65 protein-coding genes (1 of these 65 running past the window's edge) are annotated in these 115,343 nt (G+C 66.0%); 24 read left to right on the plus strand and 41 right to left on the minus strand.

Annotated features, from left to right (window positions below):
* Window positions 1-234 precede the first annotated feature (234 nt).
* Complete coding sequence (locus KA383_09305) at window positions 235-1,917, minus strand: DEAD/DEAH box helicase (GenBank protein MBP7746320.1); 1,683 nt, start codon at window positions 1,915-1,917, stop codon at window positions 235-237.
* Window positions 1,918-2,254: 337 nt separating this feature from the next.
* Entirely contained in the window at window positions 2,255-2,626 is a 372-nt protein-coding gene (locus KA383_09310; GenBank protein ID MBP7746321.1) for an STAS domain-containing protein, read from the minus strand.
* A 687-nt stretch (window positions 2,627-3,313) separates the two neighbouring features.
* On the opposite strand from KA383_09310, the gene KA383_09315 reads away from it, so the two are divergent.
* The 5 genes from KA383_09315 to KA383_09335 are packed head-to-tail and all read left to right on the plus strand — an operon-like array spanning window position 3,314 to window position 7,809.
* Complete coding sequence (locus tag KA383_09315) at window positions 3,314-3,769, plus strand: hypothetical protein (protein MBP7746322.1); 456 nt, start codon at window positions 3,314-3,316, stop codon at window positions 3,767-3,769.
* Complete coding sequence (locus tag KA383_09320; protein ID MBP7746323.1) at window positions 3,762-4,772, plus strand: hypothetical protein; 1,011 nt, start codon at window positions 3,762-3,764, stop codon at window positions 4,770-4,772. Before KA383_09315 ends, KA383_09320 begins: the two co-directional genes overlap by 8 nt.
* A 25-nt stretch (window positions 4,773-4,797) precedes the next feature.
* Entirely contained in the window at window positions 4,798-5,772 is a 975-nt protein-coding gene (locus KA383_09325) for an SUMF1/EgtB/PvdO family nonheme iron enzyme (protein ID MBP7746324.1), read from the plus strand.
* A 46-nt stretch (window positions 5,773-5,818) separates the two neighbouring features.
* Window positions 5,819-6,700: a hypothetical protein gene (locus KA383_09330; protein ID MBP7746325.1), complete on the plus strand. Its 882-nt coding sequence runs from the start codon at window positions 5,819-5,821 to the stop codon at window positions 6,698-6,700.
* Window positions 6,679-7,809 carry a hypothetical protein gene (locus tag KA383_09335; protein ID MBP7746326.1) on the plus strand — a complete coding sequence of 377 codons (1,131 nt, stop codon included), beginning with the start codon at window positions 6,679-6,681 and terminating at the stop codon, window positions 7,807-7,809. The genes KA383_09330 and KA383_09335 overlap by 22 nt, the downstream gene beginning before the upstream one ends.
* A 110-nt stretch (window positions 7,810-7,919) precedes the next feature.
* On the opposite strand, the gene KA383_09340 is transcribed toward KA383_09335, so the two are convergent.
* The 18 genes from KA383_09340 to KA383_09425 form a co-directional block, all read right to left on the minus strand.
* Window positions 7,920-9,332, minus strand: a complete 1,413-nt coding sequence (locus KA383_09340; GenBank protein ID MBP7746327.1) for a hypothetical protein — start codon at window positions 9,330-9,332, stop codon at window positions 7,920-7,922.
* A 55-nt stretch (window positions 9,333-9,387) separates the two neighbouring features.
* A complete protein-coding gene (locus KA383_09345) occupies window positions 9,388-10,254 on the minus strand; it encodes an endo alpha-1,4 polygalactosaminidase (GenBank protein MBP7746328.1) in 867 nt (288 codons plus the stop codon).
* Window positions 10,255-10,977, minus strand: coding sequence for a hypothetical protein (locus KA383_09350; GenBank protein ID MBP7746329.1), 723 nt, complete (start codon window positions 10,975-10,977; stop codon window positions 10,255-10,257).
* Window positions 10,978-11,093: 116 nt separating this feature from the next.
* Window positions 11,094-11,486, minus strand: coding sequence for a hypothetical protein (locus tag KA383_09355; protein MBP7746330.1), 393 nt, complete (start codon window positions 11,484-11,486; stop codon window positions 11,094-11,096).
* Window positions 11,487-11,604: 118 nt separating this feature from the next.
* The gene (locus tag KA383_09360) at window positions 11,605-12,504 is read right to left on the minus strand and encodes an MBL fold metallo-hydrolase (GenBank protein MBP7746331.1); all 900 of its coding nucleotides are present in this window, start codon (window positions 12,502-12,504) and stop codon (window positions 11,605-11,607) included.
* A gap of 215 nt (window positions 12,505-12,719) precedes the next feature.
* The gene (locus tag KA383_09365; protein ID MBP7746332.1) at window positions 12,720-13,082 is read right to left on the minus strand and encodes a PAS domain-containing protein; all 363 of its coding nucleotides are present in this window, start codon (window positions 13,080-13,082) and stop codon (window positions 12,720-12,722) included.
* Between the two features lie 1,599 nt (window positions 13,083-14,681).
* A complete protein-coding gene (locus tag KA383_09370) occupies window positions 14,682-15,062 on the minus strand; it encodes a DUF5615 family PIN-like protein (protein ID MBP7746333.1) in 381 nt (126 codons plus the stop codon).
* 3 nt (window positions 15,063-15,065) lie between these two features.
* Window positions 15,066-15,302, minus strand: coding sequence for a DUF433 domain-containing protein (locus KA383_09375; GenBank protein MBP7746334.1), 237 nt, complete (start codon window positions 15,300-15,302; stop codon window positions 15,066-15,068).
* Window positions 15,303-15,443: 141 nt separating this feature from the next.
* Window positions 15,444-17,144, minus strand: coding sequence for a citrate lyase subunit alpha (locus KA383_09380; GenBank protein MBP7746335.1), 1,701 nt, complete (start codon window positions 17,142-17,144; stop codon window positions 15,444-15,446).
* Between the two features lie 296 nt (window positions 17,145-17,440).
* Window positions 17,441-18,742: a DUF1080 domain-containing protein gene (locus KA383_09385; GenBank protein MBP7746336.1), complete on the minus strand. Its 1,302-nt coding sequence runs from the start codon at window positions 18,740-18,742 to the stop codon at window positions 17,441-17,443.
* 120 nt (window positions 18,743-18,862) lie between these two features.
* Entirely contained in the window at window positions 18,863-19,636 is a 774-nt protein-coding gene (locus KA383_09390) for a class I SAM-dependent methyltransferase (protein ID MBP7746337.1), read from the minus strand.
* A 284-nt stretch (window positions 19,637-19,920) separates the two neighbouring features.
* Window positions 19,921-20,589, minus strand: coding sequence for a RibD family protein (locus tag KA383_09395; GenBank protein ID MBP7746338.1), 669 nt, complete (start codon window positions 20,587-20,589; stop codon window positions 19,921-19,923).
* 70 nt (window positions 20,590-20,659) lie between these two features.
* Window positions 20,660-21,331, minus strand: a complete 672-nt coding sequence (locus KA383_09400) for a class I SAM-dependent methyltransferase (protein MBP7746339.1) — start codon at window positions 21,329-21,331, stop codon at window positions 20,660-20,662.
* 52 nt (window positions 21,332-21,383) lie between these two features.
* Window positions 21,384-21,947 (minus strand): hypothetical protein, encoded by a 564-nt coding sequence (locus tag KA383_09405; GenBank protein ID MBP7746340.1) that lies wholly within the window; start codon window positions 21,945-21,947, stop codon window positions 21,384-21,386.
* A gap of 66 nt (window positions 21,948-22,013) precedes the next feature.
* Complete coding sequence (locus KA383_09410; GenBank protein ID MBP7746341.1) at window positions 22,014-22,373, minus strand: DUF86 domain-containing protein; 360 nt, start codon at window positions 22,371-22,373, stop codon at window positions 22,014-22,016.
* Window positions 22,363-22,671, minus strand: a complete 309-nt coding sequence (locus tag KA383_09415; GenBank protein MBP7746342.1) for a nucleotidyltransferase domain-containing protein — start codon at window positions 22,669-22,671, stop codon at window positions 22,363-22,365. The genes KA383_09410 and KA383_09415 overlap by 11 nt, the downstream gene beginning before the upstream one ends.
* A 107-nt stretch (window positions 22,672-22,778) precedes the next feature.
* The gene (locus tag KA383_09420) at window positions 22,779-24,008 is read right to left on the minus strand and encodes an HpcH/HpaI aldolase/citrate lyase family protein (protein ID MBP7746343.1); all 1,230 of its coding nucleotides are present in this window, start codon (window positions 24,006-24,008) and stop codon (window positions 22,779-22,781) included.
* Window positions 24,009-24,154: 146 nt separating this feature from the next.
* A complete protein-coding gene (locus KA383_09425; GenBank protein ID MBP7746344.1) occupies window positions 24,155-24,670 on the minus strand; it encodes a GNAT family N-acetyltransferase in 516 nt (171 codons plus the stop codon).
* 89 nt (window positions 24,671-24,759) lie between these two features.
* Between KA383_09425 and KA383_09430 the strand changes: the two genes are divergently transcribed.
* The 3 genes from KA383_09430 to KA383_09440 all read left to right on the plus strand — a co-directional run bounded on the left by KA383_09430 (window position 24,760) and on the right by KA383_09440 (window position 27,353).
* Complete coding sequence (locus KA383_09430; GenBank protein ID MBP7746345.1) at window positions 24,760-25,179, plus strand: DUF3788 family protein; 420 nt, start codon at window positions 24,760-24,762, stop codon at window positions 25,177-25,179.
* Window positions 25,180-25,361: 182 nt separating this feature from the next.
* Window positions 25,362-26,384, plus strand: coding sequence for a hypothetical protein (locus KA383_09435; protein MBP7746346.1), 1,023 nt, complete (start codon window positions 25,362-25,364; stop codon window positions 26,382-26,384).
* A 69-nt stretch (window positions 26,385-26,453) separates the two neighbouring features.
* Window positions 26,454-27,353 (plus strand): formamidopyrimidine-DNA glycosylase, encoded by a 900-nt coding sequence (locus KA383_09440; protein ID MBP7746347.1) that lies wholly within the window; start codon window positions 26,454-26,456, stop codon window positions 27,351-27,353.
* Window positions 27,354-27,394: 41 nt separating this feature from the next.
* On the opposite strand, the gene KA383_09445 is transcribed toward KA383_09440, so the two are convergent.
* The 5 genes from KA383_09445 to KA383_09465 all read right to left on the minus strand — a co-directional run bounded on the left by KA383_09445 (window position 27,395) and on the right by KA383_09465 (window position 35,181).
* A complete protein-coding gene (locus KA383_09445) occupies window positions 27,395-28,369 on the minus strand; it encodes an isoaspartyl peptidase/L-asparaginase (protein ID MBP7746348.1) in 975 nt (324 codons plus the stop codon).
* A 67-nt stretch (window positions 28,370-28,436) separates the two neighbouring features.
* On the minus strand, window positions 28,437-30,725 hold the full coding sequence (locus tag KA383_09450) for a site-2 protease family protein (protein MBP7746349.1): 2,289 nt from the start codon (window positions 30,723-30,725) through the stop codon (window positions 28,437-28,439).
* Window positions 30,710-31,861 (minus strand): 1-deoxy-D-xylulose-5-phosphate reductoisomerase, encoded by a 1,152-nt coding sequence (locus KA383_09455; GenBank protein ID MBP7746350.1) that lies wholly within the window; start codon window positions 31,859-31,861, stop codon window positions 30,710-30,712. The genes KA383_09450 and KA383_09455 overlap by 16 nt, the downstream gene beginning before the upstream one ends.
* A 40-nt stretch (window positions 31,862-31,901) precedes the next feature.
* Window positions 31,902-33,956: a polysaccharide biosynthesis protein gene (locus KA383_09460; GenBank protein MBP7746351.1), complete on the minus strand. Its 2,055-nt coding sequence runs from the start codon at window positions 33,954-33,956 to the stop codon at window positions 31,902-31,904.
* Between the two features lie 91 nt (window positions 33,957-34,047).
* Entirely contained in the window at window positions 34,048-35,181 is a 1,134-nt protein-coding gene (locus KA383_09465; protein ID MBP7746352.1) for a hypothetical protein, read from the minus strand.
* A 504-nt stretch (window positions 35,182-35,685) separates the two neighbouring features.
* On the opposite strand from KA383_09465, the gene aroF reads away from it, so the two are divergent.
* The gene (gene aroF / locus KA383_09470; GenBank protein ID MBP7746353.1) at window positions 35,686-36,699 is read left to right on the plus strand and encodes a 3-deoxy-7-phosphoheptulonate synthase; all 1,014 of its coding nucleotides are present in this window, start codon (window positions 35,686-35,688) and stop codon (window positions 36,697-36,699) included.
* A 68-nt stretch (window positions 36,700-36,767) separates the two neighbouring features.
* Here the strand turns inward: aroF and KA383_09475 are convergent, their stop codons facing one another.
* The 4 genes from KA383_09475 to KA383_09490 all read right to left on the minus strand — a co-directional run bounded on the left by KA383_09475 (window position 36,768) and on the right by KA383_09490 (window position 41,616).
* Window positions 36,768-38,846 (minus strand): 4Fe-4S dicluster domain-containing protein, encoded by a 2,079-nt coding sequence (locus KA383_09475; protein MBP7746354.1) that lies wholly within the window; start codon window positions 38,844-38,846, stop codon window positions 36,768-36,770.
* Between the two features lie 208 nt (window positions 38,847-39,054).
* Entirely contained in the window at window positions 39,055-39,798 is a 744-nt protein-coding gene (locus tag KA383_09480) for a 16S rRNA (uracil(1498)-N(3))-methyltransferase (protein ID MBP7746355.1), read from the minus strand.
* A 7-nt stretch (window positions 39,799-39,805) separates the two neighbouring features.
* Window positions 39,806-40,948 (minus strand): aminotransferase class V-fold PLP-dependent enzyme, encoded by a 1,143-nt coding sequence (locus KA383_09485; protein MBP7746356.1) that lies wholly within the window; start codon window positions 40,946-40,948, stop codon window positions 39,806-39,808.
* Complete coding sequence (locus tag KA383_09490) at window positions 40,945-41,616, minus strand: prepilin-type N-terminal cleavage/methylation domain-containing protein (protein ID MBP7746357.1); 672 nt, start codon at window positions 41,614-41,616, stop codon at window positions 40,945-40,947. Before KA383_09490 ends, KA383_09485 begins: the two co-directional genes overlap by 4 nt.
* Before the next feature lie 194 nt (window positions 41,617-41,810).
* On the opposite strand from KA383_09490, the gene KA383_09495 reads away from it, so the two are divergent.
* A complete protein-coding gene (locus KA383_09495; protein MBP7746358.1) occupies window positions 41,811-42,365 on the plus strand; it encodes a peptide chain release factor-like protein in 555 nt (184 codons plus the stop codon).
* A 547-nt stretch (window positions 42,366-42,912) separates the two neighbouring features.
* On the opposite strand, the gene KA383_09500 is transcribed toward KA383_09495, so the two are convergent.
* Entirely contained in the window at window positions 42,913-43,818 is a 906-nt protein-coding gene (locus KA383_09500; GenBank protein ID MBP7746359.1) for an alpha/beta hydrolase, read from the minus strand.
* A 268-nt stretch (window positions 43,819-44,086) separates the two neighbouring features.
* On the opposite strand from KA383_09500, the gene KA383_09505 reads away from it, so the two are divergent.
* Window positions 44,087-45,886 carry a Na+/H+ antiporter NhaC family protein gene (locus tag KA383_09505; GenBank protein MBP7746360.1) on the plus strand — a complete coding sequence of 600 codons (1,800 nt, stop codon included), beginning with the start codon at window positions 44,087-44,089 and terminating at the stop codon, window positions 45,884-45,886.
* A gap of 165 nt (window positions 45,887-46,051) precedes the next feature.
* On the opposite strand, the gene pckA is transcribed toward KA383_09505, so the two are convergent.
* The 3 genes from pckA to KA383_09520 form a co-directional block, all read right to left on the minus strand.
* Window positions 46,052-47,707, minus strand: coding sequence for a phosphoenolpyruvate carboxykinase (ATP) (gene pckA, locus KA383_09510; protein MBP7746361.1), 1,656 nt, complete (start codon window positions 47,705-47,707; stop codon window positions 46,052-46,054).
* 25 nt (window positions 47,708-47,732) lie between these two features.
* A complete protein-coding gene (locus tag KA383_09515; protein ID MBP7746362.1) occupies window positions 47,733-48,350 on the minus strand; it encodes an ORF6N domain-containing protein in 618 nt (205 codons plus the stop codon).
* Window positions 48,351-48,447: 97 nt separating this feature from the next.
* Window positions 48,448-49,662, minus strand: coding sequence for a pyridoxal phosphate-dependent aminotransferase (locus KA383_09520; GenBank protein ID MBP7746363.1), 1,215 nt, complete (start codon window positions 49,660-49,662; stop codon window positions 48,448-48,450).
* 258 nt (window positions 49,663-49,920) lie between these two features.
* On the opposite strand from KA383_09520, the gene KA383_09525 reads away from it, so the two are divergent.
* The 7 genes from KA383_09525 (at window position 49,921) to dacB (ending at window position 58,200) form a co-directional block, all read left to right on the plus strand.
* Window positions 49,921-50,517, plus strand: a complete 597-nt coding sequence (locus KA383_09525) for a sigma-70 family RNA polymerase sigma factor (protein MBP7746364.1) — start codon at window positions 49,921-49,923, stop codon at window positions 50,515-50,517.
* 17 nt (window positions 50,518-50,534) lie between these two features.
* On the plus strand, window positions 50,535-51,560 hold the full coding sequence (locus KA383_09530; GenBank protein MBP7746365.1) for a hypothetical protein: 1,026 nt from the start codon (window positions 50,535-50,537) through the stop codon (window positions 51,558-51,560).
* Window positions 51,561-51,745: 185 nt separating this feature from the next.
* Window positions 51,746-53,632, plus strand: a complete 1,887-nt coding sequence (gene pepF / locus KA383_09535; GenBank protein ID MBP7746366.1) for an oligoendopeptidase F — start codon at window positions 51,746-51,748, stop codon at window positions 53,630-53,632.
* A gap of 18 nt (window positions 53,633-53,650) precedes the next feature.
* Window positions 53,651-54,994 (plus strand): magnesium transporter, encoded by a 1,344-nt coding sequence (gene mgtE, locus KA383_09540; protein MBP7746367.1) that lies wholly within the window; start codon window positions 53,651-53,653, stop codon window positions 54,992-54,994.
* A 186-nt stretch (window positions 54,995-55,180) separates the two neighbouring features.
* Window positions 55,181-56,158, plus strand: a complete 978-nt coding sequence (locus KA383_09545) for a hypothetical protein (GenBank protein MBP7746368.1) — start codon at window positions 55,181-55,183, stop codon at window positions 56,156-56,158.
* On the plus strand, window positions 56,158-56,706 hold the full coding sequence (locus tag KA383_09550; protein ID MBP7746369.1) for a spore maturation protein: 549 nt from the start codon (window positions 56,158-56,160) through the stop codon (window positions 56,704-56,706). Before KA383_09545 ends, KA383_09550 begins: the two co-directional genes overlap by 1 nt.
* Window positions 56,707-56,730: 24 nt before the next feature.
* A complete protein-coding gene (gene dacB / locus KA383_09555; protein ID MBP7746370.1) occupies window positions 56,731-58,200 on the plus strand; it encodes a D-alanyl-D-alanine carboxypeptidase/D-alanyl-D-alanine-endopeptidase in 1,470 nt (489 codons plus the stop codon).
* Between the two features lie 7 nt (window positions 58,201-58,207).
* Here the strand turns inward: dacB and KA383_09560 are convergent, their stop codons facing one another.
* Window positions 58,208-59,839, minus strand: coding sequence for a D-aminoacylase (locus tag KA383_09560; GenBank protein MBP7746371.1), 1,632 nt, complete (start codon window positions 59,837-59,839; stop codon window positions 58,208-58,210).
* A gap of 762 nt (window positions 59,840-60,601) precedes the next feature.
* Here KA383_09560 and KA383_09565 point away from each other — a divergent pair.
* The 3 genes from KA383_09565 to KA383_09575 all read left to right on the plus strand — a co-directional run bounded on the left by KA383_09565 (window position 60,602) and on the right by KA383_09575 (window position 71,041).
* Window positions 60,602-61,894 carry a PEP-CTERM sorting domain-containing protein gene (locus tag KA383_09565; protein MBP7746372.1) on the plus strand — a complete coding sequence of 431 codons (1,293 nt, stop codon included), beginning with the start codon at window positions 60,602-60,604 and terminating at the stop codon, window positions 61,892-61,894.
* Window positions 61,895-65,540: 3,646 nt separating this feature from the next.
* Window positions 65,541-66,191 carry a thrombospondin type 3 repeat-containing protein gene (locus KA383_09570; GenBank protein MBP7746373.1) on the plus strand — a complete coding sequence of 217 codons (651 nt, stop codon included), beginning with the start codon at window positions 65,541-65,543 and terminating at the stop codon, window positions 66,189-66,191.
* A gap of 545 nt (window positions 66,192-66,736) precedes the next feature.
* The gene (locus KA383_09575) at window positions 66,737-71,041 is read left to right on the plus strand and encodes a lamin tail domain-containing protein (GenBank protein MBP7746374.1); all 4,305 of its coding nucleotides are present in this window, start codon (window positions 66,737-66,739) and stop codon (window positions 71,039-71,041) included.
* A gap of 580 nt (window positions 71,042-71,621) precedes the next feature.
* On the opposite strand, the gene katG is transcribed toward KA383_09575, so the two are convergent.
* Window positions 71,622-73,802, minus strand: coding sequence for a catalase/peroxidase HPI (katG, locus tag KA383_09580; GenBank protein ID MBP7746375.1), 2,181 nt, complete (start codon window positions 73,800-73,802; stop codon window positions 71,622-71,624).
* A 192-nt stretch (window positions 73,803-73,994) separates the two neighbouring features.
* Window positions 73,995-74,393 carry a transcriptional repressor gene (locus tag KA383_09585; GenBank protein ID MBP7746376.1) on the minus strand — a complete coding sequence of 133 codons (399 nt, stop codon included), beginning with the start codon at window positions 74,391-74,393 and terminating at the stop codon, window positions 73,995-73,997.
* A gap of 206 nt (window positions 74,394-74,599) precedes the next feature.
* Here KA383_09585 and KA383_09590 point away from each other — a divergent pair, with 206 nt between their 5' ends.
* Window positions 74,600-76,429 (plus strand): S8 family serine peptidase, encoded by a 1,830-nt coding sequence (locus KA383_09590; protein ID MBP7746377.1) that lies wholly within the window; start codon window positions 74,600-74,602, stop codon window positions 76,427-76,429.
* Between the two features lie 228 nt (window positions 76,430-76,657).
* Here the strand turns inward: KA383_09590 and KA383_09595 are convergent, their stop codons facing one another.
* The 5 genes from KA383_09595 to KA383_09615 form a co-directional block, all read right to left on the minus strand.
* Window positions 76,658-77,845: a hypothetical protein gene (locus KA383_09595; protein MBP7746378.1), complete on the minus strand. Its 1,188-nt coding sequence runs from the start codon at window positions 77,843-77,845 to the stop codon at window positions 76,658-76,660.
* Window positions 77,846-78,183: 338 nt separating this feature from the next.
* Complete coding sequence (locus KA383_09600; GenBank protein MBP7746379.1) at window positions 78,184-82,362, minus strand: hypothetical protein; 4,179 nt, start codon at window positions 82,360-82,362, stop codon at window positions 78,184-78,186.
* 116 nt (window positions 82,363-82,478) lie between these two features.
* Window positions 82,479-91,016, minus strand: coding sequence for a DNRLRE domain-containing protein (locus tag KA383_09605; GenBank protein ID MBP7746380.1), 8,538 nt, complete (start codon window positions 91,014-91,016; stop codon window positions 82,479-82,481).
* Between the two features lie 203 nt (window positions 91,017-91,219).
* The gene (locus KA383_09610) at window positions 91,220-100,918 is read right to left on the minus strand and encodes a lamin tail domain-containing protein (protein MBP7746381.1); all 9,699 of its coding nucleotides are present in this window, start codon (window positions 100,916-100,918) and stop codon (window positions 91,220-91,222) included.
* An 858-nt stretch (window positions 100,919-101,776) separates the two neighbouring features.
* Window positions 101,777-105,406, minus strand: coding sequence for a hypothetical protein (locus KA383_09615; GenBank protein MBP7746382.1), 3,630 nt, complete (start codon window positions 105,404-105,406; stop codon window positions 101,777-101,779).
* 548 nt (window positions 105,407-105,954) lie between these two features.
* Between KA383_09615 and KA383_09620 the strand changes: the two genes are divergently transcribed.
* Together KA383_09620 and KA383_09625 are read left to right on the plus strand one after the other, a co-directional pair.
* A complete protein-coding gene (locus KA383_09620) occupies window positions 105,955-106,785 on the plus strand; it encodes a redoxin domain-containing protein (protein ID MBP7746383.1) in 831 nt (276 codons plus the stop codon).
* Between the two features lie 949 nt (window positions 106,786-107,734).
* The coding region annotated (locus tag KA383_09625) for a DNRLRE domain-containing protein (protein MBP7746384.1) crosses the window boundary (this coding region is incomplete at its 3' end): on the plus strand, window positions 107,735-115,343 show 7,609 of its 10,441 nt. 2,832 nt of the annotated region lie beyond the right edge of the window.

Raw genomic sequence — 115,343 nt, forward strand, 5'->3', positions numbered from 1 at the left:
ACCTGCGGTTTACAAAACCGCTGCTCTGCCGACTGAGCTACGGTGGCAACTCAATTGCAGATAAACACTTATGATCGCTCTCGCTGACGTTCGTCACCGATCACGACGCTTCTCGCGAAGGTCGGCGCGGTGTCCTAATATACCATGGAAACGCCGCTGCCGCACGGGGAACGCCGATACAGGAAAGGTTTTCAAGGCCGCTGCTCGTGCATGGCCGCAACCAAGAATCACCGCCTAACCACGACGGCCGGGCGCGAACGCGAGCAGACGCGCCAGCGAGCCGGCGAGCTGATCCAGGGCGGCGGAGTCGGGCAGAGTGACCGACAGCTTCAAGCGACCATCGGTGTCATGTTCCACGCACTCCGCTAATTGCCGCCGAACGGCTTCGACCAAGTGCTCCTGGCCGCCCGCCGGCGCTCCGGCGGGGGCCGACTCGGAAGGCGCGGACGGGGGCGTCGGCAACAGTTCTTCGACAAACGCGAACGCGGCACCGAGCAGCTTGCCGGCCGCCAGCCCGACTCGCTCGCGCCGCGCGTAGCGCTCGGCTTCCGCGGTCTGACGGGCTTTCTCGCTCTCATCGACGGGTGCATCGGGCGGCGCGCCCAGGAGGACCTCAAGCCGGTTTTTGAGCTCGCTCGCACCGCTGGCAAGATCCACGGTGTCGACGTCTGACGCAACGTCGAGGGCGGCCAGCGCGAGCTCCTGCTTCGCGGAGAGCGTCCCCAGCAGGTTCTCCTCGATCGTGCCCTCAGTGATCAGGACGTACACCTGCACGGGGTTCTTCTGGCCCATCCGATGCGCGCGCGCGACACGCTGCTCGAGCACGGCCGGGTTCCACGGCAAATCCACGTTCACGACGGTGTCGGCAACCTGGAGGTTCAGCCCGGTCGCACCGGCGTTGGTGGTCACGAACAACCGGCAGGCGGGGTCATTCTGGAAGCGCTGTACCAGGGATTGCCGCTGCTTCTGGGGAATCGAGCCGTCGAGCCGCACGTAGGCGGCGCGCCGCCTACGGATCAGCGGCTCGATCAGCCCCAGCATGGTTGTCCACTCTGAGAACAAGACGATCTTGTGGCTCGCCTCCGCCAGGAGCGCGCCGAGCAGGTCGTCGAGCGCGGCCAACTTGCTCGAATAGCCCGGCTTCTGCTTGTCAACCAGGTACGTGCTGTCGGCCGACATGCCGCACATGAGCAACGCCTTCCGCAGGCGAAGCAGATCCATCTCGCTGATGTAGGGCTTGCGAACAATGGCGCTGACGATCCGCAGGTGCGTCCGGTGCAATTCCAACTGCTCCGCGGTGGGCGCAATGCGGACGAACTCTGTGGACCGCGGCGGCAAATCGCGCATCACCGAAGCGCGCGTGCGTCGCAACAGGATCGGCGCGAGCCGCTCGCGCAGCTCGGCGAGGTTCTTGTACCCCAGCACCTTGCCCTTGTCGTCCACGACCCGGTGACAATTGAAGAAGCGAAACACGGGACCGAGCCGCCGGTCATCGATGAACTCCACGACGGAAAACAGCTCATCGAGCCTGTTTTCCAGCGGTGTGCCGGATAGCACCAGCGCGTAGCGGGAACGCAGGCCCTTGATCACGCGGCTGGTCTGCGCCTCCCAGTTCTTAATGCGCTGGCCCTCGTCGAGAATGATCAGGTCCCACGGGGCCTGCTCGATCGCCAGGATATCCCGCAGCACTTGTTCATAGTTGCAGATGGTGAAGAAACACGCGTTGCCGTATTGGCGGGCCCGCTCGGCGGCGCTGCCCAGCACGAGTTGGCAGTCCAGCGCGGAAAACCGCCGAATCTCGGCGCGCCATTGCGACTTGAGCGTCGCGGGGCAGACCACCAGTACCCGGCGGATGTTGGCCTCGCGCCGCAGCAGCTCGGCCACGCCGATGCCCTGGATCGTCTTGCCCAACCCCATGTCGTCGGCGAGGATCGCCCGGCCAGCGCCGTGTCCAATGACGCCGGAGGGTGGCGAGTATCACGCCATCGTCGTGTCCGCACCAGGTTACCGCGGCCACGTTTGGCGCAATCGGGTAAAACCACCGCTTTGCCGACTGAGTCAAGGTGGCAAACGATCGGCTGCAAGCAACTTATGGCACGCCCGTGGCGCCCGGGAACTGCTTGCCGTCGTCGCCGTGGCCCCCAAGTATATCACCAAATTCGCCGTCAAAGCATCTGGCCAGCCGGGCCGCGTGGCGCCAGCTGCGCCCCTACGATCAACAATCACCCCCGCCCCCCAAAGCCGTCGCCAACGCTCAGCGCGCAGCCGTGTAGCCGAGCTGGACCAGGGCCTCGTCCTCGTTCGCGGCGAACTTGAGCACCTTCGTCAGCTTCATGATCTCGAAGACCTTCATCAGCTCCTTGCGCAAGCTGCAGATGATGACGGTGCCCTTGATCGCCGTCGATTTCTTGTGCAGGTTCATCAGCACGCCGATCGCGGCCGACGCGAGGAACTGCACCTTCCCGAAATCGAGGATCAGCTTCTTGACGTCCATTTCGTCCACCAGCCGGTAGAGTTCTTTGGCGATCGCCTCAATCTGCTGCGCCTCGAGCAGCCGGGCCTCCTGGAAGTCCACGACCGTGACGTCCCACATTTTCTGAACCAGGATCTTGGGGGTGGTGCTCATGCGGCTTCTCCGGCGTAGAACTCGACATCCGCTTAAGTCAGCACCCGCATTGTACCGTTCCGGCGCCGACTGGCACGCGGAATCCGTCGCCGGCGACCCGGCACGGCGCGTTTTCCGCGATTCACTGGCGGCAACCGTCCGTGACCCCGGCCCATCCGTAAGCGCAACTCCGACGCGCCACCCAGGCCAGGTCAGGCCGCTGTGGCACGCACGCGCTGCCGTGCGCCGCGGCAGCATCACGCCAGCCCGCGGAGCGCGCACGTCGGTCCACGCGGGCAGGTTGGCGACACGAAGGTTCCATGCGGTCATCCGGCAGCCGACGTGCCGGACATGAAACGGAGCGCCGGCGGCGCGAGGCGGCGCCGCACCGAGCAAGGTCCGCTGCGGCGCGTTCGCGGCGCTGGCTCCAGCGGCGCGCCCGCGCGTCAACAACGGACGGATAAACGAGCGCGATGCGCGCCCGGCCGCGGTCGTCGCCGAGGTCACGCGTGATAATGCTGCCGCGCCGCACGTCGGGCGGGCACGCCCGGGTGCTTTTTTGCCTTTTTCGCGACGCACGCCGTTCGACGAATCGTATATTCCCCAATGTGACACCGGCTTCCCTCACCAGTTTCCAGGCGTGCGGCGGCGGTGGGCAACCGATGCTGCACGTGAGGGCGGTCTCATAAAGACCGAAGAACGATGGACATGACAACCCTCCAAAACCAACTGACATCCATACGGGCAAGTGACAGTGAGCTTGCCGAGCGTCTGTCTGAGCTGGATGCCAAGCTCGGAGTCTGGTTGTCGATTGTCGAGGCGGGGCACGCCGCGCTCCTTGAGGTGGCCCGGAAACTCGTGCCCAACGCTGTGCCCCGCGAGGCCACTGTACCCCTGGTGACGCCCGAGCCCCCGGGTGCGACGCCCGCGACGCCGAGTGCGGATCCCGCCACGTCGGCGCCCCTGCCCGCCGACGAAGCGTTCCTCCAGACGCTCGACCACGAGACCGCCCAGGCGATCCGGGTCCGGCGGCGGCTGTGTGGGGGCAACCGCAGCGTCCAGCAGCTCCTGGAGGAATACCGGGCCGCGCAAGCCCAGCAGCCAGCCGAGCAAGAGAACAAGCCGGCGGCGGGACGTGGTTGGTGGAGACGAAAGAATGACTAGCACCACAGGTAAACTGCTGGACGTGCCCGATCTGAAGGTGGCAGAGATGGAGTCCCTCGGCCGGGCGGTGATCGCGGAAATGCGGGCGATGCGCGAGCTGCTGGCGGCGCGGACCACGGCCCTGGAGGACTGCCGCAACGCCCTGCTCGAGTTTGAGAAGGAGCTCACGCAGCGCCACGAGGAAGTCGAGCGGCGCGAAAGCGAGTTCTGCGATCGCTACGAGCAGCGCGAAGCCGATCTGACCGCGCGCGAGCAGAAATGCGCGCAGTCGGAAGCCCAGGTCAGCGCCGAGACGAAGCGCATCGCAGCCGCGCAGGCCGAACTGAAGCAGCAGCAGACCGAGCTCGAGCCGCGGCTGAAGTCCGTGGCCGCCGCGGAAGCTGATCTGGCCAAGCGCGCGGCCGCGCTGGTTGAACAGGAACAGCAGGCCGCCGCGGCCGCCAGTGCCTTGGAATCAAAGCGGACGGCGTTGGAGGAAGACCTGGCCCGCACGCGCGTTGTCGAAAGCGACCTCGCCAAGCGCTCCGACGAAGTCGCCGCGGCCAGCGCCGAGGTGGAGAAGCTGCGCAAGACGTTGACTGCCCGCGAGCAGGAACTGTCCTCCGAAAGCGAGGAGTTGCAGCGGCAGGCGGCCGAGATGCAGGCCCAGCAGGCCGCGCTCGAGCAGGCGGCTGCGGAACTGGAGCAGCGTCGTGCCGCGTTCGACGAGGAGCAGGCCGCGCTGCAGCGCGCCCAGGCGGAAGCCGCCACGGCCCGCAACGAACTGGAGAGCGCTGCCACGAACCTCGCGAGCCTGCAGAAGCAGCTCCAGGCGGAGCTGGATGCGCTGGCCGCGCAGAAAGGCGAGCTGCTCGCGAGCCCCGGTCAGCCCGAAAAGGGCAGTGGCGGCGGGAAGCGCGGTGCGGCGGCGCTGAAGCCCGCGGACCAGAAAGCCAGCGAGTCGCTGGAACGGTTCCAGAAGCTGTGCCGCGACGCCAAGCGGAAGGCAATTGGATCAGTGTAGAGCCTTGTGAGGTGAGGATCGGGCCGTGAACCTGACACTGTTTGCCGGTAGCAAGAAGGCCGCGAACGCGCGGAGTTCGCCACTCCACGGCGACTTCGTTCCCGCGGCACCCACGAAACCGGTCGCGGACCTGCTGGAGCAGGCGTTGCGAGCGGGTCGCCTCGGGCACTTCGTGGCGCAGCCCTCGCCGTGGGCGAACCAGCCGCGCTTCGAAACCGTGCTGGCCGAAGCCGCCCGCGCGATCGATGAACGCTTCGCGCTGGTGCCGGCGGGAATCGTGTCGATTCCCCTGACCACCTGTGATGATCCCGGTCAGCCGGAGACGGACTGCGAAACGCAGGAGTTCATGCTGGCCCGGCACGCTGTGACCAATGCCGACTTCCAGCACTTCGTCGACGCCGAGGGATACCGCGACATGAGTCTGTGGCCAGAGGAAATCTGGCCGCACCTCATCAGCTTCAAGGACATGACCGACACGCCGGGGCCGCGCTACTGGCAGAACGGGCGCCACGATCGACGGCTGGCCGATCACCCGGTGGTGGGGATCTCGTTCTATGAGGCGGCGGCCTATGCGCAGTGGGCGGGCTACCGGCTGCCGACCGAGGCGGAGTGGCAGATGGCCGCCAGTTGGCAGATCCGCAGCGAGGCCAATGTCCACCAGCGCTATCCGTGGGGCGACAGTCTCGACCTGCAGCGCTGCAACATCTGGGCCTCGGGGCACAACGGCACGCTGCCGGTGGGGGCCTGTCCCGGCGGCGCGGCGCCCAACGGTGTGCTGCAGCTCATCGGGAACGTGTGGGAGTGGACGAATTCGGATTTTCTGTGTGCGGACACGAACGGTCAGCGGGTCGTGGGGGACTCGCGCATGAACAGCATTCGCGGCGGGGCGTTCGATACGTATTTCGCGTGGCAGGCCACGGCGACGTTCCGGACCGGTCTGGCCTGCGTGGCGCGCTCCAACAACGTCGGGTTCCGGTGCGCGCTGCACGCGGTGGTGTGACCGGTGGCGTTCCCCCGACGGACGGGACCGCGCTGAGGAGATGACTGTGGCAACGGCGACTACCACGACAAACGGCATGCGATGCCTGATTTGCGGGACACTCAATCAGTCCCAGGCCGTCTTGTGCACGGGCTGCTCCGCGCCGATGGCGCTGGGGCACGAGGCCGAGGGCCAAGAGCGTGAGCCGCGGATCGTGAGCATGGTCGGCGACAGCAATGTCGGCAAGACCGTCTACCTGGGGTTCCTCCTGGACATGCTCTCGCAGCGTTCCGACGAGTTCGAGGCGGTCCCGCGCGGACCGTACTCGGTGGACCTGCCGCAACTGGTGATCAGCCACATGGCACACCGCATGTTTCCACCGAAGACGCCCATGGAAGCCAACCAGTGGAACTGGGCCTACTACCAGGTGCGCCGCCGGCAGCGCCGCGCCAAATGGGTAGACCTGGTCATGCCGGACATGGCCGGCGAGGCAATCGCCGCAGAAGTCGCCGCGCCCTCGACGTTTCGCGTCATCGACAGTCTCCTGAGCAAGTCGGCCGCCATTCTGGTGCTCGCGGACGCGGCGCTGGCGGGCAGCGGCTCCGCCCAGCCGGACTTCTTCGCCCTGAAGATGCTGAGTTACATCGATGGGATGTTCCCGCGCAAGCAGAACAAACGGGTGCCGATGCCAATCGCGATCGTGCTGACCAAGGCCGACTACGTGCCGGAGTGCTTCGACAACCCGCGGCAGTTCGCGCAGGCCAACCTCAACCGCATGTGGCACATGGTCGAGAGCCGCTTCGAGCGCGTGGAGTTCTTCGCCAGCAGCGTCGTGGGCTCCCTGGGCTACGCCACGAGCGAGGAGCAAAAGTACGTGACGCCGATCCCCCTGCACACCGCTCTGCGCGGCGTCCTGGAGCCGTTTGGATGGATCCTCGACCAGATGTAACCGGCGTGCGGCCGCACGCGGACGCCGTCGTCGCCGAGCAGGCCGTCTTCACGTCGATCCGCTCGCCGTGGGGCCGCGGCTATCGGCTCATCGCCAGCAGCCCCGGGATCAGCCCCGAGGAGAAGCGCGAGATCGTGCAGCGGGCCCCCTCGCACCAGAGCATCTGCGACGCCTCGGCGCACGGCTGCGGCCTGGCCAGCTTCGCGATGCAGAGCGGGCGGCGCTGCATCTTCTGCGCGCAGAACGCCGGCGTCGAACACAGCGCCCGCGGCGACCACCGCGTCCACACCCACGTGTTGATCCTCACGCCAGCCGACTACTGCCGCCTGCGCTGCGATCCCCTGGCCATCTGGACCGCCGCGCGCGCCGCCCTCGCCGGCAAGTGGCTGAGCGAAGAGCCACCCGTCGCCCTGGCACAACTGGAACTCGACGCGCGCGCCGCGATCGAGTACCCCGCTGCCCCCGCTACGTGGTCACCGAGCACGGACGACTTGGACCGCCTGCTCAGTGTCCTGTTGCACCTCCTGGGCGGCCGCCGGGTGCTCGTCCAGGGCCCGCTCGACGCCTTGGGGGTGCTGGCCTGGATCTGGTCCGGCGTGCCGGCGGCGCTGCGCGCGGCGCTCTCGCTCTCGTGCGGGCTGCGTTACTCGCCGGGGCGGAGCTTTCCGCTGATTCTGCTCGAGGGACCGTGTAGCGAGGCGGAGCGGAGCGGCAACGGCGCGGAGTTCACGGTCGTCGACTGGGCCGCCGCGACCCGGCCGGAGGCGTCGGAGTTTGATCCGTGGCTGAGCCTCGTGCGCCGGTACTGGGCGGCCGGCCGCTTAGCCGAATTGAATCCGATCTCGGCGGAGCTGACGGAGGCATGCACTGCGCCGGTGCTGGCCCGCGTGGCCGGGCTGTGCGCCGATCACGCGCGGCTGGCTGACGCCGATCTGGAGAGCATCGATGAATTGACGGCACGCCACGCGCGCAGCGCGTGGACGAATGGCACGGGCGCGCGGCTGTACGCAGAATTCTGCCACGCCGCGGCCGGGCGGCGTGAGCAACTGCAGCAGCAAGCGGAAGATGCCGGCGCGGCGGCTCAGGATTCCTGCGCCGGGATTCGCTGAGCGGCGCGGCCGGCACCGGTGAGCGGCTGCCGACCCAGGCGCACCGCAGGGAACGCAGCGGTTTACGCCCGCATCATCCGCGTCGTCAGGCGTGGGACGTGGCGCGAGCGTCAGTCCTCGCACCGACCCGGCCAGCCCTGCGGCAGGTCAAGCTTCATGAGCCACACGCGCTCCTGGCCGACGTCCTGCCCCCAGTTGGACGCCCACACGACCCGTGATCCGTCGCGGGCGAGGCTGGCGTGCGTTTCCTCCCAGTACGCTCCCGCGGTGCCGTACACCTTCGCGAGATAGAAAACGCGCGGGTTTTGACGATCAAGACGCACGAGCGTAAGCGTGCGATCCAGCCAGTTCTGTTCGGGCCGGTCCGGCTCCGTGAACGTCGAGACCAGGCAGTAACCGGGCAGATTGCATGAAATGTGAATGCTGCTGTTCAAACCCACCGGCGAGTCCGAGTCATAAAAGAGCCGGATAAGCGGCACGCGTCCGGTGCCGGCGTAATCACCTCCGGACTCCAGGATCGGCAACGTGGTCGAGTCGAGCGGGATCAAATCGATGAAATCGGTCTGGGTATTCTGCATGACGATGATCTCGCGGCCCTCGCTGTCCAGCCCGACGTCGGCGTGCGCAATGCCATAGTCCAGGCGGTGGAATTCCGTCAGGTCGTGATTGGCCAGCGTGAGACCGGTCAGCGGCGCGCTGTTGTCCCAGTCGGCGCCGATCAGCACCCACGTGCCGTTGGGCGACATGCCAACCCAGTCGATGCGCGCCTCCTCCGCGGCCAGGGCGCGCACACCCAGCACGTGATCGGTCTGGCGATCCCAGGTGAACAGGTAGCGCGCGCGGTAATCCTCCGCGGAGCCCTGCAGCAGCAGTGCCCAATAGCGGAAATCCTGCGACGCTTCGCCTTCGTCCCGCATGGTGATGCGGTACAGGTCAGGGTTCGCGTTCAGGATCGGCGCAAGCGTCGGCTCGGTGGCGAAGTCCTTCACGGTCGTGACGGCGCCGCTGGCAACGTCAACGGCCACGATGCGGAACTCCTGCAGCCCCCACAGCAGCGCGGGATCGATCGGGTCCCAACGGGGTTCCTCCACGGTCACCGCGCGGACCAGGCTGGGATCTTGATCGTACGGCACCGTGTCCGTGCGGTAGATGCGCCACTCACCGTCGGGCAAGTACATCAGCAGGATCAGCGTGCTGTCCGCATTGAACGGATCATGCCGCGCGTATTCGTGCCGCAAGCCGACTGTCTGCGTCACGCGAACCTGCGCGGTTCCGAAGCGCGTGTCGGTCACGGCCTCACCGGCGGCAGGAACGTCGGCCGCCACCAGGGGGTACGTCGGGTTGTCGCCGGACAGTGGCGCAGGTACTTCGACGAACGCGACGTCCGCCGGCTGATTCGCGTCGCCGTTCGCGTCCGGCTCGTTCGGGTCCGAGTTCTGTGCCGGGCAGCCGAGCAGGGCGAGCCCGACCAGTCCCAGGCCCATCCTCTGCACGGACTGCCCAAAAAACGCTGGCCCGTTCATGAGTCTCCTCCAGCGGACGTGTGCCTGTCGCTGCCGCGATCGCCGATGCCAGCAATCACGGCGCGCAACTGAGCCGGAACGCGTCGTCCAGATTCAGCGGCAACACCAGCGTGTGAAACCCACGATCCTGCGCATCGTCGCATAGCGCCGTCCGCTCGGCCGCATTGTTCACATACGCGCCGGCGTACTCGGCGTTGAACACCGGCTTGCCCGCGTCGATGAACGGCTGCAGCGCGTCGCACTCGTCGTACTCGTGACACTGCTCGTTCACGCTGAAATCGAAGTACGCCACGAGCTGCGAAATCTGGTCGAGGTCGTTCTTGAGTCCTACGCACAGGCCGCGCGCGTGGGCCTCGTCGGCGATGAAGCGGTTGAAGTCGAGCTGGTCCTGTGCGGTCAGCGGGAAACCGCTGTCGTTCACGTAGCCGTCGACGTTGTCCGGCTCGACGCAGTCGCAGCCCTTTTCCACCGCGAGGTCCAGGCGCGCCAGCATGATCTGCCGCACGTTCGCCGCGCGAATGTCGAGCCAGCGTTCACCGGCCCATTCTTCGAGCGCGTTGCCCAGCGCGGCGGCCGCGAATTCGTTCGCGTCCGCGCGGAAGTCCTCGTACGTGCCCGCCGAGAAATAACAGATCACCCGCCGCCCCTGCCCGTGCAGCTCGTCGATCAGCGCCGTGCTTGTGTCAAACAGATCGATGTCATACGCGTCCACGTCATAGGTGATGTTGATCTCATTCGCGGCGCTGGGCTGAAGCTGCCACTGCCATGTCGTGCCCACGTCGGGCTTGTACCAATCGCCGCCCGCGTCCGCCGGCGTATTCGTGTCCGCCGGCGAGTTGCCATCGGCATTGCCGTCGCGCGGGCAACCAAACCACGCGATCGCGAGCCCGAGCAAGACCACGAGACACGTTCGCTGAATCATCTACGCATCCGCCGCACGGTCGTGACCGGTCGGCGCCGCCCGCCGGCTCACGCCCAGCAGGAACCCGAGCACGATCGCCAGCAGCGCCGCGATGAAGACCCGCCATTCCGCCGGCATCGAGTAATTAAACGTCTGCGCCGCGATCCAGAACAGCAGCGTCTTCGGAATGAACGCCAGCAGGAACTGGGCATCGGCCTGGGCAGCATACGCCCGCAGGCTCCAGGTTCGCCACCGGCCCTGAATCAGAAAATCCAGGTAAGTGTGCGTCACCATCATCCCCCAGCCGTACATGCCCAGGCCGTTCAGCCAGAAGCTCTTGGAGAACGCCAGCCAGAGCGACTCCGGCACGCCCGGCACCCGCCCCGGCCACAGACTCGCCCCCACCAGCCCCTCCACCGCCGCCGAAAACGCCGGGAACGCCACCGCAAACCACATGCCGAACAGGCCCCACACGGCGGCCCGCTCCAGCGGCCGATCCAGCGCCCACGCGCCAGTCTTCAGCCGCCGCTTGAGCAGTTCCCCAAATGTGCCCAGGAAGAAGAGCTTCACGAACCCGGCGGCGAAGGGGTGCGCCTTGCTCAGCCCGGCAAATGCGGCGGGCCAGCCCAGCGCGAAGACGATGATGGCCGTCGAGCCGAGCGTGTAAACGGCAACCGTCAGGTGCCGCGGCTGAAAACGGCCGGACGCAGCCAGAGTTCTGGGGGTGTACGATGCGCCGGTCACACAGCGCTCCCGCAGCGGTACCGGCGCCCGAACATCATGCGGCCGTTCGCACGATCTCGCTTGCGGCGTTGAATAGTAAGGCAAATCGGTGGGGAGGGGAATGTCCGCACGGCGTGCTAGGCACTCCCTTGGCATGCGGCGCGCACCGCGGGCAACAGCAGCAGGCCGATTTGCAGCACGCTGAGCAACGTCCCCACTGGCACGTACCAAAGTGACAGAACCGCGCAGCCAAGCATGGCCCACCAACCCCACGGCGATCGGCCGCCAAACCCCGCTGCCGCAGCCAGCCACGCAAGCCCGAGCAAGATGAGGCCCACTTTCACGACCGTGGAACGCGGTTCCAGACCAACCCCACGAACCAAGTGTGCCCAGGGCCCGAGCCGGCCGGCGTGTCGCCCGGCGTTCGGTGTCACGTAGTCCCCCACCACCAGCGCCCGACCGCCATCAAACAGCATCCACCCCCCTTCCAGCACGCCAAGCCCGACGATGACCCAACCCAGCCAAGGCACGCGGCATGCTCCGAAATTCGACCCGTAGTTACGCACTGACGAGCAATTGATACTAGCAAGCACCCGGCGTCGTCGCACGGTGCGCGAACGGCTCGATCGCGGACGCCAAGCACGCCGCCTAGCGCTTCAGACTGTCGACCACGATGCCTACAAACGCATCAGGATCGAATCCACCCTCGTTCTTCGCATCAAAGTCCTTCGTCGGCTTCGCGGCGATGATCTCATCACGCGTCTTGCCGGCGTCGAGGAGCTTCTGCACCCGGTCGCGAAGCGTGGCCAGCATGTCGCGGAACGTCCGCAGGTCCGCCAGCGTCGCCAGCGGCCCGTGGCCGGGAATGATCCGCGTCTGGTCGTCCGCGAGTTTGGCGATCTGGTCGAGCGCCCGGATCATACCATCGATGGACCCGCCGGCGTTGAGATCGATGAACGGGTAGCACTGGTTGAAGAATACGTCCCCGGCGTGCAGCACATTGGCCTGCTTGAACTGCACGATGCTATCGCCGTCGGTGTGCGCGGGGGCCAGGTGCAGCACGCGAATTTCTTCGCCACCGTGATACACGGTCAGGGCGTCCGTGAAAGTCAGCGTCGGCAGCGCGGCGGCGGGCGACGGCGGCACGCGGCGGTCGAGGTTGCGCAGCACCTGCTCGCTGCTCATGCGCTGCCGGACGTTGGCGTGGGCGACGATGCGGGCACCGTGCTGGGCGAGGTACTCGTTGTTGCCGACGTGGTCGAAGTGCCAGTGCGTGTTCACGACCATGCGGATCGGCTGCGCGCTCAACTCCTTCACGGCGGCCAGCAGCTTGTCGCGCAATTGACTGTACTCGCTGTCCACCAGCAGCACGCCGTCGTCCGCGAGCGCGACCGCCAGGTTGCCGCCGGCGCCGGACAGCATGTACACATGGTCCGCGAGGCGCGTGGACTTAAACTCGATCCGCGGCTGCTCCTGGGCCAGCAGCGGTACGGCGATGACGACGGAAAGCAGCAAACACGCAGCGATGCGGCGGTGTGTGGCGTGCATTGGCGAATCTCCCATCGAGCCACGGGCGCGACCACCCTGCCCTGCCAGCGACGATCGCTGCCCTGCGTAAGTCAGCATAGTCGCGGCCCGGTCTGCGTACGCCGCCGGCGACAAGAATCGACAAGGCCTTGTCAGCCGGACATGCCCGTGTGGACGCAGTCCAGCCGGCGCGCCGACAGCAATCGGTGGTGTACGCGTGGGGCTTGCGCGCGGCGTCAGGCCGGCTTGCTCGGCTGGTCGCGGTCGAAGTGCGGGAGATCGTCGGGGATGTCCATGGCGAATTCGACGAGCCCGGCACAGCGCCCCGCCTCGAACCAGGGCATCTGGTGAATCATGCGTTTGCGGCCGTTCTTCGTGATCGTGTAGTGGTTGGGCCGGCCCTCGGCGATGAGCCGGGCGATCTGCGCGCTGGATTCCGCCTTGTGGCAGTCGCGCAGATTCTTACCGACTAGAGCCAGTCCGCCGTCTTTGGCGTACTTCTCGGCGGCGGTGGAGTTCAGGAAGAGTATCTTCCCCTCGTGATCGCAGACGATCATCGAGACCTTCAGACCGTTGATCCAGGCTGGTTCCACGCTCATCCTCGGCAATCTCTTGGAACTCGAAATCCAAGGCCATTTGACCTGCCCGGCGATCTGATTTCAATGCCCCCGCCAGGCGCGAATGTCGTGTCTCCGGTTGGCGGACATGGGGACCCGGCTGTCGTGCTGCGTGACGACTACCATGGTCTTGCTCTTCCAGTCTGGAAGAGCAAGTCGTCGAAGCTGAATGGCGTGGGTTGACGGACATCGTCGCCAGTGAAGCGGGGCGGACCGCCGCGGGCCGACATGCAGTCCGGCCGCGTACACATGCGGCCGCCGAGTAATACGGCTGGGATGCACGGAAGCCCCATACGGCGCTCTGCGTGATTCGGAACGGCGCGTGATACACACGGCTGCCACTCGACGTTGCAAGGTTGGCAATCGGACGTGCCACTCGCCTTTTTGAAGTCACAGACTGTGACTTCAAGAAACCGTGGCGGCAAGCGCGCGGGGCGATGGCAATCTGCATGCAGGGCTCTGCAAGCTCCGCTTGATCGGCCCGCCAAGCATTCAAATCGCGCGTGAGCCAAGGACACGGCCGCTTTGACGGTCCACCGCCTCATGGAAATACGATGGGTGTTCGTACGTCTTCACCCCGGCGGAACCGAGCTGGTGAGCGGCCGTGCCACACTCCCGCGAGGCGGCCATGCCGCCATGAGCCCCACACCAGGCCGGCCACGCCGGAACCCAGCGCGTATGCCGCTACGTCGAGCGCGTCTGCGGTGGTACGGAACACAGCGGGAAAGAGCGGCGCTATGACCTCGAAGCAGACCGACCATACCACAAGATGAAACAGCAACTCAAACGCCGTCGGGTATCTACTCCGCTGGCGGACGCCAAGAAGACAATTTACGAGCAATACCGGTGGCAGAAAGAGGGGAATACAAAGGAAGTCGTTGAGGTAGTCCGGGAAGAAACTAATGTACGCTCCCCAATGAGGTTTCATAAACCAGCGGTTCGCCAGGTAGATTGTCAGGGCAGTAAGACATACGGGGTCGAAGCAATACTTGAATGAACCGGGAGCCCCATCGCGCTGTTTGTCCATGTCTAGTGCCCGCTACTTGCAGGGCCGAAGAAGAAGCTGGGCACCAGGTGCACCATGATCAGGAAGGCAGCAACAAGTGCTATGGCCAGCATCCAGGCGATCCGCCGCAGCGACTGAGCACGCAGATCCGGGACTTCCATTAGGTAGGTTGTGACGTCAGCCGGGTTGAATTGCGTCCCGCATTCGGGACACCTGGGCTCAGATAGGCCACGCAAGTCGTAGTAACATACCTTACAGAACATCCTACTGTTGCTCCCTGCTGACGAGGCACCGGCAGTCTGGGCGGCGTACCGTTGTACGCGGCTCGGCGGGAGCTTCGCCCGCCCTACACCGGCGGGACGCCGGTGCCACAGCCCACGCGCCACAGTCCGCGCTCCAGCCTCCGCACGCTCACCCTGTCCTCTCCCTGCGAGGGCGACCGTTTATTCACCTCCGCCGCTTGCGGCCGGGCCTTTGATTTCCACCTCCCGCACACAGTCGATCACCGTGCCATCGACCCACTTGATCGCCGCGACGATCTCTTCGCCGAACTTCGGCGGGTCCGGCGAGGCGATTTACCCGCCGCCGGCTTCCTCCGAGGACAGATATTCACGGATGCGATCCACCTCGACAATCCACAGCTTGTGGAGCGGCGCAGCACTCTGCAACCCGCGCAGCAGCGTGTGGACACAGGCTTCCAGCAGAGCGAGACTCGGTCTGGCGGGTGGACGGAATACAACGATGCCGGCATACTTGTCCGGGGAAAAGCGCAGTGGGTTGGCAAAATCCAGATCGAGCGTGACCAGGCAGCGGGCTTCTGCCGCGCAGTGCGCGATGAGCGTTGCATCCGGCGCGCCGGCAAGCTGCTCGTCGCGCGTGGAAGCGACATCGTGCCCCGCCTCGGCGAGCAGGCGACGCCCGCGCTCGCCCAGATTCTCGTCCAACTTGATGCGCATTCGTCACCCCGCGAGGTTGAGGTATCGCTCGCGCGACATTTCGGCGCCGTACGCGATGCACGCGTAGATGTCGGACTCGGTCAGGCCGGGGTAGTTGTCCAGCAGTTCGCGCATGCTTGTGCCACTGGCTAACAAATCAAGAACCAACGAGACCCAGATGCGCGTCCCCCGGATGCACGGCTTGCCAAAACACACCTGGGGATCGATCGAGATCCGGGCCAGCAGTTCTTCACGGGTCATGGCAGGCACCTCACAAGCAATTATACCTTGCCGGGTGGCTCGGCGGGAGCTTCAACCACCCCGCACCGGCGGGATGGCAGTGCCACACGGAGCGGCTCAGCGTGAGCTTCGCCCTCCTACGGCCGACTCGGGGGTCGGCCGCTACTCCCCACCGCCGCTTGTCGCCGGACCCTTGATTTCCACCTCGCGCACGCTGTCGATCACCGTGCCATCGACCCACTTCACCGCCGCGACGATCTTTTCGCCGAACTGCGGCGGGGCCGGCGGGCCGCCGCACATGTCGTCCACTTCCTTTTTGATCTCCTGGATCGTGCGGATGGGCAGCTTCGAGCCGGACTCCTTGATCGCCGTAATGAGGTCCTGGCGGCGCGGGTTGATCGCGATGCCGCGCTCCGTGACGATCACGTCGATCAACTCGCCGGGACCGACCAGCGTCGTCACGTTGTCCACGATGACCGGGATGCGGTCGCGGACGCTCGGGATCGGCAGGATCACGCACGGGCTGGCGAGGCAGTTCTGCCAGCCGCCGATGCCGTGCAACAGCCGGCCGTCGGAGTGCGTCACGACGTTGGCATTGAAGTTCACATCGACCTCGGTCGCGCCCAGCACCGCCGCATCGACGAACGTCGCGAAGTGCCCCTTGCCGTGCCAGTTGTACGACGTGAACGGCGAGGTCATGACGTGCCGCGGATTGTCGCGCATCGAGCGGACGCCGTGCAGGTCGAACGTCTGCCCGTCGAGGATGTAGTCGGTGAGGCCCTCTTCGAGCATCTCGACGAGGTATTTCGTGCTGCCGCCGCGGATGAAGCGGGCCTTGATCTTGCGCTCGCGCATGTAGTCGCGGAGGTAGATGGCGAAGCCCAACGCCGTGCCGCCGGCGCCGGCCTGGAAGCTGAACCCGTCGCGCATGATGCCGACGTCGCGGACGAACTGGGCGGCCATCTCGGCGATCATCAGGCGGTCGGGGCTCTTGGTCAGCTCGGTCGTGCCGGAGACGATTTTCGCCGGGTCGCCGATGACGTCGAGGACGACGACCTGGTCCACGTTGTTGCCCTGGATCTGCCACGGCACGCACGGGAACGGCACGAGGTTGTCGGTGACCATGATCGTGTGGTCGGCGTAGAGCGAATCCACCAGCCCGAAGCCGAGGCCGCCACACGCCGACGGGCCGTTGACGCCGTTGCTGTTGCCGAACGGGTCGCAGGTCGGGGCGGCGAGGACGGCGATATCGATGTGGATCTCGCCATCCTGGACGCACTGCCAGCGTCCGCCGTGCGAGCGCAGGACGCCCAGGCCGCGCATCTTGCCGGTGGAGCAGTAGTCGCCGAGGGGGCCGTTCATGCTGCCCTCGATGTGGTGGATGACGCCGGACTCGATGAGCGGGATGAGCGGGGCGTGGCACGGGAAGCACGCGGAGGGGAACCAGATGAGATCTTTGACGCCGAGCTCGGCCGCGGCCTGGAAGAGCGGGACGCCGATCTTGTCGCCGTTGCGGAAATGGTGGTGCGAGCTGATGCGCATGCCGTCGCGGAGGCCGGCGTTCTTCAGGGCGACCTTGAGGGCCTCGACGGCGGTGGAACACGAAGCCGCCCGCGCGGGAACGAGGGCACGTGGCACCTCGATCCCTTGATCCCTCGATCCCTGGCTCCCTACCATCGCCGCCACCACCTTGTTCCCATCGCGCGGGAAGTCGTTGGATGAGCGCACCGGCGGCGCGGCCTTGCGGGCGGTCGGCGTATACTGCCCGACGCCTTTGAACGGCACCTGTTGCTGGCCATTGACGATGGTCGGGACCATGCGTCCCGCGGCGTTCTTGACGAGCTGGACAGACGATTTCGACATGCGGTGCATCCTCTCCAACGGCGGACACGAAGCGCGCACGCGTCGGCGGGTGGTCGCCCCGCCAGCGTGTAGATCCGCCATTTTCGACAAAACGCTCTGGAATGCAAAGGGGGCAGTAGGGCAGGCCTCTGTGCCCGCCAAGGCGGACGCGACGCGGCGGCGGTCCACAGAACCCAAAGCGGCAGCGCCGGGCCCGCGCAGCGTGCAGGAGAAGCACTGCTCAAGAGCAGTGGCACAAGGCCAGTCCGCGTGGCCCGTCGGAACCCGCAGCACCAGCGCCGGGTCCGCGCTGCATTCTATGGCAATGGCGCCAGCCGCACGTTGCGGAAGTGAATCTCCGCGCCCTCCGATTGCAGGCCGATCTTTCCTGGCGTTTCCTGCACGTCCGTCGCTTCGTTCAACACCTCGCCGTTCACGCGCAGCGTGATCGTACCGTGATCGACGGTGATCTCGTACTCGTTCCAATCGCCGATCGGGCGCTCGGCGCCGTGCGTCTTCTTCGTGTTGCGGCCCTCGGTGCGCGCGGGATCGACCTTCATCGGGAACTCATCGATGTTCCAGAAATCGCCGGCGTTGCCGCTCTGAAGCTGGGCCTCGACGCTTTTCGGCCAGACCTTGTCCGGGCCGATCAAACGCAGCAGCACGCCACTGTTGCCAGCCTGCTTCGTGACCGGGTTGAAACGCCATTCGAGCTTCAGCACATAATTCGTGTAGTCCGCCGTCGTGCGGATGTAGCCCACCGGCTGGCCCTTGCAGACCAGCACGCCGTCGGCGACCGTCCACACTTCATCCATCTTCCCGCCCTCGGGCAGACACGCCTGCCAGCCCGTCAGGTCCTTGCCGTTGAACAAGCGCACCTCGCCCGGCAGCGGCGCCGCCAAGTCACGGACGCGGATGTTGCGGAACCAGACCTCGTCGCCATGATGCTGCAATGCGATGTGCCCGCGCGGCTGGAGGCCAAAGCCGTCGTACTCGCGGAACTTGCTGCCGGCGATGAGCTTCTTCCATTCATCGCCGACGAGGCGGCACTCGACCACCTTCTTGCCGTTGAGCCAGTGCTGCACGACGCCATCCTGGACGCGAATCCGCACCTGATTGAACTCGCCCGCAGGCTTGAGCACCTTGCCGGCGACGGCCGGGCAGAGATCGAACATGGATCCGGCGGAGTGATTAGACTCCGGCGCTTCGCCGGCGCCGGCGTCGTCGAGAATCTGGTATTCCGGCCCGGTCTGCCATGTCTCGTCGTTCGCTTCGGTGACGCGGTAGATGATGCCGCTGTTGCCCTTGGGCGCGACCTTCCATTCGAGCGTCAACTCGAAATCGCCATACTGGTCGGCGGTGATAAGATCGCCGCCGGTGGCGCCTGCGACAGTCTTCAGACACCCGTCGGCAACGACCCAGCCTTCGGTGGGAAAGCTCTTCTGCTTGTAGCCGCGCCAAGCCGTCGTGTCCTTCCCGTCGAACAGAACCTTCCAGCCGGCGGCTTGCTCGGCGGGAGTGAGCTGCGATCCGGCGGGCGGCTTCGCCGGCTGCTGAGCCAGCGCCATGGCGGCCACGCATGCGATCAATCCTGTGCTCAGAAAACGGTGTGCGATCATGATTGCATCCTCCAACGGCGCGCGACGCTGAACGTCAGCGGCGCACCTAATAGCCGCGGTATCCGTTCAAGCCGGGCATTCTCGGTGATTTCTACTACCATGCAAAGTGGCCCGATGGCACTACGCCCGCGGCCGGAGCGCGGTCAGCCACAGGTTGTCGCCCAGGCGCGGCGCGAAGACCTCGCCGACCTCGAAGCCGGCCGCGCGGACGAGCCGGCCCAGCGTGTCCGGCGTGAAATACTGCACATGCTCCGGCCAGCGGTAGCCGGACCAATGTGCGCCGCGCCACCGCCGGAGCAGGCTATCGTAGTTCGGCACCTTGATGAACAGCGCGCCGCCGGGGCGCAGCAGATTGAACGCCTGCCCGAGCAGCTTGGCCGGCTGCGGGTCATGCTCAAGGAAGCTGATTGCCGTGATCACGTCGAAGGACGCCGGTGCGAGGGCGAGGTCTTCAAGGCGGCCGATCAGCACGCGTTCATCGCCCAACCGCCAGCGGGCCTTCGCGGCCATCTTCGGCGACAGCTCCGTGCCCATCGGGTCGAACCCCGCCCGCAGGGCGACCGCCGCGAAACGCCCGTCGCCGCACGCGATGTCCAGCAGGCGACCGCCGCGCACGGTGCGCCGAATGCGTCGCACGGCCCGGCGTTCGCGACTGGGCTTGAGCAGCATGAGCGTGTAGGTGTAGATGCGCGTGAACGGGTTCCGCTGCCAGCGCTCCCAGCGTTCACGGGCGAAAGATGCATTCCATTCGAACTCGGTCTCGACGCGCTCGCCGGTCGGGATGTCGGGCAGGTACGCCAGGTGGCACGCGGCGCATTCGACGAGCCGCCAGGGGCCGCGCGTCAGCAGCAGGCGGGAGTCGTCGCCGCCACACACGGGGCACGCGCGGTGCATGACAGCGGGCGTCGCGGCGGGCGTTTCGTTGGCTGGTGATGACAGAGTCAGATCCTTTCAGGTTGCCGGCTGACGGTACTGCCGCGTCGGCGGATGGAGCGCTCGGCCCAAGCCCCAGGGTTCAGCCTGCTATTGTGCCGGCCCGGGGCAATTTCTGCCAGTACGGAGGGTGGTATGGGCATCCCGCCCGTCGGGGTGGTATGGGCGTCTCGCCCGTTCTTCCCCCTGCCCTGGGAACGGGCAAGATGCCCGTACCACCCAAGCCAAGCGCGCGCACCGCTGCGCTAACGCGCGACCTTGTACCGGAGCCACACGACGCCGCCCTTGAGCTTCTCGACCTGGGCGAGCTTCGCCCCGACCACGCCGGCGGCGGATGTCAGATCGGGCGCCAGGAACAGCCCGCGTGGGGTGGTGCCGCCGACAAGGCTCGGCTGAATCAGGATGCTGACTTCGCTGATGAGCCCCGCGCGGAGCAGCGCGCCGTTGAGCGTGCCGCCGCTGTCCACACGCACGACCTTCACGCCGTAGCGGGCGTTGAGCTCTTCCAGCGCCCGGCGCAGATCGACCTGCGCGCGACCGGTGATAATGCAGTCAATGTGTCGGCGTTTGAGGTAATCGCGATACTCCCGCGGGGTCGCGCGCGAACAGAGCGCGACCATGCCGCGCCAGTACGGCGCCTGCCGCAGCGCGTGCCAACTGCGCACGCGCCCACGACTGTCGGGCACGACGAGCAGCGGGCGCTTGTCGCGCGGCTTGACCGGCGGAGGCTCGAACGCGGATGCATCCTCCGGCGGTACCGGGTCCGGGGCGGCCAAGATCGTGCCGGCCCCGACGAGCGTGGCATTCTCGCGCCAGCGCGGCACCAGGCCGTAGTACTGCGCGAGATCGATATTCAGCCAATCCATCCGGCCGTCGACGCTGACGGCGTTATGCAGAATCACACGCGGCAACACGGGCGCTCTACCTCCTCAATACGCGGGACAGCCACCGCAACGGCGATGAGCAACAACTCCGGCACCCCCGTCAGACGAGAATCTCGCAGAAAAGACTCGACTCGTCCACCTCGATGAGCGTCCGCTGCCGGAACGCGAGGCCGTTGCTCAGGGCGAGAAACTCGTCGGCGCTGATCGTGCGGGCGGTGAAGCCGTCCTTGCAGACGATGTGCCCGTCGCGCGTAGCCGCTTCGTCGATTTCACCCAGCAGCCCTTCCGCGGCCTGCCGACGAAACCAGTCCAGCCGGTGCGGCCAGAAGCGCTCGGCGTAGGTGGACAGCAGGACGCGTCCGCCGGGGCGCGTGACGCGCAGGCTCTCGCGAATGACGGCGCGCGGCTCGACGTGAAACGCGGACAGGCCGTTCTGGATGCAGACGACCGCGTCGAACGTCGCGTCGCGCAGGCCGAGGGCGCAGGCGTCCATCTGCAGCAGCCGGCAGTTCGGCCGGTCGCGGAGCAGCTCGCGGCCCAGCGCGAGACTGGCGGCGGACGTGTCGATCCCCACGACCGAGCGGGCTACGCCGGCGAGCCGTGCAACCACGCGGCCATAGCCGCAGCCGAGTTCGAGTACTGCGTCGGTCGGTCGGACGCGGGCCAGGACGTGCTGGATTTCAGCTTCAAAGTACTGCTGCACGCGCAGCGGAGCGATTTCATAGCACCGGCGAAGGCGTTCGGCGGAGAGATGGTCGGAGTAGTAGCTCATCGCCTACGGTTGACAGAATATTGATTGCGGATCGCGCGAGTGCGTAGCGGTCTCACTCAGCGATTGAATTCGGTATCACGGTCTCAGACTGCTCGCTCGGTTCCGGCGGCCGCGGGAAGACCTGCCGCACGCGCGCCCACCGCTCATCTCGCTCCACCAGCCGCGCCTTGCGCTCCTGGCGCTCCGCCTCGCGCTCGCCCTCGATCTCACCCTCGAGCGTCATATACAACGCAACGGCGGCATCCAGTTCGCCCGCCGCGAATGCCTCCTGCCGAAGCACACGCTGCTGGGTGTCGTAGAAGGAAACCACGAACACATCCCCCTCCGGGTCCGCACGATCAAAGTCCGTCTCCATGACAACGAGCACGTCCCCGACCTGCTTCTCGCTGCGCAACTGGAGGCGATCTACGCCCTGATGCCATAGTTTTCCGACGAGGATCGTGTCAAGCAGCGCTGTGCGATCGACCTCGCTCTGCATGGTCGTCAAATGCTGCCAGCCGTAGTCGTATGCCTGCTGCTCTTCCGCTGCCAGCCGCTCGGGCATCGGCTTCACCGCGAGCCCCGTGCAGCCGCCGAGTGCCAGCACCGCAGACACGATCGCAAACCGCCCGTTCATCGCACTCCCTCCGTCAGGTAGACCCCTGCGCTCACGCCCCGCGCTCGTCGGACTTACAACCGAGTGTCACGAATCACCTTGCGAATCAAGCTCCGCGAGCAACTTTCCCACCTCGCTCTGTAACACGGGCAGTTTCGTCTCAATCACGTTCCACACGGTCGCGGGTTGCAGGCTGTCGTAGCCATGCACGAGCACGTGGCGGAACCCGATGATGTTGCGGTGCTCCGGAATGCGCCGAGCCACGTCGGGTGCCACCCGGTCCAGTTGCAGCACGGCCTCCCCGATGATCTGCAATTCGCGCTCCACCGCCGAACGAAACCCGCGCTCCTGCGCATAGTCGTCCACCGCACGCCCCGCCGTGAACTCGCGCCGGAACTCGCACGAACTGAGAATGTCGTACAGGTATTTCTGCGCGTCATGCGGCATACACTGGCCTCCGGCTCTCGTTCAACCGGCGGAGAAAGTACGGGTTGCGTGGAGCATCCGCCTCGACCAGATCGACGGGCCGACCGAAGAGCTCGGACAGGGCGCGTTGCAATTCGAAGAAGGTGTCGAACCGCTGCTCGGCCGGCAGGTCGCGAAACTCGACCAGAAAATCCAGGTCGCTGCGCGCGGGATCGAATTCGCCGGTAGCCGCGGAGCCGAAGACATCAAGCCGCGCGACGTGATAGCGACGGCAAAGTGCCGTCAGTTCCGCGCGGTGTTGGTCGATGAGCGGGAGCATCGCACGCTCCTCACGAAGCAATCGCTCGATTTACGAACACCCCCATTGTAGTCGTCGGCGAGGCCAGACAGAAGCGGGCAACGACGTTTGCCCGTGTCGCCGCCGTGCTACTTCACCAGCCCCAGCGCCTCCGCCAGCCTTACTGTCCGCAACGCCCGCTTGACCACCGGCGGGTCGATCATCTTGCTGCCGAGCGAGACGACGCCGAGGCCCTTCTCTTCCGCTTCCTTGAACGCCGCCACGATCTTCTGGGCCTTTTCCAGCTCCGCGGGCGCAGGGGCGAAGGCCTCGTGGATGACGCGGATCTGCCGCGGGTGGATGCAGCCCTTGCCGTCGAAGCCGAGCGACTTCGCCTCCAGCACGCTGGCGCGCAGGCCGTCCATGTCGCTCACGTCGGAGAAGACCGTGTCGATCGGCTGCACGCCGGCGGCGCGGGCCGCGTTCACCACCTGGCAGCGGGCCCAGAAGCTCTCGCGCCCTTCGTTGGTCCGCTGCGTGCCGATGTCGGCGGTGTAGTCCTCCAGGCCGATGGTCAGCGCGCAGGTGTTCTTCGACGCCGTCGCGATCTCGTACGCCTTGATCGCCCCAAGCGCGCTTTCGACGATCGGCATGAGATACACCGGCCGCGTGCCACCGCACTTCTTCTGGACCTGCTGGACGCGCGCGTCGACCTGCCGCACCTGCTCGGGGTCCTCGACCTTTGGAATCAGGATCACGTGCACGTTGTGCGGCACGATGAAGTCGAGATCGACCAGCCCGCGCTCGCCCTGGTTGATCCGCACCATGCGCTCCGCGCCCTTGAAGTCAATGCTGCGCAGCGCGTTGCGCACCATGAGCCGCGCCTCGTCCTTCATCGGCGGCGCAACGCTGTCCTCCAGGTCCAGGATCACGCCGTCCGGCTCGTGCAGGCCGGCGTTGAGCATGAACTTCGCCTCGTTGCCGGGCAGATACAGCCGCGAACGGCGGAAGCGGTCGCGTTCGGTTGGATACTGCGCGCCGGCGACGAACTCCGGGAGCAGTTCGGGCACGGCCGACACCGACGTCGTGCCGTCGGGATGCAATCGCCGGACTGCCGCTTCGAACCGGGCCATCTGCACCCACGGCAGCGCGCCGGCGTCTTCCATCTCGACGGTGGCGTTGGGCACGCCGAGGTGCGTCAGTCCGTCGCGGACGAGCTGGCGCGTGGCCTCGCCGTACATCACCTCGACCTTGGTCTTGAGCTGCAACTGGATACCGCCGGACGCGGTCGGCGTGATCTTCACCCAGCAATCGGAACGGACATCCGTGCCGCGCCGGCCGGCTTCGGCGGTGCGGCCGATCAGGTCGTTGTTCGTCATAGGTATCTCACCAACGTGTAAGCTCAGCCGCGATTTCCCAGCCGCCGGCTGAACTGCTCAGTATAGCGGCGACGGGCCGCGGCATGAAGCCGGCGGCACTGCAGACCCCCGCGCGAACCAGCGCACAGTCCGGCCAGCTTGGCGCCTCAGTGTCTTGGTGGTGAATGCGGAGTTTGGAGGTCCAGTTCCAGATACGTCGCGGCGGCGTGCGGGTTATAACGGTACGGCGCCACATCGACGAAGCCGAGGCCGCGGTACAGCTCGATCGCCGCGGTCATGTAGGAGAATGTGTCGAGTCGCATGTGCGTGTAGCCCATCTGCCGCGCGGCGTCGATCACCGCGATCGCAAGCATCCGGCCGAGGCCGCGACGACGAAACGCCGGCCGGACGTAGAGGCGCTTCATCTCGCAGATGCCGGCGGGGTCGGACGCCGGCGCGTCACCTTCCGCGAATGGCCGCAACGCTACGCACCCAGCCCAGGCCTCTACTTCGCGCGCGAGGAGCAAACGCCCACGCGGCGGTGCGTACGCCCCCGGCAAGCCGGCGAGTTCCTGCTCGAAACCCTGAAAGCAAAGATCGACCTTCAGCCAGTCCGCGTATTCGCGAAAGAGCTCGCGGACGGTGGGGATGAGCTCCGGCACGTGTGCGGCCATCAGTTCCATCGTGAAAGCGCAGTATAGCGACCGGCACGCCGGCGCGCACGCCGCCGGAATCGGGTAGCATGTCCCGCTGATTCGGGAGGCACGACACGATGGACGAGCCGATCTTCGGGGACAAGTCTCACCGGCCGAACGACGCCGATCTCGCGCAAGCGCTGGGACGCACCAAGCGCTACTGGGACGCGTTGATCGTCGCTGCGCAAGAAGCCGCGCCGAGCGCGACCGCAACCTGGAAGCACTACGGCGGTAAGAGCGGCTGGACGTTCGTCGTGCGCGGCAAGCGCAGCAATGTAATCTACATGCGCCCGCTCGCGCGACACTTCATCGCGGCGTTTGCCTTTGGCGCGGCCGCGGTTGAGGCCGCGCTGCAATCGGACCTGCCCGCGCCAATCATCGAGCTGATTCGCACCGCTCCGCAGTATACCGAAGGACGCGCCGTGCGCATCGCCGTGCAGACCGCCGCCGACGCCGCAATTGTAAAGCGGCTCTTGACAATCAAAGTGAAGAACTGACCTGCCGCCGCATTTCCGCGCACGCCGGTCGTTTTCTCGGTCACACACGCGCACCTGGCACAGCCGCGCCCGCCAGGCAAATAAATCTCGCCCGCCGACGTTTTCTATTGCAGGTGTCGACGCTGTAGCGAGGTCGGAGCGTGCTCCGGCCGCGACCGGCACCGGAAAGAGGAGACCGGATCATGCATACGACGCAAGCACTTGGGATGCTGGCAGGGGCCGCGCTGGTCGCACTGGCACTGTTTGGGCTGCCAGGCGGCTGCACCGACGAGACGGACGTGAGCAGCCTGGTCGAGACATTGACCGCGGGCCTGGCGGCTGTCGCCGACACGGACGACGAGGAAACCACGTCCACCGCATCCGAAACAGCGAACACGGACGAGGCTGAATCAACCGCGAGCGAGGATGAGCTGTTCTTCCCCGACCCGCCACCGTCGCCGCACATGCGGCACCACGCCGTGCCGCTCACCGAAGAGCAGCAGGCCGCGCTCGCCGCCGTGCAGGAAGCCTTCGACGCCGGCGAGATCACGCAGGATGAATACTGCGCACAGATGCAGGAAATACTCGGCGATCCGCCATGTGATCTGCCATTGCCGCCGATCGCGCTGACCGAGGAGCAGCAAGCGCAGGCGGAAGACATCTACCAGGCGGCGCATGACCAGATTGTCACACTGCACGCGACGGCCCGCGAGAACGTGCTGGCCCTCCTGACCGAAAAGCAGCGACAGGCGCTCGAAGAGCTCTCGCAGCCGCCCGCCTTGCCGGAAGGTGCGGCGACACCGCCGGAGCCGTTGTGTCCGCCAACCGAGAATTCAGCCTGCGCTCGGCCGGCGGACGTGCCCCTGGCGCCGTGCCCAGAGCCACCGGCAGCGTTAGTTGAGCTGGAGGCAATCGACGTCGCCGGCGAGGACCTGCCGCCTCCGCCTCCGCCGGGTGGACGCGGCCCCGCATACGGCCCGCGGGGTCCGGAAGGCCCCGGCGGCCGGCACGGCCCGGCTCCGCTCTGCCTGAGCCCGGACACGATCGAGACGCTGGGATTGACGGATGAGCAGGTTACGGCGATCGAGTCGCTGCACGAGACACTCCGTACGGCGACGCAACAGGTCCGCGATGATGCCACGACGGCGTTCGAGGCGCTCCTGACCGAGGATCAGTTGGCGGAGTTGGACGAACTACCGCCCCCACCGCCCCACCATTGGTGGTGATGGTCCGAGCTACGCAGCCCGCAGCGCCGGGCAGGTCAACGGCCTGCCCGGCGCTGCTATCATGCCGGCATGCCGGAGCTGCCGGACATCCTGGCGTACCTGGACGCGCTGCGGCCGCGCGTCGTCGGGCAGACGCTGACGCAAGTACGCATCCTCAGCCCGTTCTTCGTTCGGACGTTCGAGCCGCCCGTTGAGTCGTTGGCGGGCCAAGTCGTCCACGATCTTCGCCGGCTTGGCAAACGCGTTGTGCTGTGCTGCGGCGAGGGCGCGCATGATCCGGTCTTCGCCGTCCTGCATCTGATGATCGCCGGCCGCCTGCGCTGGCTGGCCGCGGGCGCAAAGCCGCCGGGGAAGATCGTGCTCGCACTGTTCGACTTTCCAACCGGAACGCTGGCGATCACCGAAGCCAGCGGCAAGAAGCGGGCGTCGCTGCACGTCGTGCGCGGGGAAACCGCGCTTGCCGCGCTGGACCCCGGCGGCATCGACGTGCTCAACGCCGACACGGAGGCTTTCGCCGCCGCATTACGCCGCGAGAATCACACGCTCAAGCGTGCCCTGTCCGATCCGCGCACGTTCTCGGGCATCGGCAATGCGTACTCCGATGAGATTCTCCACGCCGCGCGACTGTCGCCGCTGACCCTGACCAGCAAGCTCAGTGACGCGGAGATCGCCCGGTTGCACGCGGCGACGCGCGCTACGCTGCAACACTGGATCGAAGTCCTGCGCGCGCAGTTCGCCGATCGCTTTCCGGGGCCGGGCGAGATCACCGCGTTTCGGCCGGAGTTCGCGGTGCACGGCAAGTTCGGGCAGCCGTGCGCGGTGTGCGGCGTCGCCGTGCAGCGCATCCGATATGCGGAGAACGAGACGAATTACTGCCCCGGCTGCCAGACTGGCGGACGCGTGCTGGCGGACCGGTCGCTCTCGCGGCTGCTGCGCGATGATTGGCCGCGGACGGTGGAGGAGTTGTAGAGCGTCGCCGCCACATCATGGCAGGTCGAGCACGACCTGCCCTACGCTTGCGGGAACAGCACGAACGGCGGCGACTCGGTACGCGTGCCGGCGTCGTCTGAAATAACGTGCACGAAACCCGGCCGTAACGCCGCGCTCGCCCACGCGCCGCCCCGCGCCGCAGGCGCCAGCGCGATGAACGCCGCCTGCCAGTCCGGCGGCACGTCGAAGCGCTCCGCGATCCGGCGTAGCACGGCGATGCAGGCATCCAACGGGCTGGCCCCCTGCCGCATCAACTCGACGCAGAGGAACGAGCCGCAGACACCCATGATCAGCTCGCCATTACCGGTCGCCGCGGCCGCGCCCGCCTGTTGATCCACGTACAGCCCGTGCCCAATGATCGGCGAATCGCCGACGCGCCCAGGCAGCTTGAACGCCATGCCGCTCGTCGAGCAGGCGCCCGCCAGATGCCCGGCGCGATCGCACGCGAGCAGGCTGACGGTGTCGTGGCTGGATGTCGAAAAGTCACCTGGCGGCGTGCAACCGCGGCAGACGGCACCACTGTCGGGTGCGGTCTTCTGCTGCCACTCGCGCCAGCGCTGCAGCGCGGCGTCCGTGAGCAACGCGCGCGGTGTGAAACCCTGGCGCGCAGCGAACAGCTCGGCGCCCCGCCCGACCAGCATGACATGCGGCGTGCGCTCCATCACGCACCGCGCCAGCGCGGTCGGATTCGCGTAGCGGCGGATATCCGCGACGGCCCCGCAGCGATTCGGGGCGGTCATCACGCACGCATCCAGCGTGACTTCGCCGCTCGCGTCCGGCGTGCCGCCGACGCCGACGCAATCGACGCTCTCATCGTCCTCGACCGCGGTGGCACCGGCCACCACGGCGTCGAGGGCGATCCCGCCCGCGTGCAACAGCGGCCACCCCGCCGCATTCGCGATCGTACCGAACTTCCAGGTCGAAAGCAGTAACGCGCTCATGAGCGTGAGTTTAGCCCACGGATCGTGGCTACGCACGACATGGCGTACGCCCATCGAGCATCTCGAATCTCAGACCGTGGGTTGATGCAGCCGCAGGTGTGCGCGGGCCGCGCCGGCGCGGCTACAGCGTCCCGCTCATCCATTTCACCACGTCCTGGAACGTCACCAGCACGAACGCCAGCACGATCAGCCCCAGCCCAACCAGCGTCGTGACCACCTGGACCTTCAGGTTCATCGGCTTGCGGCGAATCTTCTCCAGCAGCAGAAACATCATCACGCCGCCGTCAACGACCGGCAGCGGGATGAAGTTGATCACCGCCAGGTTGACCGAGATGTACGCCATGAAGGACAAGAGATCGCCCATGCTGGCTTCGGCATGCTGCATGGCGACGCGCACAATGCCGAGCGGCCCGGAGACGTCCTGCACACCCACGCGGCCGCGCGGCGACAGCATGCTGCGCAGAACGGCGTAGACGCTCCACAGGACGCGTCCCGTCTGCTGCACGCCCATCTGCAGCGCCGCCAGCGGATTGCCGTGGGCCGTCACTACTACCATGCTGGGTTCGAAACACCGCAGGATTTCCGGGTCAAACCGATATTGCCCACGCATCTGCCACGGATCCGTGTTGTCGGCGCGCACCGTAAACGTGCTCGTCTCCTGCCTAGCGTCCAAAAAGCTCGACAGCCAGGTCACCGTCACCGTGTTCCCGACATTCCGCCGGAGCAGCTCCTGGACCGCCCGCGTCGCCGGCAACGCCACCTCGCGGCCCGATTCGAGCCGCACCTTGGTTTCGCCGTTGATGGCCTTGATCTGCGCGGAAGGCGGCAGTTGCAGCTCATTCACAATGCTGCTGGGCACCTGCATGCGACCGACAAGCTCCTCGGTGCCAGCGCGCGAGCGAACTGTCACCATCCGCCCGGCCGCCGCCCGCAGCACCTCAAACGCTGCAGCCCAGGTGTGCACCGGCTGCTCGTCCACTGCGCACAACTCCGCCCCGCGCGGCAACCCCAATTCCGCCGCCGGCGTGTCCGCAACCACGTCGGCCACAACCGGCCGATCTTCCTCACCACCGAACCCCACCCCCACCCGCGCCGCGCGCGTGCCGAACAGGCTGAACGGCCGGCGCGGCGTCACCGTCAGCGACACCGGCTGCCCGTCACGCTCCACCACCACGGGTATGGGCGTGTCCACACTCTTCTCGTTGCTGGCCGTGATGTCCCCGAGCAGCGGATTGGCGATGTTACCCCATTGAGCGACCACATCACCCACTTTGAACCCGGCCGCCGCCGCCGGTCCACCCGGCTCGACGCTCTCAACGCGCGAGCGCCGCAGCAACCCCAACAGGTGCCGGGTGTCCGCGGCCGGCTGCGCCGCCAGCTCGTCGCTCGCGGGCCCCAGCACCAGCGACGCGTGCTGCACGAGCGTCAACGTCTGCGACTGGCCAGGCTGCCGCGGATCGGGCCGCTCGATCGTGAACTCCAGCGGCCGCCCGCCGCAACGCTCGACCGCCACGATCAGTTCGTACAGGGTCGCGACCGGCCATTCGTTCACGCGCGTGATGCGATCACCGGTCTGCAGACCCCGCGGGTCGGACAGCGCGCGAAGCTCTCGATTCACAGTCGTCGTGTACACCGGCGAGATGCCCAGCAGCTCCGTCAAGCTGCCGGCGCGTGCGCCGGCCGCGACCGTAATCTCCTTGTCCAGCAGGACCCCGTTCCGCTCCACCCGGACGCGCAGCGGAGCCTTGGCCACGGCGGCCGCCATGCCCAGATCATCGAGCGACTCGATCGGCGCGCCGTCAATCTCCGTGAAGCGATCGCCGGCCTGCACGTTGGCGCTCGCCGCGGCCCCGCCCATGTCCACGACCCCCACGACCGGCGCAAACTTCCGCGCTCCCAGAAACAGGAAGATCGCCGCATACACGAGGACCGCGAACAGCATGTTGCAGATGACGCCGGCCGACACGACGACCATCCGCCGACCGACCGACTTGTTCGTGAACGCCCGCGGGTCCGCACTCGGCTTGACCTCGCCGGTCTCCTCGTTCACGACGATGTCGTCCTCGCCGAGCATCTTCACGTAGCCGCCGAAGGGCAGCGCGTTGATGCAGTAATCCGTTTCGCCGAAGCCACGCGCCGTCAACTCCTCCGGCTTGTACGTCGGCCGCCGCCCGAACGTGAAACCCTCGCCGCGCCGATAGCCGCACACGCGGTAGAAGAACCCGAGCGCGAAGCGGTCGACGCGCACCCCCATCCACTTGGCCGCCGCGAAGTGCCCCAGCTCGTGCACGAAGATGATGATCGAGAAGCCGATCAGCACCTTGATGAACAGGTAGCTGTTGAGCAGCCACTGCAGCATACTCTCATTCACGCTCAGGTTTTCCATCAGGCCGCTCAGCTCCGCAGACAACGTTTCACTTCTTCACGCGCCCAGGCGTCACACGCCAACAGGTCCGTCAGCGCCGGCCGCGCCACCGGTCGATGCCGCCGGCAGACTTCGCCCGTCACCGCGGCAATCTCCCCGAACGGGATTTCACCCGCCCGGAACCGCTCCACCGCCACCTCGTTTGCAGCGTTCAGCACCGCTCCGGCCGCACCACCATCCCGCGCCGCCGCGTAACCCAGCTCGAGCGCCGGAAACCGCGCCCAGTCCGGCGGCTCAAAGTGCAGACAGCGCGCCTGGCTCCAGTCGAGCGGCTCGGCGATCCCGGTCATACGCCGGGGGTACGTCAGCGCGTACTGGATCGGCGTTTTCATGTCCGGCGTGCCCAGTTGGGCAATGATCGACCCGTCCTGAAACTCCACCATCGAATGCACGATCGATTCGGGGTGGATCAGCACGTTAATCTGGTCCGCCGACAACCCAAATAGCCAGTGCGCCTCGATGATCTCCAGCGCCTTGTTCATCATTGTAGCGCTGTCGATCGTGATCTTCGGACCCATCGACCACGTCGGGTGGTTGAGCGCGTCCGCCAACGTCGCCTGCGCGATCCTTTCCGGCGACCACTGCCGGAACGGCCCGCCGGATGCCGTGAGATGGATGCGTCGGACGTCCTCGCGGTGGCCGGCGTGCAGCGCCTGGAAGATCGCGGAATGCTCGCTATCAACCGGGATCAACGCGCCGCCGCGCTCCGCGGCCAACGGCATCAGCAACGATCCCGCCACCACGAGCGATTCTTTGTTGGCCAACCCGACGTCCAGGCCGCGCTCCACCGCCGCCAGCGTCGCCGGCAGGCCCGCGGCGCCCACGATGGCGGCCAGCACGAAGTCGGCGTCCAGCGCTTCAACCAGTTCGACCAGTCCCGCGGTCCCGGCGCGCACCCGCGCTCCGGCCGGTGCGGCCCGCCGCAGGTCGTCGTAGCAAGCCTCGTCGGCGATCGCCAGGTCGGCCACGCCGAACCGCCCGGCCTGGGCCGCGAGCGGCTGCCAGTTGTGGCGTGCCGCCAGGCCCACCACGCGCAGCTCATCCCCCAGCGCCGCAGCCACCTCGAGCGCCGAGCGGCCAATCGACCCCGTCGAACCCAGAATGATTACCCGCTTGGGCATGGGGCGTAGTATAGCGTTGAATCCCCCGCGCCGCCGCCGGCTAGGCCGAGGCCGCCTTCACATCCGCGTTCGCAAACAACCCGTTGGCACGCTCGTTCTCGATCCGGGGCGGCGGCGGTTCCAGGTGGAAGGCCGGCACGATCTCCTTCAGCCGCTGTCGCGCTTCCTCGCGCGAGAGCGTGTCCGCATCCGCCACTAGCCGGTCGATGTCCCGGACGAGTGTGTCCCAGTCCGTGGGGATGTTCTGCCAGATGCCGATCTTGGGGTGCGCCGTGCGCGACACGCCCTCGCCGTCGATCGCCAGTTCCTCGTAGAGCTTCTCACCCGGGCGCATGCCGCAGAACGCGATCTTGATGTCCACGTCCGGACGGAAGCCGGACAGCGTGATCATCTGCCGCGCGAGATCGACGATCTTGACCTGCTCGCCCATGTCGAGCACGAAGATCTCGCCGCCCTGGCCCATCGATGCCGCCTGCAACACGAGCTGCGCGGCCTCCGGGATGGTCATGAAGTAGCGCACCATTTCCGGGTGCGTCACGGTCACCGGGCCGCCGCGCGCGATCTGCTCCTTGAAGATCGGAATCACGCTGCCGCTGCTGCCCAGCACGTTGCCGAACCGCACGGTGACGAACTGCGTCTCGGAGCGCGCGTCCAGCCCCTGGATGTACATCTCGGCCACGCGTTTCGAGCAGCCCATGATGCTCGTCGGGTTGACTGCCTTGTCCGTGGAGATCATCACGAACTTCTCGCAGCCATACTCCGTCGCGGCATCGGCCACGGTGCGCGTGCCGCGCACGTTGTTCTTGATCGCCTCGCCCGGGTTGTGTTCCATCATCGGAACGTGCTTGTGCGCGGCCGCGTGGAACACCGCGCTCGGGCGCTCGGTGGCAAAGACGTGCCGTATGCGGGCCCGGTCGCCGACGTCCGCGATGTACGGCACTATGTCCGTGCGCTGAAACTGGCGCCGCAGCTCCTGGTCGATCGGGAACAACCCCGGCTCCGACCGCTCGATCAGCACCAGCCGCCGCGGCTCGAACCGCGCTATCTGCCGGCACATCTCGGACCCGATCGACCCGCCCGCGCCGGTCACCACCACCACGCGGCCGCGGATGAACTTGGCGATCTCATCGTCGTCCAGCTTGACCGGCACCCGCCCCAGCAAGTCGTTGATGTCAACGTCGCGGATTTCCTTCACCGAGGCCCGGCCCGCGATCAGGTCGGTCAGCGCCGGCAACGTCTTGAACCGCAGGTTCGTACCCTGGCACAACTCGACCACGCTGCGCAGCCGCGCGCGCGTCGCGGACGGAATCGCGATGAGGATTTCGTCCACCGCGTACTCGTCGCAGATCGCCTTGATGTTCCGGATCGGCCCGAGCACCTCGTACCCGTGGATCGACGTTCCCGCCTTGGTCTCGTCGTCGTCCACGAAGCCCACGACGCGGTAACGCGCGACCGGCATCCGCAGGATTTCGCGCACCACGTTCTCACCCGCGTCGCCCGCGCCCACGATCAGCAGCTTGGGCATCACGCCCTCCGTGGCCGGCCGCACCTCCTCGTGATACAGCCGCACCGCCAGCCGCCCGCCGCAGACCAGCGCGATCGTCCCCGCGAAATCCAGCACGAACACCGAATCCGGGAATTTCTCGCCGAAGGGCTGAATCGGCAACCCGAGCGAGCTCGCGTTCTGCAGCCCATAGTACAGGATGAAAATGCCGAAGAAGCTCCACCAGGCCCCGCGCGCAATCGCGAACACGTCGCGCAGGCTGACATACCGCCATGCGGCCCGGTGCAGCCCGAACAGCACGAACACCGTCAGCTTGATCGCCAGCACCGGCACCAGCAGCGGCAGGCAGAAATCCGTCAGCCAGTCGAACACCCCCGGCTCGAAGGGCGGAACCTCGATGAACAGCGACTTGATCCACAGCAGTGGCCGTGACAGCGTGGGCGACTGCTTGAAGTTGTACGCCAGGCCGAACGCCAGGAACCAGGCGCACGCAAACAGAACCAGGTGCGCGGTGACACTCACCGGCACGCGGTGTCGCCCCAGCCACTCGAGCCAGGCCCCCTGCGCCAGCTTCTCCTCATCCCTGTGCATATCCCGTTCGCCGCGCGCGACCCGCGCGCCACATCTTATGACCGGTCGGCCGCGCGACGGCAGCGCGCCCTGCCGTGCCTCTGGTCGTCGCTCACGGCATCACGGCCCGCAGCGCCGCTGCGAAATTCAGCAGTTCGTCCGTCCGGCCCGGGTCGCGCATAGCCAACTGTTCCACCTGCCCCAGCGCTAGCTGCGCCGCACCTGAGTCCCCCAGCCGCCACGCGCAGTACGCCTGCAGCGCCTGGGCCGAGGGTGAACCTGGATTCAACTCGGCAATCCGCGCGTAGCGCCGCATTTGCATTTCGAGGAAGGCCGACCGCCCCGTGGCGGACGCGTCGCCGAAGTACGCATCGAACTCGCCCGGTGCGCCGGTGAACACGCTCTGCGCCCGGCGCAGCGCCGCCAGCAGGTCGTCCACCGCCTGCAGCGGTCGCTCCTGCTCCAAGGCCAGGTGCGCCATCAACAGCAACGGCACCGCGGTTTGGCGATCCAGCTCGCTGGCCATCCGTAAACGCTGCATGGCGCGCACGAGGTTCTCGTTGCAGTCCGTGCACCGCTCGAAACGCAGCGTCTCCGGATGGCGCATGTCTACCGTGGCCTGCTTGAAGAGCGCGATTCCCTCACGCTCCGCCTGCGCCGCGCGCTCCGCGGTGCGTTGCTCCAGTCGTTCCGCCACGGTGGTCGTCAGCGGCACCGCCGGCTCCGTCGGGACCGGGGTTAACCCCAGCAGGTTCTCGAACCGCGTCGCGGGCGCGCGCGGCGTATAGCGCGACGCGCTGAGCGCGGGCACGTACCCGATCGGCACGCCCGGCAGCGGAAGCTGCAGGCTCCGCGCGGCATCCAGGCCCGTGATCATCCCGAACTGCTGATCTCGGTTCGCAAACAGGTCGGCGTAAAACGTCCGCTGCGGCATTCCCATCGTCGCGCGCAGTCCCAGTCGGGCGGTCTGCAGAAGCCCCTGGTTCGCTGTGCTGTTCAGGTCACCCCGGGACGGCAGCCGGGGCTGCCCCAGGAGAGCCACGCTGGATTCACGCCGCGTGGCGCTGAGCGGCGCCAGAGGCGAACGCGTAAAATACCCGCCGAGCGACGTCGATGGCCCCTCGTCGGCCGGTCGCCGGATCAGGTTATCCAGTGTGCGCGCGCGCTGCGCCTGGGCGGATGCACCTGGAACGGTCGCCAGCACACCCAGTGCGCCCCCCACCCACAGCCAATACCACCAACGCATTCGAGTGACCTCAAACCGGTCAAACGTTCCAACCGGTCAATAGTACCATCGGCGTCCTGTCCGTAAAACGTCTACTTACGTCATTTGCGCGCTAAGATTCAGCCCGCCTGCAACTTCCGTAAACGTCCCAGCGTTTGGTACGTCCGCCGGCGCACGCCGTTCGCCCGGCAATGCAACCCGTGCCATCCACCATGTCGACCGCTCCAACCACACACTTGCGGTCCGCAACCTTTCGCGCACACCTAGTTATCGGCATCCAGTGGTCCGATCGCCCACCGGCCCCGAGTCGTCCCAAGGGCATGCGTAGTGTAAACGCCCAATGCTTCAGGAAGCGCGTTCGGGAGCGATCCCGACCTGCGCGGCCTCCGGCAGTCTAATGCCGAGCGGCCACCGCGCCTACCCTTGGAATTACCACGCGTTCGAGATACCCTGCGGCAGCGGGCCGACGCCCTGCGACCGGCCTCTTCTCCTCCGCGCCGGACGTAACGCTCCAAGGAGCCTGACATGCTGGTCGTGATGAACGCCAATGCCACGCCCGCCGAAGTGGCAGCGGTCGCCGACAAGATCCGCGCGCTGGGCTACGCCCCGCACGTCATCCCCGGACCCACGCGGACCGCCATCGGCATTACCGGCAATCGCGGGCCGGAGGGCCGCGAGGCCCTGCTGCTGATGCCCGGCGTCCAGGATGTGGTACGCGTTACCGCGGGCTACAAGCTCGTGTCGCGCGAGACGCACCCGGACAGCAGCGTTTTCCCCATCGCCAGCACGCGTGTGGGCGACGGCTTCACCATCATCGCGGGCCCCTGCTCCGTCGAGAACGAGAAGATGATCATCGAGACGGCGCAGTTCATGGTCGGCCTCGGCGTAAAGCTGATGCGGGCCGGCGCATACAAGCCGCGCACGAGCCCATACGCCTTCCAGGGCCTGGGCAAGGAGGGGCTGCGGATTCTGGCCAAGGCGCGCGCCGAGACCGGCATCGGCGTCGTGACCGAGGTGCTCGACACGGAGAACGTCACGGCCATCGAAGAGGTCGCCGACGTGCTCCAGGTCGGTACGCGCAACATGCAAAACTACGCCCTGCTCCGCCGTCTTTCGACCACGTCGAAGCCCGTGCTGCTGAAGCGCGGCATGGCGGCCACCGTCGAGGAGTGGCTGCTGGCGGCAGAGTACATCATGAGCGGTGGCAACCGGCAGGTGTTGCTCTGTGAGCGCGGTGTGCGGACCTTCGCCGACCACACGCGCAACACGCTCGACCTCTCGATCATCCCGGTCGTGAAGCACCTGTCGCACCTGCCCGTCATCATCGACCCCAGCCACGGCACCGGCCGTGCCGAGTTTGTGCCGGCGATGTCGCGGGCCGCGCTGGCCGCCGGCGCGGACGGCCTGATCGTCGAGGTGCACCCCAACCCGCGGAGCGCGTTGTCCGACGGGCAGCAATCACTGGATTTCCCGACCTTCACCAACCTGCTCGCGTCGCTGCACCCGCTGGCGGACGTGTTGAAGGTCGCGGTGTTGTGAGACTGGGGGACCGGCCGCCGGTCGGTCGAACGGGCTCGCAGTGGCCGCCCGACGGATCGATGGAGGTTCTACGTCTTGGCCACGGTCGGCGCGGCCGCGGCCGGCTCGGCGGTCTGCACCGACTGCCACAGGATCTCCGCAATGTCGAGCTGTGCCACGCCCTCGAGCCCCTGGTCCGCCAGGCCGTCCGTCAGCATCGTCTTGCAGAACGGGCACGCCGAAGCGATCGTGCATTCCTTGCCGCCGCTGGGCAGGACCGTGAGCAACTGCCGCACCCGCGTGTGATTCACCCGCGCGGCCCCCTGCTCCTCTTCCTTCCACATCTGCGCCCCGCCCGCCCCGCAGCACATCCCGCGATCGCGGCTCTGCTCGGCCTCCGCCAGCCGTATGCCGGGGACTGCGGCCAACACGTCGCGCGGCGGCTCATAGATCTCATTGTGCCGGCCGAGATAGCAGGCGTCGTGATACGTGACATGCGCGTCGACGCGCTGCCGCGGCTGCAGCCGCCCCGCGCGGACCAGTTCGGCCAACAGCTCGCTGTGATGGATCAGCGCGTAACGCCCGCCGAAATCGGGATACTCGTTCTTCAGCGTGTTGTAGCAGTGCGGACAGGTGGTCACGATCTTGCGGACGTTGTAGCGGTTGAGTGTTTCGACGTTCGCCTGCGCGAGCATCTGGAACAGGAACTCGTTCCCCGCCCGGCGGGCCGGGTCGCCGTTGCATTGTTCCTCCGGCCCGAGGATCGCGAAGCTGACGCCGGCTGTCTTGAGCAGTTGCGCGAACGCCCGCGCGATCTTCCGCGAGCGATCGTCGAACGACGCCGCGCAGCCGACCCAGTACAGGTACTCCACGTCGGACTTCTCGGCCATCAACGGCACGTCCAGCCCTGCGGCCCACTCGGCGCGCTGCTCATTCGGATAGCTGTACGGGTTGCCGACCGTCTCAAGCCCTTTGAAGGCGGTCTGAAGCTGCTCCGGGAACTCGCCGCGCTCCATGACCAGGTGCCGGCGCAGGTCGACGATCTTGTCGATGTAGGTGATGAAGACCGGGCATTCCTCCTCACACGCTGCGCAGCTCGTGCACGCCCAGAGCACCTCCGGATTCACGGTCGCGGGCACCAGCAGCGTTTGCTCCTCGGTTGGCGCAGCCTCACCAGCGCCCTCGACTTTGGGCACCGCACCGGCCGCGAGCAGCTCCTCCTGGTGTTCATACATGTAGTCGCGCAGGCCGGTCGTCAGGTGCTTGGGCGACAGCAGCTTGCCGGTCTTCGTCGCCGGGCACTGGTCCGAGCAGCGCCCGCATTCGGTGCACGTGTAGAAGTCCAGCACGTCCTTCCAACTGAAGTCCTGCACGCGCTTGACGCCCAGCGTCTCCTCCCGCTCCAGCCGACCCTCGATGTCCGCGAGCGGGGCGAGCCGGCCGCGCGGCGTGAGCTGGCGGCAAAACACGTTCGGGATGACCGTCAGGACGTGGAAGTGCTTCCCATACGGCAGCAGGTTCAGGAACAGCAACACGAGCGCGGAGTGCGTCCAGAACCCAACGTGAAACAGCACGTGCTGGGCCTCGCTGGGCAGCGGCGCGAGCACCTTCGCGGTCAGTGAGGCAAACGGCATCACGGCGGCGAACTTCCCGCCGTGTTGCTGATTGATCTCCACGCCCTCGTACACCAGGTCGGCGATCATCATCGTGAAGATGATGCCGAGGATCAGCAGGCCCTCGAAGTTGAGCGTCAGCCGCTTCAGCCGCGCGATCAGCCGGTTGTAGAAGAACACCAGCACGCCGAGGATGACCAGCACCGTGAAGATGTCGCGCAGGAAGGCATAAATCATACCGAGCGGCTGATCGAGGCCAAACACCCAGAAGTCGAAGTCGCGCACATACCCGCGGCCCCACAGGATCAGCGAGTTCAGCAGCAAGACCATGAACCCGAAGAAGACGATGATGTGCGCCCAGCCGGCGGCAAAATAGCGCGGCATGCGCTTCTGCACGAAGACGTATTCGAGCACGGCCCCGATGCGCCGCCCGATCTGATCGGCCCGGTTCTCGGGTCGCTTGGCCACCAGCATCAATCGCCAGCGTTTGCTGGCGGAATACGCGAACGCGGCCAGCGTGACCGCCAGCAGGATCGTCATTCCGACAGGACTCATGCCGCACCTCGCTCAGCCGGATGGGTGAAGGACGGGCATTGTAGCGGGCGGGCAAGTCGTTGCGAATGGGGCGGCAATTCACCCGTCGGGTGGCCGGACCTCTGGCTGGGCGGTACGAGCACCATGCTGGGTGGTACGGGCATCTTGCCGGGTGGTACGGGCATCTTACCCGTTCTTCCAGCGGGCGAGACGCCCGTACCACCTGGTCTCAGCTCGCCAGGGTCACCCCTGCCCATTGCGCGGCCGCAGCCAGCGCCGCCGTCTCGACCCGCAGAACGTGTTCCGTCAGACGCACGATCTCGCCGCCCGCGGCCCGCACCGCAGCGACCTCGACGGCCGCCAGTCCGCCTTCCGGCCCGATCACAACGGCCAGGTCCGCGGCCGCGCGGCCGCGCGTCACCAGCCACTGCACGAATGTCAGTGCGGATCCATCAAGATGTGCCGCCACGAGCGCGCCGCGCTGGGCCGCCAACACATCGGCCAACGTGACCCCCGCCGTGATCTCGGGCAACCACGCCCGCCGGCATTGCTTGCAGGCCGCGAGCGCCGTGCGACCGAGGCGGGTCGCGTGCGCCGCCCCGGTGTGCACGACCGAATGCTCGAACTCCGCCAGCACCAGCCGCGTCACGCCCAACTCGGTGGCCTTCTCCGCCAGCCATTCCAGCCGCGCGCCCTTGCAGCCCGCGACGATCAGCGTGAGCGTCCGCGCCGGCAGTGGCACCGCGTCGATCGCGTCGATGTTGACGATCGCCTGTCGCGCTGCCTTCCGGCCGCGTCCGGTCGCCGCATCGCCACGCAGCGTCCCGTGCCCCACGTGCCCGCGGCCGTCGAAGAGTGTGGTCGCATCGCCTGCGGACAAACGCAGGCTCTTCAGCGCATGCTCGGCTTCGGCACCGTCCAGCATGACTTCGCCGGCGTGAACATCCGGACAATAGAACCAGGGTGCGACCATGCGGCCATTATAGAGCGGCGACCTTGCGTAGCGCGCCCGGCAGAATCTGGAATAGCCGGTCGAGGTCGGCGTCCGTGTTGAACCGCCCGAGCGAGAAGCGCACCTCGCCGAGCGCGATCGGGGCCGGGATGCCCATCGCCTTCAGCACGTGCGACGGTTTCTGCGAGCCGCTCGCGCACGCCGCCCCGCCCGACGCACAGATGCCGACGTCGCTCAACAACATCAACAGCGCCTCGGACGCAACGCCCTCAAAGCACACCAGCGTTGTATTCGGCAGTCGCTCCGCACCGCCGCCGATGATGTGTGCGTTGGCGAACTGCCGCCGCAACTCTGCTTCGAGTCGCGTACGCAGGGCCGCGATGCGCGTTCGCTCAACCGCGCCCTCGTTTTGCAGAATCTGGCACGCCACGCCCAGGCCGACGATCCCCGGCGCGTTCAGCGTCCCGCCCCGCCGCTGTCGTTCCTGTGAACCGCCGGTCTGCCAGGCCCGAAATGGCGTGCCGCGCCGCACGTAAAGCGCACCGACGCCCTTTGGGCCGTAGATCTTGTGGCTACTGAGCGACAGTAGCGCCACGCCCAGTTCGTCCACGCTCACCGGCATCTTGCCCAGCGCGTTCACCGCGTCCGTATGCACCGGCACGCCGCGCGACTGTGCAATCTGACAGACTTCCCGCAACGGCAAGATCACGCCGGTCTCGTTGTTTGCCAGCATGACCGAGATCAGCGCCGTGTCGGAACGAATCGCGGCCTCCAGCGCCGCCAGATCGAGCCGCCCCTCACGATCCACACCGATGCGCGTGACCGTGACGCCCTCGTACTCCAGCCGCTCGGCGGTCTCCAGCACGGCATGATGCTCGACCGCGGAGACGATCAGGTGGCGCTTGGCGGGATCCGCCGCCAGCACGCCGCGCAGCGCCGTGTTGTCCGCTTCCGTCCCGCCGCTGGTAAAGACGATCTCGCTGTCGCGCGCGCCGATCAACCCAGCGACACGCGTCCGTGCTTCTTCGATCTCGCCGGCAACCTGCGCCCCGAAGTGGTGCCCGCTCGACGGGTTACCCCAGCGCTCGGTCAGCAGCGGCAGCATGGCCTGCACGACGCGCTCGTCCGGCCGGGTCGTCGCGTTGTTGTCCAGGTAGGTGATTGTGCTCATTGGTTCGGTGTGTTCGGATCCAGGTCCCAGTCTTCCGCGAGTTGCTCCTTGAGACCTGTCTGGCGCTCGGCATGCCCATCATTGTAGGCGTAGTTCGCCCCGCCGTAGTGCCGCTCATCGATGTACGCCTCGCCTTCGAGCCCGGCAATGTGCTCCTTGGGGATGTAGCTGATGAGCAGGTCGTTCGGGTCGGTCACCTGCGGATTGCCGTCCATGATCAGCGGCATCTTCGCCTTGATGTGATCGAGCGAGCCCTTCAGCCAGCTCAACTCGTACACGCGGTAGTGCCCGGTGCTGTTGGCCATCGGCACCGCTTCCTTGCAGACCCACAGCTCGTAGCGCCCGTCGCGGTTCCGCTGGACGGGGAAGTCCTCGTTGTCCGCAAAGTCCTTGTCCTGGTACAGGTAGACGTACAGCGCTTCGGCCCAGCCGTGCCGCGGCGAGTTCTCCGTGTCCGGCTTCACGTCGTAGACCATCGGCGGCAACTGAAAATGGTTGTCGCTGCTGTACGCCGTGAGCGCCTTCATAAACTCGGCCAGGCGTGTCAGGCAGACCGTGGCCTTAGCCTGCTGACGTGCCCGGCTCAGCGAAGGCGTCAGGATCGAGATCAGGAGGGAGATGATCCCCACGACGACCAGCAGCTCGATGAGCGTGAAGCTACCCCGCACCGCGGAATGTCGCCGCCGGACGGAGGACTGCCTTCGCGGTGCAACGTGGCGCATGCGTTCGACCTTGGGCGGCCACCCGGTCAACGGGCAATACCCGGGCCCGCCGACATAGTATTATAGGTGCGCGGGCAACCATGGTGCCACGGCGTAACGTGGATCGCCGAGGGAATCTGTGCCCGCCCCGCAGGACCGCAATGACTCCGCCCGCACCGTCGCCGGACGTCCCCGATAATGACGCCGCGCACGAACTGCGCGCTCGGCTGGACTTTGATGATGCCCGATTGCTGGCCGAATGTGACATTCATCTGCATCGCGCCGGCGGCCCTGGCGGCCAGCATCGCAACAAGGTCTCGTCCGCGGTCCGGCTTGTGCATCGGCCGACCGGGTTTACCGTGACGGCGAGCGAACGGCGGTCGCAGCACGAAAACCGCGCGAACGCGCTGCATCGGCTGCGTGAGGCCATCGCCATCGGCGTGCGCAGCACGGTGCCGGTGCAGGTTGTCTGGCCCGACAGCGTCAACATTCGTAATGGGCAGCTCAAGGTGGGCGCGCAGAATCCCGCGCTGTGCCACGTTCTGGCGCTCGCGCTCGATGCCCTGGCGGCGTATGGCGGCCAGGTTGGCAAAGCCGCCGCCCATCTCGGCGTGACCACGTCGAGCCTGACGCGTTTCCTCGCGGACCATCCGAAGGCGTGGGTGGAGGCGAACCGCATCCGGCAGCACGCGGGCCTGGCACCGCTCCGCGCGTAGCGGCCGGCCTGTTGCGGGTGGCACCGGCGTCTCGCCGGTGTGGGGAGAGCAAAGCTCCAGCTTTGCTCCTGACAGCCGCCGGTAGGGCGAAGTTCCGCTTCGCACGCCCACGGGCCCTCGCTCGCGCTTCGGGCTCGGATGCGGTTGGTACCCTTGCCCGGCCAGCTCCCGATAAGGCCGCGGTTCTGAGTCCGCCGGTCGAAGGGTACCAAGGGTACCAACTTCTTGTGGGGGCGGGTTGGTACTCTTCCTGAGCCGTCAGCCATCGGCCGTCGGCCGTCAGCCAGACCGGAAGCGACGAAGTCACGCAGGCACGAGGGGCGGGGATTGAGGGAACGAGGGATCGAGGGAACAGGGAACAGGGAACAGGGAACAGAGAAACGCGCACACTGGGCAAGGATGGGCGCGCGGCTCGTGAGGGGCAAGATCCGCGTGGCGGTTTGGCGAGAACGTGTGGATTCTGGCGGGGATTGGCGGTGTGTGGTGCGATTTTGCGGTGCGCTCCGCCGTGAGCGTGTTCTGACGGCTCGTAAGACCGGTCTGGCCTTCAATCCCCGTGTGGCCGAGTTGGGGGCGTTGCGCGTATGAGCCAGTTGTCGAGCATCTGCGTGTATTCCCAGTTGTGCTCGAAGCCGGCCGTGTTGTGACCGCCGGGAGTCTCGATGAACTGCTTCGGCTCGCAGGCCGCGTCGAAAAGACGTCGGGCATTCTCCAGCGGGATGAGTTCATCGTCCCGGCCGTGCAGGAATAGCTTGGGACATGGAATCCGGCCGACGCGGCGAACCGATTCGTAACGGTGCGTGCAGATCAGGCCCACGGGCAGGAGCGGGTACTCGCGCCGGCCGATGTCAACCATGCTCGTGAACGTGCATTCGACGACCAACGCCGCGGGCGTGTGCCGGGATGCCAGTTTGATCGCGACCGCGCCGCCGAGCGAACGGCCGATGATTACGATGCGCTCGGGCGGCTCGCGACGCGTCTCCACCAGGTAGCGCCAGGCCGCCTCGGCATCTGAGTAGAGCCCTGCCTCCGTTGGCTGGCCGGCGCTCCGGCCGTAGCCGCGGTAGTCCAGCGCCAGGACCGCGAAGCCGAGGCGATGCAGCGTCTGGAGTGTCGGCGTGATGTCGCCGAGATTGTCGGCATTGCCGTGGCAGAAGAGCACCGTGCCGCGCGGTGCGGCGTGCGGCAGGTACCAGGCGGCGAGCGCGACGCCGTCCGCAGCGTGGAGCGTCAAGTCCTCGAAATCGAGCTTGAGATCGGCGGGAGTCAGGTGATAGGTCGGCGCCGGCATGTAGATCAAGTACGGCTGGGCGAAGAAGATGCCGGCGCAAATCAGCACATACGTGCCGACGATGGCGGCCGCAACGATGCACAGCAGACGGCGTAGAGGACGCCGCCGGCGCGCGGGCGGCGGCGACATGCGAGAGTCGGGTGGGTTGGGGTCAGTGCTCATCAGGGCATTCTACCGCGACGCGAGTGCTATCGAGTTCGCGGACTTCATACACGCGTGCGGCATCTTGACGTTCGCTCACTGCCGTTCGTGGCTCCGAACCGCGCGGCGCGCGTATCCCACTGCTCAAGAGCAGTGTTACACGAGCTTCGTCGCTTCGTCGCTCCGTTGCTCCGTCACTTCCGTTCCGGCTGAAAGCTGATCGCTGACTGCTGACGGCCCGCAATCGCCCGTTGACGCCTTCGGCCATCCTGACTACGGTTCCGCCTGCATGTCCACCAAACCTGGAATCGAAGACGCTGCGACCGCAGCCGCTCGTTGCCGGCGGCGCGCGGGCTGGTCCGTCACGCTGCTCCTCGCGGCGCTCGCCCTTGTCGCCTTCAGCCAGATCATCACACGCTCCGCGGCCCCTGGCGTCGCCGCTTCGCAGCCCATCGCGCCGGGCGCGTTCTACGGCGCGTGGGTGCTGACGCCCGCGATCGTCACGATCGTGCTCGCCATCGTCCTGCGGCAGGTCGTGCCGGCCCTCGCGATCGGCATACTGCTCGGGGCGTTCATGCTGGTGCCGTTCCCGCCCGCCGGCACGAGCTTCGGCACCGGCTTCGTGGCGGGCGTGCAACTCAGCCTCGAGCACTACCTCGTCGGCGCCCTCGCCGACCACGGGCACGTCAAGGTCATCGTGTTCACGCTGCTGATCGCCGGCATGGTGGGCGTGATCGCAGCGAACGGCGGCACGGGCGCGGTCGTCAACGCCGTCGCGCGCTGGGGTTCCACCCGCCGCCGGGGCCAGGTCGTCACGTGGTTTGCCGGCCTGATCGTGTTCTTCGACGATTACGCGAACGCGATGATCATCGGGCCGGCGATGCGGCCGGTCTGCGACCGGCTGCGCATCAGCCGGGCGAAGCTCGCGTACATCGTGGACTCGACCGCGGCCCCGGTGTCGTCGCTCGCCGTGATCAGCACGTGGATCGGCTACGAGATTGGCTGCATCCAGGCGGGGCTCGACCAGCTTGCGGCGCGGCCGGACTTCCTGGCCGACGTCGGCGGTTACCAGGCCTTCATTACGAGCCTGCCGTTTCGGTTTTACCCGATTCTGGCGCTGGTGCTGGTGCTGCTGATCGGGCTGTTGGACCGTGACTTCGGACCGATGCTGCGCGCGGAGCGCGAGGCGCTGCGCACATCGCCCATGGAACCAAGTGCCGCGGATGGCGTTGTCATCGGCCGCGCCTGGTGGGCGATTTTCCCGGTGGTGGTGCTCGTGGTGCTGACGCTGGTACTGCTCGTGCTGCCGGGGTGGCGAGCCGTCGACTGGGGCATGTTCCAGCCGCCACCGGGCATGGGCTACGCGCTCGGCGCGGTGCACGCGGTCATCGGCCAGGCCGACGCATTCAACCCGATCCTCTACGCGGGAGCGGCGGCCCTGCTGAGCGCAGTGGTGATCTCGCTGGCGACCGGGGCGCTCACGCTGCCGCAGACGATCGACAGCGCCACGGAGGCGATGTCGCGGCTGGTGCCGACGCTGATCGTGCTGGTCCTGGCGTGGACGCTGTCGGCGACGATGAAGGACCTGCAGCTCGCGGAGGTTGCCGTCGGGTTGCTGCGGTCCGCAGGCTTCGATGATCCGTTTCGGCTGCGCGCGCTGCCGGTGTGCATCTTTGCGGCGGCGTGCGTGGTGTCGTTCGCCACCGGCACGTCGTGGGGGACGATGGGCATTCTGTGCCCGGCGACGGTGACGATCGCGGCCGGGCTGGTGCCGGTCCTGTCGCCGGCGGAGGCCCAGCACGTGTTCTACGCGTCGGTGGGCGCGGTGCTGGCGGGCGCGGTGTTCGGCGATCACTGCTCGCCGATCAGCGACACGACGGTGCTTTCATCGCTGGCGACCGGCTGCACGCTGGAGAGCCACGTGTGGACGCAGATGCCGTACGCGGTCGTCGTGGCGGCGGTGTCGATGCTGTGCGGCGACGTGTTCGTGCGCTACACGGACCTCCCGCCGTGGGGCGGATTGCTGCTGGGCGCGGTGCTGCTGCTGGTCATCGTCCGGGTCTTCGGCCGTCAGCCGACGACGAGCTAACTCAGGTGGTATGCAATGCCCCGCCACGGCCCGCGCTTCCCACGGGCCGGCTGCGCCAGACCGTGCCACGGCGACGACGCTGCTCAAGAACGGTGGCACACTCCGGCTGATCGCTGAGTGCTGACCGCTGACCGCTCAGATGGTGGGCCGTGCCCACCCGACGGCCTATAGCTGATTCAGGCGCTGTGGGCCGGCCTTGATGACCTCCTCCGCACAGCCGGAAGAGAACAGCTTGAAGTTCTCGATGAAACGCGCCGCGAGGGCGTCGTACTTCTTCCAGTACTCGTCCTTGTTGCCCCACGTGCTGCTCGGGTCGAGCACGTCCTGCGGCACGTCCGGGCACGCGGTCGGCACGTCGAAGCCGAACAGCTTGTCCTTGCGGTACTCCACCTTCTGGAGCTGGCCGTCGAGGGCCGCGTTCAGCAGGTTCCGCGTGTGGCGAATGCTGATGCGCTTGCCGACGCCGAACGAGCCGCCGGTCCAGCCGGTGTTCACCAGCCAGCAGGTGACGCCGTGCTTGGCCATCTTCTGTTTCAGCAACTCGGCGTAGACCGACGGGTGGTGGACCATGAAAGGCGCGCCGAAACACGTGCTGAACGTGATCTGCGGCTCGATGCCGAGGCCGATCTCGGTGCCGGCGATCTTCGACGTGTAGCCGCTAATGAAGTGGTACATGGCCTGCGCCGGATTGAGCCGCGCGATCGGCGGCAGGACGCCGGATGCGTCGCACGTCAGGAAGATCACGTTTTTCGGGTGCGTGCGGGTCATCTTCTCCGGGACGACGTTGGGGATGAACTCGAGCGGATACGAGCAGCGCGTGTTCTCGGTGAGGCGGTCGTCGTTGAGGTCGATCTTGCGGGTGGTCGGATCATAGACCACGTTCTCGAGGATCGTGCCGAAGCGATGCGTGCAGGCGTAGATCTGCGGCTCATGCTCGGCGGACAGGCGGATCACCTTCGCGTAGCAGCCGCCCTCGAAATTGAACACGCCGTCGTCGCTCCAGCCGTGCTCGTCGTCGCCGATCAGCTTGCGCTTGGGGTCGGCCGACAGCGTCGTCTTACCCGTGCCGGACAGGCCGAAGAATAGGGCGGCGTCGCCGGCGGCGCCGACGTTGGCCGAGCAGTGCATCGCCAGCACGCCGTCGTTGGGCAACAGGAAGTTCATGATGGTGAAGACGCTCTTCTTGATCTCACCGCCGTACGAGCTGTTGGCGATGATGGCCAGGCGCTGGCCGTAGTTGAGCAGGATGGCCGTCTCGCTGCGCGTGCCGTCGATGCGCGGATCGCACTTGAAGCCGGTCAGCGCGACGACCGTGAAGTCCGGCACGAAGCGCTTGGCCTCGTCCTGCGTCTGCACCGGGATGAACATGTTGCGCGCGAAGGCGCTGTGCCAGGCCTTCTCGGTGATCACGCGAATGGGCAGGCGGTAGTTCGGGTCGGCGCCGGCGTAGCAGTCCTGGACGTAGAGCTCCTCGCCGATGAGGTAGGACTGCATGCGGGCGATGAGGCTGTTGAACTTCTCGGCGCTGAACGGCCGGTTGTACTCGCCCCACCAGATCTTGTCCTGGGTGGATTCTTCCTGAACGATGAACTTGTCGGCGGCGGCGCGGGCGGTGTGCTGGCCAGTGGCGACGACAAACGCTCCGCCGGCCGCCAGGTGCCCTTCGTTGCGGAAGATGGCCTCTTCGTAGAGCGCCTCGCTGGGGAGGTTCCAGAAGACGCGGTCGAGGTACTGGAGCCCCAGGTTGTGCAGCTTATGGTCGCTGGCCCAATCGCCGGCCTGCCTAGTCGCGGGGGTGTCGAACTCGAGGTACTTCGGCATGTGCGTGCTCCGAAAAAACGCTCCGCTATCCGCCGACAAACCCGATCCGGCCTTTCCGCGGCGGGGGCGGCGGGTTCATCAGCTCGTCGAGAAGGTCGTAAAGGCGGCGAATGTGCTGCTCGTGCGCATCAGTCCGGTCGGCGAACTCGCGTTCGAGGGCTTCGATCCGGCGGGCCAGCTCGCGATGCTCGGCGAGGATGTGCCGCAGTCGGACGAACGCCCGGACGACGAGCACACTGACCTGGACGGCGCGTGGTGACTTCAGCACAGTGGCAGCCATGAGGGCGCCGTGCTCGGTGAAGGCGTAGGGGCGGTACTTCGAATGCTTGCCGCGCAGCGAACCCTCTGGATCGTCCCTCTGGGCGAGAGGCCCGATAACGTCTAAGGTCGCATTTTGCGACCTTAAAGACTCGGCCTCGTCCGCCGTGAGTTGGAACACGAAGTCGGCCGGGAAACGCTCCGGGTTGCGTTTGACCTGCTCGTTCAGCCGCTTGGTCGAGACTTCATAGAACGCCGCGAGCGCAGCGTCCAGCATGACACGTTGGCCGCGTATGACGAAGATCGATTGCTCGATGCGCGTCAGCGGAACCAGGTCAGCGTTGTCCTTCAGGGCGGTCTGAGCTGGCTGTGTGCGCTTTGCCATCGGCGTCGCTCGCGCTGCTCCGTCAGTGTCTCAAGCCCGCGTGGGCCGCCGCCAGCCCCAGTCTGGCTGGAGGCTAACGGCTGCAAGCGAATGGCCTCTACCAGTCGCGAATCAGCTTCCGCGTCCCGATGTACAACTCGTTCGGCGCATTCGGGTCGAGGACCCACTTCATGCGCTCGATGCCCTCGGTGATGTCCTTGATCGTGCCGCAGTAGCTGATGCGCAGGTAGCCGTCGAGGCCGAACTCGATGCCCGGCATCACCAGCACGCGGACCTTGTCCAGCAGCAACTGCGCCAGCTTCTGCGAACTCTTGTTGTAGGCGCTGAAGTCCGCGAAGCAGTAGAAGGTGCCGTCGGGCTTGGGCACTTTCACGCCGTCGAACGTCTTCAGCCGGTCAACCAGCACGTTGCGGTTGTTCTCGAGCGTGAGGCGCAGGCTCTCGACGCTGGACTGCACGCCGTTGAGCGCGCCGACGGCCGCCTGCTGGCACAGTGCGGACGGCCCGGACGTCTGGTGGCTCTGGATGTTGGTCATCACGCGGATGAGCTTCTTGTTCGCGACCGCCCAGCCGATGCGGAAGCCCGTCATCGCGTACTGCTTGGACACGCCGTTGACGACGATCAGCTTCGAGCTTTCGTCGAGCTTCTTCGCGTATTCGTAGCAGTTGATCGGCTTGCGGCCGTCGAAGATCAGCCGGTGGTAGATGTCATCCATGATGAGGTACAGGTCGCGCCGCTCGCAGAACTCGACGATCTCGGCGATGAAGGAGGCAGGGTACATCGCACCGGTCGGGTTGTTCGGGCTGTTGATGATGACGGCGCGCGTGTACTGGCCGACCTTGGCCTCGATGTCCTGGATGCGCGGATAGAAGGTCCCGTCCTCGGAGTAGACCGGCACGCCGACGCCGCCGCAAAGCTTGGCCATCTCAGGGTAGCTGACCCAATAGGGCGCCGGGTAGACGACCTCTTCCTGCGGGTTCAGGATCGCCTGGAGGGCGACCATGATCGACTGCTTCGCGCCGCCGGAGCAGATGATGTTCTCGGGCGCAACCTGTCGACCGTAGTACTCCTCGGTGTAGCGGATGACCGCTTTCTTGAGGGCGGGGATGCCGTCGGCGGGGGTATAGCGGATCTCCCCGGAGTTAAGCAGGGCCGACGCCGTGACGAGCGCGTCCATGGGGGGCTTACTCTTGGGCTCGCCGCCGCCGAGATGAATGACCGGTTCACCCTTGGCGCGCAGGACGGCCGCCATTTCGTTGAGTTTCAGCGTGGCGGATTCGCCGATGGATCGACCAATCTGGCTAATACTCATGGTAAAGGGTTCCTGGGAGCATAGGCACCTGTGGTCCGTGTCGCGCGGACCGGGGGAAAGCATGGCAGCCTACCGGTGGGGTGCAAGGCCGTCAACGCGCGGCCGGCGGCGCGTTGCACGTTGGGTGGGCCGCACTTAGCATCTATCCGGACGGGCAACGCGGCCCCGCCCGATAAGTGCGGTTCCAGCCGCAACTTGGCCACGAGTCCGCGCTCCGGTGAACTGGGGTCGGCCGGGCCCGTACTAGAGGTTGAGCACTTGGACCCGAGAAGCGACGAGCAACTGCTGGCCGAGCACCTCGCCGGGAAAGCCGGTGCCTTCGACCTGCTCGTCGCGCGATACGTGGAAGACCTGTACAGCTTCTTCCAGCGTTTCGTCGGGAACGCCGCGGCGGCGGATGACCTGGTGCAGGAGACGTTCCTGCAGGTGCACCTGGCGGCCGGGACGTTCGACCCGCAGCGGGCGTTCAAGCCGTGGCTGTACACGGTGGCGGCCAACAAGGGCCGCGACTACATGCGGGCCCGCGGGCGACGGCCGGTGCAGTCGCTCGATGGTCCGGGAGCGGGTGCGGAGGGGCCATCGGGCGCCGCCCTGCTCGAAGCGGGTGACACGTCGGCGGTCGAAGAATACGAGACGGAAGAACGGAAAGAACTGGTGCGTACGTTGATCGCGAAACTGGCGGAACCCCAACGGCTGATTCTGGTGCTGGGCTACTACCAGAAACTGCCGTACTCGGAGATCGCCGACATCCTCGGCGTCCCGGTCGGGACCGTCAAATCGCGGCTGCACGCGGCAGTCGGCGCGTTCGCCAGACTGTGGGCGGCCCAGGCCCCCACAACTACCCCGGAGCGGTGAAGCGGAGGCAATGTTGGATGTCCGAGGCGCGTGATTACGAGTTCGACCCGCGGCTGCTGGACCTGCATCTCGGGCATCTGTCCGAGGCGGAGCAGGCCGAGTTGCGGCGGCGGATCGCCGGCGATCCCATGCTGGCGAGCCAGGACGAGGCCCTCGCGACGGCGTTTCGCGCATTGGGCGCGCTGCAGGCGCAACCGATGCCCGCGGACCTGCCGGCGCGCACGCTGGCCCGTGTCCAGGCGGCCGGCCCGGCGCCGCGGGTGATCCGACCGGCGGACGGGCTCACCCGGGCAGTCGAGCGCCACGGCTGGCGACTGGTGACGCTCGGCGGGAACCTGCGCGATGTCATCGCGATTGCGGCGCTGATCGTCCTGGCGATTGGCATTGGCGTGCCGGGCATGCTGCACATGCGCGACCGCCAGCAGCGGCTCGGCTGCTCCTGGAACCTGGCCCAGCTCGGGCGCGGCGTACAGCAATACGCCAACGTTTTCGGCGGTAACCTGCCATTCGCCGGCTGGAGCAGCGGCAACTCGTGGCAACCGAGCAATGACCCGCGTGTCGAGCTGGTGCCGAACCGCCGGCATGTGTACCCACTGCTGCGGATGGCCTACATCGGCGACCCGCGGCAATTCATCTGTCCATCGCAGGCGCACGTGCCGATGCCGCGGGACGAGATCCAGCGGCATCACGACTTCCTCGAAGGCCGCAACGTCAGCTACGCGTATCAGAACATGGCCGGCCGGCGGGCCTCGACGCACGACGACCCGCGCATGCCGATCCTGGCCGACGAGAACCCGCTGTTCGCGGACGGCATCCCGCTGTTCGACGCCCGGCGACTGGCGCACCTGGATCCGGCCCGCGCGAACTCCCGCGCGCACGCCGGTGCCGGCCAGAACGTGCTTACGCTGATCGGCGAGGTGCGCTGGGTAACGACGCCGTTCGCCGGCGTGAACGACGACAACATCTGGACGCTCGATGGGGTCACGGACTACACCGGCCGGGAGGGTCCGCTGACGGCCACCGATTCGCATCTGTTGAAGTAGCCCTCACGCAGGCTTCTTCAAGTCCTCCCGACGACGGGCGCGAGATTGGGTCTCGCGCCCGTCGTCGCGCGCTGGTGCCGGCTTGTTGGATGGACGCCCGGCGGATACGTTGTCGCGATCCGCGCGGACGGTGTTGGACGTCCGCCACCGCGCACACTTCGCTGACGTCCGCGTGGAGAGCAAGCATGAATCGGGTCCCGCGAATGTGGGCGCGTGCGGCCGCGCTGTGTTTCGCAACACACGTGTGCGTGGGGTACACGGCGGGCCAGACCGCCGTGCCGGCGCGGGCGGAGATCCCCGCGCGTTATCGGTGGGACTTGAGTCAGAGTTACGCGGACCAGGCGGCGTGGGAAGCGGACTTCGCGCGGGCGCAGCGGGAGGTGCAGGAGCTGGCGGCGAGCAAGGTCGCCGCGTTTGAGAACCCTGAAGCGCTGCGCCGGCTGCTGATGCTGCGCGACGATACCCGCTGGCGGGTGGACAAGCTGGTGGTGCATGCCAGCCAGCTCTGCGACCAGGACACGCGCGACAATGCCGCGGTCGCGCTCAAGAACCGCGCGGCGGCGCTCTACGTGGCGTATGGTAAAGCGGTCGCCTGGATCGAGCCGGCGCTGCAGGCCACGCCTGAGGAGCAAGTGCAGGCATGGTGCCGGGCTGACAAACAGCTCGGTGTCTACAGGCACTACTTCGACAATGTGCTGCGGGCCAAGCCGCACGCGCTCCCGGCGCGCGAGGAGGAGCTGCTGGCCCTGTTCGGCAGCCTGGCGGCTAATCCGGAGGAGACCTTCAGCACGCTCCTGAACAGCGAGCTGCGCTGGCCCTCGATCGAAGACGAAGAGCATCAAGCGACACAGCTCAGTCCGGCGCGCTTCGACAAGTTCCAGCGCTCGACCGACCGCCGGGTCCGGAAAGACGCGTTCTTCGGCGGCATGTCGGCTTACGCGCAGTTTCAGAACACGTTCGCGTCAACGTTCAACGGCGCGGTCCAGCGCAACCTCTTATATGCCCGCGCTCGCGGATTCGACAGCGCCCTGGATTCCGTGCTCTTCCCGGACAACCTGCCTGCAGCGGTCTACGCCAACCTGGTCGAGACCACGCAGCGGCACTTGTCGTTGCTGCACCGCTGGGCCGCACTGCGGAAGCAGACGCTCGGCGTCGATGAGCTGCATGTGTACGATCTGTACCAGCCCCTCGCCACCGGCGGCGCAGCGGAGATCAAGTATGATGACGCCGTGGCGTTGATCACGGCCGCGCTGCAACCGTTGGGGCCGGAGTACTGCACGGTGGTGCAGCAGGGATTTGCGTCGCGCTGGGTCGACGTGTACGAGTCGCAGGGGAAACGCGCCGGCGGATACTCGTGGGGCTCGTACGACACGCCGCCCTACATTCTGGTGAACTACAACGGCACGCCGCGCGACATGTCCATCCTGGCCCATGAGCTGGGGCACTCCCTGCACAGCTACTTCACGCACAAGACGCAGCCCAAGGCGTACGGCGATTACAGCGGGTCCGTCGCCGAGGTGGCGTCGATCCTCAACGAGCTGCTGCTGGAGGAATATCGGCTCGCCCATGCGGCGACGCCCGCAGAGAAGCTCCGGCTGGTCAACGAGCAGATCGACAACCTGATCGGGACGACGTTCCGGCAGGTCCTGTTCGCGGAGTTCGAGTACGAGGCGCACGCGCTCGTCCAGCGCGGCGAAGCGATCACGGCGCAGCGTCTGGGACAACTGTACCTGGACACGTTCCACAAGTACTGGGGGCCGGACGTGGCGCGCGACGCGGAGCACGCCGTGTACTGGGCGCGGATCCCGCATTTCTACATGAATCACTACGTGTTCCGGTACGCACTGGCGTACTGCGCCGCGGCCGCACTCGCCGAGAACGTGCTGGCCGAGCAGCCTGACGCGCGGGACGCGTATCTGACGCTGCTGAGGTCCGGCTCGTCGGACTATCCTCTGGAGCTGTTACGCAAGGCGGGCGTCGACCTGACCACGCCGGCCCCGATTGAGGCTACCATGCGCCGGCTGGAGCGTCTGCTCGGGGAGTTCGAGCGGCTGCAAGCCGCGCCGGGGTAGAGCTGGAAGACAGAACGTATGCCGATTGACGAGCACGAATCCGCCGCGGACGAGCGCCCCGCGGAGCTGCCACCCGACCCGGCGGCGCTGGCGCAGGAGCACCCGGCCGACATTGCCGACGTGATTGAAGCGCTGCCGCCCGAGGAAGGCGCGCACGTGCTCGCCGCCCTGCCGCCCGCGGCCGCCGCTGACGCCCTCGAGCAAATGGACGAGGAGGACGCGGAGGAGTACGTCGAGGAGCTTGCGCCGGAGACCGCGGCCAGCGCGGTCGGCGAGATGGCCCTGGACGACGCCGCCGACCTGCTGGCCGAGTTGCCGGACGAGCGCCGGGCCGAGATTCTGGAGAAGCTGGCGCCGGAGGACCGCGCGCAGCTCGAAGACCTGATGGCATATCCGCCGGACAGCGCCGGCGGCATCATGTCGCCGGAAGTCACGGCCCTGTCGCAGGACCTGACCGTGCCGCAGGCCATCGCCGAGCTGCGGCGGATCGCGGACACGTCCGAGCAGGTTTACTACACATACGTGGTGGATGGCGCCAAGCGGCTGGTGGGCGTGCTCTCGCTACGCGATCTGCTGTTGGCGCGCGAGACGCGGCGGCTGCGTGACATCATGATCCCGGACCTGGTCACCGTGCCGGCGACGATGGACCGCGAGGAGGTCGCCGCGCTGCTGACGAAGTACGGGTACTACGCTTTGCCGGTCGTTGATGCACAGAACCGCCTGCTGGGGATCGTCACGGTCGACGACGTCATGGACGTGATCGAGGAAGAGGCGACCGAGGACATGCAGCGCATGGTGGGTGCCGGTGCGGACGAGCACATCGAGTCGCCGGTGCTGCTTGTCCTGCGTCGCCGCGTGCCGTGGCTGCTCATCAACCTCGCGACGGCGTTTTTGGCGTCGTTCGTCGTGGGGGCTTTCGAGAGCACGCTCAGGGAGCTGACCGCGCTAGCGGTCCTGCTGCCGATCGTCGCGGGCCAGGCGGGCAACTCCGGCCTGCAGTCCATGGCGGTGATGATCCGCAGCATTGCGACCGGCGAGACGCGCGGGCTGGTGCTGGCGTGGGTGCTGCTGCGCGAGGTGTGGATCGGCCTGGGCACGGGCGCGTTGATCGGAGTAACCTGCGCGGTGGCGAGTTACCTCTGGCGGCACGATCTTGGCATATCGCTGGTGCTGGGCGCGGCGATGGTGGCCTGCATGTTGATCGCGACGGTCAGCGGTGCGCTGGTCCCATGGTGCATGAAACGCCTTGGCTTCGATCCGGCACAGTCGGCCAGTATCATCCTGACGACGATCACCGATGTGACCGGCTTTGGCATCTTTCTCGGGCTGGGCACGCTGCTGCTGGTGACGCAGGGGACGTAGCGCTTCGCCACGGCTTGACTGCGCCAGACCGTGCCACCCTTTGGATGTTCGCCGGCGCGCCCCTCGCCCTGCCCCTCCCTACAAGCGAGGGGTGTGTTTGTGCCACGGCTGGCGGCGCGGGGGCTCCGGCGTCAAGATGCACGTGCGCCGCCCACGGCCGGCGAGTGCACCTGGAGGCCCAACGGTATGCGCGTCCTTGGCAACTGCCTGCGTTGGTTCCTCAGCATCAACACGATCTGGGGACTGTTGATCCTGTCCGCGTTCGTCCTGTGCGTGGCGCAACACTACCTGCCGACAGCAACGGTGCTGCCGGCCGACCACATTCAACCCGGCGATAACCACCTCACGATTCGCGTGACCGGCCGAGAAAAACGCGCGCAGGACTATGCCTTTACGCTCGTCGCGCGGCATGATGCGCTCGACATCCGCGCGGAAGACCAGCAGGCCGACGTCGAGCGCCCCTGGCTCATCGACGTCCGCCGGATCGGTGCGGGGCTGGTGCTGAGGTGGGATTGCCAGCAGACGGGGCCGTACGAGGTGGCGCTGGGCGAAGCGGTTGTCGCTCGCGGCCGGCTCGTGAACCTGCAGTCGCTGACGGACGCCGCCTTCGAGTATGCCACGATCGGTTTCGACATCGCGCTGGGCCTGGTGGCCGCGATGGTGCTCTTCCTGGGGTTGATGAAGGTGGGCGAGGACGCGGGCATCGTCCAGATCGTGGCGCGCGTGTTTCGCCCGCTGCTGCGGTTCCTGTTCCCGGAGGTGCCGCCCGACCATCCCGCCAACGGCGCGCTGCTGATGAACATCACTACCACCGTGCTGGGGCTGGGCAACGCCGCCACGCCGTTCGGCCTGAAGGCCATGAAAGAGCTGCAGTCGCTGAACCCGCACCCGAATGTCGCCACGAATGCGCAGGTGATGCTGCTGGGCTACAACACGGCGGGCTTTGCGCTGCTGCCGACCACGCTGCTGGCGGTGCGCAAGTCCGCCGGCTGCAGCGACCCCTTCGAGATCATCGGGACCTGCATGCTGGCCGGCGCCGCCGCGACCATCACCGCCATCACCATGGTGAAGCTCCTCGGGCGGCTGCCGATGTTCTCGGTCGCGGCGGCCGTGGCGGAGCAGGAGCGTGAGAAGCAGGCGGCACCGGGCGGGGAGGGCGCGTGATGGCCGCCGCGACGCTCTTCAAGCTGGTCGTCAACCAGATCTCGCTGTTGACGATTCCCGTGCTATTCTTTGTGATCATCGGCTTTGCCATGCTGAAGCGCGTGAAGGTGTACGAGTCCTTCATCACCGGCGGCAAGGAAGGCTTCAACATCTTTCTGCAGGTCATGCCGTACATCGTCGCCATCCTGGTGGCGATCGGCATGTTCCGCATGTGCGGCGCGCTGGAATACCTTTCCGAGCTGCTGGCGCCCGCGACGCTATTGATCGGCATGCCGCCGGAGACACTGCCGGTCGCGCTGATGAAGCCGCTGTCCGGGTCCGGGTCGCTGGGGCTGGTCGCGGAGGTCGTCCAGGCCGCGCCCGACTCATTCACTGCCAAGGTCGCTTCGACCATGTTCGGCAGCACGGACACGACCTTCTATATCATCGCGCTGTACTTCGGCTCGGTGGGCATCAAGAAGATCCGCCACGCGATGGTCGCGGGGCTGATCGCCGATGCGGCCGGGCTGCTCGCCGCCGTCTGGATCTGTCACGCGGTATTCAAGTAACCCGCCACACAGGAGTCCGAATTCATGAACGGCTGCAAGACGCGTGGCCTTGGCCTGGGGCTGTGGCTGCTGACCTTGGCCGCGGGCGGCTGTGTTACGCCGCACGTGCGACACGACCCGGTACTGACCGAGCGGCTGGACGCGATCCTGACGCGGCGGGCGTATACCGGGGCGATCGTGGCGGCGCGGGTGGTGGAGCTGCCGAATCGGCGTGAGCTGTATGCGCGCCACAGCGATGTGCCCTTCACGCCGGCGAGCAACATGAAGATCCCCGTCAGCGCCGCGGCGCTGGACATGTTCGGGCTGCACCACAGCTTCAAGACGTACCTGGCGCTGGACGGCGACGATCTGTGGGTCGTCGGCACCGGTGATCCGGGGATCGGCGACGCGCGGCTGGCGAAGGCGCGCGGTGCGACGACGATCGCCGTGCTGGATGAATGGGCCGATGCGCTGGTGCAGCGCGGCGTGCGGCAGATTGCGGGGGATTTGTGCTACTACGACAGCGCGCTCGATGCGTTGTGGGCGCATCCGACGTGGGGCGACAGTCTGCTGCACTGGTACGGCGCGCCGGTCTCCGGGCTCAACTTCAACGACAACTGCGTGGACATTACGATTCGGCCGAGCCAGTCGGGGCAGCCCGTGCTGTACGAGGTCATTCCACCGGTGCAGGGCATTGCGGTTGTGAACCTGTGTCAGACGGCGGAGCAGCATGCGCCGACGATCGTGAAGCTGCCGGGCGGCAACCAGTACATACTGGGCGGGACGTGCGCGAAGGAGGAGACGCTGAAGAGCAAGCCCGTGGACGACTCCGGGATGTTCTTCGCCGATGCGCTGCGTACGCACCTGGCCGCGCGCGGGATCACGATTGCGGGCGAGCTGCGCCGGGCGCCGGCGCCGCTGGGCGGGGCGATTCCGCCGCCGGCCGAGAAAACGGTCGCCGTGCACGCGACGAACATGCGCGACATACTGGGTCGGATCAACACGAACAGCCAGAATCTCTTCGCGGAGGCGCTGTGCAAGCTGACAGGGCAGGCGTACGCGGCGCGGCTTGGACGACAGGTGCCGGGGTCGTGGGCATACGCGGACATGGCGATCCGCGCGTTTCTGCGGCGGAACAAGATTGATGACAAGGGGTTTGTGCTCGGCGACGGCTCGGGACTGAGCGTGGACAACAAGGTGACCGCGCGGCTGATGACGGATTTGTTCGCCGTGATGAAGGCCCGGCCGGATGGGGATGCGTTTGTCGACAGTCTGGCGAAGGGCGGCGTGAATGGAACACTGGAGAAGCGTTACGCGGGCCTGGAGGGGCACGTGTTCGCGAAGACGGGGTACATCGAGGGCGTGCGGGCGCTGAGCGGGTACGTGCAGACGCGCGGCGGGCGCTGGCTGACGTTCTCGATCATCTACAACCGTGTTCCGGGCTCCGTCACGCCGTACGAGGCGTTGCAGGACGAAGCCGTCCGTCTGCTCATCGACTGGCCCGCCCTCCCCTGAAAACGTGTCAGGACTCGTTTGCCGGGCGCCAGCCGGGGCCGCGGACGACTTGGCCGGGCTTGGCGCCGGTGTGCTCGCCGTCCTTCAGGACCTGCACCCCGTTGACGAAGACGTGACGCATGCCGACCGCGTACTGGTGCGGCTGCTTGAACGTGGAGCGGTCCGCGATTGTGGCCGGATCGAAGACCACGACGTCGGCGAAGTACCCGGGGGCGAGCCGCCCACGGCGCTGGAGCTTCAGGTTGTCGGCCGGCAGCGACGTGAGACGTCGGATCGCCTCGGCCAGCGAGATCAGGCGCTCTTCGCGCACGTACTTGCCGAGCAGCCGCGCGAAGGCACCGTAGGTGCGCGGATGCGGGCTGCGCTTCAGGAACACGCCCTCGGTCGCGATCGACTGCGCATCCGAGCAGAAGCTGATCCACGGCACCTGGATTTCCTTCCGGATGTTGTCTTCCGTCATGGTGAAAAACGCCGCCCCCACGTTGTTCTCGTCCTCGACAACCAGGTCGAACGCCGTGTCCTCCGGCGGCGTGCCGCGCGCGGCGGCGACCTCGGCAAGCGTCTTGCCGGCCAGCGGCTTAAGGCGCTCCTGCTTGAACCCGGTGAGGATGATGTTCTCCGGGCTGCCGGCCGAGAGCCAGCCGTTATCCCACGTTGTCGCCGGCGTGTTCATCTCCTGCCTGACACGGGCGCGAATGCCCGGGTCGCGCAGGCGCGCGATCCAGGCCTGGCGCCCCCCTTCCTGCACCCACGGGGGCATCACGGCATCGAGCCCGGTCGAACTGGCGTGATACGTGTACATGTCGGCGGTGATCGGCAGGCCGGCGGCACGCGCCGTCTCGATGCGGGCCAGCAACTCATCGAGCTTGTGCCAGTTCGCGCGGCCTGACGCCTTGATGTGGTAGACCTCGGCGGAGATCCGCGCGCGGCGCGCGATGGCCAGAAACTCGTCGAACGCTTCCAGCAGGCTGTCCGCCTCGTTGCGCAGGTGCGAGATGTACATGCCGCCGTATTCGGCCGCGACTTCGGCGAGCGCGACCAGCTCCTCGGTGTCGGCATAGATCGAAGGCGCGTAAATCAGCGCGGAGGAAACGCCCAGCGCGCCTTCTTCCATGCCCTGCCGCAGCAGCGCCCGCATGTTGTCGAGCTCGGGCGGCGTAGGCCGACGATCGGCGTGCCCGACCTCGTGGATGCGCAGCGTGGTGGCGCCGACGAATGAGGCGACGTTGGGCGTGATGCCACGTCGGACAAGGAAATCGAGGTACTCGCCGAGCGTGGTCCATTCGATGTCGTAGCGCACATCGCCCTGCTGCTCGAGTTGCTCCTGCTTGAGGGCGGCGTTGAGCGGGCCCATCGACCAGCCTTCGCCCAGCACTTCGAGCGTGACGCCCTGGCGGATGTCGCTCTGCGAGCGCCCGTCGTGGATGAGCGCCTCGTTGGCCCAGCTCAGCATGTTGATGAAACCGGGCGCGACAGCGAGGCCGGTGGCGTCGAGTTCGATGCGGCCGCGCGCGGCGCGCAAAGCGCCGACGGCCGCGATGGTGTCGCCGGCGAGGGCCACGTGGCCGACGACGGGCGGGTGGCCGAGGCCATCATAGATCGTGCCGTTGCGGATGAGCACGTCGAATTCGGGCGGCATGCGTGGTACCCGTGGAACGAGTCCGGAGGATCGCGCGGGCCGGCCGTGACCCGCGCGGCGAGCGCGATGGTAACGGTAACCCCGGACGTCGGCACGGGCGGGCGACGGTCGCGGCTGTGAATTCCCGTGCGGCGAACAATCGGTCAACGTCGTCTTGGCTTCTTTATTTGTTAACCTAATTAATGTATGCACGCCGCCCCTGTGAATGGTAAGGGGTGCCCCAGCCCAGTTCCGCATGGAGCGGGTGCACGGAGCACCCTCGCCGTCAGGACAGGCCGCAGGTAGCCGGCAGTCCGTGCGGCATAGGTGGCGCGAAGTGGCGTGGCAGCGATCGCGGTGCGCGACGCGGGCCGCCGCGGGTGCCCGGCAGGTACTTCAGCAGCCGGACGCGCGGACATGGACTGACGCGCGGACTGGTCGAGATCCCTGCCGCCTTCAACCGCACGCCGTCAACCTGTCCGCGACCGAACGCGTATGTCGCGCGTGCCGGGCTCGGCGTGTGCCCACACGCGGCACTTCAGCGCCCGCGCGTTTCGGAACTCGGTTCACAGCCCGATTCTGCGCTTTCGAGGGGTGTTTTCCTTGCGATGCCGGCCGGCCGCGTGGTACCATACGGAGTATCCGGGGGCCGGCTTGGCGGCGACCCGGGTGGATTTTGTCCATTTCCGGGACAAAGGGAGAGAGGAATCTCGGTCAAGCAGCGGCGTGCAAGTTCCGGGTCACCGGGCGCTGCTGGACGAACAACTCGTGGAGGAGCGTGTAATGAGAAGCAAATGGCTGTTGGTGGTGGTGGCCCTGGGCGTGATGGCCCCGGTGGCATGGGCAACGTCCTATGCTTCGGGCATCACGAGCCTGGGCGGCGGTGACTATTCATTCGTGCTGAATCAGGATGCGACCGACGTCGTCATCCAGCGCCCTGGTGACACGCCGCTGGTGTTGGGTGCCCTGAGCAAAGGGACGCACACGTTCAATGTCGGGGCCGGCACGGGCTACGAGATTCGGGTGTACAGCAGCGCCGCGCCGGGCTGGTCGCAGATCAGCGTCGACAGCACGCCCACGTCGTTCTACTCCCCGGCGGGGATCTCGGTGAACAAGTACGCGGGGAGCGCGAACTTCGGCCGGCTCTACGTATCGAACGCGGTGGCGGGCACGACGGCGTTCGGACGGGTTTCGCAGGATGGGATCTACTCCCTGCAGGCGGACATGGTGGACACCGGATTCCACACGGGCGGATGGGACTGGGCAGGCAGCTCGGGGCCGTTCAAGAGCACGATCGGACCGGACGGCCACCTGTACGTGGCGGACTTCTCGGATGACCTGGTCGTCGAGTTCAGCGCGGACATGGCAACCGCGACGGGGCTGATTGACGCCACGAACAAGACGACGAATCAGTGGGTCGAGAGCATCTACGTCCAGGGGACCCAGGCGGCCGGCAACCGGAAGATCTACCTGGTGAACTCGAATTACAACGACAATGACCGCAAGGGTCTGATCCAGTATGACCTGAGCGGCAACGCGACGGCGACGCCGGGCGACACCGGTATGCAGTACATCGGGCCGTCGTATTTCGCGTTCTATCCGCGCGATGTCGCCCGCGACAGCAACGGTGACTGGTACATGTGCCAGTTCCGCTTTGATCCGACGCAGGCGCCGGCGATCTCGAAGTTCCTCGACGGGCCGCCGCCGATCAACACCGCGGCCTGGGAAACGCCGCTGGCTGCTCCGTACAACGGTGCGTACGGCATCGACATCTTCGAGCCGGAAGGCTGGGTCGCGTACGGGAACTACTACGACGGCTGGGTGCACATCTTCGACATGGATGACGGCAGCTACGTGGGCGGTTTCGACGCGGGCAGCCGCGTGCGCGACGTCGCATTCGACGCAGCCGGCAATCTGTACACGGTCGACAACCTGACCGAGTGGCTGCGCGTCTGGTCGCCGGGTGGCGACTATGCGGCGATCACAAGCTCGAACGGTACGTTCTATCTGGTGCCGGAACCGGCGGGGCTGATCCTGTTGGCGGTGGGCGGGCTCATGCTGCGACGGCGGCGCTAGCAGCGGACGGCTGCGGTTTCGATTTCCGGCGAGGTCGTCCGTCGAGCGGGCGGCCTCGCCGCGTATTCGGGTATTGCGGGTGTAGCAGGCAGGTCCATTGACTTCATTCGGGAACCTCAGGCAGGAGAAAGCGATGCAACGGAAAGTTCGACTTGTGGGCGTGGTCGTGTTGACCGCGCTGCTCGGCCCCTGGTCGGCGTGGGCGCAGTACCCCTCGGACCTGGTGGGCTTCAACGGCCCGCCGATCAACGATCCGGCGACCTCCCAGGAAATGTTCCAGCCGCCGCAGTTTTCGGGGTCGACCAGCGCGTACATTCAGGCCAACACGGCCGGGTACAACAACAATGCGGCATATCGCGCCGATGGTCTGCAGACCGAAGGCGATGCGGCCATGGACGTGTTCTTCAAGTGGGTTGACCCGGCTGATCCGTATGCATGGGTCCGCCTGACGACGTACGCCGGTGCGGAGCGGCCCAACCCGGCCCTGGACACGCGGGGCAAGGTGCGGTTCTACCTGACGAACCAGAGCGAGTACTTCCAGGGCAAGGTGGGCATCTGCCTGGGCATCCGCGAGACGGGCGGGAACGCGCCGCAGCTCGCCGACGGTGGCACGAGCGGGCCGATCGAGTGGGTGGGCGTGAGCACGACGCCCAACGCCCTGGTGGCCGGCGCGGACATGATCGTCGATACGACGGCGGCGGGCGATGACGTGCAGGTGTACCCGGTGGGGACGGACCTGGCGGCGTTGGGCCTGGTGAGCGGGACGGCGATCATCACGCCGGGCGCCAACGGGGTGATCAACACGACCCCGGCGGGGGACGATCAGTTGCGGAAGGGGTACACGCTGGGGGCGGACAACCAGCGGGTGCCGATTCCGGCGATTGAAGTGGACGTGTTGCCGTTCGCGGTGCTGCTGGAATGGAACCTGGCGACGGGCGTGGTGAGCGTGGACGGGGTGCCGCAGGGTGGCGGGCTGGCGGGTTTCACGGGTGATGGGATCGCCAACGCGCCGGACTTCCGGGGCACGCTGGAGCACATTGCGTTCACGAACGTGACGACGGACGCGGCGGTGCTGATCGAAGTGGCGATTGACGAGCTGCAGTTCGAGGCGACGGTTCCGGATCCGACGCCGCCGCCGAGCATTCAGGCGCCGGTGGTGAGCACGGACACGGTGGTGCGGGTGGACTGCATCGCGGCGGCGACGTCGGCGGAGTTGTTCCGCAATGGCGGGTCGCTGGGGACGCGGGTGCCGTCGGCGGGGGTGGCGACGTGGACGGGGCTGACGCTGAACGTGGGGGACATCTTGACGGCGACGCAGACGGCGAACGGGCTGGTGAGCCCGCTGTCGGCGCCGGTGGTGGTGTACGCGGCGGGGACGGCGTTGGCGGAGAATTTTGACGGGTATGCGTCCCAGGCCGAACTGGAGTCAATGTGGACGCAGACGGAGCCGACGAACGCCCGGCGGGTCCTGCTGGGCACGGGCAGTGCGTCGAGCTGCGATAACTTCGTCTACACCAACTACCTGGCCGGCACGACCGTCTCGAAGCTGTACGTTTCGATCGGCACGGTGAACGGGACGGACGCGCAGCCGCTGAAGGTGACGTACCGCTTCAAGCACGACATCAATTCGGCGGACACGCGCTGCCGCTTCGAGCTGACGCCCGCCCTTCCGAAGACCTACGGCGCGCTCGGGTTTGCGCTCACCAACGGCCTCAGCGGACTGTTCGGGACGCAGTACACGAGCATGACCAACTCGACGACACCGATCATCGAGGGCTACCGGACCGACTACTTCGGCTATGACTACGGACTCACAGGCATCACGCGGGTGCCGGGCGTGTGGCACAAGATGCAGATCGAGGTGAAGTCGAGCGTCGTGAACTTCTACATCGACGACGTGCTGGCGAACCCGATCGACCCGAACGACGGCGTGACGCCGCTGTATCCGGACGGCGTGCCGCGCGTGAACAACGACGCGTTCAAGTACATCATCCTGGGGGTCGGGTATTCAAACAATGGCCCGACGATCATGTACGACGACATTTCGGTCACGCTGGGTGACACGCCGCTGCCGTTCGGCGATCCGAACCCGGTGAACTCGCCGACAGTGAACAGCCCGATCTTCCCGGGCGCCACGTCGGTCGTGGTGACCACAGTGGATCCGGCGGCGACCCGCGTGGACGTCTACGCGAACGCGAGCACGCTGATCGGGACCGCCTTCCCGCCGTATACGGATAACACGGCGATCGTCGCGGTGGCCGGCGTGTCCGGCGACGAACAGATCACCGCCACCCAGACGGTGGGCGGCACCGAGAGCTGCCTGTCGTGGCCGGTCACCGTGGGCGTCCCCGCGCCGACGCTTCAGTCCCAGCTCGCCCCCGGGCAGACGGTGGTACAGGTAAGCAACATCGAAGAAGGACTGGCTCAGGCGGTGCGGGTCTATCAAGACGACCAGGGCAACTTCACGCTGCTGGGCAGCGTGGCGAACCCGGCGACCGACCCGGTCTCGGTCATCACGACGCCGCTGCCGGATGGCGCGACCATCGTGGCGACGCAGATCATCGGCGGGGTGGAAGGTCCGCCGTCGGCCGGTGTCGTGGCGACACTCCCGGCCCCGACCGTGGCGTCGCCGATCGTACCGCTCAGCACCAAGGTTACGGTACTGAATGTGCTGACGGCGCCGGGTGCGACCGCTTCACTGGTAACGGTGTACGTGAACGGAATCCAGCGGGCGACGGCCCCCGGTGGCACGAGCGAAGTATACGTGACGACCGGCACGCTCGTGGTCGGTGACATCGTGACGGCCACGCAAACCGTCAACGGCCTGGTCAGCCCGCTGTCCGAGCCGGTGACGGTGGCGTTCTCCGAGCCGCCGGTGACGATCAACTGGGTCCAGGCGAGCACGTTGCCGACGGGCCTGACCGATCACCAGGCGATCTACTACAACGGCTACGTGTACGCGGTGGGCGGACGCTCCGGCGCGGGGCCGAGCGCGATCAACACGGTGTACTACGCGCCGGTGAACGCCAACGGGAGCATCGGAGCGTGGCAGTTGACGACGAACCTGCCCCAGGCGACCGCGGCGCACGGCGCTGCCGCCTACAACGGGCGCATGTATGTCTGGGGCGGCTGGACGACGAATTATCCCACGATCAACGTGTGCCGTTACGCGCCGATCAACCCGGACGGGACGCTTGGGGCGTGGACGACCTCCGCGGTGACGATCCCGGACAACACGGACGTGACGCCGCCGGCCATTCAAATGGACGCCTTCGGCCGCGGCACGCTGATGCACAACGGGATCCTGTACATCATCAACGGCGAATGGGACCAGGTGACGGCGTTTGGCAACACGAATAACTGCTACTACAGCGCCATCACCGGCGGCGGCGATTACAGCCCATGGGTGCTCACGACGCCGACCGCGACTTCCAACGGCTCATGGTTCCATGGCGTGTGCATCATTCCGGGCACGTCGCAGACCTTCCTCTACCGCGTGGCGGGCAACTACCGCGGGACGACCGAGGTCGGCATGTACCGGACGACGATCAATCCGAACGGCAGCCTCGGTGCGTGGGTGCAGGATCCGGCGGATCTGCCGGACCTTGGCCGGTATGAGCACGCGACGGCGGTCGTCGGCAACTACATGTTCGTGGTTGGCGGTCTGTACGGCGCCACGCCGACGAACACCGTCTTCTACACGAAGGTCGACCCCGACACCGGCGCGATCAGCGGCTGGCGGACGGGGAACGTGTACCCGGCTAATGTGTCCAGGCTGGCGGCCACCGCCTACGAGGTCGGCGGCCGGTGGTATCTGCTGGTGGTCTCCGGCGGGCCCTACGCCGCGAGCGGCGTGCGTGACCCGCGCTGCTGGTACACGCAGATCGCGGTCGACACGGACGGCGACGGCATCGGTGACATCGACGACAACTGCCCGCTGCTGGCCAACCCGGACCAGGCGGACGGCGACGACGATGGGGTCGGCGACGGCTGTGACAACTGCCCGGAGGACTACAACCCCGACCAGGCCGACAGCGACGGCGATGGCCTCGGCGACGCGTGTGACGGTCCGGCTTACTGCCTGGGCGACCTCAACTGCGACGGGCAGGTGAGCTTCGGGGACATCAACCCATTCGTGCTGTATCTGTCCAATTACTCGGTGTGGCAGACGACCTACGCCGGCTGCAACCCCAAGAACGGCGACATCAACGATGACGGAAATTACCCCGGCTTTGGCGACATCAACCCGTTCGTGACGTTGCTGAGCACATCATCGCTGCCGATCATCTGCCCGTAGTGCGACGAGACCGTCCGCACGTTAGCGGGTAATCCAATCCGGCACGCCGGCGAATAATCGCGCCGGCGTGCCGGATGTCTTTTTATAGCCCCCAAGACAGGCCACGCGGGGCGGCAGCCCGCCGCCGACGGCGACGGCAAGCGGGGCGGCGGAGGCCGTGCCCGCGGGCGGAACGTCCGAGTTGGCGAGCCGCAGCGCCGGAGCTTTTTCTTGCGACGCGGGGTGGGGGCGCGGTACGATAAATGTTACATGGGCGTCAGGTCGGCCGGCGGTCCGGCGGGTTTGTCCGGTTTCGGGACAAAATGTAGGATCGCACAGCAGCTTGCCCGCTGTGGGGAGCCGACCATGCGCAGCGTTAAGGACTGGGGAGGTGCGGGCCAGGAGCGGCACGGTGACGGCGGTCGCGACAGAGACCGTCGCCGGCGGCAGTGGCTATCTGGAGTGCGCGGACGCCGGCCAGTATTGGGCTGAGCGCACACGGCGTGTATCAAACGGCACAGACGGCTGACTCGTTTCGGTTGTGGATTCTTAGGCAGGAGAAAGCGATGCAACGGAGAGTTCGACTTGTGGGCGTGGTCGTGTTGACCGCGCTGCTCGGCCCCTGGTCGGCGTGGGCGCAGTACCCCTCGGACCTGGTGGGCTTCAACGGCCCGCCGATCAACGACCCGGCGACCTCCCAGGAAATGTTCCGGCCGCCGCAGTTCTCGGGGACCACCAGCGCGTACATTCAAGCCAACACGTCCGGGTACAACAACAACGCCGCGTATCGCGCGGACGGTCTGCAGACCGAAGGCGATGCGGCCCTGGACGTGTTCTTCAAGTGGATCGACCCGACTGACCCGGATGCGTGGCTCCGCCTGACGACGTACGCCGGCGCGGAGCGGCCCAACCCGGCCCTGGACACGCGGGGCAAGGTGCGGTTCTACCTGACGAACCAGAGCGAGTACTTCCAGGGCAAGGTGGGCATCTGCCTGGGCATCCGCGAGACGGGCGGGAACGCGCCGCAGCTCGCCGACGGTGGCACGAGCGGGCCGATCGAGTGGGTGGGCGTGAGCACGACGCCCAACGCCCTGGTGGCCGGCGCGGACATGATCGTCGATACGACGGCGGCGGGCGATGACGTGCAGGTGTACCCGGTGGGGACGGACCTGGCGGCGTTGGGCCTGGTGAGCGGGACGGCGATCATCACGCCGGGCGCCAACGGGGTGATCAACACGACCCCGGCGGGGGACGATCAGTTGCGGAAGGGGTACACGCTGGGGGCGGACAACCAGCGGGTGCCGATTCCGGCGATTGAAGTGGACGTGTTGCCGTTCGCGGTGCTGCTGGAATGGAACCTGGCGACGGGCGTGGTGAGCGTGGACGGGGTGCCGCAGGGTGGCGGGCTGGCGGGTTTCACGGGTGATGGGATCGCCAACGCGCCGGACTTCCGGGGCACGCTGGAGCACATTGCGTTCACGAACGTGACGACGGACGCGGCGGTGCTGATCGAAGTGGCGATTGACGAGCTGCAGTTCGAGGCGACGGTTCCGGATCCGACGCCGCCGCCGAGCATTCAGGCGCCGGTGGTGAGCACGGACACGGTGGTGCGGGTGGACTGCATCGCGGCGGCGACGTCGGCGGAGTTGTTCCGCAATGGCGGGTCGCTGGGGACGCGGGTGCCGTCGGCGGGGGTGGCGACGTGGACGGGGCTGACGCTGAACGTAGGGGACATCTTGACGGCGACGCAGACGGCGAACGGGCTGGTGAGCCCGCTGTCGGCGCCGGTGGTGGTATACGCGGCGGGGACGGCGTTGGCGGAGAATTTTGACGGGTATGCGTCCCAGGCCGAACTGGAGACGATGTGGACGCAGACGGCGCCGACCAGTACCCGCAAGATGCAGCTGGGCACGGGCAGTGCGTCGAGCTGCGACAACTTCGTGTACTCGGATTATCTCCCGGGTGCGGCGGTGTCCAAGATCTACGTCTCGATCGGGACGGTGAACGGAACCGACGCGCAGCCGCTGAAGGTGACGTACCGCTTCAAGCACGACTATAACAGCGCCGACGCCCGCGCCCGGTTTGAGCTGAGTCCCGCGATCGCCAAGACGTACGGCTCGCTGGGTTTCGCCTTCACCAACGGCATCGGCGGCCTGTTCGGCCAGCAGTACACGACGTTGACGAACTCGCCGGACCCGATCATCCCAGGCTATGTTTCGGACTACTTCGCGTATGACTACGCGTTGACGGGCATCACGCGGGTGCCGGGCGTGTGGCACAAGATGCAGATCGAGGTGAAGTCGAGCGTCGTGAACTTCTACATCGACGACGTGCTGGCGAACCCGATCGACCCGAACGACGGCGTGACGCCGCTGTATCCGAACGGTGTGCCGCGCGTGAACAACGACGCGTTCAAGTACATCATCCTGGGGGTCGGGTATTCGAACAACGGCCCGGCCATGATGTACGACGACATCTCGGTCACGCTGGGCGGCACGCCGCTGCCGTTCGGCGATCCGAACCCGGTCCTGTCACCGACCGTGCCGGGGCCGCTGTTCCCGGCCGGCACCGCGGTGTTCGTGCAGGACATCGATCCGGCGGCGACGCGGGTCGATGTGTACCGCAACCGCGACACGCTCGTCGGCAGCGCGTTTGCACCGTTCACCAACAACACGGCGACGGTGACCGTGCCGGCGTTGGCCAACGCAGATAACGTCGGCGCCACGCAGACCGTCGCGGGCACCGAGAGCTGCCTGTCCGTGCAGGTGGTCGTGGCGGTCCCGGCGCCCACGTTGCAGGCGGTGCTGGTGCCCAGCCAGACGACGGTCGCAGTGAGCAACGTCGAGGAAGGGCTGGCGCAGTCGGTGCGTGTGTACGTCGACCAGGCCGGCACGCTCGTCCCAATCGGCACCCTGAACAACCCGGCGACCGACCCGGCCCTCGTCACGACGTCGCCGCTGCCCAACGGGGCGACGATCTACGCCACGCAGACCATCGGCGGGGTCGAAGGCCCGGTGTCGGCGGGCGTCGTGGTCGCGGTGCCGGCCCCCGTCGTGCAGGGTCCGCTGGACGCGGGCGTCACGCAGGTGACGGTGTCGTCCGTGCATCCGCTGGCGGGGCTGGTCACGGTGTATGTGAGCGGGACCCCGTACACGGCGAACCCGGCTGGACAGCCCTCGGTGGTCGTGACGGTGGCACCGCTGGCCCCCGGACAGCTCGTGCAGGCGACGCAGACCATCGGCGGCGTGGAAGGTCCCTACTCCAACCCCCTGGTGGTGGCGAATTTCGTGGTCGTCAATGAGTTCCAGTATGACGACACGGGCACGGACAACTACCAGTTCATCGAGCTGTACAACAACAGCCCGAATCCAGTGGACATCAGCGGCTACATCATCCAGGTCGGCGACTACGTCACGGGTCAGACGCCGCCGGGCGTCTACTACCAGGTGATCGTCCCCGCGGGCACGACGCTGGCCGGGAACGGGTTCTGGACGGTGGGTCAGACCGCCGTGGCCGCACTGCCGGGCGCCGTGGTCAACCAGATCGACGACGCGTTGAACCTGGGCGACGGCGAGAATTACATCGCCCTGCGGACGCCGTCGGGCGTGTTGCTGGATGCGGTCGCCTACGAGATGAACAAGGGCTACACGCTGATCCCGGCGGAGATTTACACGCAGATCGGCGTGGGCATCTGGGGCAACACGGTCATGGCCGACACGGGCCTGTCGTCGGATTCACGTTTCCTCGACGGGCTCGACACCGACGAGAACGGCCGCGACTGGGGCATCCAGCGCGCGACGCCGGGCTACAGCAACAACATGCCGGACCTGACGCCGTACCTGGAGGACTGCAGCGGGCTTGCGGTGGGCGACGCCGTGCCGGATTGGGCGTACAGCTACTCGCCGCCGCGCGTGATCGACCCGGCCGTGGCCGACACGTACAACCCGCAGGCCATTCCGGCGTCGCCGGACGGCGGCTATGCGTTCATCGCGCGGGACACGCCGGGCGGAACGGCGGTGTTCCTCGGCCAGCTCGCGAAGGAGAACTTCACGCTGGAGACGTACGTTTACATCCAGCCGGCGTACACGACGGCGGGCTACGAGGAGTTCAAGATCGGCGTGCGCGGCACGTCGGACGGTCTGCACAACTTCGATTACTACAACGGGTCGACGGGCCTGTGCTGGCTATTCCAGCGCACGACGACGTCGCAGACCGCGTGGCTGCTGGACGAGAACAACGGGAACGACGGTACGACCTCGACGCCGATCTGTGCAACGATCCTCGGGACGGTGACGATCGGCAACAGCGGGCCGTATACGGGCTGGCAGCGCCTGCTGCTCGAGGTGCGGGACAACTGCGTGCTGGGCATTCTGGGCGGCACGTACGGGTCGCGCACCGACGGGACGCAGTTCTACGGCACGCATGACTCGCCGGGCCCCGGCAGCGTGTGGGTCACGCACCGGGAGAGCAACACGGGCCTGGTCAACATGCGGCCGCCGACGCTCGACAAGTTCTCGCTGCTGACGGCGCCGCCCGACGCGGACGGCGACGGCATCGGCGTGCCGTGCGACAACTGCCCGGACGTGTACAACCCCGACCAGGCCGACAGCGATGGGGACGGGATCGGCGACGCGTGCGACGGCCCGGCCTACTGCCTGGGTGACCTCAACTGCGACGGGCAGGTAAGCTTCGCGGACATCAACGCATTCGTGCTGTACCTGTCCAACTTCCCGGCGTGGCAGACGACCTACGCCGGCTGCGACCCGAAGAACGGCGACATCAACGACGACGGGAATTACCCCGGCTTCGGCGATATCAACCCGTTCGTGACGTTGCTGAGCACCAACCCGCTGCCGATCATCTGCCCGTAAGGCCGGGCAGCCCTGCGCAGCGCAGCGGATAAACAAAAAGGCGCGCCGGCGGATAACTCCGCCGGCGCGCCTTTCGTTTTATGGCTGGTCGCGCAGACGCGCGCTCAGCCGGAGATCAAGCGGCCGAGGACCTCGACGAGCACGTTGCGCAGCGCCGAGAGCACGCCGTAATCGACGTTCTCAAGGTAAACCTGCCACGCGGGCGTGAGAACGTCCACGCCCGGCTCGGCCGCCGACCGGTTTCGCGTTCCGGAGGTGCCCCGGTACGCGGAGATGATCGCGCGGGTCTGCAGCCGGATGGGCTACAGCCCGGAGCGGTTCCGCGTGTTTCGATTGCGCATGGCCTACCCGGTACCGGGGTTCCAGATTGTCATGGCATTCGATGCGCCACACCGGCCGCGCTGAACCACTCCGGGCTGCGTTGCCGCTGGATCACTACGGGGTTCAGCGTCCTGCGCACGCCCTGCCTGCATCGTGGCGCAGTGCTGTGTGGAAGCCCGTCGGTTCAGCGCGACACGCTGCCGGGCCCGATCCGGGGCATGTTCACGAGAAACGCGCGGCTACGGTCATCGACCTGAGATCACACCAGATCGAAGCGATCGAGGTTCATCACCTTGTTCCAGGCCGCGATGAAATCGTGGACGAACTTCTCATCCGCATCCGAACTGCCGTAGACTTCCGCCAGGGCCCGGAGCTGGGAATTCGCACCGAAGACCAGGTCGACTCGGGTGCCGGTCCACTTCACTTCGCCCGTGGCGCGATCGCGCCCCTCAAACACGTTCGCGTCCGTCGCGACCGGCTTCCACTCCGTGCGCATGTCGAGCAGGTTGACGAAGAAGTCGTTGGTCAGCGCTTCTGGCCGCTTGGTGAAGACGCCGTGTTTCGCTTGCCCGACATTGGCATTCAGGACGCGCAGGCCGCCGACGAGCACCGTCATTTCCGGCGCGGTCAGCGTCAGCAATTGCGCCTTGTCGACCAGCAAATGCTCAGCCGGCACTGAGAATTGTCTCTTCAGGTAATTGCGGAAGCCGTCGGCAACCGGTTCCAGCACGGCGAAGGAGGCCACGTCGGTTTGCTCCTGCGAGGCGTCCATGCGTCCCGGCGTGAAGGGAACCGTTACCTCGATGCCGGCGTTCTTCGCCGCCTTCTCAACGCCGGCGCAGCCGGCCAGCACGATCAGATCGGCCAGCGAGACCTTCTTGCCGCCGGAGGCCGAGCTGTTGAACGCGCTCTGAATGCCTTCCAGCGTCTTGAGCACCTTCGCGAGTTGGGCAGGCTGGTTGACGGCCCAGTCCTTCTGCGGCGCCAAACGAATGCGGGCACCGTTGGCACCGCCGCGCTTGTCGGAGCCACGGAAGGTGGACGCCGATGCCCACGCGGTCGAAACCAATTCCGACACCCGCAGGCCAGAAGCCAGGATCTTGCCCTTGAGGGCGGTAACGTCCCGCTCATCAATCAGCTTGTGATTGACGGCCGGGATGGGGTCCTGCCAGATGAGCTGTTCCGCAGGCACCTCCGGGCCGAGGTAGCGCGAGCGCGGGCCCATGTCGCGGTGCGTCAGCTTGAACCACGCGCGGGCGAACGCGTCCGCGAACTCGTCCGGGTGCTCCATGAAGCGCCGTGAGATCTTCTCGTAGACCGGGTCGAATCGCAGGGAGAGGTCCGTGGTCAACATGGTCGGCGCGTGGCGCTTGGAGGGGTCGTGAGCGTCCGGCACCGTGCCGGCGCCTGCTCCGCCTTTCGGTCTCCACTGGTGCGCGCCGGCGGGGCTCTTCGTCAGTTCCCACTCGTAGCCGAACAGGTTCCAGAAGAAGTTGCTGCTCCACTTCGTGGGCGTAGTGGTCCAGGTCACTTCCAGGCCGCTGGTGATCGTGTCGCCGCCTTTGCCGGTGCCGAAGCTGCTCTTCCAGCCCAGGCCTTGCTGCTCGATGGGGGCGGCTTCGGGCTCGGGCCCCACATGGGTGGCGGGGCCGGCGCCGTGGGTCTTGCCGAACGTATGCCCGCCAGCGATGAGCGCCACCGTCTCTTCGTCGTTCATCGCCATACGGGCGAAGGTCTCGCGAATATCCTTGGCCGCCGCGATCGGGTCCGGGTTGCCGTTCGGGCCTTCGGGGTTGACATAGATCAGTCCCATCTGCACGGCCGCCAGTGGATTCTCGAGGTCGCGTTCGCCGGAATAGCGTTTGTCGCCCAGCCAGGTCTTCTCGGCGCCCCAATAGACATCCTGATCCGGCTCCCAGACATCCGCGCGCCCGCCGCCGAAGCCGAACGTCTTGAAGCCCATCGTTTCCAGGGCGACGTTGCCGGCGAGGATCATCAGGTCGGCCCAGGAAATCTTGCGGCCATACTTCTGCTTGATCGGCCAAAGCAGCCGGCGGGCCTTGTCCAGACTGACGTTGTCCGGCCAACTGTTGAGCGGCGCGAAGCGCTGCTGGCCCCGACCGCCGCCGCCGCGTCCGTCCCCGACGCGGTACGTGCCGGCGCTGTGCCACGCCATGCGGATGAACAGCGGGCCGTAGTGGCCGAAGTCCGCCGGCCACCAGTCCTGCGAGTCGGTCATCAGCGCGGCCAGGTCTCTCTTCACGGCCGCCAGGTCGAGGCTCTTGAACTCCTGCGCGTAGTTGAAGTCCGCGCCCATCGGGTTGGACTTGCAGGAATGCTGGTGCAGAAGCTCGAGCTTTAGCTGGTTGGGCCACCAGTCGCGGTTCGAAGTACCGCCGCCAGCAGCCGGTTGGAACGGGCACTTGGGTTCGGTCGCCATGAGTCGTCTCCTTCGTTCGGTTGCACCGGGCCGCGGTGTTCGCGCCGGACGCCGGCCGATGGGCTGTGTTGCGGTGTCGGCTGCATCACCAGCGCCTTCCGCACGCAAACGGCCATATTAGATTAATTCGCATCTTAGATTTAATCCAAAATCCGGCCGGACGTCCACCGCCCGCCGCGCGGTCCGTCGGCCTCACTTCCGGCGTTTGCGGCCGCGGAGTACGACGTGGTACTCGCGCACGTCGAAATCCCGCAGGTTCTTCGCGCCAGTCACTTCGAGCGCCGCCCACGGCACGTCGTAGATCGCGCCGGTCTCCACGTCGATGAAGTGGTGGTGGGCGTCGATCCGCGGATCGAACAGGACCGTGCCTTCCTTCAGCACCTGGGCCTTCAGCAGCTTCTTTTCCGCGAACAGCTTGAGCGTGTTGTACACGGTGGCCCGCGAGAGCGTCGGGCAGCGCCGGCGGACGTGCGCCCACACTTCTTCGGCGGAAGGATGCGTCCTGGCCCCCAGGACGTACTCGGCGACGGCGATGCGCTGGGGCGTCGCCTGGATACCGTGGCGGCGCAGCACCTGGAGCGTATCGGCCATGCAGTCTAGACTAAGTACAAACTAATACGCTGTCAAGGCCGCGGCTGCCGGATGCGGTGGAGATGGCGCAACCGGTCACGGCCATGGTAGCAGCCGACAGAGGGCGCCCGAATCTGCCGACAATCTAGTGTTGTCGGTCGCACCCGGCGTGGCGCCGTCTTTGGGGACCGCCGCGGCCACCTGGCACCGGACAAAGGATCGCGAGCGTGATCGGTATGGGACGCAAAACGCGGTGTGCCGTGGGCCGGTGGATCGGGGCCTGGGCGCTGGTGTTGATCGGCGGGTGCCCGCCGCCACCGGCCACAGCGCCCGACGCAGGTGGTGCCGACGTGGCGGCCGGTGACGAGGCGTTGATCGCGGATGAGTTGATCGTGATCGTGCGACCAGGGGCGGATAATACAGAACTGGGCGCGCTGTACGACGGCGCCGGGGTCACGCTGCGCGATCGGCTGGCGCTGCTCTCGGCGGACCTGCTGCAAGTGGATCCGAATCAGCGTGCGGCGGCGGAGGCGACGCTCGGCGCCTCGCCGCTCGTGGAAAACGTGGTCGACAACCGGCGCGTGGCACTCGACGTCGTGCCCAGCGACACCGAGTACGCGCGGCAGTGGCACCTGGCGGCCATCGAAGCGCCGGCGGCCTGGAGCGTGACGCAAGGCAGTGCCGAGATCCTGGTTGCCGTGCTCGACACGGGGGTGGACGCGCAGCACCCGGATCTGGCGTCGAAGCTGGTGCCGGGCGGAAACACGTATGACGGCACGAGCGGGTGGCAGGATGAAGCGGGGCACGGCACAGCGGTCGCGGGCATTATCGGTGCGGCCGCGGACAACGCTGCCGGCGTAGCCTCCGTGGCGTGGGCGTGCCCGCTGATGCCGATTCGCGTGACGGGCACGGATGGCCGCGCATCGACCTGGTCGCTCGTGGCCGGGATTGCGTTGGCATCCCAGGCGGGGGCGCGGGTCATCAACGTGTCGTTCCAGCCGGTGGGCGAATTTGACGAATTGGTGCTGCGGCAGGCGGAATTGGCGCGCGTGGCCGGTGCGCTGGTAGTGTTTCCGACGGGCAACAGTGGGGAGGAAAGCGCGCTGTCCGCGTCGGACGCGGCGCTGTTCGTGGGCGCGGTTGACGCGGGCGGCGCGCGGGCGGCGTTCTCGACGTACGGCGCGCTCGTGGACCTGGTCGCACCCGGCGTGGGGATCTACACGACCCAGCGCGGCGGCGGGTATGCCGCGTGGACCGGGACATCGTTCGCGGCGCCGCTCGTGTCCGGAGTGGCGGCCCTAATCTGGTCGGCGAACCCGGCGCTGCGGCCGGCCACGGTGGAGGGCATTCTGCTGGCGACGGCGACGGACCTGGGGGCGGAGGGCGACGATGCGCAATTCGGTGCCGGCCGGGTGAATGCCCGCGCGGCCGTGGCGCTGGCGCGGGCCACGCAGGAGCAGTCCGACGCGGCGCCGCCGGTGGTCACGATTCAGCAACCGGTCGCGGGCGCCACAGTCAGCGGTCCGACGGTTGTGGTGGCGCAGGCGGCGGATGACAGCGACCTGGCGGACGTGGCGTTGTGGCTGGACGGTCAGGCGCTGGCGACCGATGCGGTGCGCCCCTATGAATTCGTCATCAACGCGGGCAAGTACGCGCCCGGACAGCACGAGCTCGAAGTGATTGCGACCGATGTGTACGGGAACGCGGGGGAGGCGCGCTGTGCGGTGCGATTTGCAGCGCCGGCGGATCGCAGCGGGCCGACGATCGAGCTGGTCAGCCCGCAGGACGGCAGCGTGGTTTCGGGTCTGATCACGATCATGGCCCGGGCGCGGGACGACCGCGCGCTCGCCCGGGCCGAGGTGCGGGTCGATGGGCGGCTCATCACCACGCTCGCGCTCGCGGCGACGCAGGCGGACGTGGCGTACAACTGGGATACGGGGGCGGCCGACGTCGCGGCGGGTGAGCACACGCTCGCGTTGCGGGTCGTGGACACTTCGGAGAACGCCGCGAGCGCCTCGGTGCGTGTCACCGTGACCAAGTGGTCGGCGGGCAAGTAGCACCGCAGGGCATCGGCCCGCACATTTCATCGGCCGAAGGGCGCCTGGTTGATGGGCTGTTCGGAAAGTCTGCGCTGGGCGTCTGGCAGTCGGAACCAGCGGCGAGCGCGCGCCCCGGGCTAACCGCGACACCCATCGAGATTCGCGGCCAATCAAGCGACGAGTCTAGGTTTCGCAATGGGCGTCCAACGCCGGACTTCCGCCACGGTTAACACGTCGCCCGCCGGCTCACGGCTGTGGCAGCGCCTGCTGCAACGTCGCGAAGTCGGCCAAGTCCACATCATCATCGACGTTGAAGTCCAACCGGCAGCACTCGTCGCAGCAGGGCAGATTGCCCGGACCTGCCATGCAGGTGGCAAACCCCTCGAAATCTGCGAAGGTGAGAGCGCCATCGCCGTTGTAGTCACCCGGCGAGACCGCGACTACGGCCAGCCCCAGGGCTGGGGTAATAGGAGCGCCGGTCGCCGCCTCCGTCAGCCTCGTCTCCAGCGGCGGCATCGCCGCCACTACCGCTACCGCCCCGGCCGCCGGCACGGTGCTCGGCTGGAAGCGAAACGTCAGTTCTGCGGCCACGGCATCCGCGGCAGTGGCGCCACCATCCAGCAACACGATCGCGTAAACGAGTGTGCCGGCCGCGGCGTCCTCATAGACCTCGACGGCCGCGTCCCAGGGTGACCCCACCCCGTCCCCCGGCAGAGCACCGACGAACGAGAGCACTTCCGGAGCAAACTCGATAATGGCTTGAATGCCGTCGATTTCCTGCGCGAGCTCGGAGACCCACAGTTCGACGACGAACAGCTCCCCCGGCTCAACCCAGCACGCAGCGTCCGACAACTCCAGTGACACGAGCCCCCAGTCCGCGGTGGGACCGATCTGGATCGTCGCGGACCCAAGCGTGCCAGTCACGTCTTGTCCGGCGCCCTCGCCCCAGACGCGCGTTTGCGTGACCAAGCCGAAGCTCGGCAGGATCGTGATGTTCGTTGAGGGCGTGTTCGTCAGCGCGTGAAACCGAAAGGTCGTCACGAGCAGGCCTTCGGGAGTTGCATAGGCGAGCGACACGAAGTTCCCGACCGCCTGGTAGAACGCGTTACCGTCGGCCCAAGTGTTATTGAGCCCGTCAGCAGACGAATCCGAGTAGAAACCGGACATCAGCCACGCATATGGTCCGTTATTGACCAGGGGTTGCGCTTGATCCAGCGCGAGCGTTGCCGGATCCCACGCCAGGATAACGTCCATGGCGCGAACCGCCTGGTTCGTGCCATCATCCGAGACTGCGTAGAGACCCACCTCGACAAGGTCGCCAATTATCACCGTTGACGCCGTGGGGCGCAGCTCAAGGTTCACATCCGCATAGGCCCAACCGGCGGGCAGGATGAGCGCGACAGCCAAAACGGTTATCCAAGGACGTGATGCCATAAAGACCTCCTCAGGGTGAGCTGCGCTTCTTAACCTCCGCGCTCCTGCACGCGGCTTGTTGCAGGCACGGATGATCGCGGCCCGGGCGATCGCCTATACTTTACCAAAACCGTGACGACGGGGCCAATACCATTGTAGACGGCCACACGGGGCCCGGGCGCTTCCGCCGCACTCCGATAAACTTCGCCAAGACCACGCACCCGCCGGTGCTTTGTAGGACGGAAACTGTGCGTCCGGGGCACCGCGGGCGTGCGCGGCCCGACGAACCGAACCGACTCGCCGAACCGCGCACGTTTGATCCCGAAAGCGGTTTCTGGTCCGCATACAGTCGAGATCGTCTACTCCTGAATGGCTGGATGGCTGTCGTTATCCGTGGACTGCAGCAGCCGCTCCAGTCGTCGCAACTTCGTCTCAAACGCTGGCAACAGCGTCAGGTTATTCTGCTGCGCGAACAGCCGGATGTCGCGCACATCCACGAAACCGTCGCCATCGCGATCCGCGGCCGAGGCGTCCGCCACACCCAGCACCTCGGTGCTCACGCGCAAGCGGGCCGTAGGTCGGCTGATCTGTCCAATCTGCGTTACTTCGGCGAATCCCGGTTGCGGCGCCGGACCACAATCGTCCGGAGGATCACTGATATCGGCGAAGTTCATCTGAATCAAAGTGAAGTCCGCACCGTTCTGCAGGCCGTCGCCAGTGGCATCGGCGAGTGAACCGAGATTGGGATCGACCGGATCATTCCAGTAGATTGCCAATATCGCGAAATCGACGATGTCAACGAGATCGTCCTGCGGGACCCAGGGGGGATTCGAGAAGTCACCGGAAGTGAGCTGTGCGTTTCCAGTGAGTGTAACACTGGCGATGCAGCCGGTGCCGAAATCCAACGGCATGCGCCGCGCCAGCGTGTGACCCTCGTACACCTGGATCCAGTCCGCACCGGGAGTCAGGTCGGCCAGCAGGGCAGTGCCCTGGCCACCGGAGAAGCTCACCGGCACCACACGGGTCTGCGTTGTCCCCTCGCAATCGGTGAGCACGAACGTGACTTCACGCGTAACAGCGCCACTCAGACCCTGCACCGCCATTGTCACGTCAACGTGACTGGTCTCAACATATTCGCACGCGTCCGAATCCTCGTTGCACGTATCGGTCGTGCAGTCGTCACCATCGTCACAATTGTACGGACTGTGGGCGCAGACGTCATTCAACTCATCGCACGTGTCATCCGTGCAGAACAGGCCGTCGTTGCAGTTCGGCGGCGTGCCTGACTGGCAGCCGCTCGCCGGGTCACATGTCTCGGTCCCGTCGCACCACTGGCCGTTATCGCACACGAGGGGTGCTCCACCGACGCAGCTGCCGCCGCTGCACGCGTCACTGGTCGTGCACGCGTTACCGTCACTGCACGGGCCCATGTTGTTCGTGTACACGCAGCCCGTAGCCGGGTCGCACGTGTCATCAGTGCACACGTTGTTGTCGTTGCAGTCCAGCGGCGGTCCGGCGACACAACTGCCCTCGCTGCACGTGTCACTGGTCGTGCACGCGTTACCGTCACTGCACGGGCCCGTGTTGTTCGCGTACACGCAGCCCGAAGCCGGTTCGCACGAGTCATCCGTGCACACGTTGTTGTCGTTGCAGTCCAGCGGCGGTCCGGCGACACAACTGCCCTCGCTGCACGCGTCAGCGGTCGTGCACGCGTTATTATCATTGCACGGCGCCGTGTTGTTCGTGTGCACGCAACCGACACCGACGACGCACGTGTCGTCGGTGCAGACGTTGCCGTCACTGCATGCCCCATTGTCAGGCGTATACACGCAGCTGTTTAAGACGCACGTATCGATCGTGCAATCCAGGCCATCATCGCAGTCCGAGTTGTTCAGACAGCCAACACAGGTGTTGCCGTCTTCGTCACAGACCAGCGGTGCGGCGCAGGGATCATCGCCATCGGTGCAAACACCACTCTGGCAGGTCTCCACACCATCACAGAAGTACACATTCGGACATGGCGTGTCGTCTGGTTCGTTCTCGTGCTGACAACCCGCCGCGGTGTCACACGTGTCGGCCGTACAGGCATTACCGTCATCGCAACTGATCGGCGTGCCGGTACACGTGCCGGCGGCGCAGATGTCGTTCTCGGTACATGCGTTGTTGTCATTGCACGGGTCTGTGTTGTTCGTGTAGGCGCAACCCGAGGCCGGGTCGCACGTGTCGTCCGTGCACACGTTGTTGTCGTTGCAGTCCAGCGGCGGTCCACCGAGACAAGTCCCACCACTGCACGCGTCAGCGGTCGTGCACGCGTTACCGTCACTGCACGGGCCCGTGTTGTTCGTGTACACGCAGCCCGAAGCCGGTTCGCACGAGTCATCCGTGCACACATTGTTGTCGTTGCAGTCCAGAGGCGGTCCACCGACACAAGTGCCACCACTGCACGCGTCAGCGGTCGTGCACGCGTTATTATCATCGCACGGCGCCGTGTTGTTCGTGTACACGCAGCCTATGGCCGGGTCGCACGTGTCATCTGTACAGATGTTATCATCGTTGCAGACCAGCGGCGTAAAGACACATTCGCGGGACTCACTGTCGAAACTATCGGTCGTACAGGCGTTATCGTCATCGCACGGTGATATATCAATATCGCCGTTGTTCGTCGGAATGGTGGCTGGCGATACGGGTGCGCCGTGAATGGCCTCGGTTATGCGGTTCTGCAACGTTGGGAACGACGGCGGATAGTCGGGCAGGAACGTGATCACCGGCGTGCCGTCGTCGAGCGCCACGAATGTGAGCGTCGCCACAACAAACGGCCCAGCGCCGGGGCCGACGGAAGCTCCCGGTGCGAACGCCGAGTAACAGAGGTCGCCGTTCTGGTTGTTCTCGACGATTTCCAGCCACGGGGCGCTCGGCACGATCCCGACCAGATAGAGGTTGTCAGTGTTGTAGTGCATCAAGGCCGTGACGCCATTGGCCGCAAAACTCAGATTACGAATCTGTAACTGAACGGTAATCTGCTCGCCCTGCATGACCTGCTGCGGCGCGTCCGGGACGAACAACACCAGCTCGCCAGACGGTTCGTTGAGGCCGCGGTAATCGACCAGCGCCGGATCGATTTCACCAGTCCCGCAATGCGCAATGACGTACGTGCTTTCCGGGTCGTTGGCCGGCGACACGAAGACGCCGTGCGCTCCTGCCGAGACGGCCTGCATTTTCAGGACGGCCACGCGTGACCACATCGGCTCCACGCCGGTCGGGTCATTCGCGCAACCAACGCCGGGCAGGTAGGACCCACTCAGGTCATCGACCAGGCCGGTGGTGTTATTCACCGTGCCGGACGGGAAGGTGGAGAACAGGGTCGTGTGAAAGATGCCGTCCGTAAACGGCCAGATGTCATCATCGACGACCACCATCTGAGCCGGGTCGTAGGTGACATCCGCGCTGATCATCGTGAGTCCCGTCGGGTGCAGCGTTTGGGCCCACATTTCGACATAGTATGTGCTGCCGGCAGCGAAGTTGGTCTCCGAAGTCGGGAGCGTGGTCGTCTCGTCCGGGCCGCCGCTGAAGGTTGTGCGTGCGACCAAGGCCACGATGGTCCCGGGAGAGCGGAGCATACCGAAGTTTTGAACGTTGTCCCCACCGCTCCAGGTGTTGGGGTGACCGAAGGTGCTCGAGGTGCCGTCGTTGTAGTCCGAGGTCACCGGGTCAACCTGCGGATTCGGGTCTTCTTCGAGCTTGAACACTTCATTAGAACTCACGCCCGGGGCATGGTCGGGCATCCCCTCGCCACACGGTCCGAACTGGGTGATCCCCGATGCGTTCTTGATCGTGAGCTTCCAGTCGTTATTACCGACGGAGAAGTTCCCGGGACCGTCACCTGCTTTATTGGTGACCGTAGTCGCATACGTGGTCTCCGGAGTGCGGTTCAACGGATCCTCCGGGTCACCGAGCAGCGTATTGATGTTGATCCACCAGTCGCCGACCGACGGGTCAAAGCTGGTGTCGGTGCTCAGGCCACCGTGCGCCGTGTCCGACTCGGCAAACGTGATGATCGTCCCGGCACGCAGGTTCGACCATAGCGAATGGCTCGTCAACGTGATGGTACCGGCCGTTGCCGGTGAGGTTGCTTCGGTCCAATACAATTGCCATCCCCGCATGTCCAAGTGGTCCTGCGTGACCACCAGCTCAAACCAGTTACCACCATTGCCCTTGACCCGACCGAAGAAGACATCGTCCTTGCACGGAGGCGTTCTCGGCGGAGAGCAGTACGTGCAGTCTCCGGGATGACTGGTGTCGCCATCGCAGTCCAACCATTTCGTCGAGCCTACGGCGTTGTACTCGTTGAGGATCACGGGCACGTCTGCGCGCGGTCCACTATCATCCGCCGCGTCAGCGCCTGGTACGACCGTGGGCGCGAGCGCGGGGGCGGACTCCAGCGTGCTCATGGGCGCGGCTTGCTGTGACGCCCCGAGGTCGTGCATGCCCATCAGCGCACCGGTCGCGACCACCAGCGCCAACAATCTGCTCTTCCTCATAACCAAAGCGCTCATAGTACTCTCTCCTTTGCCGCGGCGATGCCGCATCGGGCACACAACTATACTCTGGCCCCGGGCGCGATGAACGCGCCCGGCCGGATCATGACTCAGCTCATCTATGGCCGCACAGACTCTGTCATTACTTCGGGCAATGCATGCCCCACAATCAACCGCAACGTTCCCAGTTCGAGTTGTGACTCACCGAGGTCGCCGCCGCGGTTGAAGAGTGCAACACCGTACGGTGGCTCGGCAAGCTGGGCCTGCAACACGAGCGGACGGCGCTCGTCCACGCGCCCCTGGCGGGCCGGCACGTCCGCTACCGCCGGCGCGGGGCAGTACACCGCCAATGTCGCGACCCGCGCCCAGGTACCGCCCGTGCCGAGCGTGCCCTCGCCCAGCGTGGCGCAGCCGCCCACGGCCGCTACCACCCCCGCCGCTGCATCCACAACGCCGTTTTGGAACAGCGGGAACGCGGTGCTCGGATTCACTGCTTCAACGACCACCCGGCGCGCGTCGTATGCGACATCGACATACACCGCCGCCAAGCCCTCCGTCGCACCTGTCACCTGCGTCCAGAGTTCGACGTAGAATGTCTCGCCGGCCGTAAACCCGCCCATCGACGGGGGCAAGGTCGCGAGCACGTCATCCGCCGTCGGCATGGCCCGCGCCACCAGTTGCACAGTCGCCAGGATCCCGGGATCGTCCCCGTCACGGGCGCCGCCATAGCAGGTCGCACAGGCGCCACAAGTCAGGGCGAAACACCCGCTGAACAGACCGAAGTCGCCGCCTCCGACGCAGCCGTTGGTGCTGCCGTCGAAATTGGACCGCAGGCGCGGGTCGCCCGGCGCATAACACCCGCCAAAGTCCCCGGCGAAGATCCCGAAGTCGCCACCGCCAATGCGGCCATTCGCATCCGGTTCCAGATCAAACATGCAGTGCTCGCAAGCGTCGAGCACTTCGCTGCACCGCTCGCAAACGTCGCCGCAGGGGTCGTTGCCCGGCACGCACACGCCGGCCTGACACAGGTCGGTTTCCGTGCAGTACAGGCCGTCGCTGCAAGGTGTGCCATCGTCGACCGGCGACCATTCACTCGGGTTCTGGAGCGGATCACATTCCTCGCAGCTGTTGGCCGGATTCAGGTCACCGTCGTTGTACGGGACGCCACCGATGTTGCAGCCGCTGACCGCGACGATGTTCAACGTGCCTGGGCCGGCAGCCGTGCCGGTCCCGCCGACCTCGATCAGGTAGCCATGCCCCTGCTGCACGGTAATCGTGCACGTCGTCGGGTTACACCCCATCATCATGGGCTGTGTCGGGTAGCACGTGCAGTCGTGGTAGACCGCGAGCATCGTGCTCCAGGTCGCCGCCAGGCTGATCGTAACCTGCCCGGTGACGGTCGCCGTATAGCAGAACCAGACGTTCTGGCTGGGCGAGACCATACAGTGACCAGGGCCGTCGAAGGTGGCATACGTCGTGTCGAACGCGTACGAGCCCTCCACAACCGGCGTCGCCTGCGCGCAATTGTCATTGGCCACTCCGCCGACCGTCAGGACCTGCACTGGCCCCAGCGTGAATGGAATCGGTTGCGGCGTACCGGGGGTATTGTCGTACAGATAGGAGCCCGGCGACGCCACCAGGGCGACGTCAAAAGTAGCACCCTGGCTTGCATCGGGCGACACGGTCAGCGTGTAAGTCGACAGGTAGGCCGGCGTGTCGTCGACCACCGCGCCGCCGCTCAGCAGCGCGGAAGACGCCAAAAGCTGTGTGCAGTTGACCGCGGGATACGAATTCTCGGGCGGAAACGCCTGGAAAATGTAATCGGCACGGGACTCATCGACCATCACGCCGCCCGGGCAGTTCACCGTCAGACTGCCGCTGCCGGAGGTGCGGGTGATCGCGATCTTCGTCTGATAGCCGCGCACGGTGGCCGCGCCGTGGACGAAGACATCCAGGTCGACGGCGCCGCCCGGCGCCGCCGTCGCGCTGGCGAGCTGGCTCGTCAGTTCGCACTGCGGCCCTGGCGGCATATAGGTCACCGACAGTAGCGGCCGGTAGGAGGCGGTCGTCGATTCCGAGGACTCCAACCGTAGACCGTCGTTTCCCGTCGGGAGAATCGCCCACCCATAGTTGCTCGACGGATCCAGCACCCAGGCTTGGACGCTCGCCGTCACGCTGACCGGGTACGCCGTGCTCGCCGTGCTCATCGTGGCCGTCGCTTCGATGGCCGCCAAGGCGTCGACGCCGTCGGCCTGAATTCCGCCCGTCGCGTTCCATGGCGCCACGCCGTACGCGGCCCAAACATCGGTATCGACCCAGGGGTGAAGCAGCCGGTGGAAATTGACCGCGCTATTGCTCGGGTCGTCGGTGGCCGGACCCACCCGGAGGGTCAGCGTTGCCGAAACGATGGTCGACCCGACCGGGATCTGGTTCGCTCCCGACCCAAGAATCCCGTCGAAGCGGATGAGGATGTGCTCCGCTGGGCTGCCGTCGCAGACGATCGGCGTCGTAGTCGCCTGGCTAACCAACGCAGCGTCGATGTAGGTATCGGCGGTGCCGGAGTAGCCGTTGACACCCTGTTGGAACGTCAGCGTCTGCGGACCGGACTCGCACTCGCCGGTCGTGGGGTTGCAGGCCTGGCCCGCGGGGCAGCTGTCCGTGCTCACGCAGTCGCCATCTATGCAGGCGTCGGTCGTGCAGGCAATGTTGTCGGTGCAGGAGTTGGTGTTGTCATTGGTGTTCGAGCACACGCCCGTACCCACGTTGCAGGTATCATCCGTGCACGGATTGCCATCATCGCACTCCGCGTCCGACGTGCACCCTCCCGTGCTCGACAACTGCGGGATCATCAGGAAATCACGGCTATCCAGCGTCGCGTTGTGGCCCTGGACTGCCAGCACGTTCATTCCCGACACCAAGAGTCCCTTTAAACTCGTCAAATCAAGCGTCTGCTCGACAGGCGGCGCAACGGATGGCCCGCCCGTGGCCAGAGCGCTGTACGCGGGAGGCGTGCCGGTCACCCGGATGCGCGCCACCTCCGTACCGTTGAGATAGGCCACGTAGCCGTCGTCGGCATACATCCTGAAGGTCAATGAGGTCACCGCCGCGGGATTAGTGACCGTGAACGCCTTACGCATGTAGACGCTGACGTAGCCAGGACTGTTGCAGAGCGGGGGATTGAGCGGCGTGCAACCGCGCATGTCGGTCAGTTCCGTCCCGATGAACGGACCGTAGTCGCCGTTGCCGTTGGTGCCACCGGTCTCAACGTAGTAGTCATACCCCAGACCGCTGGGCCCCTCGAGCCATGCCGAATCGTCGAAGCCCGCGGTGTTCCAGCCTGCCGGCGGCTCGATCGTGCCCTTGAAGTACTTCCACGAATCACCGTACTCGATTGGCAGCGGGTCAACCGTCGGCGTCTCGCAGATGCCGGTCGTGTGGTTGCAGGTCTGGCCCGCCGGGCAATCGTCCATGCTCACGCAGTCGCCGTTCACGCAGGCGTCGGCTGTGCAGGCGATGCCGTCGTTGCAGTCGCTGTCATACACGCACGTGGGGGCCATGATCGCAGTCAGCGACACGGTCAGAGTAAAGTCCGAACTGCCCGCGGTCAGGTTGTGCGCCTGGATCGCCAGAACGTTCGAGTTGTCCATCAGGATGTTGTTGATTTCACTGAGTTCAATGACCTCGGCCGGGCTGCCCGACGTTCCGCCGGAGCACTCGTGGTCCACCGTGGCGAGGTCCGTGTGGGCGGGCGGGGTGCCCGCGATGTTTCGCCGGACGACCTCGACGCCGTTGATGTATGCCACGAAGCCGTCGTCGTAGTCCACCGTCAGGATCAGCCGGCTGATCAGCTCGGGGTCGTCCAGATGGAACAGCCGCCGTGTATAGAGGCTCACGTAACCATTCAGCATGTCGTTCAGAACGGTACCGTACGGGTCGCAGTCCGTACCGTAGCCGAAGCCACCCGGGCCCTGGAGCCAGCCGGAATCGTCGAACAGAAGGGTGGTCCAGTTGGTCGGCGGTTCCGCAGTGCCCTTGAAGTAACGCCACGTATCGCCGGGTTCGATCGGTAGCGGCTCGGCCGTGGGGGCCAGCGCGCATTCGCCAGTGACCGGGTCACACGTCTGGCCGGACGGACACTTGGGCACGCCCGTGCAGCGCCCGTCGCTGCACGTGTCATTGATCGTGCAGATGTTGCCGTCATCACACGAGCCGCTGACGTTGGTGTATTCGCACGCCTCCGAAACGCAGGCGTCGTTTGTGCATTCGTTATTGTCGTCGCAGTCGGCGGCGCTCCCGCAGGTCGCGCGGAACGTGACCGTCAACTTGGGGCGCTGGTCGGCAGTCGCATATTCGGACGAGCGGACGCCAGTGCCGGCACTGCCGGTGTGGAGGATCAGCCAACCGCGATTGGTGGCTGGGTTGTCCGCCCAAGCCTGGATGCTCGCGGTCACATCGACGGTCTGAAGCCCGCTGCCGCCCCCCACCAAGGCCACCTGAGCGCCGTATTCATCGGGCTGAGCGCCGGCGTCACCGCCAAAGTCGTTATAAGTGGTCGTCTCGTCCCAGGCCACCAGCGCCGGACGGACAGAACCACTGTCACCTGAGTCGTAAACGTATAATTCCAAAGTAGCCGACAGGATTTCGGCGCCGACCGGAATCTTTCCATAGGCATCGCCGAAGATCTGCTCGAACCGCAGCAGCCCGAGCGTCTCCTGGTTGCTCGTGCTCTCGGACGCGTCCCACTCGATCCAGTCGAGACTGCCGTGGGCGGTGCTGGGGGCCTGCTCCCGCAAATACGTGTCCACTGTGCCGGCGTAATCCGAGGCACCTTCCTGGAAGCTCACGGTCGGCGTCGGCATCGTGCAGCTGTTGGTTTGCGGGTTGCAGACCAGGTCGCCGGCGCAGTCATCCGTACCGACACACGTGCCGCTCACACACTGGTCATTGATCGTGCAAGTCAGGTCGTCGCTGCAAGGCGTACCGTTGTCCAGCGGATCAACCACGCACACGCCGAAACTCGGGTCGCACACGCCCTCGTTGCAGTCGTCGTCGAGCGCCGAGCAGTCGATTTCGGTATGCTGGCACGAACCGCCCACGCATGTATCCGTCGTGCAGAGGTCGGAATCTCTGCAGTCGTCATTGTTCACGCACGCCACACACGCGTCAGTGGTTTCATTGCACAGTTGCTCCCCGCACGGATACGTTCCGGGAATGCACGTGCCGCCGCCGTCCGGGCAGTCCTCTACGCCGTTGCAGAACAGGCCGTCGTCGCAGTCGGTGTCGGACGTACAGGCGCCGTTGCTGGTGAAAGACCAGGTCGGGCCCACCGTTGTCGAGACGCCGTCCGAGACTTCGACGTACCATTCGTAGGTCTTGCCGCTCGCGCGCCCCGGCCAAGGCAGATCAACCTGGTCGTCGCTGACCACATCAAAGAACGAATCGATTAGCGTGAACGGGCCAGAACCGTTCATCTCATAGTCGAGGTCAAACTGGCTCGTTGCTCCGGTCAGATACCCGCCCGCCCCGCCATTAGCCGTGGGCGAGTAGGTCTGAACGTAGATCTTGTTGTCCGCGGGCGAGAACTTCAGCAGCCGCATGTAGCCGCTATGACCGCTCTGGACCTCCTGGTAGTCGGCGATCATCGTCCAGACACGCCGCCCCTCGAAGTCGTCATAGCGCTTCCCCTCGCCGTGCATGTGCCCGCAGAGCATGAGGAAGAGATTCGGGTTGTCCTTGAGGGCGTTGTAGATCGCCAGCCCCGTGCTGCTCATCGGGGCGTTCTCGCCAACCTCCATGATGTAGTGGCTGCTGACGATCGCTCGGCGATTGGGATTTGCTTTCAGCACGGCGTCGGCCCAATCCAGCATGGCGCTGTCCGGTTGCATATGCAGCTGGACCGCGATGAAATCCATTCCGCCGCCGCTGAACAACGTGTAGTTGGCGTTGTTGGTCGAGCCGTAGTGGCCGCCGTAGTAGGGCCGGCCGCTGAATCGGCTGACCCCGAAATACTGGTTGTACAACAGCGTGCTGCCGGGGGCGCTGTCGTGGTTGCCGGGGAGAATGCCGTAAGGCACGCCGTAGGGCAGTCCCGGCAGGGGGGCCTCCAGCAGATCCATGGCCGAGTCCGCGTTGACCCACTGATTCTCGACGTCCACGTTGGTGATGTCGCCGGTGTGGATCAGGTGGACAATGTTCAGCGCGGCCTGGTTGCTGTTCACCCACTGCATCTGGGCGCGATACACATCCGGAGCGCTCTCCGAGCAGAACTGCGTGTCCGTGATGTGGACGATCGTGAAGTCCGCGGGCACTGTCCCGCCCACCTCGCGGCCGTAGAATGACACGTCCAGCGGGTCGCTCTGCGGGTCCGTGACGGTCACGCTCAACGTCGGATGGGCCGACACGTTCGTCGCACCGTCGGCGGGCGCGACCAGGACTACCTCCGGGCCCGGCTGCGAAAACGTCACGCTCAGCAGCGGCCGGTTGGCAACCGTGGCACCCTCGGCGGAGTCGAACTGCCAGGAATCGGTGCCGCCTGACGGCGGCAGCCACGCCCACCCGTAGTTCGTCGCGCCCGCGGACCAGGCCGCGAGGCTCGGTGTGACATCGAACGTCCAGGTTCCCAGCGTATTGTACGTGGTCTTTGCGTCATAGGTACTCACGGCCTCGACATTGTCGGCCTGGATGCCGCCCGTCATGCTGTTCCACGTGGCCGTATCAGCCCATGGGACCAACATCCGAAAGAGTTCCGCACCGTCGGTGCTGATGTTTGTCACATTGATCGTAAGCGATGCGGAGATAATCGTGGCACCATCCGGGATCGGGCCGCCGTCGGACACGAACAACTGGCCGAAGCGAAGCAGCGCCTGGACCACCGGCGACCCGTCGATCATGAGCGGCGTCGTGCTCGCGTGGCCCGTATCCGGGTTGCCCTGTTCCAGGTACGTGTCCACCTCACCCGCATAGCCAGCCGTACCCTGCTGGAACGTCACCGTCTGCGGGGCACTGAGGCACTCGCCGGTTTCCGGGTCACACGTCGAGCCCGGCGGACACTTCGGCGTCCCCACACAGGCACCGGCAACGCACGTGTCCCCGGTAGTGCACAAGTCGCCGTCATCGCACGGACCGCTGACGGGATCGTGGGTGCAAACCTCGCCGACGCAGTCGTCGCTCGTGCAGACGTTATCGTCATTGCAGTCCTCAGGACCGTCGCACGGTTCCCCAGCTTCCTCGAGCATGAACACCGAGAAGGCATAGGCCTGGTTGGCGCTGTGCGCCTGGGCCCGCACGGTGAAACTCCCGTCCGCCCCGGGATTGATTTGCGTCCAGCGCGCCACGTACCCGTCGGTGTGGTTGTCTCCTGTGTTGAAGTACACCTGCAGCGGGTCGCCGTTGTACTCCTGCACGCCAGCCGTGCTGGCGTTGGTCGCGCTATCCGCGCCCGACAGAGTGAACCGCGTGATCCGGGTAGTGTAACTGCTGTTGGCCCGCGAGGCACTCGTCGCAAACGTATAGGTCTTCTGCGGATTCAGCCCGGTGAACGTCGCGTCCACCCACCAGCCTGTGCTCCCGTAGTACACCACGCCAGTGATGTCCGCGATCCCGCCGAACGTCGTCCGTGCGTCCGTACCGGCATGAGTGGTATACCCGCCGCTCCAGTCGCCGCCGATGGTGTGGTTCCAGATGACGCCACCGCTTTGGGTGAGCGTGACGGTCACACCCGTGGGGTTGCCGGTCGCTTGGTCGAGCAGCACACCGGAGCTCGGTCCCGGGCTGTTCGTCCCGATGCTGTACGTCGTGACATTCGCTCCCAGGTACGGAACCAGCACACCCTCCGGGTCCGTCTGCTGAGCTACGCTGCTGTAAACACAATCGTTGTAGGCCGTGAATCCCGGCGATGACAGACACTCGCCCGTCAACGGATCACACGTCTGGCCGGACGGACACTTCGGCGTGTGCACGCAAATGAGACTCTCGCACGTGTCAATCGTGCAGAGGTCGTTGTCGTTGCAGTCCTCGGGACCGTCGCACGGGGCCGTGTATTCGACGATCAGCTTCGGCCGGTTGGCGACGGTCGCGCCCTCGCTCGACGTGGCCGCCACACCATCCGTGACGGCCGGCCGGAAGATCCAACCGTAGTTGGTCCGCGCGCCGGTGGACCAGCCCTGCAGGCTCGCCGTGACATCAACCGTCACGGTGCCAGTCGCAATCGGCGCGCTGTACTGTGGCGTCGCACGGTACTCATCAGTCTGCACCCCAGCGTCCCCGCCGAAGTTGTTCCAGGTAGCCGCGGTCTCCGTCCAGTCGACCGCGACCTCATTCACGCTACCGGCCGGCTCGACAGTGCCGTTCTCGATATAGATCGTGAGCGTGGCGGCGATGATCGTCGCCCCGACGGGGATTTGGCCGGCGCCGGCGCCGAATATGTTGTCGAACCGGACGAGTCCGTACTCGTAAAGGCCGGAATTGGGCGGGTCATCGGTGTCCCACCGCCACGTGCTCGCCTCGCCTTCGATAGTGTCTGGCCCGCTCTGGTAGAGATATGTGTCCTGCGTCCCGGTGTAGTTGGCATCCCCTTGCTGAAACGTCACCGTGTCCGCGATCGCCGGGGTGCCAAGCACCAGAACGGCCAGCACGCACAGTTGAACCATGGTACGCATCACTGCCACTCCTTTGTTTACCCGGCAGCGAACCACGCCGACGACATCTCGCATCGCCGTCGTGGCTGGGCCTCATACTCTCTCCGACCCGCGGCCGCGGTGGCCGCAGGCCCCGGCGCAGTCTTCGGACGCGCCGCCCTCCGAACAAACCCGGGCGCGGCGGAGGGCGCTGCGCCCCGGGAATATCCACTTGCTCTTCTCCGTCACTCCACCGGCACGTCGTTACGGATGACCGTAATACCACTCGACCACTGCTCGATCTCCAACAGCGCTCCGGCTGTATCTACCGCCATCGAGGCGTCCCGCCTCAGGCCGACCAGGTAGCGTCCCCGTGCCCCGGCCGAGGCCCGCAACACGAACGTCGCCAGGTACCGCGTATCCGCCACGGCGACGCCGCCCGCCAGCGTCGCACTGGCCAGGCGCTCCCGGACGGCGTCAACCACCGGGAAGCTCTCGAGCCCCTGGAACACGTAGTCCTCACGGACGACATCGATTTCAAGAGTCTCGACCGTGAGCCCCTGAACTGGCGGCGGCACAGCCCGGTCCCCACGACGCACGGGGCGCGGTGTCGCGATCTCCAGCCCGCCCATGTCCGTCTGCATCGGGCCGACGGACAACGCGAGCTGGTAGCCGCGCAGGTCGGGCGACCCGCGCGCGAATACGTCCACCGCCACGCTTTCGCCGGCGTACACGGTCGCCGCCCGCGGCGCAACGATCAGCAGCACCGCCGGCCCGCGACCCGCCTTACTGGCGCCACATGGGTTCGAGTCCGGATAGGGCAATCCGCCGAACGCATCGCACACGGCGGTGATGTCCAGCAGATTGATGTCCGCATCCGGCACCTCACCCATCAGATCGTCGCCCGCCAGCGAACACTGGCCGAAGACGTCCTGGAACCCGTCGAGCACGCAGAGAATATCCAGGACGGTCGTCGCGGCATCCCCGGTCGTGTCACCCCAGAGCCAGGTCGTCGCCGACGCCGGCCCCGAAAACGCCGGACTGCCACCACTGAGCACCGCGCTGCGAACCTCGTACAGCGTGCTCGGCACGGTCTCCTCGTCCGCGATCAGGATCGTGTCCCAGTCCGCGGAGCTGCGGTACACCGGCTCGTCCACCAGCCGGCCAGTCGCATCCACGTAACGTGGCAGGCACGTGATCCCGGCTGAGCTCACCTGCAGCGCCACGGCGGGCAAACTGGGCGGCGGCGTGACCATCAGGTAGCGACCGCCGACGGCCTCCACCGTGGGAGCGCCGGCGCAAACGTCGTTGGCCTCGTCGCAGGCCTCATCGGCCGCGCACGGAGCGGCCCCGGCCGCGCAGCCGGAAATCGGATCGCACGTCTCGGCGCCATTGCAGTAAAGTCCGTCGTCGCAGAACAACGGCGTTCCGGCCACGCACTCGCCGGTGCCAGTGTTGCACGTCTCCAGGCCGTTGCAGACATTGTCGTCGTCGCAGTCGGCATTCGTCGTGCAACCCTGTGTGCTCGACAACTGCGGAATCATCAAGAGATCACGACTGGTCAGGTTCACGTTATGGCCCTGGACTGCCAACACATTGACGCCCGCCTGCAGGAGGTACGTGTAACTCGTCAAATCAAGCGTCTGCTCGACAGGCGGCGCGACGGACGGCCCGGCGGTTGTCGCCGATGTGTTGTACGCGGGAGGCGTGCCGTTCAGCCGGATGCGCGCCACCTCCGTACCGTTCAAGTAGGCGACGTAGCCGTCGTCCGCATACATCTGGAAGGTCAACGAGGTCACCGCCGCGGGATTGATGACGGTGAACGTCTTCCGCATGTAGACACTGAGGTATCCCTGGCCCGCCGGGACGCACGGCGGGCGTGTCGTACACTCGCACATGTCGTCCAGCTCGGTCCCGATGAACGGCCCGTAGTCACCGTTACCGTTGGTGCCGCCGGTCTCGACGTAGAAGTCATATCCCAGACCGCTGGGCCCTTCGGACCATGCCGAATCGTCAAAGGTGACTTGCGTCCACGCGGTCAAGTCCGTCGGGGTCGGCTCCTCAGTGCCTTTGAAGTACTTCCACGTGTCACCGTACACGATCGGCAGGGGCGGGTAGGTCGGCGTTTCGCACAAACCGGTCGCGTGGTTGCAGACCTGACCGCCCGTACAGTTGTCTGTGTGCGTGCAGCCGGCGATCGGGTCACAGTTGTCCGTCGTGCACCCGACGCCGTCGTCGCAGGCCAGATCGTCGGGCGTGTTGACACACACGTCGTTGTCTTCATCACACACATCAATGGTGCAAGCCACGGCGTCAGCACAGTTGCGCGGCGTATGGACGCAGCCGGTGGCAGGATTGCACGTGTCTTCGGTGCAGAACAACGTGTCATCGCAACTGACCGCCGTGTGCTGGCACACGAAGTCGACGCACGCGTCGTCGGTGCAAGCGTTGAAATCGTCGCAGTCATCATTGCTGTCGCAGGGGCTGGAGGGAGGTATGTACTCGATGGTCAGCAGCGGCCGGTCGGCGATGGTCGCATATTCCGCCGAGCGCACTTGCACACCGTCGTTGGACTGCGGAATGAAGATCCACCCGCGGTTCGCAGCCGGGTCGTTCGACCAAGCCTGCAGACTGCTCGTCACCGTGATATTGACCGTCCCCGACGCGATCGGGGCGTTGGCGACGAAGTCGCCGTACTCGTCCGACTGAACGCCCGGATCGTCGCCAAAGTTGTTCCAGGTGGCCGTCGCCTGGCTCCAGTCCACCGCAACTTCGTTGACGTTGCCCGCAGGGGTCACACCAGCATTGAACACCACGAGCGTCAGCGTTGCAGAGTTGATCGTCGAACCGAGTGGGATCTGGTTCGCTCCGCTTCCGATGATGTTGTCGAAGCGGATCAGCCCGAACTCCTGGTAAGGTGACGGATTCTCGGTGTCCCACCGCCACGTGTCGAGCGCGCCCTCGACGGTGCTCACCTCGCTCTCGTCCAAATAGGTATCTTGCGTTCCGGTGTAACCGTTCACGTCCTGCTGATACGTCACCGTCTGGGGCCCAGCCTCGCACAGACCAGTCGTGAGATTGCAACTCAGGCCGGCCGGGCAGGCGTCCGTGTGCTGACACCCCGTCAGCGAGACGCAGGTGTCCGCGGTGCAGGCGATGCCGTCGTCGCAGTCCAGCGGGATTCCGTCCCCACAGCCGAACAGTTCGCTGCACGTCTCGGCCCCGTTGCACACGTCGCCGTCGTCGCAGAGCGCCGCGTTCGGCGTGTGCACGCAACTATCGGTAGCTTCGTCGCACGTGTCGACCGTGCATACGAGGAGGTCGCTGCAGTCGGGCGGCTCCCCGGGCACGCAGACGGACGCGCCGAGATCGCACCATTCGTCACCGTTGCAGTACAGGCCGTCGTCGCACTCCGCATCGCTCGTGCAGGTAGTCACCGGCACCGTGTACGTAATCGACAATAGCGGCCGATAGGAGGCGGTCGTCGATTCTGAGGACTCCAGTCGCAGACCGTCGGTTCCCGTTGGGAGGATCGCCCAGCCGTAATTGGTCGACGGATCCAGCGCCCAAGCCTGGACGCTCCCCGTCACGCTGACCGGGTACGCCGTGCTCGCCGTGCTCATCGTGGCCGTCGCTTCGGCCGTCGCTACGGCATCGTCGCCGTCGGCCTGAATTCCGCCCGTGGCGTTCCATGGCGCCACGCCGTACGCGGCCCAGACATCGGTATCGACCCAGGAGTGAAGCAGCCGGTGGTAGTTAACCGCGTTGGCGCTCTGGTCGTTCGCGCCGCTGCCAACGCGCAGCGTCAGCGTGGCCGAGGTTATCGTTGATCCCACCGGGATCTGGTTCGCACCGGATCCAAAGATCCCGTCGAACCGGATGAGCACGTGCTCTACCGGATCTCCGTCGATCACGATCGGCGTCGTAGTCGCCTGGCTGCCCAACGCAGCGTCGATGTACGTATCGGCGGTGCCGGAGTAGCCGTTGACGCCCTGTTGGAACGTCAGCGTCTGCGGACCAGCGACGCACTCGCCGGTCGTCGGGCTGCAGCTCTGTCCCGGAGGACAGCTCTCAGTACCCACGCATGCTCCGGCGACGCAGGTATCGTTGATTGTGCAGTCCCAGCCGTCGTTGCAGACGGCGCCGTTGTTTCCTGCCACGTGCGTGCACGCGCCGGCGGTACAGGCATCCACATTGCATGGATTCCCGTCATCGCACTCGGCCGCCGTCTCGCACGCTTCACACCCGGGGATCGCCTCGAACACGCAGGCCCCGTTCACGCAGGTGTCGACGGTGCACGCGTTCCCGTCTTCGCAATCGTCGGCCACGGTGCAAATCGAACCGTCCGGGAACCCCAGCCAGCCGATTCGCCCGCCGGTCGGACCGGCCGTCAGCGCCGGTGAGCCCACCGCCGGATCGTAATCCCAGGCCAGGGACGCCGTGCTCTCAAACTGTGGGTTGACGTTGATGTTCCCCGTGCCACATGCGATGTGGGCCGTGCTCCCCGCATCGGTGTAATTGATATTGCCGTTGCAGGCGCCGGTATTGATGCCGTTCGGCCAGATGATGGAGCGCTCGACGCTGATCGGTGCCCCGTTGATCGGAGCCCCACAGGCCAGGGTAGATTGCGTGACGATCCCTCCGGCGCCATTGATGCCGATCGGCATGCTGAACACCAGGACGTTGTCAAAGCTGATGCTGCCGCCACTGGACAGGCTGACGCACTTGTCGTCCGCATCCCAGATAATCGAGTCCTCCACCACCGGGTTCGCCCCGCTGTGGTCCATCATGTCATCGCCGCAGTCCGCCAGGATACACCGGCGGATCGTCTGGTGACTCGACGCGTTGTCGAGGTGGAACACGTCGCCGTCGGCGTCGTTCGCTTCCGGAGCCCGGCCAATCCGGGTGAACCAGCAATCTTCCGCGAGAAGCGTGTGGCTTCCTCCGAGGAACTCACCGCCGTATCCGACGCGGGACCACACGGTGCGCCGGAGCGTGATCGTCCCGCTGCCCGTCATGTGGACGATCTTGCCGCCGCAATCGGCGACAACGCAATCAATCAGACTGAGTGAGGCTGAGCTCTCCACACCAAAGACAAGCGGGCGCGGGTGGCTTTCGACAGGGGCGTTACCGGCGCCGGTGACGAACACGTGGGAGAACGTCGAGGTCCCGCTTCCCGTGTGGGTGAATCCGCGCCAAGAGGACGGGTTCGCTACGTTGTGGTCGGGAAGCGTCATGGCGGCCGGCCCGGCCGCCGGGAAGAACAAAATGGGCTCAGCTTCGGTTCCGGGCGCGTTGACCACGCCGTTGACGATCACCCTGGTCCCGTCGCCGGTCGGCCCCGGCTCCGCCATGACCAGCGTGCCCGGCTGGATCGTCAGCGTGCTTCCGCTGGGTACCGTCACATTGCCGGTCAGGTGGATGACGCCGTCGCCGGGCCCCCACGTCAGACCGGCACCAGACAGCGTCCCGGACAGGTTGCGGTAGATTCCAGGGACGTTCGCGAGCGCGTGGACCACGCGCGATTCGGAAAGCTCTCCCACGGTGACCGTGATCTCGACGTCCTGGTCCGCGACACTGGCCGGATCATTGAAGGTGAACGACACCGTGCCGACGCCGTTGTAGAACCGGATCGAGTCGCTCGTGGGCGGCCCGCCGGACCCGGTCCCCGCCGGGTAGGTTTCGAAGACCGTCACCGTCAGCGGCACCGCGACCTGGTCGGACACGCGCCGCGCGGACACGATCCCCACCTCCGTCCACGTCCGCCAGTCGATCCGGCCGATACCGTCGACGACTTCCGCCTTCAAGGTGAAGGTCTTGTCGCTGACCATGCGGGTGGGCATCGTGAGTTTCAAGGCCTGCTCATCGCCGGTTGCCGGCGGAACGTACGTCACGTAGCCCTCGGCGCGGTCGATCTCCGCACCGCTGTGGTCGAGCGTCTGGACGATGATGGAGTTGGGACCGGGATTGAGCGTGAAGTTGTACGTCCAGGATGCTCCCACCCCGTCGGGATTCGCGATCGTGTAATTCGCCGAAACGCCATTGACCCGCACTTCCCGCGCCCAGCATTGGTTCAGCTGCCCGCTGAGGAGAATTACCGGATCCTCGCTCTCGTAAGGGCTCGCCGGAACCCCCTGCAGCGTCGTTTGCCGGCGGATCTCGTTGTTAATCGCCGTGCGCTGCGCCGCGACCCAGTCTTTCAGCCCCTGTTTCGTCTGCGGCCCGCTCCCCTGGGGAGTTCCCGTCGGGAACAGCACGTCAGGGAGCGCGTCAATCCGGGCGTTCATCGCCGCCTGGCTGAAGATCGTGTCCATGTACTCGCAAATCGCGCCCACGAAGAGCCCAGCGTATTCGTTGCTGCGCAGGAAACGGCGCAGGGGGAAGTTCGCGTTGCTCTGACCCGTCCTCCAGATCGTCTCGTGGAACGAGGGCATGATGGCGTCCATGTCCCAGGGCACGAACGTCGCGTGGCCGTATCCCGGACCCGGCCAGAAATAGAGGAAATAGTCATCGCCGGTGTCGCGGTAAATGCCGCCCTCGGTGTTGTCCAGGAGCATGTGGATCGCAACCCAGCGGGCCCACTGCTCGGCGTCGACGTACGAAACGAGGTTTTCCTCGAACCAGCCCTGGTAGTTGTTTTCGAGGCACAGGACTCCGCCGTCGCTCGTGCTGCAGGTCAGCGCGTCACAGAGTGCGATCAGGTCGTCCCACTCGTCTTCGTCCTCCCGGGTGACCTTCTGGTACCCGTTCTGATCATTGGCATCGGTGCGGTAACTGTTGGGATTAAAGCCTTCCCAGTACAGGCTTGCGTCGTTGTGGCGGCCGCGATAGCAGTTGCCGTCATCTGTGCTGATGCACACATCCCCGGGCGGGCAATCACTGTCGCTGTCGCAGATGTTCCCGGCGCTCTCGCAGCGGTCCGGGAAGCGCAGGGGCTGGATGGCCCCGTCCTGCGAGGTGAAGAAGTCCTCGTCGACACGCTCGGCGTTGATGTAGACCCAGTTCTGAGTTCCTCCGCTCGCCAACGGGTTCGTGTTGAACCGCACGAGGTGATGCTTCGGAGTAGGCAGGCCTGCATCCTCGAACATGTCGTATCCGAGCGACTGGCGCGCCGCCTGCTGCGCCATCATGAGAACTGAAGTAACCTCAAAACCCAGCTCCGATGCCAGGGGGCGGTGGAGGTCAATCCGATACGACGGCGGGTTCTGATAGAGGCTGGACTGGCCGCGGTAGCGCTCAATGACGTTGTAAAAGACTTCGCACTGCGACACCGCGCCGCCCGCCGGGCATCGAATGAACGTGGCGTCATACTCGTTCTTGTTGCGCGTCTCCTGCAGGTTCCGCGTGTACTGCGTCGTGATCAGGTGATAGGAGGGAAAGTCGCTCGGGAGTGCGGCGCTCGAGAATTTGCAGAGGAAGACCCGCGGCGGATGGCCACCGGCCCCGGGGAAGACCCCGTCGTGACCGCTCGGGGCGACTGCCGTTGCAACACCGTCGCTCGCCTGGACAGCGAAGTCGAGTCGCTGGCCCTCCGCAAGACCTGCGAGTACGACGCCGTACACGTCATCGCCGGCCGCACCATCGCCGTTCAGGCCGTCGTCCAGCATCTGGATCGCAGTGTAGGCGATCGTGGGTTCCTGATCCTGCCGGTACTGCAGCGTCACGGTCGGGGTCACGCTCTCGTCGATGACGAACGCGGTGATTGTGACCGGCGCGTTTGCACCAGGGATCGCTGGATCGTGGCGGACCGCGCTAATGACGGGGGGCGGTACCGCGGCATAGCGGCCGTTGACCGCTCCGGGGGTCCCCAGATTCACGAGCGACGCCCTCCAGGCGCCGCCGTACTCGTTCGGCATGAGCGGATTCACGAGCTCGAGGGACGGACCGTCTCCGTCGGCGGTGGGCGCCCACTCGCCTCCGTCGTCAAATGGGACCGAGTCGAGGATGTGACCGTAGGAATCCGTAAGCTCGACCGTTTCCCCGCTGTTGGCCAGATTGCCGTCCGCCCACTCCAAGACCGTCACGCCACCGGGGATCGTCACCTTCGACTGGAGGAAAGCCATGTCCTCGGCGACGACCAGGTACGCGCCGGGGGCCATTGTCGTTCCTGCGGGGAACGTCAACTCGACGCCCGCCGATAGCGCGAAGCCGGAAAGATCCACAGTCACGGTGCCGTAGTTGTAAAGCTCGAGAAACTGGAGATCTTCCGGGTTCTCTCCCAGCAAGACCGAGGAGGTCGCCGGGTGGTAGTGAATCTCGTTGATGACGATCTTGGGAAGGCCGCTGAAGTAGAGCCAGCTGTCGCCGGCGAAGGGCACGGAATTCAGATCTTGGATCCCACCATCACCGCGCAGAACGACTTCAAGCGTTCCGGGGATCGGCGGGGTTACCGTGAACACATACGGGCCCGCTCCGCTCCCGGAAACGCCCGTGGCGGCGTCACCGTCCACCATCAGATCATCGGCAGTCACTCCGGTCACTGGCACCGAAAACGTCACCGACACTTGGCTCAGGACTTCGACCACCGAGCCGCGGACGGGATCCGTCGCAGTAACCAGCGGCGCAGTGGAGTACACGCTGTTGGTCGCGCCGCATGTCCCATTCAGGACCAACGAGGCCCTCCACGCCGACGCCTGCCAGGAACAGGCAGCCTGCGTGGCCTCGGTGCACGGCTCCCCCAACGTCGGGTTGATCCGCTCGAGCGAGGGGCCACTTCCGTCCGGCGACGTCGGCCAACCACTGTCGTCGTTGTAATACACGCGGTCCACAAGAACTCCGTTCGCGTCCCGCAGTGCGACCGGCTCTCCACCGTTGCTGAGGCTGTCGTTGGTCCCCCACCCGTAGGCGGCGCATCCGAGCTGCGCCCAGAGAGCATCGGGGTCCTTGGCTGCGACCGCGTAGGCGCCAGGCTGGAGGATCGTGCCGGCCGGGAACGTAACGCCGGGGCTGGCAAATTCCGTCAGATGCCATCCGGAGATGTCCACCGCGACGGAGTCGGCATTCACGATCTCGATGAACTCCAATACGTCCGGGTCTTCTGGCGGGTTGTAGTGGATCTCGTTGATGACGACCTTTGGCACCGCGAGCGAATACAGCCACGCGTCGCCGGCGTAGGCGTGCGAATCCAGGTCTTGGATCGCCCCGGGGCCGAGCGTCACGCTGACCGACACTTGCGTCGGCGCCGCGAAGCCCGTGAAGACGTAGGGTCCGGCGCCGCTGCCCGTGACAACGGTCGCCGGCGAGCCAGCGACCGTGAGGTCGGCCGCGACGACGCCGGTCACGCTCTCCGCGAACATGACCTCGACCTGCGTCAGATCCGGCACCACCGAACTGCGGGGCGGGTCTTCCCAGAGGATGGCGGGCCCCTCGGTGAATCTGCTGTTGATTTGGCCGGGGGTCCCGTTGAGCCCGACGGACGCTTTCCAGGCCGCCGGATACGCGTTGTCGTAGGTCGGGTTGATGAGCTCGAGCGACGGGCCGGAACCATCGGCCGCCGCGGGCCACGGCGCAACGTCGTCAAAGGTCACGTCGTCAACCACGGCGGATGCGGCGTCCAGAAGAACCAGATGGTCACCCGAGTTGCTGAGATCGCTGCCCGCAACCACTTGGTACACCTGGACTTCAATGGGAATGCCCGGAATCATCGCTCGCAGGAAGGTCGGATTATCCGCGACGAGGATGAAGCCATTCGCCGGGATGCTCGCCCCGGCGGGGAACACGAACTCAACTCCCGCACCGAACGACCACCCGGCCAGGTCAACCGGTGCTGATCCCGTGTTGTGCAATTCTATGTATTGCAGCCACTCAGGGTCGTCGGGTGGAGTGACCCCCGCGCCAGATGGATGATAATGGATCTCGTTGATCACGATCTGCTGCGCCGGACTGACCACGGCCATGCCCAACATCGCCACGGCAGTCGCCCAGTAAAAGGGCCGCGTGCTCATCGCTTTACTCCCTTGAAGAGGTTGATAGACAATCAACCCCACATGCAGCTGCTAACGGTCAAACGCGGAAGTGCACACGTGTGCGGCTCCCCCGACATGAGGTCCCTTCCCAAAGACATGCCGGCTCCCATCCTCCTCGCCTGCACCCTTCCTTTCGGCGCAGAGGACCCATAAGGCACTTACTAGTGAACCATACTCTCGCTCACGCTGCATTGTCAAGGAAAATCCGCCGGGCGCGCTCTGGCCCTCCGGACTCGGAACTCGCGATACTGCGTGACCTCCCCGCGCGCAGAGTGATGCAGTTCGACAGACGGACAGTTCGCGCGCACGCCACGGCGCCCGCCACGGGCACGTCGCGCCCTCGCGGACGGACACCCGGTTTTGCACACGTCCGGGCACTCGCGTCTTCCTGTTACCAGTCCGCCGGCAGCGCGCACGCTAACATGTATAGTAGGGTCCCTGAGGCGCCTGGGCCAGTAAAGTGACACGTGAGGTACGGCGTTCTGCGGGCAGACCAACGGCAGTCGACGCGTTTTCAGATCGGGAGATAGAAACCGCAAACCAGGGCGCACGTCGCCGGGGCAACGATCGCGCCGGACTCCACCGGGATGTCACGCGGTAGCGAGTTGCAGTTAACGGGGCGGCACGCAGCGGCGCGGGTGGAGCAGGACGGGCTGCTGGACGCGGCGGTCGTTCGACTCGCCAAGCAGCGGCAGGCAGACTGGAGGATTTCAGGGACGAGCCCCCCCTCGCGGGCGTGACCGTTAAACCGAGTCGTCCGCGTCTTCCCTTGCCGTCAGCCGCCCGGGGCCGATCCCACAGTCTGCGGGGCAAGACGCGGACGAGCTCCGGAGCACGTCAGGGCAAGAACCGCCGGGCGGCTCGCGCTCGCCTCATCGCACGCCAGCCGGCAAGCGACAAGACCGCGCCCGGCACCAGCCCGGCCCCGCATAGGCCAACCACCGGAGCCGCCGTCGTGCCGTCGACACAGTCGCCTGACTGGTCACACGAACACCCGTGTTCGTCAACGGCCGCACCGAACGCGGTGCCCGGGCATTCGTCCTCGCAGTCATCCACACCGTCGGCATCTTCATCCTGCCCCGCACACGACTCGCCGTTCCCGTCCAGTGACTCGACCTCCCCGGCCACCACCTCATCCTCACCTTCGACCGGTACGCTAGCGGGCTCCCAGCCTGGATTATCCGGCGGTACGGGACTGTCCGGGTCCGTGGGCACCACTGCGCATCCGCAGTCGTTGACTGACGAGTCCGGCGGCGTGTCCGGACAAGTATCGTCGCAGTCATTCACGCCGTCGCCATCGCAGTCGAGCTGACTGCACGAGCAACCGTCTGCGTTCGGCACCTGACCTAGCGGCGTGTTTGGACAGGCATCGATGCAGTTGTCCACGCCGTCGCCATCGCTGTCGAGCTGACTGCACGAACAGCCATTCGCGTTCGGCGCCGGACCCGGCGGCGTATTCGGACAGGCATCGTTGCAGTTGTTCACCCCATCGCCGTCGCTGTCCAACTGGCTGCACGAGCAGCCGTCCGCATTCAGCGCCTCACCCGGCGGCGTGTTCGGGCAGGCATCGTTGCAGTTGTTCACCCCGTCGCCGTCGCTGTCGAGCTGACTGCACGAGCAACCGTCCGCGTTTGGTGCCTCACTCGGCGGCGTGTTCGGGCAATCATCGTTGCAGTTGTTCACTCCGTCGCCGTCGCTGTCCAGCTGGTTGCACGAGCAACCGTCGCCGTTCACGGGCTGTCCAGCCGGCGTGTCCGGGCATTCGTCGTCGCAGTCGCCGACGCCGTCACCGTCGCCGTCAAGTTGGCAATTGGGGCCCAGGGTCGCAGTCAGCAACACAGTCAACGTGAAGTCCGAACTACCCAAAGACAGGTTGTGGGCCTGGATCGCCAGCACGTTCGTGCCGTTCTCCAGCAGGCTCACAAAGGCGCTGAGGTCGATGACCTCCGCCGCGTTGCAGGCCCCGCCGCACGCGGAACATTCGTGATCCTGGGTGGCGGGCTGATTGTGCGCCGGCGGGTTACCGGTCACGTTGCGCCGCACCACCTCTTGCCCATTGAGGTAGGCGACGAAGGCGTCATCGTAATCCACAGTCAGCGTCAGAGAACTGATCATCTCCGGCTCGTCCACGTGGAACAGACGCCGCGCGTACACGCTCAGGTACCCATTTTGCATATCGCTCAGCGTCGTTCCGCGTTGCGCCATGCAGTCCGGGCCAAACCCGAACCCGCCCGGCCCGCTCAGCCAGCCGGAGTCCGCGAAGGGGACAGTCGTCCAGTCAGCCGGCGGGGCACTGTTGATACCCTTGAAGTAGCGCCAAGTGTCGCCTGGCTCGATCGGCAACGGCTCGGGCGCGGGCAGTGGCACGCAGCCGCCAGTGTCCTGATCGCACACTTCGCCGAAGCGGCAATTATCCGTATGGACGCAGCCAGCGGTCGGGTCACAGGTGTCCGTCGTGCAGTCGATACCATCATCACAATTCAGCGGCGTGCCGGCCACGCACTCGCCGTTCGTACACGTCTCAGTCCCATTGCACACATTGTCGTCGTCACAATCACTGCCGAGCTGGCTGCACGAGCAGCCGGCCGCGTTCGGCGCCTCGCCCGGCGGCGTGTTCGGACAGTCATCGATGCAATTGTTCACCCCGTCGCCGTCGCTGTCGAGCTGGCTGCACGAGCAACCATCCGCGTTCGGCGGCTGCCCCGGCGGCGTGTTCGGGCAGTCATCGTTGCAGTTGTTCACTCCGTCGCCGTCGCTGTCCAGCTGGCTGCACGAGCAACCATCCGCGTTCGGCGGCTGCCCCGGCGGCGTGTTCGGGCAGTCATCAATGCAGTTGTTCACCCCGTCGCCGTCGCTGTCGAGCTGGCTGCACGAGCAACCATCCGCGTTCGGCGGCTGCCCCGGCGGCGTGTTCGGACAGGCATCAATGCAGTTGTTCACCCCGTCGCCGTCGCTGTCGAGCTGGCTGCACGAGCAACCGTCCGCGTTCGGCGGCTGACCCGGCGGCGTGTTCGGGCAGTCATCGTTGCAGTTGTTCACTCCGTCGCCGTCGCTGTCCAGCTGGCTGCACGAGCAACCGTCCGCGTTCGGCGGCTGACCTGGCGGCGTGTTCGGACAGGCATCGTTGCAGTTGTTCACCCCGTCGCCATCGCTGTCGAGCTGGCTGCACGAGCAACCATCCGCGTTCGGCGGCTGCCCCGGCGGCGTGTTCGGACAGGCATCGTTGCAGTTGTTCACCCCGTCGCCGTCGCTGTCCAACTGGCTGCACGAGCAACCATCCGCGTTCGGCGGCTGCCCCGGCGGCGTGTTCGGACAGGCATCGTTGCAGTTGTTCACCCCGTCGCCGTCGCTGTCCAACTGGCTGCACGAGCAACCGTCCGCGTTCGGCGGCTGACCCGGCGGCGTGTTCGGGCAGTCATCGTTGCAGTCGTGCACGCCGTCTCCATCCTCATCACTGCCGTAGCTCCCGTCGCCAATGCAGCACGGAAACTGGTTGAACAGCAGTAGCGAGGTGGCCCCGCCCCCATCAATCACCAGGAAGAAGGCCCGCTGGCCACCCACGCAGTCGTCGTTTGGTACGACTGCGATACCTTCCAGGTTGCCGCCCATCGGGCTGCCGTACATCACGACCTGGTTCAGCCGGCGTTCCCCACCAACCAACGTGGAGCCGAGCGTGACAACCTCAGTGCGGTTGTAGTCCGCGCCATGGAAGATGTACAGCAACCCCTCTGATCGATCGAACGCCAGGTCGGCGCTCTCCGAATAGCCGGTCTGGTAGGCCCCCACAAACGTGAACGTGCCATTGGTCCGGTTCAGGTCGAAAGCGTAAAGGCGACCGCCATTCTGATGGGCGACAAACATGAGTCCGCCCATGCCGTTCTGGCTCGTATACGGATTGCCGTTCTGGTCGACGAATCCCTCCGCTGCCAGAAACTCGTCAGGAACGAAGGCGATGCCCTCTGCACCACTGCCGCCATTCAGCGGCAGGTATGGGCTCGTATTCCAGTTGTTTCGCAGCGTCGCCGTTCCATACACCGAGACGTCGTATTCCTTGATCCGCTCCTCACCTTCGATGATGACGTAGACGGAATCCTCGTCGTAATGCGCGACGGTGATGCCCTCGAGATCGCCGAAGCCGGTCCACTCGCCACGATTTCCATTGCGATAGTCAATTTCGTATCCGCCGCTTCCGTTTTCGCGGATGGCCCAGAATTTCGAAGCGTCGCCCCCCGGGCCGTTCCGGCAGACCCATAGACGGCGCGTCAGTGGGTTCCAAGCTGCGCCGCTCATGTCCGAATAAAAGTCGTTCTGACCCGGACCCTCAATGCCCGTCAGATTGACTGCCTGCGCCGCCGGTTCTGCCGGCCACGGCACTTCGGCGCGGGCAGGCACCACGAGCACGATCAGGAACATGACAGCGATGCGCGGCGCCGGAGGGAACAAACTGAGATTGAGGGTTGGGCTCATCTTCTTCTCCCTCCAGATTCCGCGGCTGTCAAACAGAGGTACAAACCGACCACGGAGTCCTGCCTAAATTAACATCTCTACGAACAACTCCAGTAAGTTTAAAATATCTCCCTCTCCGATGCAAACAGCTTGGGGCGATCGCACGCTCAACTGCCTGGCCGCCGACGGCATGCATCCGCCGGCAACGAGCCCATTCTCGGGCGTAGAGCCAAGAAGCTTGGGACGGCCGATCGTTGCCGCCCCATAAGTGCTTCGGCCAAAAGACGGCGCGGAGATTACCCATTTTCGCAAGCACTCCGGAGGGCCAGTCCGATAAGCACGACGTTCTCTTAGCCGATTCGGACTCTCCCCCCGCGTCGTCGAACGTTGACACGTCCCGGGCTCAGCGATACAAGTGGGCGATGAAAGGGTGCTGTGCGCCTGCTTCGGGGCGGTGGGCGAGCCGCGGCCGGAGTTGACTGCAGGTTCTGATGGGTGGAAAACGGGGCGATAATTCGCCCACAAGCGGGCCTTGGGCTCGGGAACGGACGCTAATGAGGAGCACGCGTATGGGTCGGGGCATGATCATCTTTGTTTCGCTCGCGCTGGTGTATAACGTCGCAGCTGAGCCCCAGGATCAAGGCACGGCGGCGACGATTCAGAGTCTTCAGAAAGAACAGCAGCAACTTCGCGCCGACGTGAACAATCTGCGGACCGAACTGCAGAGTCTGCGCCGATTGCTGGCCGACTTGCAGGCCCGTCTGCCGGCGGCCGTGGAGAACAACGCCGAGGCGGTGGACGAGCCCATATCGCTGGCCGCCATCGATCAGAAACTCAACACGATTCTTGGCCAGCTGCAGGTCATCTCAAAAAACGCCACCGCTCCCAAGGCCGAGCCGCGCCGTCCGGCGATGGATCTGGTCGGCAAGCCGGCCCCTCCCATCGCGTTGACGACCATGGCGGGAGCGCCCGTTGGGAACGCGCAGTTCACGAGTCACCCGGCCACCGTGTTGAACTTCGTGGCGCCGAACTGCGGCTTCTGCGCGCGGCAAATCCCCAAGGTCGAGCAGGTTCGTGCTACGTACGAGCCGAAGGGCGTGCGTTTCGTGAATATCAACGAGCAGATGGGCGCAAAAGCGTACACGCCGGAGGAGGCCGCCGCCGAGTACACCTCGCGCGGGTCGAACCTCGAACTGGCGATGGACCCTGGCAACAAGATCGGCGGTGCGTATTTCGCCACTGCGTACCCGACGATGTTCGTGATCCGCAGTGACGGCACGGTGGCGCACGTCAACATCGGCGCGAAGGACAACATCGATCAGATGCTCCAGCAACAGCTCGCCGCGCTGCTGGGAGAATCAAAGCCCGAGCCGGGCAGCGCTCCGCCGGCAGGCAAATGACCACGTCGCTGGCGCTTGAGGTTTCGGGTCCGGGCGCTTCGGCCCCGACAACCGGGGCAGCGTGAGGCTCCGATCTCGCCGGCCCGACTGTGGTGGGCGGGCGGCGCGCCGGATGGTACGTTGCGGTTTGGCGAGCGTTCACGAGTCCGCCGCAGGTCTGCGGGGCGGCCCTGAAGTGTCGCTGGCACGCCAAGCCTGACTGAGCGACGCGATGCGCCGGGCGATCCTGAGGCCCAGCTGCGCTGGGCCAACGCGTGCCGCGCTTTTGCGGTGCGAACCGTGATCGTCTCTGCACGCGCCCCTGTGGACGCGCGCCCGCTCCGTGCGGCCTGGCCGGGCACGGGCCGTGCACGTGTCGGACGGGCGCCTACCGGCAAGCGTGGTATGCGAGACTGGTGCGCGCGTCGCGCCAGACCAGGACACGCTCCGCGCCCAACCGCGCTCGTCCAATGGGTCACCGCGGGACCGGCGCAGCGCCCGCGCGCAGGCCGCGGGCGATGACGAAATAAGAAAAACCTTGAAGCCAACCAAGGCGTCCGGTAACATGCTAACAGGACACGTAGCGGGCAGTGTGCCCGCATGCGGGGTAGGTGTGCGAACGAAGCGCATGTCTGAGGCGGCTGCGTTGGCGGGGCTGAATGGTTTGGGCACAGCCAAGTGGGGTCACTTGAGTCCCATGTCCCGTCTTGCGTTGGGGTAGTGCATCTGTCGCCGGGCCGCGCGGCATTCCGGCCGGCGCAGCGCACAACATGAGGATCGCGAGATGTTCACGTCTCGGCGCGGGCTGCAGACTGGCACCGTGGCGTCTGGCGCGCGGGCATCGGGAGGCAATGTCGTGGCAGGCAACAGAACACATCGGGGGGGCTGGATGGGACTGCAAGCCGTGGGGCTGCGCTTCGCACGGGCGACGCTGTCGACACCGCCGAGCGCGAACAAAGGAGCGAAGATCATGCGGCGAACTATGACCTCGCTGATCGTAATCGGTGCGGTGCTGGCGGCGACTGAAGCGGCCCGTGCGGCAGACCCGGTGACGGTGACGTTCCAGCAAGGTGTGAACGGGTACAGCGGGACGGTGGACACGTACATCCAGTACAACGTGACCAGTCCGAACGCCGGCGCGACCACGCTCTCGGCCGACGGTACACCGCCCGATACGGACATCCGGCAGATTCTCCTTCGTTTCGACAACATCTTCGGGGCTGGTGCCAATCAGATCCCCGCCGGTGCGGTCATCACTTCCGCCACGCTGACTGTGAACGTCTCGAACGACATCGCCATCGTGACGAACATCCACCGCATGCTTCATACCTGGGACGATGACGACGTTTGGAGCACGTTCGGGAACGGCAGCCCGTGGAACACGACGGCGGGCGTGCAGGCCGACGGCGTGGACGCAGTGTCAACGCCCGATGCCGCACCGGCCACCGTCACCCCGGCCGGATTGAGAACCATCGACGTGACGACCAGCCTGCAGGCCTGGTCGACCAACACTGCGAGCAACTTCGGCTGGGTGTTCCTCGTGGCTGGGGCCGACACGTTGGCCTTTGATTCCTCCGAAGGTGCGACGCACCCTCTGCTGACTGTGAAGTACTACCCCCCGGGGACGCAGTCGATCACATTCCAGAACGGATTGAACGGCTATGCTGGCACGCATGACGCACATATCATGGAATACTACCTCACCACGAACTACGGCAGCGCAGCGGTAGTGAAGTGGGACACTGACGAGCCGAACAGCAGCGGCAAGTACTCGTACGGCCTGTTCCGTTTCGATGGTGTATTTGGGAGCGACGCCAACCAGATTCCGAGCGGATCCACGATCCTCGCTGCGACATTGACGCTGTACATCACGAACGTCACGGCCACCGCTGCCACCATGAACGAGGTCGCGGTTGACTGGACCGAAGACGCCGTCACCTGGAACACTTTCGGTGCCACGGCAGGTGTTCAAGCCGAGGACTACGGCGCCACAGTGGGCTCCGTCCCGTTGGGCACAATCAACACCACCTCGGACATCGACGTCACGTCGAGCATCGCGTACTGGGCGGCCACGCCCATCGCCAACCGCGGCTGGATCATCCGGCCGAACACGACCGACGGCCAGGAGTGCGCTTCAAGCGAGGCGACAACGCAGACGCAGCGCCCGAAGCTGACCGTGCTTTATGTGCCGCCGCCGTGTACTAGCGACCTCGACTGCGACGACGGCCTCTTCTGCAACGGCGATGAAACCTGCAACACCGGCACGGGCGTCTGCGAGGCCGGCACGCCGGTGAGCTGTAGCTCCCCGACCCCCTACTGCGACGAGACCCTCGAGACGTGCGTGGAGTGCCTGACGAGCGCGCAATGCAGCGACGGAGACGTGTGCAATGGCACGGAGGCCTGCGTGGCGGGCGTGTGCGAGGATGGAACGCCTCTGACCTGCGACGACGAGGTCGCGTGTACGGACGATTCGTGCGTTCCGGCCTCAGGCTGCCAGCACGTCGATAACTGCACGGGTGGAAAGGTGTGCAACCACACAACGGGCAACTGTGAGCGTGCACCCGTCACCGTGACGTTCCAGCAGGGGGACGCGAACGGTTACACCGGCACGGCGGACACGTACATTGACAGTACCCTGGGTAGCCAGGCTACGGCCAACCCGCTGGTCGTCGATCTGGACCCGGTCGTCGAACAGGCGCTCATTCGGTTCGACGGAATCTTCGGGTCCGGCGCGAACCAGATTCCAGCCGGATCGACCATCGAGTCTGCGACCCTGACGATGAGAGTCGGGGGCGACACCAACGACTACAGCCCGAACCCGGTGGGCTTCCACCGGCTGCTCCATCCCTGGGACGCTACCGATGTCTGGGCCGATTACGGCGTGGCGCCGTGGAACCTGGAGGCCGGGGTCCAGGCGGATGACGACGACGCGCTGGAAATCGCCGACGCGACCACGACCATGGGCGCCCTGAACACGTCCTATCCGGTGGACGTAACGGGGGCTGTCCAGGCGTGGTCGGCTGCGCCGTCGAGCAACTACGGGTGGGTGATCTTGATGACAACCGGGACGGACGGGCTGCGCGTGCAATCTTCCGAGTCCACGACCGTCTCGTACCGGCCGCTGCTATCGGTGACGTACACTACCGGCTGCGACAGCGACGCCGATTGCGACGACGGCAACCCCTGCACCGATGATACATGCGACGTTGACACGGGCGAGTGCACGAATGTCGCCGACGACAACAACCCCTGCTCCGACGGCAATGACTGCACGGACGACGTCTGCGTGGGCGGCGTCTGCGTCGGCACTAACGACGACTTGAACACGTGCGATGATGGAATTGCCTGCACGGGCGACGACCTATGCAACCAGGGCGTGTGCGCCGGCACTGATGGGTGCACGCCGCCCCTGATATGTAACCACGCCACGGGCGTGTGTGAGCCGCCGGCACCGCTGTTGCCGATCGTGGAAGGCAACGAGTGGAAGTACTTCCGCGGGCAGTCGGAGCCGCCGGTCAACTGGAACACAGTTGCATTTGACGATTCTTCGTGGGAAACCGGCCCGAGTGGATTCGGATACGCCGATGGCGACGATAACACGTTGCTCGACGCGAGCAATCCCCCGGCGATGCAGAACAACTACTTGAGCGTGTACATCCGCCGCGCATTCTACGTGTCCGATCCATCGTCCGTATACGGCCTCGAGTTGTCGGTGGACTACGACGACGCCTACGTCTGCTACATCAACGGAACGGAGGTCGCGCGGAGCAGCAACATCACGGGCACTCCGCCGCCGTACAACGCCAGCCAGTCAAGCGGTCACATCAGCGTGGACCACGAGGCTGGAACACCCGTGCTCACAAGTGTGGCTCCCGGGGTGCTGACTGCGGGCTACAACGTCCTCGCGTGCCAGGGGCACAACGCGACCATAGGGAGTTCGGACTTCTCGCTTATTCCCGAGTTGGAAGAGGTCGCCGCGCCGAATGCGCCGCCGGATCAGCCGACCGATCCTTCCCCGGTCGATGGCGCAATTAACGTCGCGCTCAGCCCGGATTTGTGCGTCGACGTGAGCGACCCCGAAGCGGAGGAACTCACGGTCACGTTCTGGGGCCGCGAAGTGACCGGCGAAGCGGGCGATCCGTTCACAATCGTCGTGCTGCCCGATCCGCAGAACTACGCCCAGAGCTACCCGTCCACCTACTATGCGCAGACGCAGTGGTGCGTGGACAACCGCGTCTCGCGGAATATTGTCTTCGTCGCGGGCCTCGGGGACATGACAAACGACGCAAGCACGACGCAGTGGGGTGTCGCCAGCACGGCGTTCGCGACGCTCGACATGGCCGGCCTGCCATACGGCATGTGCGTCGGCAACCACGACCAGAATCCCACGGGCTCCGCGCGGACTGGTTCCGACGAGGGCGCCACCACGGTCAACTACAACGCCACCTTCCCGAAGTCCCGGATCCAGGCCAACGGCTACTTCGTCGACAACTACACGTTCGGCGGGACGTACCCCAACAACATGGACAATTACTACGTGTTGTTCAACGCCGGCGGGATGGATTTCATCGTCTTCTTCCTGGAATCGGAGATGGATTCGGGGGGAACGTATCAGGGCGTTTGCACCTCGGCCACCTGCCTCGCCGTTGTCCAGTGGGTGGATGACCTGCTGACGAACACCTACCCGAACCACCGGGCGATCATCATCAGCCACGCCCTCATGGCGCCGGCCGGGGCGTTCCACGGCCACGGGCAAGTGCTCTATGACGCTCTCAAGGACAACCCGAATGTCTTCCTGATGAACTGCGGCCACCTGGACCAGGCCAACCATCGCGTTGACCCGGGCACCGACGGACACCCGATCTATACACTGATCTCCGACTACCAGATGCGCTCCAACGGCGGCAACGGCTGGCTGCGGATTCTGACGTTTGACCCACAGTCGGACACGATCCACGTCGAGACTTTCTCTCCGACCGTTGTCACCGGCGGGCGGTTCATCAACAAGCCGACGGCACACGGCGATAACGCGCCCAACGACGCCTGCGCGCGCGATTGCTACGTCGAGCCCGGCGGAACGTACGCCGCCGGCGGCAACGAGTTGATGCTGCCCTACGACATGGAGGCCGGCGAGCCGTTCGTGCAGATCGGAGCTGCGCAAGTCGTCGCGAGCGGCGGCACGGCCTGCGTGAGCTGGCCCGGGCGCGCGATGAACACGCAGTACGAGTGGTACGTGACGATCTCGGACGGGAATTCCACCACGACGAGCAGCCGGTGGGACTTCACGACAGCCACGACGTGCACGACGAACGAGGACTGCGCCGACGACAATGACTGTACCGACGACGTATGCGACAACGGAACCTGCACAAACCCGCCGAACAACGGCAACACGTGCACGGACAACAACGAATGCACGGACGACGTGTGCGACGACGGAGTATGTCAGAGCACTCCCAACTCACTGTCATGCGCCGACGACGGCAACCCGTGCACGGATGACGTCTGCAGCGGCGGCACCTGCACGCACCCGGCGAACGACGCCAATTCCTGTACGGATGACAACGCCTGCACCACCGACGTCTGCTCAGGCGGCGTGTGCCAGAGCAGCTACACGCCCCAGGACGGTTGCTGCACCACTGACGCGGACTGCGACGACGGCAATGCCGGCACGTCGGACGCGTGTGAGGAGCTGACGGGAAATTGCAGTAACGTGCAGAACGTGTCGTGTACCAGCGATGCAGAGTGCGACGACGATGACGCCTGCACCACGGACGAGTGCGTTGGAGAAAACGTCTCGGCGCTGAATTTCGACGGCACCAACGACTACGTGACCATGGGTGTGGCGTCCGGCCTGGGCACTGCCGAGTTCACGATCGAGACCTGGTTCAGGCGGACCGGGACCGGCGTCGGCAATACTACCGGGACTTCCGGGATCAGTTCACTTGTGCCACTTGTTGCGAAGGGTGCACCGGAGGCGGACGGATCTAACGTGGATGCGAACTATGTTCTCGGAATCAACACAGCGGGAGACGTCCTCGCCGCCGATTTCGAGGATACCGCCACGGGCCTCAACCATCCGGTGTCGGGTACAACGCAGATCACCCTCAACACCTGGTATCACGCCGCCGCGAGCTACGACGGAACGACGTGGCGGTTGTATCTGAATGGAAACCCGGAAGCCACGCTCGTAGTCGGTGCCTTTACTCCGCGTTCCGACAGTATCCAGCACTTCGGGCTCGGTGCCATGCTGACGTCGGCCGGCTCGCGGCTCGGCGCCTTCCAGGGGATTCTGGACGAGGTGCGGATCTGGAACCGCGCGCTCAGCCAGGCTGAGATCCAGGCCGGGATGCAACAGGCGATCACCTCCGGAACCGGCCTGATCGGCCGCTGGGGACTGGACGAAAATGCCGGCACGACGGCCCACGACTCGACCGCTCCCGCGGAAGACGGGACCCTGACGAACGGCCCGACGTGGAGTCCGACGGACAAGGCTCCGCTGAGTCCCGGGGTCTGCTCGCATACGCCGATCCCGAACTGCACGCCGTGTACGAGCGACGCGGAGTGCAACGACAGTGATGCCTGCACCACGGACGCGTGCGTAAACAATGTTTGCCAGCATGCGGCGGTGGTTTGCGACGATGGCGAAGTGTGCACGGAGGATTCCTGCAATCCAGCAACGGGCTGTGTCCATACGGCGATTAACGAAAACGGCGCGTGCGACGACGACGACGCGTGTACCACAAATGATATATGCATCAACGGAGTGTGCACGGGAACGCTCATCTCTGACTGCTGCGATGCCGACAATGACTGCGACGACGGCGACGTCTGCACGGACGACGCGTGTGACACGGCGAATCTCGCGGCATTGTCATTCGATGGCAGCAACGACTATATCAACCTCGGGAATGACGGCAATACCGCAGAGGTGAACTACCTCACGAACTACGGCACGGGCAGCTTTACGATCGAGGGTTGGTTCCTCGCAAACACCGCGACCACCTACATGGGCCTGTTCCGGCAGGGCAGCCAGAATGCCTACCCACAAGTCGTGGTACAGTTCCCAGGATCGAGCCCTTACAACCGCATTGCCGGTTCGATCGAGACGTCGACCTCTGGAACCCAGGTTGACACGACGGTCTCGACGCAATTCACCCTCGGCCAGTGGTATCACTACGCGATGGTGGCGGATCGGACGCCGGGGGCGCAAACGCTGACCGTCTACCTGCACGACTCGACCGGAGCACTGGTCGATAGCGCGCAGACTGCCGCCAACGCCTGGGGGACCTACCCGATCAACGACACGTATACCGGGACCCCACCGAACGAAGTGCGCGACCCCGTGATTCTAGGTGCCGTCCGGACGGCGCCGGGCGGCAGTTACACTTATTACTTCAATGGCCGGCTTGACGAAGTCCGGATCTGGGACCACGCGCGGACCGCACAGCAAATTCTGGATAACGTGAACCGTCAACTGCTCGCGGCGCCGGGACTGCGCCACCGCTGGGCGATGAACGAGGGAATCGGGACGACGATCGCGGATTCGGGCTCGACGCCGACGACGGCAGGGACGCTCGTGAACGGCCCGACGTGGCGCACGCTCGCGGCAGACATTCCGACCTTCGGCGACAACACGTGCGTGCGCACGCCGATCGACGGGTGCTGCAACACGGACGACGACTGCGACGACTGGAACGCCTGTACGGCGGACACGTGCGTTGACCACGTGTGCCAGCATCCGCCGGTCGGCGAGTGCTGCGTCGACGCCGACTGTACCGACAGTGACCCGTGCACGGTCGACACGTGCAATACCGGCACGTATACCTGCCAGCACGCCCCCAACCCCGGCGCCGCCTGCGATGACGGCGACGCCTGCACTAGCGGGGAGACGTGCGACGGCGCGGGCAACTGTGCCGGTGGCACTCCGGTCAGTTGTGACGACGGCAACGTCTGCACGACCGAGATATGCGCGTCTCTGACCTCCGAGAGCGCCCTCGCGTTCAACGGGAGCAACCAGTACCTTGATTTCGGCCTGGCCGCGACCCATCCGGAGCTTGGACTCGCACAGTTCACACTCGAGCTGTGGTTCCAGAAGACCGGAGCTGGGGTCGAGACCGCCTTCGCGGCGGTGGCACCCAATAACGCCGTCCCGCTCGTGACGAAGGGTCGTGGAATCGGCGACGGCGACACGAGGGATGAGAATTACTTCCTCGGGATCTCTGCGAGCAACACGCTCGCTTTCAACTTCGAACAGAAGAGCCCGGCGCCAGTCGGCGGGGACAACGTCGTCCAAGGCGCGACGAACATCAACGACGGCCAATGGCACCACGCGGCCGTGACTTACGATGGTCAGAGCCTCAAACTGTATGTGGATGGTGCCGTGGACGGCGCGAGCGCCACTCTGGCCACAACGTCGGTGCCGCGTGACGACAGCGCGCACCCGTTCGGGATCGCCACCGCTTTTGACGGCTGGACGGATCCGAACACCCCGGCTCCCGCGGGTTACTTCGCCGGCAACGTCGACGAAGTCCGCGTTTGGGATCATGCGCTGACCGCTAGCGAGATCGCAGCCAACA

The sequence above is a fragment of the Phycisphaerae bacterium genome (assembly GCA_017999985.1).
GTDB lineage: Bacteria > Planctomycetota > Phycisphaerae > UBA1845 > Fen-1342 > JAGNKU01.

Coding starts and splice junctions, on each gene's coding strand:
- KA383_09305 (MBP7746320.1), bottom strand. CDS start 1,917: ATGGGGTTGGGCAAGACGATCCAGGGCATCGGCGTGGCCGAGCTGCTG.
- KA383_09310 (MBP7746321.1), bottom strand. CDS start 2,626: ATGAGCACCACCCCCAAGATCCTGGTTCAGAAAATGTGGGACGTCACG.
- KA383_09315 (MBP7746322.1), top strand. CDS start 3,314: ATGACAACCCTCCAAAACCAACTGACATCCATACGGGCAAGTGACAGT.
- KA383_09320 (MBP7746323.1), top strand. CDS start 3,762: ATGACTAGCACCACAGGTAAACTGCTGGACGTGCCCGATCTGAAGGTG.
- KA383_09335 (MBP7746326.1), top strand. CDS start 6,679: ATGGATCCTCGACCAGATGTAACCGGCGTGCGGCCGCACGCGGACGCC.
- KA383_09340 (MBP7746327.1), bottom strand. CDS start 9,332: ATGAACGGGCCAGCGTTTTTTGGGCAGTCCGTGCAGAGGATGGGCCTG.
- KA383_09345 (MBP7746328.1), bottom strand. CDS start 10,254: ATGATTCAGCGAACGTGTCTCGTGGTCTTGCTCGGGCTCGCGATCGCG.
- KA383_09360 (MBP7746331.1), bottom strand. CDS start 12,504: ATGCACGCCACACACCGCCGCATCGCTGCGTGTTTGCTGCTTTCCGTC.
- KA383_09365 (MBP7746332.1), bottom strand. CDS start 13,082: ATGAGCGTGGAACCAGCCTGGATCAACGGTCTGAAGGTCTCGATGATC.
- KA383_09370 (MBP7746333.1), bottom strand. CDS start 15,062: ATGCGCATCAAGTTGGACGAGAATCTGGGCGAGCGCGGGCGTCGCCTG.
- KA383_09375 (MBP7746334.1), bottom strand. CDS start 15,302: ATGACCCGTGAAGAACTGCTGGCCCGGATCTCGATCGATCCCCAGGTG.
- KA383_09380 (MBP7746335.1), bottom strand. CDS start 17,144: ATGTCGAAATCGTCTGTCCAGCTCGTCAAGAACGCCGCGGGACGCATG.
- KA383_09385 (MBP7746336.1), bottom strand. CDS start 18,742: ATGATCGCACACCGTTTTCTGAGCACAGGATTGATCGCATGCGTGGCC.
- KA383_09390 (MBP7746337.1), bottom strand. CDS start 19,636: ATGCACCGCGCGTGCCCCGTGTGTGGCGGCGACGACTCCCGCCTGCTG.
- KA383_09400 (MBP7746339.1), bottom strand. CDS start 21,331: ATGAGCTACTACTCCGACCATCTCTCCGCCGAACGCCTTCGCCGGTGC.
- KA383_09405 (MBP7746340.1), bottom strand. CDS start 21,947: ATGAACGGGCGGTTTGCGATCGTGTCTGCGGTGCTGGCACTCGGCGGC.
- KA383_09410 (MBP7746341.1), bottom strand. CDS start 22,373: ATGCCGCATGACGCGCAGAAATACCTGTACGACATTCTCAGTTCGTGC.
- KA383_09415 (MBP7746342.1), bottom strand. CDS start 22,671: ATGCTCCCGCTCATCGACCAACACCGCGCGGAACTGACGGCACTTTGC.
- KA383_09420 (MBP7746343.1), bottom strand. CDS start 24,008: ATGACGAACAACGACCTGATCGGCCGCACCGCCGAAGCCGGCCGGCGC.
- KA383_09425 (MBP7746344.1), bottom strand. CDS start 24,670: ATGGAACTGATGGCCGCACACGTGCCGGAGCTCATCCCCACCGTCCGC.
- KA383_09430 (MBP7746345.1), top strand. CDS start 24,760: ATGGACGAGCCGATCTTCGGGGACAAGTCTCACCGGCCGAACGACGCC.
- KA383_09435 (MBP7746346.1), top strand. CDS start 25,362: ATGCATACGACGCAAGCACTTGGGATGCTGGCAGGGGCCGCGCTGGTC.
- KA383_09440 (MBP7746347.1), top strand. CDS start 26,454: ATGCCGGAGCTGCCGGACATCCTGGCGTACCTGGACGCGCTGCGGCCG.
- KA383_09445 (MBP7746348.1), bottom strand. CDS start 28,369: ATGGGCGTACGCCATGTCGTGCGTAGCCACGATCCGTGGGCTAAACTC.
- KA383_09455 (MBP7746350.1), bottom strand. CDS start 31,861: ATGCCCAAGCGGGTAATCATTCTGGGTTCGACGGGGTCGATTGGCCGC.
- KA383_09460 (MBP7746351.1), bottom strand. CDS start 33,956: ATGCACAGGGATGAGGAGAAGCTGGCGCAGGGGGCCTGGCTCGAGTGG.
- KA383_09465 (MBP7746352.1), bottom strand. CDS start 35,181: ATGCGTTGGTGGTATTGGCTGTGGGTGGGGGGCGCACTGGGTGTGCTG.
- aroF (MBP7746353.1), top strand. CDS start 35,686: ATGCTGGTCGTGATGAACGCCAATGCCACGCCCGCCGAAGTGGCAGCG.
- KA383_09475 (MBP7746354.1), bottom strand. CDS start 38,846: ATGAGTCCTGTCGGAATGACGATCCTGCTGGCGGTCACGCTGGCCGCG.
- KA383_09480 (MBP7746355.1), bottom strand. CDS start 39,798: ATGGTCGCACCCTGGTTCTATTGTCCGGATGTTCACGCCGGCGAAGTC.
- KA383_09485 (MBP7746356.1), bottom strand. CDS start 40,948: ATGAGCACAATCACCTACCTGGACAACAACGCGACGACCCGGCCGGAC.
- KA383_09495 (MBP7746358.1), top strand. CDS start 41,811: ATGACTCCGCCCGCACCGTCGCCGGACGTCCCCGATAATGACGCCGCG.
- KA383_09500 (MBP7746359.1), bottom strand. CDS start 43,818: ATGAGCACTGACCCCAACCCACCCGACTCTCGCATGTCGCCGCCGCCC.
- KA383_09505 (MBP7746360.1), top strand. CDS start 44,087: ATGTCCACCAAACCTGGAATCGAAGACGCTGCGACCGCAGCCGCTCGT.
- pckA (MBP7746361.1), bottom strand. CDS start 47,707: ATGCCGAAGTACCTCGAGTTCGACACCCCCGCGACTAGGCAGGCCGGC.
- KA383_09515 (MBP7746362.1), bottom strand. CDS start 48,350: ATGGCAAAGCGCACACAGCCAGCTCAGACCGCCCTGAAGGACAACGCT.
- KA383_09520 (MBP7746363.1), bottom strand. CDS start 49,662: ATGAGTATTAGCCAGATTGGTCGATCCATCGGCGAATCCGCCACGCTG.
- KA383_09530 (MBP7746365.1), top strand. CDS start 50,535: ATGTCCGAGGCGCGTGATTACGAGTTCGACCCGCGGCTGCTGGACCTG.
- pepF (MBP7746366.1), top strand. CDS start 51,746: ATGAATCGGGTCCCGCGAATGTGGGCGCGTGCGGCCGCGCTGTGTTTC.
- mgtE (MBP7746367.1), top strand. CDS start 53,651: ATGCCGATTGACGAGCACGAATCCGCCGCGGACGAGCGCCCCGCGGAG.
- KA383_09545 (MBP7746368.1), top strand. CDS start 55,181: ATGCGCGTCCTTGGCAACTGCCTGCGTTGGTTCCTCAGCATCAACACG.
- KA383_09550 (MBP7746369.1), top strand. CDS start 56,158: ATGGCCGCCGCGACGCTCTTCAAGCTGGTCGTCAACCAGATCTCGCTG.
- dacB (MBP7746370.1), top strand. CDS start 56,731: ATGAACGGCTGCAAGACGCGTGGCCTTGGCCTGGGGCTGTGGCTGCTG.
- KA383_09560 (MBP7746371.1), bottom strand. CDS start 59,839: ATGCCGCCCGAATTCGACGTGCTCATCCGCAACGGCACGATCTATGAT.
- KA383_09565 (MBP7746372.1), top strand. CDS start 60,602: ATGAGAAGCAAATGGCTGTTGGTGGTGGTGGCCCTGGGCGTGATGGCC.
- KA383_09570 (MBP7746373.1), top strand. CDS start 65,541: ATGTTCGTGGTTGGCGGTCTGTACGGCGCCACGCCGACGAACACCGTC.
- KA383_09575 (MBP7746374.1), top strand. CDS start 66,737: ATGCAACGGAGAGTTCGACTTGTGGGCGTGGTCGTGTTGACCGCGCTG.
- katG (MBP7746375.1), bottom strand. CDS start 73,802: ATGGCGACCGAACCCAAGTGCCCGTTCCAACCGGCTGCTGGCGGCGGT.
- KA383_09585 (MBP7746376.1), bottom strand. CDS start 74,393: ATGGCCGATACGCTCCAGGTGCTGCGCCGCCACGGTATCCAGGCGACG.
- KA383_09595 (MBP7746378.1), bottom strand. CDS start 77,845: ATGGCATCACGTCCTTGGATAACCGTTTTGGCTGTCGCGCTCATCCTG.
- KA383_09600 (MBP7746379.1), bottom strand. CDS start 82,362: ATGAGGAAGAGCAGATTGTTGGCGCTGGTGGTCGCGACCGGTGCGCTG.
- KA383_09605 (MBP7746380.1), bottom strand. CDS start 91,016: ATGCGTACCATGGTTCAACTGTGCGTGCTGGCCGTTCTGGTGCTTGGC.
- KA383_09610 (MBP7746381.1), bottom strand. CDS start 100,918: ATGAGCACGCGGCCCTTTTACTGGGCGACTGCCGTGGCGATGTTGGGC.
- KA383_09615 (MBP7746382.1), bottom strand. CDS start 105,406: ATGAGCCCAACCCTCAATCTCAGTTTGTTCCCTCCGGCGCCGCGCATC.
- KA383_09620 (MBP7746383.1), top strand. CDS start 105,955: ATGGGTCGGGGCATGATCATCTTTGTTTCGCTCGCGCTGGTGTATAAC.